This window comes from Bacillota bacterium (genome assembly GCA_040755295.1).
GTDB lineage: Bacteria > Bacillota > Desulfotomaculia > Desulfotomaculales > Ammonificaceae > SURF-55.
In genome coordinates this window covers 1-115,343 of record JBFMBK010000001.1, presented here as the reverse complement: position 1 = coordinate 115,343, position 115,343 = coordinate 1, and the positions used below count along the sequence as shown (strand labels likewise).

Below are 115,343 nucleotides of genomic sequence, written 5' to 3'. Positions count from 1 at the left end.
CCTCCTCAACCATACCCGTACCGGGCTTCCGGCAGGCGCATCTGACCCTGTAGGGCGGTATTTCCTTTTTTCCTTCTTCCGGGGGCAAATGAGGGCAGTAAAAAACAGCGTCAAGGCGGGCGAATTCTTTCGCCAAAAGCTTTTCCAGACGACCGTGGATTGCAGCCAGCCCTTCTTCGGTCAACAACCCCCTGGCAACGCAGGACTGGTTAGTGACCAATACGCAGAGCCAACCGTTATTGTTTAGCGCAGCGACCGCTTCCGCTGCCAAGGGGTACAGCTCGATTTGCTCATATCTGGTTATGTGCCCGATTTCCCTTGCGATAACGCCGTCGCGGTCCAAAAAAACCGCCGGCCTAAGCCGCCTATCCATTTGCCCCGGAGATCGTGATATCCAACACCGCGTGCAGGATCATCTGGTGCCCTACTTCCACAAAACCATAATGGCTTACGGGAATGTAAAAATTGAGGTCGCCCAGTTTCCGCAAAGGATTGATGTTCGAGAACCCGGAAAGGGTGATGACCCTGCAGCCCGCCCCCCGTCCCGCCGCAACACCGCGCAGGATGTTCTCCGATTGCCCGGAACTGCTTATCGCCACCAGAACATCGCCTTCCTCCGCGAACATGGCAACCGGCTTTTCAAAGACGCAGGCATAACCATAGTCGTTACCGATGCAGGTTAAAAGCGCCCCGTCGTTGAAAGCCAGCGCCCGCATCCCGCCGTTTTTCCAGAAGTCTATCGCCATGTGGCTGGCGATGCCGGCACTGCCGCCGTTTCCGATAAAAATCATCTTCCCGCCGAGGCTTGTCTGCTCCCGAATAATTCCTATCGCCTTCTCGACGCCCTCGTTAAAATCCAAGGTGTCGCCCTCTGCCGTTGTTATTTCCGTGTAGGCCATAGTCTGGAAAAACCGACCCACATACTCTTTATAATCCTTATGCAATTCTTGTTTCCTCCCCTAACCTAAGAGAAGTCGGAACCAAAATATTTTACCACAGAGGCACAGAGTTCACAGAGGACGGAAATACCAAGAGTTAATTATAAAAATGAATACCTATTACAGTCTTTTTCCTCCGTGTGCTCTGTGTCTCCGTGGTTGATTTTTCTTGACATTCTAAATACTCATGTTCTCGCACCCAGATACTTAAACCAGTCCTGCGTAGCCTCCGCGATGCTCTCCGGGGTCCACACCGGCGCCGACCGCCAGTAGTCTATGTTTTTAAGCACCAGCGCTACTCCCTCTTCAAAAGAAACCCGTGGCTGCCATCCCAGGCGTTTCTTAATTTTTAAAACGTCCGCGAACGTACAGTCCGGCTCCCCCGGACGCTTTGGGATACGGGTCGTTTCGCCTCCCAGAAGCTCCACCAGACGATTGACAGAGTAAGTGTTACCGCTGCCGACATTGAAGATCTCGTTCGTTATCCCGGATCCCGCCGCGGTAACAAAAGCGTCCGCAACATCCGTAACATAGGTAAAATCGCGGGTCTGCGTCCCGTCACCCACCACCGTGAACGGCTTACCCGCGAGCTTTTGCGCCAGAAAGACGCCGAAAACCGCGCCGTATGTCCCGGAAGTGCGCGACCGCGGCCCGTAGACGTTGAAAAAACGCAGCGAAACTACCGGCAGCTTGAAAACCTTCCCCCAGTGCATCACCAACTGCTCGCCGAGGTATTTCGTCAAAGCGTACGGGTATTCCGGCCTGATCTCCGCGGTTTCGGGCGTGGGGTAATTATCGGGAATGCCGTAACACGACGAGGAAGCGGCGTAAACAAGGCGCTTGACCCCCGCCTGCCGGGCGGCTTCCAGGACCGCAAACGTCCCGTCCACGTTGGCGTGAAAGTATTTTTCCGGTGACTGAATCGACGGCACTATGTCCGCCAGGGCGGCAAGGTGAAACACCCAGTCCGCCGCTTCAAAAAAAGGCAGGATTTTCGCCAGGTCAGCGACATCAGCCTCAACAACCTTTAAACGTCTCTCAGACCGTTGATGCGCCAGGTTTTCCGGACGACCGGTGCTGAAGTTGTCCAGAACCGTAACCTCGTGCCCGTCGGCCAGCAGCCTGTCCACCAGGTGCGAACCGATAAACCCGGCCCCGCCGGTAACAATCGTCTTCATACCTTCATCCCGCTTTCTAATCGCCTCTTTCATTCATCGTCAAACTTTTCGTTGTTCTTAACCACCCAAAATAATCCATTTCGCAGATTGAAAACAGCCTGTCAACAGGATATAATTGTTTCACCATAGGGTAGCATGGAGGTTCCGCCTTGAAATTTTTTGAAGAAACTGAATTCATAGAAATGAAGAAATCTACATCCGAGTTGAAGGAAGCCGTCATCAGCATAGCAGCCATCCTCAACAAGCACGGCGCCGGAGAACTATATTTCGGCATTAAAAATGACGGCACACCTGTTGGGCAGGAAGTCTCGGATAAGACCCTGCGTGATATCAGCCGCTCCATTGCAGATCATATAGAACCTAAAATTTATCCTGAGATTACTGCCGTCAAGATAGACAACAAGTCCTGCATTCGGGTGAAGTTTGAGGGGAACGAAACGCCGTATTTCGCTTATGGCAGAGCGTACCTGCGTGTAGCCGACGAGGATAGGCAGTTAACCTCCAAGGAACTGCAAAGGATTATCCTTGCCAAAGCTCAAAATGCTATACCATGGGATGCGGAAACACCTGAAAAAAATCCATATTCCCTGGATGAGATAGATGAGAAGCTATTAATGGTTTACATTGAACGGGCCAACACCGCCGGAAGAATTGATTTTCCGTTTACCAACAAGGGGGAGATTCTGAATAAGTTAAAGCTGATGTCGGGAAACTTGATCACTAATGCGGCAAATGCGCTTTTCGGCAGCGGGGCGATTGACCTTCAAATGGCGATTTTTGCCGGCGTTGAAAGGTTGACCTTCATCGATATTAAGCGCGAGAGCGGTAACATTTTCAAACTGATTGATACCGCTGAGTTGTATATCAAGAATATGATCAAGTGGCGGGTAAAATTCGGCAAGATGCAACGGGAGGAAATTCCTGAAATACCTATGGAGGCCATCCGTGAGGCGATTGTCAATTCATTTGCCCATCGGGATTACAGGATAAAGAAGAGTAATGAGGTTGCTATATTTAAAGACCGCGTTGAGGTTTATAATCCCGGCGATTTTCCCGAAGGTTACACTCCGGAAGATTTTATCAAGGGCGAAGAACGTTCTATCCTGCGAAATACGCTGATTGCTCAGATTCTATATTTTTCAAAGGATATTGAAAGCTGGGGCTCAGGGCTGAAAAGGATTTACAACCTTTGTAAGGAAAATGACGTTAAGGTTGAGTTTAAGATATTAAAATCGGGCTTCGTGGTGGTGTTCCAAAGACCGGAGTTTAATAAAGATAAAATCAACAGTAAAGATACTATTCAAAATAAACCGTTAAATGTCGGATTAAATGACGGAATAAATGTCGGATTAAACGGTTTAAAAGGTACCCAAGAAAGCGTGCTGGGCATTATCAGGAACCACCCCAGAATTACAGAAAAGGAAGTTGCAGAACAGCTTGGGGTGAAGTCGAGAACTATTGAACGGATAATCAAGGAATTAAGAGAAAAGGGCTTGATTGAGCGAAAAGGCTCAAAGAAGGCGGGATATTGGGAAGTAAAAAACCTAACCCGGACGAGCGGGAACCATTAGCCACGGATGGACACGGATAGACTCGGATTGAAATGGATTTTCGTTGAAATGGACCGCATAAGATTGCCACAATAGTAGTAGGCCGGATAAGCGCGGCGTTTCCGGCATCCGGTCGATCTGTATTTCCGGCCCCCGCTACCAACGTAGAACGCAGAACGTCGCACGTAGAACATTTTTCAAGGCAGAATCAGACGGCGGCGCTCTCTGAGAACTCACGCACGGGAACTGTTACCACCTTCGATGTCAAGGTTTCCATATGCGCCAGCCTCTCCATAACCTTTGCGACTTTAGCCGAATAATACTGCTCGCCGCACTGGCGACATACCCCGGCGGGCACGTTTTCAATAATCACCAAGCCTGCCTTCGTCCGGTAGTCAACGTTTACAGGCTACTCTTCCACGGAACCGCCGCAGAAGGAGCAGTTCGCGTATTCGTGTTTCATTGCTCTTGCCTCTTCTTCCGTGTAAACAACGCTTATTTTTCCTCATAAGTCTTCGTAGAGAATATCCGGTGTTTGCCTGCCAAGTTCCGCCCTTGCGAGGTTACTTCTTGCTCTTTTCAACCACAGGAACCATAATATGTCGCTCATAAACCACCCGCCCTTTTGCCGCCTCAGCAAATACAAACCCTCGTAAATGCCTGTACCTTTCCATATTGTCCGGCGTATCTACAAGTATATCTACAGCAGCAGGAACATCCACCAGGATTCTATAAATCTGATGGGTCAAAGCGCGGCGATTTCATATTCCTCGCTTTAGCACCAAAAGATCATAATCACTGTCCGGTCCTTGCCGCCCTTCGCTTCTGGACCCAAAAAGAATTATTTTGTCGGGGTCTATTGTCTTCACTATCTTATCGACTACGGTAGTAAGCACTTCTTCCACAGAGATATCCCCCTCTAACCACAAAAAAGCTATTCTGTCTGTGTCTGGAACCTTTTTGCAAGATTATACCATACATAATGCGCGGGCTCAAATCCTCTCTTTCTGCGTTGCTTACGAAACGCTTATAGTGCATTTTTTTATCGTCAATAAAACCGAGTATATCGCCGATCGCGCGCAAAGATCCCGTTTCCGATACTTCTTCTTATTTCTCCTCGTATTGGCATGCCGTATTCAGCGGCACCCATTCATCATTCATCATTTACGAGGGAGGAAGTTTATGCGTATTCCCACCAAGCCCCTAATTTGCTAATCTATGTTTTTGATTTACTCGTTTGTTAAATTATAATTTATTTTCAATAAGGAGGTGATAAATGGCATTTGCAATGCAAAACTGGTTTTTTTTCTGTTATTTTTGTATTATTTGAAAAGGAGGGAACAAATGACTACCTGGAAAACAAAAGTCAAGTACTCTGCGGTGGTATTGTGCATTATGTGTGCGGTGGGTGTGCTCTTGTATGGGCATCATGACGAACAAGCCCAAGCGGCGGTTGACGATAGTTATACCGTCTCCTTGATGCACTATAACAGTAGTGCTACAGCGGATGAGTCAGGGAAAACGTGGACCGCGTACGGTAATGCAACTGTTGACACTACAATATATAAGTTGGGCAGCGGTTCGCTAAAGTTAGATGGTGATGGAGATTATTTGACGGAGGCTAATCATCCCGACTTCGATTTTAGCAACGGAAACTTCACAATTGATTTCTGGTTTCGTCCTGAAACGGTATCGGGAGGATCTCGTATAATAATCGAGAAACTTGAAGGCCAAACTGGTCCGGGATGGAGTGTGTTTCAATACAATGATCAAATAAGATTTTATTGTGATGGTGGAGCGGTTTACTTTTGGACGGGGTCGGTTTTACAAGTCGGTTCATGGAAACATGTTGCAGTGGTTCGTAATGGGAGTGATTGGAGAATTTATATTGACGGTGTAAGTCAAGCGTCTATGTCGTCTACTGGAACTGTAGGCGTCGGAAACAATCTACTTATTATTGGTGCAAGAGTTGGGGGAGGTTACCCCTTGGTAGGTTGCATTGATGAATTGAGAGTCTCTAAAGGCATAGCCCGTTGGACAGCCAACTTCACCCCGCCGACATCCGAATACGCTTCTGCCGTTTCCGCTCCTTCCGCCCCGACAGGTCTTACTGCGACGGCAGGTGACGCTCAGGTTGACCTTTCTTGGGATACAGTATCAGGCGCCGACACCTATAACGTTAAGAGATCAACAACATCAGGGGGACCGTACACCACAATAGCCGAAAGCGTTACTTCGACCACCTATACTGATACCGGCGTCACCAATGGAACCACTTACTACTATGTGGTTTCAGCCGTTAATGCCGGCGGGGAAAGCGGCAACTCCAGCGAAGCCTCTGCTACACCACAAGCAACCGGAGGAAACAAAGCTTTGTTGGTAATAAAAATGGCCGATGGTACTGAAAAGGAATATGACCTTACCGCCTCAGAACTTAACTCATTCACTAGTTGGTTTGATAACCGCGCAAATGGCACTGGTCCGATGCGCTATACCATCTCAAAGAACTACAACTTAGGCCCGTTCACAAGTCGGAAGGACAATATCATTTTCGATAAGATTTGTTCTTTTGAGGTTAAAGAATATTGACAGTTATTAATAACTCGGGATAAATGTAAGAACACATTGGTTAGACACGCCCTCACTGAATTGTGGGGGCATTTCCTTTTTCATTTCAGAAGTCGCCGAGGTATTTTGTCAAAACATACGGGTACTCCGACCTGATCTCCGCAGTTTCAGGCATCGGGTACTTATCAGGAATGCCGTAATAAGACGTGGAGTAAACAAGGCGCTTGACCACAGATTGTCGGGCGGCTTCCAAAACCGCAAACGTTCCGTCCACGTTGGCATGGAAATACTTATCCGGATACTGTATTGACGGTGTAATATCCGCTAGGGCGGCAAGGTGAAACACCCAGTCTACCGCTTTAAAAATAGGTAGGATTTTGACCGGATCGGCTACATCGGCTTCAACAACCTTTAAGCGCTTCTCGGCTCGCTGGTGCGCCAGGTTTTCCGGACGCCCGGTACTGAAGTTGTCTAGAACCGTTACCTCATGCCCTTCACTCAGCAGCCTGTCCACCAGGTGCGAGCCGATAAATCCGGCCCCTCCTGTAACAATCGTTTTCATTAACTTCTACCTGCTTCTTTTTTTTGATTAATTTTCAAAGTTACACCGGATATGCTATTTACCGCAAAGCTATGTCCGGTGTTGGTATTCCAACGGTTGCTCTTGAATCTCCCGCCAATTATCTTCAACCCAGGTTATTACTTCGGATAACCCGTCTTCCAGGTTAACCTGTGGTGTCCATCCAAAATCGGTGCGGGCTCGGGTGGAATCAATCACATACGCTGCATCCTGTCCAGGGCGCTCGTCCACCAGAGTGGTGACATCCTGAAACCGGTACCCCAACCGCTTCGCAATTATTCGCACCATTTCGCGCACTTCAACCCCGTTCTCCGGTGAGAGATGATAAACCTGCCCTAACCGACCGCGCTCCAAAATCGCCAATTCCCCACGGGAAACGTCTCTAATATGAATGTAGGATTTTACGGATACCCCACCACCATGCAGTTCGATCTTCTTCCCAAGTTTCATGTAAATCACAGAGCGCGGGATGATCTTGTGCAACTGTTGCCTAGCGCCATAAACGTTTGTTGAGCGTACCGTTACGACAGGGAATCTAAACTGTTTGGCGTAGGTTGATAGGAGCATGTCCGCCGCAGCTTTAGACGCCGCATAAGGAGTGCTCGGGTTTATTTGCGCATCTTCATGTACCTTACCGAAACACGAACCGTATACCTCCGGTGAGGACACATGCAGATACCGTCTCAGGTACTCACGCCGTCTCAGGTGATTGATCAGTCGCGCCAATGCTACACAATTAGTTTGAAACCATTGCTCAGGGTGCTCCCAACTGGGTGCCACTTCACTCTGAGCAGCAAAATTTACAATGTATTCCGGACGCTCTGCATCAAGAAGTTCTAAAAGGGCGGGCATAGCTTGGTTCATATCGATCTCAAAATATCGGTAGCGTGATAAGTCATGCCGTTGTTTATACTTTAAAAACAACCCTGAACGCTCCGGTGACCGGCTTATACCAATCACCTTGTACCAGGGATTGTCAAGCAACAAGTCAACGAAATCCTGGCCTGAAAAAGAGTTGGCCCCAAGGACTGCAATTGTTATGCTTTGGCCCATGACTTCCTCCTTCGAAAATAGTACTTCTTTCACAGGGCGCCGTGATAAGCAATGCATTGCTGCATCACTTCTCACAGCGTTTCGCCCGTGTTACGCTACTGCTTCTAAGTGACCAGCTTAAGGGTCCTCATTTTTATTCATCACGGTGCGCTCCGCGCGAGGTAACTCCCTCGAAAAAAACGTTCTTAACTTAAAACCCCTCCATGTCGATAAGCGGACGCACAACCTTACCTGCCTCTAAATCATCAATTGCTTTGTTGATTTGATCTAAGGGATAGACATCAGAAAGCAGCGACTGAATACTGAGCTTCCCGGAACCGAGAAGTCTGCAATAATTCGGAAAATCCCGCTCCGGTCGGCAGTCTCCTCCCCACGTACCGAAAAGCCGCTTGCCAAGGTTGAATTGCCTCGGATCGAGCTCAAGCCGCTCTCCGTGCCGCGCGTTGCCAACGATAACGGCAACACCTCCTTGACTGCGGACGCTTTGAAAGGCCTGCTTCATTACCTCGGGCCGACCGCTCGCTTCGATGGCAAAATCAAGGCCGTCCGGACAAACACCATTTATTTCTTCCAAAGGGTCTGCCTCACCGGCGTTGATACAATACGTCGCACCCATCTGCTTGGCGAGAAGAAGCTTATCCGGTTTTACGTCAACGGCAATGACCGGCATACAACCCGCAAGGATTGCCCCTGCAACAGCGCAAAGACCTACTCCGCCGGTTCCAAAGACGGCTATGCTTTGCCCCGGCCTCGGCCTGGCCGTGTTCAGGACCGCCCCCATACCTGTAGGGATAGCGCAACCCAGTAATGCTGCCTCCCGCATTGGAATATCCCCGGGAATTACCGTCAGGCGGTTTTCGCTAACTATAGAATAACGGCTGAAGGTAGTGACGGGTCCGGCATTGACATTACGGTCAACCCACTTGTAAACAGTTCCACCCGCGTCTGATCCGGTGCCTTTTATCCACGATAGGACCACCCTATCGCCGCTTTTGACCTTTGCAACGCCGGGACCTACGTCTTGAACGATACCACTTCCTTCATGGCCTAAACAGTGCGGGAGATACCGATCCGCGCCGCGATAACCCCGGCACTCTAAAACCTGTGTATGACATACGCCGCTAAAAACTACCTTAACCAACACCTGCCCGGTTTTCAGCTTGGGAATCTTCAGCTCCGCGAGAACAAGCGGTTGTCCCGTTTTTTCTAAAATTGCGGCTACTGTTTCCATATCATCACCCACAGATCCGGCTTACGCGTGTCGGAAGAATTTCTTGGATATCTTTTGATCCACCAGTCTCTTTACGGCCTTTTTAACCTCGGCAGGACCCGGATAGAACATCTCTTCCAGCTTAGGACCAGCAGGCACCGTTGTCCCAGGCCACCCGATCCTTAAAACAGGCGCACGGAGAGCATCCCAACAGTTTTCGGATACACGGGCGGCGATTTCCGCCCCGATACCGTGACTTATCGGTCCGTTTTCAACTACCAAAAGCCTCCCTGTTTTATAGACGGAACGACAAATGATATCCATATCGAGTGGCTTAACACTACGCAAATCGATCCAATCTACAGTAATACCTTCGCTTACCAGATCGCCCGACACCGTGGCCACGTATCTGTTAGTTATGGACATGGCCACCACCGTCAGGTCTTCCCCCTCTGCGCGTAATTCTGCCTTTTCCAACGGAATCATGTAAGGTTTTCCCGGGACGAATCCCTTATCGTTATACAACCATCGGTGTTCAAAAAAAAGCACCGGATCGGGCGAGGCGACAGCGCTTAAGAAAAGTCCTTTTACGTCGTAAGGAGTTGCAGGCATTACTATCTTAAAACCGTCAACCCCCGCAAAAAGATGGTATAAGCTTTGTGCGTGCTGGGCACCTGAACCCCACCCACGAGCAATTATGGTTCTTATGACCAGAGGTACCGATCCACCAAACAAGCGCTGCCAGTGAGCGATATGGTTTACTATTTGGTCCATCGACACCAGCATGAAGTCGCTGCGCATATGTATCAATAGAGGCCTTAATCCGGCCAGTGCGGCTCCCAAAGTCACCCCGGTCATGGCGGCCTCGGCGACCGGGGTCTCGATGACTCGTTCGTTGCCATAGCGCGCGCTTAACCCTGCCGTCGTATCGTAAGAAAATCCCGGCCTATCCACGCCCTGCCCCAGGACGATGACCTTTGAATCAAGTTGCATGGCTTGATCAATGGCTTCGGCTATCGCTTCTCTGTAACTGAGAACTCTTTCCCCGATCGCCTTTCCGGAAACGTCCCGGTCATTCGCCTGGTCCGCTACCAGTTTAGTCCACGGCATATGGCGCCTCCTTGGCACTTGCAACAGAACTGGCAACTGCAGCCGCCCATCGGGCCTTGATAACCTCCACCCGCGATGGCGCAAACTCGGGGTCAATCTCGTTAAGGTAGGTCGCCATCCTCTCGATAGGACACCTTTTCTTCCAATAATCCACTTCTTCCGGAGAGCGATAACCGGTGGAGGTATCGTCGTTAGGGCCGACATGTGCCATCCACCTAAAGGTCTTGCAGATAATAAAAGCCGGACCTTGTCCGTTGCGTATGCTTTCTAAAATGGCGCCACTTACTTCCGTCACCATAACGGGGTCGTTGCCGTCAACCTCAAGAACCGGAATCTTAAACCCGCAAATGATGGGTTTGATATCGTCGTACGCGTGCCTATCTCCCCATGGCGTCTGGCAGGCAAACCCATTATCCTCCATTACGAAAAGGATTGGGAGTTTCTTCAGAGCTGCGAAATTCAAGGTTTCCCAGAAGACCCCTTCATCCACCGCACCATCACCGAAATAAACCACGGTGACTCCCGGTTGCTTACTTATTTTCTGCTTAAGCGCAATCCCTGCGGCAATGGGAATACCTCCCGCAACTATGGCCGAGGTTCCTACGATCCCCCGGTTCATATCGCATAGGTGCATTGACCCGCCCCACCCTCCTGAAACGCCGCCCTGTTTTCCGTACAACTCCTTGAAAAATGCCGCTAAGTCCATTCCCTTTGCCAAGCAATGGCCGTGGGAACGGTGGTTTGAAACAACAAAGTCGTTATCATTGAGGCAGATCGAGACACCGGCGGCGACCGCTTCCTGCCCTATATACAAGTGCACCGGGGTCCTAATCTCCTGCGAAGGGTATTCCTTGACTATAGCCTCCTCGGCTAATCTAATCGCTACAAGTTTTTCGAACAATTCATACGCTTTTTCTAAATCCATTGATCTATCTCCCCGGTCCGTTAAATGAAATTCACATGCCTGCTTGGATTCCTTAGGTTGTTCAGATAAATATTGATTTCGTCCAGACGGCATACTTCGCGGCACTTGCTGACGTCGATGTTTGCGATCCTGGCCAGGACCTTAGAACGCTGCGTCCCCTCCCAAATACCCGAAAAACTCATTTCCTTCAAGCTTCCGTAGCAAAAATCAGCGTCTCCTAAATACGTGCTGCATGCCCACACGTTTGCACGTGCATCAATATAGGCCCAAAAGGGGAACCCCAAGCAATGGTTATATGATTTTGCCCGTCTCAATTTCTTCATGGTGTTGGATCTGAAAATAACGTGAAAAGTGTTCGTTTCCAATTCACGCAGTTGGCTTTCCAGGTGTAAGTGCTCCTGGTAGTTAAAGGCTGAATTAATAAAACTAGTGCTTTTAGGATGCTGAGAATATGGTTTTATAGTAAAATAGTCCACGCCGATTTCCCTTAATATCCTCCCAAGCGTCAAAACCTCTTGGAAATTTTGGGGAATTAACAGCATTTGAACACCTATGGTGGTACTAATGCCTTTACTTAGTTTGATTTCAACGGCGCTATTTAAATTTGAGATAACTTTTTCGAAATCCCCCGGGCGACAGCGGTGAACCCGCTGGTAGGTCTCGGGTGTCCCGGCGTTAACACTGAACCGTACCCAGGTAAACGAACTTAGACACTCCGCCGCTTTTTCTTTCGAAAACAAAACCCCGTTGGAAGTCATGGCGACATCGACCCCTATTTCCCTGGTTTTGTTCACTATCTCCGGCGTGTCTTTATTAATCAGGGGTTCTCCTTCCCCGGCGAACATAACGCTTCTCACTCCCTTCGCCGCCATCTCCCTTAGGTTGGTTAAAATCAGGTCCTTGTCCAGAAAAACCGGCTTATACTCCAGATAATCAAGAGCGCAGAAAACACATCGGTGATTGCAGCTCCCTGAGGGTGCAATTTCAACGTAAATTGGGTAAATATCATCCCCCTGGAGCCACTGGGATACCCGAACGGGATGAAAAATAAGCTTATGGGAATCAATTCTAAAATCGTCCGACATTCCGTTTCGTCTCCTTACAAATACTTTTAAAAAATTTTCGCCTGAGGGAAAATTATTTTAAAAGCGTCGAGGCATACTTGAGGACATCCGGCTTACTTACAGGCCGTGAATTTCCTAACACATTCGCTGCCAGGGCTCCCGCAATATTGCCTAAAAAAGATCCCACCTCGATGTCAACCCCTGCGCAGGCACAAATGCTGGCAAGAGCAAAGAAGGCATCCCCGGCCCCTACGGTATCCTGCACGTTTAACGTAAAGGCAGGTGTCCTGGCCATATTAAAATTCTGATCAATACTCACTGATCCCAAGGACCCGAGGGTAAGCCAACCCACACGGCCCTGAAAATGCTGCATCAACCGTTCCAGTAAATGGTCCACATTTCCCACTCGGGACGCAAAAGCCAACCGAAGTTCGATTTCGTCGAGCGTAAACACATCAGCCCGGTGGTATTTGGTAACAAGGTTGGTCCCATAATTAGACGAATTTGTCTGGCAGTTTAAAGCAAGAAATCTGGCTTCAGATTGGACGATTTCCATGGCCTTTTTATCCAGCAAGCCGTGACCGTAGTCCGCAACAAGGACAAGGTCGTGGTTGGGGATAAGTCGTTGCAGCTTCTCGTAATAAGGCCTGCGGTCAACCTTATTTTCGATGAAACGCATATCCAGATAATTCATGGAGAATAACTTTTCATACTGCTCCCTGATACCGCGACGTTCGATAAACCGCCTTTTAACCACGGTCTGGTAGGTATCTTCAAACTGCAAGTCAAGTATCATTGCCCTGCTCATGTCGTTCAGTAACTGACTGTGAATATGAGGTTCGTTTCCCACAATCCCGCACAGGGTAACGTTGTTAGCAAAGCTGGATACGTGCCGGGCAACAGCAAGGGCGCCGCCGAGATAACGTTCTTCCCGCTCATAAAGGGCCGAAAGTGCCCTGTCTTTTGACATCAAACCTTGTACCTGACAGAAAACATATTCGTCGATAATGATATCCCCGATTACAAGAACACGTAACGACTTCATGTCATCGACCTGTCGGTGAAGATCATCGAAGGAATGGCGAGATCTAAAATCCTGAATGAAAACCTTTGCGCCGGGAGGAAAAACGGGGAAGTTCTGGTTTATCAGTTGGGTTGAACTAAACACTATACCATTGGTAAAGCGTACCTCTCCGCCTAAGGAATTGATTTTTTTGATTTCTATATCGATGTTCCCTGTAATGTCTTTCTCCGCATCGGCATATTCTTGGCCTTTTACGAAAATATCAGGCTTGACAATGTCGAGAATCTCAAGGGCAGTCGGAGATTTGGAAAGCAATACATAGTCAACGCAAGCAAGCGCAGCTAAAGCGTGCATCCGTAATTCGTCGGAAAAGCAGGGACGCCCGGGACCTTTGTTTACATAAGGAGCTGAAGTTACCGAGACTACCAGAACATCCCCCAACGATCTCGCTTCTTCAAGATGAGCGATATGCCCCGGGTGAAGAAGGTCGAATACACCGTGGCAATGTACAATCTTGCGTCCCTCTTTTCTGAAGGTCTCACGCAATGCGGCGAAGTCCTCCGAGGAAATCATTTTTGCCGGAGTTGACGCGTTGGATACTGCCACAATGTCCACCTCCATTTTATACATCGTCAATTTCTTAATCGGCTTGACGTTTCCCCAAAGAAATCCTCCCTATGCGGAATTGAGTCGTCGAAGCGTCTTACAACTACTCAGCAATAAACCAATAATAGTCCCCTGTATATCCAACCTCGCCGAACAACTTCCGCCAGTCGTCAACGTGCATGTATGTCAGGGCAGTCAAGTTCCACTTCAGTAACCTCTCACGCTCTTCTTCGGTCCGCCATGCATCCACGGTAATAAACGCATGGGCTCGGGAAACCCTTTGAATCTCCCGCAGTGCCTGCTTACATTTCAATAATGGCAGGTTATGTATGGTAGTGATGGAAACCACCAAGTCAAAAGAGTTATCCTCATAAGGTAAAGCCTTTGCGTTTCCCACTCGCAAGAAAGGTTTGACCCTTTCAATCGCGTTGTCGAGGGCGTATCCGGATATATCTATCCCTGCTATATTAAGCCGTGGCATGAGTTCTTTGAAATCATACAGCATAAACCCCTTTGCGCAACCCACATCCAGTACGCTTGCATCTTCTGCAAGCTGGTAGTAGTCGCGAAACCTCCTGACCGTGTCCTTCCAGAAACGTTCGTGGTAATTGTAGCCACCGTAGCCGTAGAGGCGGTCGCCGTCAAAAAACTCCTTACCGAACTGCCGCGCTATTTCCCGGTTCGCATCTGTAATCAATTGGGCACGCTCGTCAATCGGCCTCTTAGATCGGGGATAACGATCAAGTAGGTTAATTTCCATTAGCTCCCACACTCTCTATAGGATCGCTTATAGAGTATTGTCGGCAAATTAGACTCGAGTATTGAGAATTCGAAATCATAACCTGATAAAAATTTTGAAACATTTAATGAATTATTGGCGGGACGTGGGTCAGCAAAATTAAAATCGCGGATAGAACAGTGTAGAATCAATTGATTCAACCCCATCGGTTCCGCAATAGCCAAACCGAGGGTATACCTGGTATACACTTTCGGAGCAGCTAAGTGGTATACTCCCGTAGCTTTTGAATCAATTAAGAGTTTGATAGCGCGGGAAATGTCATCAACGCAAGTTGGACAGACAACCTGATCATCGGCACAGCGGATGGCATTACCTTTAAGCAAGGAATTAATTATTTGCCCTACAGGGGAAGAGTCATCCTTTTCAAGACTATATAACTTGCTCATCCTGATGATTATGAACGGATCGTCTTGACCAAGCAAAAAGTCTTCAACCGCCTTTTTTTGACGGCCGTACTCTGTGGTGGGATAACACGCGTCTTCCTCGCTGTAATATCCCCTGTCGCCCCTGAAAACCAAATCGCTGGAGCAAAAGATTGGCGTAATGCTATGTTTGAGCAAGCCCGAAAGCAGTTCTATGGTATGAGTAACATTGAAAATGCGCGTCGTTTCGGGGTCACGACAACAAGTGTCGATTGCCGTTATACCGCTGCAGATTAAAGCGTGTGTGACGCCGCCGGGAAGCAGCGTGGCAAAATTGCCGACTGGCTCACGCAGATCAAGACGCAGGTCCTCGCCGGGGCCGTGCGAGGTACAGATAACCTTTCCCCCGTTAGCCTGCCAGTATGCTTTCGTATACCACCCGATTAACCCTTTTGAACCAACAATCAATAACATCAGTAGACTATCCCGGGATTTTGGGAGTACACTCTTGAAATAGCTGGGGCTGATCGTAGAGGTCCTTAAACGACAGAGGACCATCGTAGTCAGGGAAATAACGGTAAAACGTGCTCTGGGCGTATTCCCTTTGAATCTGGAGTTGTTCGAACGTGATACCGACCATCCGGGCATATTTTGCCTGGCGTTCCGGAGTTGAAAAATTGATTCGATCCCAGTCGAATGCCCGTATCACCCCCAGTTCATACTCCTTGAACGCCTCCGTATGGTATAGCGATACGGTGCGCTTTATAATACGGTTGATTTTATCCGTATCGTCAAGCCAACCACGTTGTGTAACCTGTTTAATTAAGCGTGTCCCGATCATCGGCGTGGCAATCGAGAAAACGGAGTAATCTATTTCCGGATGTTCTTCTGCAAACTTTATCGTATCCAGTATTTCATGGCGCTCCTCGCCCGGCATACCCACTACGAACAGGCCTATGATTTCCAGGCCGAGAGAATGAGCCCATAATAACACATCGTGATGGTGCTCTACCGATGAAAGCGCCTTACCGGCTACTTCCTTCAAAACCCGGTTATTGCCTGACTCCAGAGGACAAATGATCCGGTACATGCCGGCCTCTTTCATGGCTTCCAGCGCGTTTCGGGTTAGCGGCCAAAGCGGCATGCCTTGGGCGACAAACCACTGAAAGCGCAGGTTACGGCGGACGATTTCATTAGTAAATTCAAGTATTTGCCTTTCATCCCGGGCAAATAAATCGTCGAAAAAATGAATCTCCTTTATACCATCTTCAAGCGCCGCTTCAATTTCCGCGACTACCATTTCTAAAGGCTTGCGCCGGTATTTTTGCGTATTCCCGCGCATGTGCGTAACACAGCAAAAAGAACAACGCATGATACATCCGCGTGAAGTCATAATGTCTCGATAATAGCAACTTTTCTCCGGAAAGCGTATTTTCCCAAACTCAAGCACCTTCATATATCTAACCCTATCTTCGCCTTCGAACAAGTGGTAGGCGGGCAAAGGAAGATCCGCGAGGTTAACTTTAGGATAATCCTGCGAAACGCTTAATTCGCCTGATTCAAGACGATAAGCTAAGCCTGGGAGAGAAGATAAATCCCCCTGCACGTTAACAGCCGAAAGTAGTTCACCAACAGCAAAATCGACTTCACCCTTAATCGAAAAATCACACACTCCTTCAGAGACGGCTTTACCCGGAAAGTTAGTCGCGTGAGAACCAGTCAACACCGTTACTATTTCCCGACAGTGATTGCGCGCTAAGTCAAATACACGCATACCGTCCCAGTCTTGGGCTGTAGAAAAAGTGAGGACGGATTGGACCATTACGAGAGCGTCGGGTTTAAATATAGCGAGGCTTTCTGTAAGTCTGTCAAACCGGTCACCTGTATACAGACCGAGATCGAACAGTTTAACTTCAAACCCGCGGTTTATTAAATTCGCTGCTACTACGGTAGGTTCTACGGGGGAAACAAGACGATATCTTTCAAAAACAGGGGTTTTCGGACTAAAACTGTTTCCTTCGCCGCTGTTAATAAGCGGCGGAATCACGATAAGAACCTTCTTGACCATTCTTAGTGCCCCCAACTGCTAAGATTTATCCTCCTTGACAAACCAACCTTTCATCCAATTAAGATCCGCTTTTTGCTAAAAGTGCGCCGCCTTTCCGTATTCCAAAGTCGGACCTTACCTTGTCAAGGATGCCATTCCGGGTCAAACCCAACCGTTCGCAATGATCTTCGTATGACCCATATTCAGTTACGAAACTATCCGGTATAGATATGAAAGAGTACCGAATATCCGGAATATCAATAGTGGCACGCAGCACGTCGTCGCCCAGACCCCCGCTCCGCATGTGTTCTTCAATTACCAGGATACGCCTCGTCTTACTCGCGCTGGAGCGGATCAAACCGCTGTCCAAGGGCCGAATGGTGTGGATGTATAGTATTTCGGCATCCCAACCCATTTCGCTGAGCGCGTCTCGCGCGGCCACAGCGTTATCCAATTGCGGCCCGGTTGCTACAATGGTAAGGTTTGAGCCATCCGTAACTTTGATACCCTTACCAAATTGAATCTCCCTTGCGTCAAAGCCTTGCCCATGTTGGTGCGCCGGGATGCGAAAGAGGGTTAACTGATCGCAACGGTAACTTTGCCGGAAAATTGTATCGAATTCGGCCGGAGTCGCGGGGTATGCTATTTGTGTTCTCTGAAGGGTCTTGAGCAACGCGAAATCATTATAACAGTGATGTGTGCAGCCAAGGCATGGATAATCGAAAGCGCTCCCAACCGTTACAAGATTCCCCCCTAATTGCTGATAACAAAAATCCAGTTTAATTTGCTCAAACGCCCGTTCAATAAAAAACGGAGCAATGGTGTGGGCAACCGGAACGAATCCCGTTTTTGCAAGTCCGGCGGCCATGCTGATGATAGTCGCCTCGCAAATCCCGATGTTGTAATAGCGTCCTGGACAGGCTGCGGCGAAAGGTTGTAACGCAAAGTGGCCTATATCCCCGACCAGCACCACAAGGTTGGGGTCCTCAAGGCCGACTTCAAGCATCGTATCTGCGAATTGCTGCCGGATAGATTTCGCGGTCAAGACAGAACCTCCATAATCGTTTTGAACTCATCCTTATTGGGTATCCTATGATGCCATAGGCCGTGCCCTTCCATCATCGGCACCCCTTTTCCCTTTACCGTATTTGCCACAATCGCCTTCGGTATACCCCATTGGCTGAAGTTTTGACTATCCAATGCCCCTCGAATTTGATTCTCGTCATGCCCGTCTATTTCGGAGGCTTTCCAGCCGAACGCTTCCCATTTTGACCTTAGAGGACTGACAGGAAGCACCTGCAGCGCCGAGCCGTTATTGTCTATAATGCAGCATAAATTCCCCAGCTTAAGGTTCGCCGCCACCAATGCCGCTTCCCAAATCGTACCTTCGTTGCATTCACCGTCACCGACAAGCACGTAGACCTTGTTGTCCATGTTACGAATACGCAGGCCGAGAGCCACACCGACAGCTAACGGGAACCCGTGGCCAAGTGACCCTGTTGAGGCCTCAATGCCCGGAATTTTTGTGCAATCAGGGTGAGCGCCCAATATACCGCCCGGCCTGCAAAAAAGCTCAACGTCGTGCTGTGTAATAAAACCATAGTGCTCCAGCAAGACATAGAGTGCCACGCAGCCATGCCCCTTGCTTAAAATAAAGTAATCCCGCTCGGGCCAGTCAGGGATTTGTGGATCGAACTTAAGATAGCCGCTATATAACACCGAAAGAATATCGATAATTGACAGGGCGCTTGGGATATGGCCGTCCCTGCCTTTAAAGACCATCTCGATAATTCGCTTGCGCAAAACATTATTATTCAAGATTAATTCCCCTTCTATTCAATAACCGCATAGGACATCCACGTGCTGAAAAACGGACGCTTAAGTCTCAAAGCGTTTATGCCGATCGTATCAACCAAAGCTTTTGTCTCGCCGGGCCAATGCCGCGCGTACAGCTCATCAAAAGCGACTACCGCCCCTTTAGGCATACGAGGCAGAAAATGCTCGATAGCCACTTTGGTCGGTTCATAAACATCTACATCTAAAAATAGCAGGCTTACCACTAGATGGGGGTTGTCTTCGATGTATTTTGGAACCGTCTCCCGGATATCGCCCCGAACCAGTTCAACTTTGGGCAGGTGCCCCAATAACCTGTGCCGGTCAAAAATATTAATGCAGTGCTGCAAGTCCTCGTAAGCATCTACCCCGAACCCTCCTTCGGTGGCGTGCACAGACCGTCCCGGTCCCTTGTCCACCTCGGAGAGGTCCCTAAAACCGCTGAAGGTATCGAATCCTATAATCCTCCTGGAAACCGCCCACGGATCCAATATTGAGCTTAAGTGCGCAAAGGTCATCAGGCCCCCGCCGAAAAGCACGCCGCACTCAATTATCGCGCCTGGAATATCTATTGTATGCTTAAATATCTCATATCTGGCCAAAAACCTGTTAAGAGTGCTTTGTTGCACATACTTCGGGAAATTCTCCAGTTTTTCTGTAATGGTCCCCACACTTGACTCGAAGTACTTCTCCAACCCGGTACGATAGTCGATGTCTTTTTTTGAAGTCGTATCCGGTTCGTGTGCTATTGAGCGATCCACGCAAATTGCCTCCTATTTAATATTGCTACGGATGCCGGTACCGCCTCAATTTAAACAAATCGGGATCCGATACTAAACTTTGGGTAAGATTGTAAGCTTCTTCCCCTCGCCAGTGGTCATGTCTTACCGAAAAATTACGGCCGCCCGCTATCGTCTTGCCCTGTTTTGCCAACCACTGAATGCAGTCGTAAATATCGTCCATGGAAGTGCCGTTATTTCCCCCCGCCTCCATGAATTCGCGGGTTCTTTTATAGTTCATCCCTGCGTTTTCCGCGTTGTTGATGGTCTGCTTGTGCATCTTTGTTCTCGTCCATCCCGGACCTACAATAAAAGCGTTCAAATCTGAGCATTCATTGTCCAGGAGCTCACACATCTTCATCAACATTATTTTAGAAACGCAATACGCTGAGTAGTTCGGAAAAGGGTTATTGGTCCCCCCGCCGGCGAAAAAAACGGCGTGCGATACCTGACCCTTGCGGCGGTATGGGTACAAGGCATGCAAAACCCTGAGTTGCGCTGTAGAGTTGATAATCACTGAACGCTCCCACGCGTCGAACTCGGTGCTAAAAAAGTCCCCTATGGGCTCCAAAGTCCCCACACACGAAATAAACATGCCCCAAGGAAGAGACAAACGATGGTATTTTTCAATAACTGACTTTACGCTACCGGGATCTTTAACGTCGCAAGGAAATAGGTAAAGTCCCGGCTGGCCCATAAGGTCTTCAAGAATATCTATTCTCCTATACGTTCCGACGACGGTACAACCATCCCGGAGGTAGCGCCCTGCCAGCGCCCGGCCAATGTCGCTACTAATACTAAGTATGAAAACGGTCTGTACAGGTAACTTGTTAGAAGACATTCTAAGTTTAATCTCCTTGCACGTCTCTTAAAACGGATAGCAAATTTTGAATGGCCTTGTCATACGTATAGTTCTGAACGGTTTTTTTTCTCCCGTTTTCCGCAATCCTTTTTCTCTCACGCTCATTTTCTAAGAAGTAGTGCACCTTATCCAACAAATCATCCTTACTGCTGAAAGAAACAAAGTCCTCGCCCTCGATAAAGTAGTTGCCGATACTGTTGTAATCATGTTCTGCGGGAAGTTGCCTTGACATGTATAAGGAACCGCAAGCCATTGCTTCCAACGCCCGTTGATGCATTGTTCCATAGGGTTGAATCCCCAAGGTGATTCTTGCCGATGAATATATCTTCGCCAATTCCTCCCCGTGAGCAGCCGTCCCCATAGCAAATTTCTTGAGTTGCGAATTGTTGACCCACTCCCTGCCCCAGATCTTGAGGGAGTGACCGCATTCCGCCACCCAAACCAGAGGAATGGTTCTATGAAGCCGGTTCCCTACCCGAGAGCCGAATTCGTAAGCGAAGTCGTCACTTATGTATAACTGGAACCCACAACCTTCCAAGGCTTCCGCAAGCACATGCTTATAATCCTCAACGGTAAAAATCGGTTCCGATCCCTCAATCCTTCTGCGAGTTAATTCGTAAGCTGAATAGAGGAAATCCTTGAACTTCGGCCGGATATCTTCGTCTTCTATTCGCGTTATGTATTCGGAGACCAAGGCATCGAGGGATGATTTAGGATCGCCGACGTGCGAAACATAGGTGATGTCGGACGCGTAACGAGCCTTTTCCGTTCCGACGAGCTCAATTTTATCGAAAATAAGTGAATTAACGGGAATAATCTGGTCAAACAGGTCCGCTTCCGGGTAACCCAGTTCTAACATCTGGTCTTTAAGCTTGGGGGCTCCTACTAACACAAGATCGTTGTCCGATAACTTTTTAGCAGAATCCCTTGATAAAATGTTAGGCAGCGGATCCTGCACCCATGTTATACACATAAGGTTATCAGGAATTCCAAACTCCCACTTAAAATGATCCAGCATGAATATAATGTTCGGCTTGAAATCCAAAATTTTTTCATATGAGTTACCGACAAAGATCCTTTGAATGTCTGATTTCTCAATTAAAAGATCGGATTTTATTCCCAGGTTGACGCTCGCAGACATGCAATCCCTTGTGGAATATTGAAGAAAAGTAGTAAAACGGCAGGTGATGAACAGAATTCGCAGATCACCTTTGTGATTGAGAAATAAGTCTTTGTAATACTGGTCGTCATAGCTTTCGGCAAGCTTCAACACCTGCGAGAGTTTTTCTTCAACATCCTTGTCACGCGTTTCCTTTATCGTTTTGAAAAAGGATCGAATCTCGTCCTCAACAATACTGCCGATGCACTTATTAGGAATCATGCTCTGGTGGTCCTTAAAAAAAGAAGCAACGCCGGACTCTTCGCGATAATCCGGGAAAAAAACAAACCTCTGCTTTTCGATAATCGGCCGGAAGTCTTCAAGCTGCAAATAAACTTGCATTGTTACAGGGTCGGTCCATACGAGGTATATGGGAATTTTGATTCCATTAAGCGCCGGCTTAAAGGTTTTTTCGTGGATTGCAAGCAGTTTTTCTTTTTCGTAGATATCAATTGCCAGTACACACTCCTCTTTAGCCAGTGTACTTGACTCGTCGCTTTCGTTTTGAAGATCCAACACCTTCAGAAATATCTTGGTTGCCTTATCAAATACGAAATAAGAGGAATCGTTACGCGGGATACATATGAAAGGGAGGTCTTCAAAAGAGGGGAAAGACTTAAGATAATTGAACTCGTAGGCAAGTAGATTTTTTACATTAGTTTCATAAGTCTTCTTAAGTCCTTCGGCATTCGGCTCGTAATAGGCGGCTAATAATTGGCTTAATAGCTCTTCTTTTAATTCTTCTGTTAAAGATTTAGAGGAATAGCACTTGACAAACAGGTCCAGCGCCTGGTCATATTTCCCCATTTTAAACAGGAATAAGCCGCCGTAATACAAAACATCCTGATCTTCCGGATTTTCTTGCAAAGCCCGGGTATAATACTGCGTGCTCAAAAGAAGGTTGCTTTCGCTCTCGTACTTGAGAGCCTGCTCGAGCCAGTTGTTCACCGAGTATCCCCCTTACCCGGAAAAGCCGGGACCAAAATATTTCACCACAGAGGCACAGAGTTCACAGAGAATAGTAATATCAGGGCTAAATAACAGGTCAAGTCCTCAGTCCTCAGTCGGGTGGGCTGTGCCCACGAAAACAAGTTACGATTTACATGCTATTCTTTCAGATTTCCGCATCCCGCATTTCTGTAATCAACGCCTCCGCCAAAAAGAAATCAAGCGGATTGTCTATATCCACGGAACGGTGACGCGGCATAACGTAGGCGTACGTTCGCGGTCCGAACCATGACCTGCGTTCTCTGATGAAATCCCAGAGCGCCAGATATATGCTCCCGTTAAGGCGGTAGAATTTCGGCAGTTCCTGCCGGTTGACCGATATGTCGCTTCGCAGAAAACCTTCCATGCAGCCGTCGTCGGGTAGGGTATTACTCCACCAGGGGTGGTGTTCCGTCTCGCAGACGGAAACCACGGCGTCGGCGCCGCGCTCCACAAAAAGGTCCAGCGCGCCGGTGATGTCTTCCGCCCCCCGTAAAGGGCTCGTCGGCTGCAAAACCGCAAGGCAGTCGTATCTTCGGCCTTGGTCCTCCAACCACCGCATCGTATGGTGCAGCGCGTCAACGACCTTGGCGGTATCCGTGGCAAGCTCCGGGGGCCGGATAAAAGGCGCCTCGGCGCCCCCTTGCCGGGCAACGGCGGCGATGTCCTCGCCGTCTGTGGATACCATAAGATAATCAAACACCCCGCTTTTTTGGCCGGCTTCGACGGAATAGAGCAAAAGGGGCTTTCCCGCCAGCGGCTTGGTATTCTTGCCGGGGAGACCCTTCGACCCGGCCCTGGCCGGGATGAAGCCTAAAACAGATAAACCTTTATACATAAGCTTATACCGTTAGCTCCATGCTTTCGAAAAGTTTAAGGGTCTGCTGGTATTCTTCCCACTGCCCGACATCGAACCATTTTCCGTGGTGCGGGTAGATGCCCACACGGAATCCGCCTTTCTGGGCCGCGGTGATAAGATCGGGCATGTCCACCGCCTTGTTCTTCTCGATCAGTTGCAACAACGAAGGTTCCAACACGTACAGCCCGGTATTGACAAGGAAGTGAAAATTAGGTTTCTCCTCGATCCAGAAGTGGTTCTCTTCCGTGTGCATCACACCGTAAGGAACTATAAACTCTTTCAGCGCTCCCACAATCGTCAGAGCGTACTGACCCTCCCGGTGATATTCAAGCAGCTGGTTGTAGTCCATTTCCACGATAATGTCACAGTTGGTCAGCAGAAACGTATCCTTGAAACGTTCGGTTAAAAGGGAGAGGGCGCCGGCTGTTCCCAGGGGTTCCTCTTCCTGCACGTAACTGACGTTGTAGGAACGGCCGTTGCCGTTGAAATACAGTCGGATGATCTCGGCTTTGTATCCGAGGCAGAGAACGAACTCGCCGAATCCCTGCCGGTTGAAGCGTTCCATGATTACCTCGATAATGGGCTTGTCCCGTAAAGGGATCATCGGTTTGGGCAGGATTTTGGTAAAAGGATCAAGTCTTGTTCCCTTCCCGCCAGCCATTATCACCACGTTCTCCGGCCGCGCCTCCACCTTGGAAAGGAACAGGTCCTGCCACATCAGAAGGTTGACCAGCCGGCCCCGCTTGTCGACGAGAGGAATATGCCGGATGCCGTGCTCCGTCATCAGCTTACGTACGACTTCCAGGGAGGTGCCTGAAGGAAGCACTTTGGGCTGCCGGTTCATTATCAGAGCGACAGGTTCCCGGAGGTTTACGCCATCGAGCAGCGCCCGGCGTACATCACCGTCGGTGACGGTACCCAGCAAAACCCCCTCGCCATCGGCCACCAGCAAGATTTGCCGTGCGGCGCGGTCCATTTTTTCGAGCGCGCGTACGATCGGTTCATCCGGCAGTACTGTGACTCCGTTAAGCAGTTCAGGGCGCTCCATTCGCTCGCACCCCCTTCATTTAGTTCCGAGTTGCGGGTTACGGGTTGCGGGTTACGGGTTAGGCATTGGCTTTGATTTCGGACTTTTGATTTTCAATTGGTTAAGATATTTTATAAAACCACCAATGAGTTGCCCGGTTTCCGTAGCTGATTTATATAGCTGTTCAAATTGTGCTTCATTAATTAATCCAGCATCCATCGCAACGTAGATTTGGGCTTTCACTTCACCAACCGATTCCTTAGCAACGGAAAGAAAATAACGGAATTCACTGTTCCTATTACGCTCAAATCCTTCCGCAATATTTGACATAATGGATATGGCAGCACTTCGGATTTGGTTCCGAAGACCAAAATCCCCGGCAAACTTGCCCACTGAAGTTATCTCGTAGATTGCCTTCGTTAATTCACGAGCTTTCTTCCATGCTTCTATATCCTCAAATCTTGTAATCTGTGCCATCACTGCCTCCAACTCACAACTGAATCTCCTACTCCCTACTTGGTTTATTAAAAACTCGCAACGCGCAACTCAAAACACGCAACTGTCTAAACCATCTCCCAGGTGATAACCGTATCGGCTGGAATGTCGACCCGGGCCCGCCGGCCGGCGACGATCTCCAGCATTTTAGGCGGAATGCCCGTACCGGGCCTTTTGACAGCTATTTTATCCGCCGTGATTATCTCTCCGGCCTTGATTCCGCGGGCGGCGACCAGGCTGCGTCTTGCAACCTTCGAGGTTTCCAGCTCACGGGAAGTGGGCCTTTTCCGCCCGTCTCCCAGCGCTTTCTCGACGTTGCGGATCGCCCGGATCATCGCCGCCAGTTCTTCCGGCTCAAGTGAAGCCCGGTGGTCCGGTCCCTCCATCCGCCGGTCTAAGGTGAAGTGCTTTTCAATCACAGATGCCCCTAAAGCCACCGCGGCTACTGCAACTTCAATGCCGGGCGTGTGATCCGAATAACCGACCGGGACACCGAAAACCTGCCGAAGCATAACCATCGCTTTAAGGTTCACGTCTTCGAACAGGGCCGGGTAGTCGGATGTGCAATGCAAAAACGTCACCGGCGCAGTATTGCAGGCGGACCTTATTACCCCTAACGCCTCCTCGACCTCACCGAGGGTGGCCATGCCGGTGGACAGGATCAGCGGCTTCTCTTTGGCGGCGGCGTACCTCAAGAAAGGATGGTTCACGAGTTCGCCGGAGGCAATCTTGAAGACCGGAACGCCCAAGGTATCGAGAAGGTCTATGCTTAAGTTATCGAACGGAGTGGACAAAAACATAATACCCGTTTGATCGCAATATGTTTTCAAACAGCTAAAATCCTCGAACCTTAACGCGAGACGTTTAATCATCTCGAGCTGGGTCTCTCGGGAGGCCGGCATGTTTGCCTGTTGATAACCCGCAATCCCGGCGCTTTTTGCCGCCAACTCTTCCGGGACGAAGGTCTGGAATTTCACGGCGTCTGCGCCGGCGTGCAAGGCGGCGTCAACCAACCGTTTTGCGGTTTCAAGGTTGCCGTTATGGTTTACCCCGGCCTCGGCGATAACGAAAACCCCTTGTTTAAGAGCCACACCTCACTACCCCCTGAGAAACTGCTGCAGCGGCTAGGTCTGACGGAAGCCCCTGAAAGCAGCATTATTATCCAGGTACAGTTTTCTCGCTTGTGCGATCACGGAACGATGTTCCTTTTCAAAATAATTCTTAATCAAGATGCTGTTTGCTTCAAAAAGAGCGCGGTGGAATTCTTCGTCGGACATGTCGGTGAAATTCACCGCAAGAAGGTCGGAATTCAAATGCTTGTTTTCGTAAAAATCCTCGCAGTCCTTGAGCAGGCCTTTTTCGATGGCGTAATAATAAAGCGGCGAACCGGGATACGGCGTGACGGGACGGATGGTCCGCATTTGCGCCTGGTCGTCGTATTTCAACAAGAACTCGACGTCTTTTTGAAGCGTCTCCTTATTTTCGCCGATGTTGCCGAAGATTATATTGAGACCGGGACTGATCCCCGAAGCCAACGTTTCTTCGATTCCCTTAATGATCAGTTTAGTTGTCAATGCCTTATTCATATTTTTCAGAGCCTGGTCGTCCATAGATTCAATCCCGTAGTTAATGAAGACGCATCCGGCCTTTTTCATCAAGGCGAGAACGTCCGGTTTGGCAAAATTCAATCTCCCGTTGCAGCACCACTTGATATCCAGATTTGCTTTTATAAAATCATTGCAAAGGCTGACGGTTCTGCCTTCGGACGACATTAAAAGCTCGTCCGAAAAATTAATGTAGGTTATTCCGTATCTTTCCTTTAATAATTTGACTTCTTCGATGATACTCTCGTTGCTCCGAGGCCTGAACCCCTTGTCCAGCCGGTAACAGAAGTTGCACCGGAACTTGCACCCACGGCCGGACAGCATCGGCATGACAAAATCCCTCTTTGTCGCGTTGGGCGCCCTCAGAAGCCTGTAATAATCGATCGGGAACAAGTCATAGGCAGGAAACGGAACACTGTCGATGTCCTTAATCAGCGGACGTCGCTCGTTAACCGTCACTTTTGCGCCGTCACGGAAGGCTATGCCCTTAACCCTGGACAGGGGCCTGTGGTTCGCAACCGCTTCCAACAGTTCCACAACGGTTAGTTCGCCTTCGCCGATAACGATCGCGTCCGCCTGGGTCTTTCTAAGAAAATACTTGGGTTCGGGGGAGGGACCATGTCCGCCTATGATAAAAAACGGCCTGTTTTTGGCATGGTTTATAGCGCCGGCGATTTTGAGCAGCTTTCGATACTGATAGTATCCTGCTATGACACTGACGCCGATTATATCGAACTTGTTTTGACTTAAGTAGTCAGTTAAGTGTTCGTCAGGGTAATGAAACTTGTCCTGGTTATAAATCTCTACATCGTATCCATCTTTCTTAAGCACGGCTGCTATGTACGCCATCCCTTGCGGAAACCAACTGATATAGGAGTCATTGTCGTAAACAACCAGTAAAATCCTCATTAATGCACCCCCGCATTATTGATTAAGCTACTCTGATTCAGTTATCACCGTCGGGTTTAAATTAATAATCGAACCGCACGGTAAAAACATGATACCGGTTCGTTGAAAAAAACGGGAACATTCTTTGGCCCAAACCGGCTTGATAATTATTAGCATCAAGAGAGCTTGCGCGCGGCTGGCAATACCCACGCTTAAAGCGTTCCGTCAGAGACTTTGACGCCAAGAAGTACGCAAAATGTAAGAAGAATCAACCACAGAGATACCAGCACACAAAGGGAAAAGACGGAAAATGGGACTTATTTTTGGTTGATCTAATATTTTTGTTCTCTGTGAACTCTGTGCCTCTGTGGTAAAGTAGTTTGGTTCCGGCTTGTCCGTGTCGGAACTGGCTCATTATCACGGCAGATTGAGCAACTCTTGTTCGGTCGGAAAATCCAGCTTTTTCTCAAGCAAACGCCGGTCAAGCGGAACCGACTCCAGCACGGAAACCACCCGTCCGCCTACATTCCCGTCGCCGTAAGGGTCATAGGGATTGTTCACATTTTCCAAAGAGCGACGGAATTCCGCGTCGTACAGGGCCTTTTGCAGCCCCGCAACGATCTCCGCCTTAATGCAGGGCACATCGATCACACTTTCGGCCCGCACCCGGCCTTTCTGCCTGTCCCCAATATTTACGGTCGGGATCTTAAGCGAAGGGGCCTCGATGATGCCGCTCGACGAGTTGCCCACCACCGCGGCGGCTTCCCTCATGACCCCCAGGTAACCGCGTGAACCCAGACTTTTGTATAGTCGGGCGTTTGGATTCTTTTCAACATAGCTCTCCCAGGCCTTAATCACTCCCCGGCAGCCCACTTCCATTCCGGGGTAGGTAATGACCTGCTGATAATCCAGGAATTCTTTCAATGCGGCGGTCAGCGCGGCGGCCTCTTTTTCGGGATCCCCATCCCGCGTCAAGGTTTCCGGGTGATAAGTGATCAAAAGCGTCCGTCGGGTGACATCAATGCCGAAAGCCGCATCCAGTTCTTCAGGCGTCATCATTTCTTCCTTAATTATATTTTCTACACCGGGTGCACCCACAACGTTGATCCGCCACGCCTCTTCACCCATCCGCCGCAAACACCTGGCGTACTGAAAGGTGCTGGGAAAGTGGAGGTGGGCCATCTTCGTCGCGGCGTGGCGCACCTGTTCGTCAAGAGCTCCTTCCGTCGTCTCGCCCCCGCAGAGGTGCGCTACGGGAATACGGTTGACGAGCGCCCCGGCAAGGGGGATCAACAGCTCGTAACGGTCCCCCAGGATAACGACGATATCCGGCGGTTGCGCGGCGAAATAAGCAGCAATCTCCGTTATTCCCCGCCCGACGAATTCAACGATGGCGCCGGGACTGTCCGAAGCCTGAGCGCCGTTTATACAAAAAGTGATCGGCAGGGCGTCGTTCATTATCTCCCGCTTTGTGCAGCCGTGACCGGGAGCAAGATGGGCGCCGCCGATAACCAGGTCCAACTTCAACCGCGATGAGGTCGTAATACCCCGTAAAATGGGCTTTAAGAGTCCGTACTCGGCGCGCGAGGCGGAAAAGACCATTACCCGGCGCATTTAAAACACTTCCCTCAGAGACTTAATAAACCTTGCCGGGTTCCCCGCGACCACGGTCCAGGGGTTGACGTCGTGGAGCACTACCGCCCCGGCGCCCACCACCGCGCCTTCGCCCAGGGCTACCCCCTGGATGACGACCGCTCCGGCGCCCACATGGGCAAGGCCGCCGACGCGAACGCCGCCGCACAGCACCGCGCCCGGCGCCACATGCACGTGTTCGCCGACCACGCAGTTGTGTTCCACCACCGCGGCGGAATTGATAATTGTATTCACACCGAGCTCAACCCGCGGATTGACCACGGCGCCCGGTGCGATAATCAAGCCTTCCACGGTAAGGTCATCGGCCACCACAGCGGACGGATGAATCAGAGGAGGGAAGGAAAACCCCAGGCTGTGGATATGCTCGTACATCCGGCGCCGCGGCTTGTTGTCTCCCACTCCCCCCACTCCCAAAGCGGCCATTTTAACACCCTGCCGCCGCAGTGTGGGCAAAACGTCGTCGTTTCCAAGATACCTGAACCTCAGACGGGACGCAGGCGGGGGACTTCCAGGCGCGGTATAGCCGGCCAACGAGTATTTACCGGCTTTCAATATAATGTCCGTTACCATCGCGGCATGCCCGCCCGCGCCGATAATCACGATTTGCGGCAGGTTCATCCAACCTCACCTTGACAGTAAGAGTCGGCATGTCTCACGAACATCCTCCTCCTTTAAAAAACTGGCGCTCGGCAGATTAAGCCCTCTTTCGTGCAGGGATTCGGCCACCGGGCATCCTGTACAGGCATACTCTATATACGGCGGCTGGCGGTGAATGGGCATAAAAAGCGGGCGGACCTGAACCCCCGAGGCTCTAAGTCTCTCCGCTGTGGATATCCTGCCCTCCCCAAACCGTTCCGGATCGATTAATACGGAAAAGAGCCACCAGTTGCTTTCTGCGTCTTTCACCTCGTGCTGCCGCTCCAATCCCGGTTGCCCCCGGAGAAGCTCCCGGTAAACCGCAGCATTAAGACGCTTGGCCGCCAAAAACTCCGGCAGGCGCTCCAACTGTGCGAGGCCTAAAGCCGCCTGCAGGTTAGTCAACCTGTAGTTGTAGCCGATTTCCCGGTGCTCGTACTCAATAATCCCCGCCGCGCGCCCCTGGTTGACCAGCAGGCGTGCCCGCTCGGCAATGCCGGGATCGCCGGTGACCAGCATGCCGCCGCCGCCGGTGGTGATTACCTTGTTCCCGTTAAAGCTGAACACGCCCACGTCGCCGAAGGTGCCGACGTGACACCCTTCAAAGGTAGCGCCGAGCGCTTCGGCGGCGTCTTCGATCACGCGCAAACCGTGCCTGCGCGCCACTTTCATTACGCCGGTCATATCCACCGGGTTCCCGTATAAATGAACGAGGATTACGGCGCGGGTGCGGGTGGTTATCGCCCGCTCCAATCCGGAAACGTCAATGTTCCATGTCCGGGGGTCTACGTCGACCACGACGGGCGTAGCCCCCACATAAACCACTGGGTTCACCGTGGAAATGAAGGTCAGCGCAGGCACGATAACCTCGTCGCCCGGGCCGACTCCCAGAAGCCGGAGCGCCAGGTGGATGGCCGATGTTCCGTTTACCGTAGCGACGGCATGCCGCGCCCCGGTATAGGCGCGAAAACGCTCTTCAAACTCGGTTATCAGCGGGCCCACCGAAGAAACATACCCGCTGTCGAGCGCGCGCATCACGTATTCCTTCTCAAGTTCGCCGATATTCGGCGCGTCCAGCGGAATCCGGATGGCTGAGTCGGTCATAACTCCTCCGTCTTGGCTAATGGGTCATGGCTTGCTCGTCAAGTCCTAAGTCCTGAGTCCTATGTCCTATATCAGTTGATGGGGCGGCACTAAGTTAGGACTCTTTGGGCTTAGTAAGATACTTTATCATTCCGCTGGTAAGTCGCCCAACTTCCGACGTTAATTCATATAAATCTGCAAATTGTGTTTCGCTGATCAGTTCCGCATCTTTGGCGATATAAATCTGGGCTTTTACTTCAGCCGCTGACCCCTTGGCAATGGAAAGGAAATGTCGGAACTCCTTGTCTCCCTTGCACTCAAAACCCTCAGCTATGTTTGACATGACAGATATAGCAGCACGCCTTATCTGATCTCTTAGACTAAAGTCATGCGAAAACTCGCCGGCTGACGTAATTTGATAGATGATCCTCGCTAACTCCCGTGCTTTCTTCCATGCCTCTAAGTCCTCACCTGTCATCTGCTCTTACTCTTCCTTCTCTTATTAATAACTCGGGACTTTAGACTTTTAACTTCAGACTTCTACCTTTCGACGTCGGACTTTCCGTTTCAGACTAGGGACTGAGGACTGTCGACTGAGGACTAAATATTGTACAAATCCGTTTTATACAAATGAAGGTTCTCCCTGAACCAGGAGATAGTTTCCCGAAGTCCTTCCTCCAGCGAGTACCGTGGCGCCCATCCCGTGATTTCCTGCGCCCTGCGGTTGTCGCAGACCAGACGTTCAACCTCGCTGTTCGGAGGCCTTTTCCTTGTTTCTTCCTGCTCCACGGTTGCGTCCGCGCCCGTTATCTTTTTAACGAGCTCTACAACTTCCATCAGGGAAGTCTCGCGGCCGCTCCCCACATTAACCACCTGCCCGGTCGTGTGATCCGAAAGACCAACTTTTATCATCCCGGAAACGGTGTCCCGGACATAATTAAAATCTCGCGTCGGGCTAAGGTTTCCCAGCCGCAAAACCTCTTTTCCCTGCAGGAGTTGGGTTATTACGGTGGGAATAACGGCGCGCGCCGATTGTCTGGGTCCGAAAGTGTTAAAGGGCCTGACCACCGTCACAGGCAGGCCGAAGGATCGGTAAAAACTCAAGGCCAGTTGGTCGGCGCCGATCTTGGAGGCGGCGTAAGGCGACTGTGCCTGTAAAGGGTGTTCCTCGTCGATGGGAGCATACCGGGCGGTCCCGTAAACCTCCGAGGTGGAGGTGTGCATCACCCGCTTAAGCCCTTCCTCCCGGGCGGCCTGAAGAACGTTGTAGGTTCCTTCCACATTCGTTTTAATATAGGCGAGCGGTGAAACGTAGGAGTAAGGAATACCGATCAGCGCCGCAAGATGGAACACCGTATCCACCCCGCGCGCCGCCTCTTTCACGGCGTCATAATCACGGATGTCGCCCGCGAAAACCGAAACATCTTTCAAGCACGAGGTTGCCTGCAGCCAGCCCCAGTCGCTACGGGCGTTATATCGCACGAAGGCTTTCACCTCATGTCCCGATTTTACAAGCTCCTCAACCAGGTGGGAACCAATAAAGCCGGCCGCGCCGGTGACCAATACCTTCAACTTCATTATTTAATCCCCTTAATAAAAACTGTACAGACGTATCGAATTTGTTTCGACATACTTCTGCAAATTTCCTGCAACAACCGTGGAAATTTCTGCTTAAGGATGGGCTTATACAGTTTTATGAAATCTGCAATTGCGCTTTACAGCTCAAAGTTTAGGCTTAAAGTCCTATAAACGTAGCGCGAACGTAGCCGAATAACACAGTGAGAGCACCTGTGTTGGCCTTTGTTCCGCCGGTCGGTCGCCGGAAGGGGAAAAGGCATGGAAAGCACTCTCATAACCACCTAATTATTAATTTAAGCACAGGAAAGGAGGAAGACAAAACCATGATCATCAACCACAACATAATGGCGCTTAATGCCTGGCGGGGGTTGGGCCAAACCGACAGCGCGCTCGGCAAGTCGCTCGAGAAGCTGTCCTCGGGCATGCGCATCAACCGCGCCGCCGACGACGCCGCCGGGCTGGCCATCTCCGAGAAGATGCGCGGACAGATCCGCGGTCTTGACCAGGCAACGCGCAACGCGCAGGACGGCATCTCGCTCCTGCAGACGGCTGAAGGCGCCCTGAACGAAACGCACAGCATCCTGCAGCGTATGCGCGAGCTGGCCGTGCAGTCGGCAAATGATACGAACACCGCCGCCGACCGGTCGCAGATACAGCAGGAAGTCAACCAGCTTCTGACCGAAATAAACCGCATCGGCAGCAATACCGAGTTCAACACCCAGAAGCTGCTGAACGGTACCATGTCAGCAAAACTGATCCAAATCGGGGCGAATTCGGGTCAGAACCTTTCCATCACCATCGCCACGATGACGGCTACCGCCCTGGGTACGACAAGCGCGTTGAGAACCGTCAGCGTTTCGACACAGGTTAAAGCAAACAGTGCTATCAGAATAGTACAATCCGCCATTGACGATGTCTCCTCGCAACGTGCGAAACTCGGCGCCATCCAGAACCGTTTGGAGCACACCATCGCCAACCTCGGCGTGGCGTCGGAGAACTTGACGGCGGCCGAGTCCCGCGTCCGCGACGTGGACATGGCGCAAGAAATGATGCTGTTCACCAAGAACCAGATCCTTGTACAGGCGGGCACCGTCATGCTGGCCCAGGCCAACATGGCCCCGCAGTCGGTGCTTAAGCTGCTTGGATAAATCGGTGAGAGTGAACGCCTAGGCCGCGCTCGTCGCCGGGCGACCGACGGAGAGGCAAGCGCGACTTGGCCGGCACCCTCACAGCTACCTCTGTAATTATTAAGAAAGGGGGAAAACCAAACCATGATTATCAATCACAACATAATGGCGCTTAACGCCTGGCGGGGGTTGGGCCAAACCGACAGCGCGCTCGGCAAATCGCTTGAAAAGCTGTCGTCCGGCATGCGCATCAACCGCGCCGCCGACGACGCCGCCGGTCTGGCCATCTCCGAAAAGATGCGCGGCCAGATCCGGGGTCTGAGCCAGGCGGTCCGCAACGCGCAGGACGGCATCTCGCTCCTGCAGACGGCTGAGGGCGCCCTGAACGAATCACACAGCATCTTGCAGCGGATGCGCGAGCTTGCCGTGCAGTCGGCCAACGATACCAACACCAGCGCCGACCGGTCGCAGATACAGCAGGAAGTGAATCAGCTTATTAATGAAGTCAACCGTATCGGCGCTAACACCGAATTCAACACCCAGAAGATCCTGGACGGGACCCTGGACTCGAAACTTATCCATATCGGCGCCAACTCGGGGCAGAACCTTTCTATTACGATAGCGACCATGAAAGCAGGCGCTCTCGGAGTCAGCGGCCTTAACGTTTCCGCTCAGGGGAGCGCGAACCATGCGATCACCCTGGTACAGAGCGCCATCAACAAGGTATCCACAGAACGCGCCAAACTCGGCGCCGTCCAGAACCGTCTGGAGCATACCATCGCCAACCTCGGTGTGGCGTCTGAAAACCTTACGGCGGCCGAGTCCCGCGTCCGCGACGTGGACATGGCGCAAGAGATGATGCTCTTCACCAAGAACCAGATCCTTGTCCAGGCGGGCACCGTCATGCTGGCCCAGGCTAACATGGCCCCGCAGTCGGTGCTCAAACTGCTTGGTTAGCCTTTCTAAAACATAAGAGAGGAGGGAGCGGACAACATGATTATCAACCATAATATAATGGCGCTTAACGCATGGAGAGGTTTAGGCCAGACCAACAACGCACTCGGCAAATCCCTTGAGAAGCTGTCTTCCGGCATGCGGATCAACCGCGCCGCCGATGACGCCGCCGGTCTTGCCATATCGGAAAAAATGCGCGGACAGATCAGGGGTCTGAACCAGGCGGTCCGCAACGCGCAGGACGGCATCTCGCTCCTCCAGACCGCTGAGGGCGCCCTTAACGAATCGCACAGCATCCTGCAGCGGATGCGCGAGCTGGCTGTGCAGGCGGCCAACGATACCAACACCACCGCCGACAGGCAGCAGATTCAGACGGAAGTAACCCAGCTCTTAACCGAGATCGACCGCATTGCGAACAATACGGAGTTCAACACCCAGAAACTGCTTAACGGAACGCTGAACGGCAAGGTCATCCAGATCGGCGCCAACTCCGGCCAGAACCTTAGCTTCTCAATCGCAGGCATGAAGGCTGCTTCGTTAGGCGTAAGCGGTATTAATGCCGTTTGCGTGACCACTCAGGTCAAAGCAAACTCTGCAATCGGCCGTATACAGTGCGCTATCGACGAGGTGTCGGTGCAACGCGCCAAACTCGGCGCCATCCAGAACCGTCTGGAGCACACCATCGCCAACCTCGGCGTAGCGTCGGAAAACCTGACCGCCGCCGAGTCCCGCGTCCGCGACGTGGACATGGCGCAAGAGATGATGCTCTTCACCAAGAACCAGATCCTTGTCCAGGCGGGCACCGTCATGCTGGCCCAAGCCAACATGGCCCCGCAGTCGGTGCTCAAACTGCTTGGATAGGCTGTGTGACCACCCGGGGGACCCGTCCTTCAAGGGCCGGGGCCCCCGGGGTTTTCGATTATCGTAGGGGGAGGAGTACAGGATGGCGAATGAGGTTTTAAAGGACTTAAGAGAAAGGCTTAACGAACTAATACCGACTCTTGCAGAAGCCGCAAGAGAAGTGGCCGCCCTGCTTCAGCGGGGAGATACGGGCCGCGGCCTCAACGGATTATATGAAGTCCTCGAGGCGCTGGAACATTTTCACCAGGGTTTAGACCTCTTGGTAAAGGCAGACGGGAGCACCTTATACTGCAACGGTTTTCTGGGGTTAAGTGAAAAACTCGAACAGATTTACCCGCCTGTGTTTTCAGCCCTGGAAGCAAACGACATGGTAACTCTTGCGGATATATTGGAATTCGAGCTGGCGGATATATTTTCACAGTATGATAACGGCGGTGCATCAACATGCCAGATGCAGTAATTGAATTCATAGAGGGGAAAAAAGGCCTGCCTACCGCGCGAGCTTATCCTTCTGACGGCGCTGCTTTTTTGCTTCACAGTGCCCATGATCCGGTAGCGGAGGCAAGACGCCTTGTGGAACGGTACCCTTCTGTAAAAGAAGCGAGCGCCATTATCTGTCTTGGGCTTGGTCTCGGTTATCATATACATGAAGTGCTCCGGGTTGCTAAACCCGACGCGCAGATTTTCGTTGTGGAAGGTCACCCTCAGTTGAGGGAGTGGTTTCAGAATAACCCGGAAAACATCGAGAACATCCCTTGGGACAGGTTGAATATCACCGGATCCGAAGATGTGACCAAAACCTTTGTCTACCGCAAACGCGATAAATTCCGGAACGGGTTGGTAATGGTGGAGCATCCCGCTTCGCTCCGCCTGGACCCTGAATTTTACGATACGATATCCGCCCGGGTCCGGGATTACGTTTCCCTTTTGCTTATAGACATGCAGACAGCGCAAACGTTGAACTTTTTTGTTCAGGAAAACAACTTTGCCAACTTAAAAGCAGTTACCTCGGATCCGGGGATCAGCTTCCTTAAAGACGCGTTTGCGGGCAAGCCTGCGGTTGTCGTGGCTGCAGGACCGTCCTTGAGCAAAAACATCGACCTCCTGGCCGAAGCGAAAGGTAAAAGCGTGATAATAGCCGTCGGCACGGCGTTAAAAGCCATGCTGGCAAAAGGAATCCACCCAGACCTTGTGGTGACCCTGGACCCCACCGAACTAAATTTCAAGCTCTTTGAAGGGTTGCCGACAACCGAAGAATTCTTGTGTTACGAACCTCAAACCCATTATAAGATACCGCCTCTTTTCGAAGGCCGGCGTTTTGTTTTTAATTCTTTCACCAGCTTTTTTACAACATGGCTCAAAGAGTTATACGGAGACAAAGGGTACATCGAACCGGGCGGTTCCGTGGCCATCGCGGCCTTCGGTGTCGCGTGCCTTATCGGCGCAAATCCTATTGTTTTCATAGGCCAGGACCTCTCTTTCACCAACGGTTATACACACTCGAAAGGCACGGCTTATGAAGACCATAAAGTAGACACAACGTCAACTAATTTACATATGTTCGAAGTACCCGCCATCGGCGGCGGCAAAGTTGTTACCATGCGGAACTTCCACACGTTCATCGTCCGTTTCGAAGAGCTTTTCGCCCTGCATAAAGACCGGCTGATCATCGATGCTACGGAAGGCGGCGCAATAAAGCGCGGTGCAAAAATCATGACCTTTAAGGAAGCCATTGATGGATACTTCAATGAAGAGTTCCCGGTTTTAGAAACAATAAATAAATTACACCAAGAAAACCAACCGGATCCCGCTATTCGGGAGCGGATAACTAAAGAGTTCAATAAAACCGCGCGGAAGTTTAAAGGGCTTATCAAAAAACTGCAAAGTGTTTTAACTGCCGCTAAAAAGGTAGATAAAATCAGCGGCCTGGCGGATAGGGACAGTGAAAACAAGGGGCACGCCGGAAGCGCGTTCGTGCGCGGCAGTCTCGATCTTCTAAGGAAGCGTGCCAAAGAGCTCAACTCCAGGATAAAAGCGGTGAACGCTGAAACCAAACTTACAAACCTTTTGGACATGTTGACGATTGAAACGGAATTTGCCGCCGAACTCCCGGAAGACGCGAGCTTGAAGGAACAGGTCAAGCTGATTAACGCCATATACGGCCTATACCTCCAAGCGGCAAAGTTTATGCGCAAGCAGATGGTGAACTCCGTCAAGGACTTGGTTGCAACAGACAAGGTTGAGAACGCGGAAGTATGTGAAAACTGCTAACGGTAAGAAAGGCGGTGAAACTCATGTCGGTTTTGCCTGTAAGACAAGCACAACTCGAGGTTCCGGTGCAACCTGCGCAAACAGAAAATAACCAGGTGGAGAAAGTCAATCTGGAACCGTCAAAATCGAAACCGGATCAGCCGAGTGAAATCGAAAAACAGCAGAAACCCGAACACGATGTGAAGAAAGCGCTGCAACAATTGTCGGAAACGGCACACGCTTTCGGGCGGCGGTACCATTTCAAAATGCACGAACAGACACGCGAGTATATGGTACAGATTATCGACCTGGAAACGGACAAGGTGATAAACGAGGTGCCGCCGGAAAAGGTACTGAACCTTGTGGCGCAAATCCGGGAATTGGTCGGTCTGCTCGTAAACAAGCACGCTTAAAAGGAGGCCGGTTAAATGAGCTACTTATCAATAATAAATAGGGTAGCCGGGCTTGCCTCGGGTATGGATACCGATCAGATGGTTAAAGATCTTATGAAGGTAGCCCGGATACCCCTTGATCGTATGCTGCAGAAAAAGCAGACTTTGCTATGGAAACAGGCTGACTACCGGACAATAAACCAGGCGCTGGTAGATTTTCGCAGCAACTACGCCCTGAAAATGAAGCTCCAGGGCACCTATTTGGCCAAAACAGCAACGTCTGCTGATACGACAGCCGTCACAGCTACCGCAAGTTCATCCGCACAGGCTCTTGCATACAACTTAACGGTAAACAGCCTCGCCGGTGTCGGCAGACTGTACAGTGACACTTTCGGTGCGAGTTTTGACCCTGACGAGCAACTGTCTTCTTCCGTCGGTTTAGCCGGTCCCACTTCTTTTCAAATCGTAACATACAAAACTGACGAGTTAGGAGCGGAAGTTGAAGACGCTACCCTTACCATAAATGTTGACCCGACCGACACCCTTAACGATGTGCTCAACGAAATCGAAACGCAAACCGCCGGCGAAATATCCGCGGTCTATGAACCGCTGACCGACCGTATCCTTCTTTCGACGTCAAGAACAGGGCAATACAGCGACAACAAATATAAAATTGTAGACTCCAACTGGTTTCTGCTCGATAACTTAAAGTTTACGAGCTACTTTACCAATCCCGGCGACTCGGAGGAAATACTAACCGGCAGCAACGCCGACGTTTCAATAACTATTGACGGCCTACCGGATGTGGTGACGCATACCCCGACCGAAAACAGTTTCGCTTTAAACGGCGTCACCTTTAACTTGCTGAAAACAACAGCCAGTGCTGTTAAAGTTACGGTATCGCAAGATGTCGATGAAGTGGTCGATACCATTACCACGTTTGTAGAAGAGTTCAATTCGTTAATCTCGACGATTAACAACGAGCTCAATGAAACACGTTATTCCGATTATCTCCCGCTGACAGACGAGCAAAAAGAAGAGCTGACCGACACGCAGATCGAACAGTGGGAAGAAAAAGCAAAAAGCGGATTGCTTCGCAGTGATTCAATCCTCTTCAGCGGTGTGAGTGAATTGCGCCGAGCGCTCACAACCGCAGTCTCCGGACTTACGACCGGTTTTGACTCGATATTCGGGATTGGTTTTTCAACAGGATACTATTTCGAAGGCGGCAAACTATATGTCGATGAAACGAAGCTCCGCGAGGCGATCAGCACCAACCCGGATGCAGTCATGCGTCTTTTCACGGCGGATGATGACGCGTACACCTACGAACAGCAGGGCATAGGTGTAAGGCTCTACGACGAGGTTAACAAACTCGCAGACCGCTTAACCGATGAGGCGGGATATCCAAGTACTTTTTCACTCTTTGACGAAAGCTACATCGCCGAGTCTATTCGTGACCTTGAAGACCGGATCTCCGACACGGAGGATCGTCTTACAACTTTGGAAGAGCGCTACTGGCGTCAGTTTACGGCAATGGAACAGGCGATAGCTCAATTCAACACACAGAGCGCCTGGTTGACAAAACAATCTCAAGGAGGTTAACGCCTTATGTCACTCACCAATCCATACCAGCAGTACCACGATAACGCAATCCTAACCGCCGATCAGGGCCGTCTTGCCTTGTCTCTCTTTGAAGGCGCCGCCCGCTTTGCCCGGCAGGCAGCCGCACATATAGATAAACGTGATTTTCCTGCCGCGCACCATTCCCTGATTCGCGCTCAAGACATCGTCGAATATCTTGCATCGACCGTAAACACCGAAATCGAGGTAGGCAAAAACCTGGCCACTCTTTATGAATTTATTTTGCGCTGCCTGGTTCAAGCAAACATGAGTAAAGATACAGATCTGATAAAGGAAGCGGTTATTTTTCTTGATCAGCTTCGTGATACTTGGCGGGAAGCTCTCAACGGAAAAGCAGACGAAGGTGAAGAATAATGGCGGGAAGGTTGGCAATCCTTAAAGAGATGCTCGAAACCACCAGAAGGTTAGCGGCTGCGGCCGAAGGATTGTGTCTCCCGGCGGAGGAAAAAAACGAAGAGGCCGCACGTCCGGTGGACGAAATCATGGAACTCCTTGCTACCCGCCAGAAATTAATCGACGATCTGAAAGAATGCGCTCCTGAAAACACGGCCGACGGACAGGAAAGCATATTGCTGCAGGCGGAAATCGGGGAGTTGAACGAGTGGGCCGGCGGGTTATTAATTGCCCACCGGGAAGAACTTGCCCGGTTGCTGCGTCAGATGCGTGAAGGGAAGAATGTACTGGCATATTTGAAACACGCCCAGACGACGGGCAGGTTCTTGGACGACCGCAAATAAGGCAGGGGTTCTAGACTTATCCCCTGCCTTTCCTTTCTTTAACGTAATTCCGCAACCAATATTACTTCAAGAAGTCAAGAAGTGAGGTTTGCAAAAGCCTCGCTCCGGCGGAAAGGGTAGCTTCGTAGGCGAGCTGTTGCTGGCCGAATTGGATGCTGGCTCGGGCGATATCGGCGTCCTGTAAGCCGGAAAGGACACCGGTAAAACGAACCTCCTGGTCCTCAAGCTGGGACTTTAAGGACTCCAGTTGGTTGGTACGCGAACCAGTCCCCACGCGATACACAAGTATCTCATCGATCCTCTGATCAACATCTCCTATTGTACTGCTTACCGTGGCGTTATCCCCTGCGTCGAGCGCGTCACGAAGCTGGAATAACGTAAAAAACACCCCGGTGGTGACACTTCCCGTACCTGTGGCCCCAAAGACCGCTCCTCCCGCGTCAACCTGCACCGTAAAATCGCTGGCTATTTCCCGCAAGACTGTGTCGGTGTTGCCGTTATACGTTACTGTTTCGGCCACCTTGTTTACCGTAAAAGGAGGCGTCGCATTCTGTGTGCCGGCGAAAATGTACTTACTGCCTAAGTTACTGTTTGCTACGGTAACCATACCGTCAATAACACCATCGACCTGGCGGGCTATCGCCTGCATATCCTCGGTCGTCAGGGTGCCGCTGGCGCCCTGTACCGCAAGGTCTCGTGCCCGGTGTAAGAGATCCATGGCGTATCCGAGGGCCGCATCCGTTTGGTTCTGCCAGGCCAAACCATCATTGATATTACGCGTGTACTGGTGGTTAATATCTAAGGCGGTATGTACACTTATAATATTATTAGTCGCCGGGGGATCGTCGCTGGGCTTATTGACCTTCCTGCCGGTGGACATCATCTCCTGCGATTTAGTAAGACCCTCAAGGTTGGTCTGTATGTACCGCATCATGTTCTGGGCGATCATGCTGTGGCTTATCCGCATCGGCTTCCCCTCCAAATTCCTTAGTCCCGAGTCCCTAGTTGTCAGTCCTTAGTCTTGAGAATATGAAGACGATGGTTCCTATTTCCTAAACCCGTACCCCCAAACCCGTGTTTCCCATTCCCCGATCCCTGACTAAGGACCGAGGACTTTCGACTTAGGACTTAACTCGCAACCCATAACCCGCGACTCGCAACTTCGGACTTCCACCTTCTGACTACTGACTACTAATTCTATACCGCCATCCGGTTAATCAAGGTGTCGAGAAGGCTGTCCATAATGCTGACCACACGCGAACAGGCCTGGAAGGCGTACTGGTATTGAGATATTTTTGTCAGCTCTTCGTCCACGGACACCCCGGAAACCGACTGCCGCAGGTTTTGCAGCTGTTCACTAACGACGCGCGCTCCCAGGGTGCGTTCGCCGGCGCCCCGCATGTCTTCGCCTATCCTGGTAACAAGCTGCCGGTAGAAGCCCTCAAAAGTCGCGGTGCCGTCCGCCATAACCAGGTCGTCGCGCAGTCCGGCTACGGCCAGGGCCTTGGTGCCGTCGATGTTGTTGAGGTCGTCTTTAACATCGTCGCTCAGGTCAAAGTCTGCCGCCCCGGTTGACGCCGGGTTAAAGAAATCGGTCTCGTGGGCGGTATTCACCTCGTCACGGATCGTGTCGGCCAGGGTGTCCAGATCTTCCATGTAACCCTTGACCTTCTGCCTGGAACTTTCGACGCCCACCAGGGAGCCCGACAGGGTATATGCATTAGCCGCCGCGGTTATGTCGACTGTTTCACCCGATGAGAAAGAAAGAACAAGACTGTCCTCAGTTCCTGCGAAAGGATCCTCAATAGTTACCGTTTCGTAGGTGCCGTCCGCATGCACCAGTTCCTTCCCAAACAGGGAAACCACCACGGTACCGTCACTCTGGATTTCCGCCGTTTGCGTGCCTATGACCGCCAGCTTGTCGAGAAGCACATCACGACGGTCCATAAGATCGTTCGGCTGCGCTCCCATGAGCACCAGCCTCTGAATCATCTGGTTCAGGCTGCCGACCTCTTCAGCGACGCTGTTGATTGTATCGACCTGATCCTGTGCCAGTTCCCTCAGGTTGCGCTCGTTTTCTTCCAACTGGCCGTACGTTTGCCGCACGGCAACCGTAAGTTCCTCGCCCGCTACCCTCACGGCGGCCTTAAGACCCACGTCCTGCGGGCTGTTGTTCAACTCGTGCCAGTTGTTGAAAAACTTACCGATTAAGCTCTGGAGCCCGTATTCCGACGGCTCGGGGAAAACCGCCTCTACGCGCGAAAGGGCGTCCTCCCGCTCTTCCCAGTAACCCGCCTCCCCCAAAGCGTTACGCAACTGTTTATCAAGAAGCTCGTCCCGGACGCGGCGGATAGTGGTGATTTCGACGCCGGTGCCGAGTTGGCCCGGGACGATTATCTGCTCCCTCGTCGGATAGGTGTAAGGTGATGTGGCGGCGTGGACCGCGTCCTGGCGGGTATACCCCTCGGTATCGGCGTTCGCAAGGTTATGGGCGGCGGTATCCATCGCTGTCCGTCCCGCCATAATGCCGCGCCTGGCAATCTCAAGACCGAAGAATGTTGAAATCATCCCAAACCCCCCGCTCTTTCTATACTACACTGTCGATCGCTTGCGACGGCTTAGCCTGACTAACCTCACCCTCGGATCCGTAAGTATTGTCCTCGACCAGGCCGATTTCCCTCATGAGTAGGGTATTGTATTGCAGGCCGCGCCAAGTCATGACCCGGCAGATGTCCAACGCCTCGCGCAAAGCCCGCAAATCGGCCCGTAAGCCTTTTCCTAACGTCGTAAGGTGTACGCGTTGCCTTTCCGGAGCCCGGTCGAGCAACTCGCGCAGAGAGGCGTCGCGTTTTAACCCGAAGTCCTTGGCGACATTTACCTGAGACTCATACCTGATCCCCTCCAGCCGGGCCAGCTCACCGACAAGGTCCGATTGTTCCCCGGCCAGTTTGATCAAAGCATCCGAGTCCGCGTCGCGCAGGGCGTTTATCTGTTTCTCCGTGCCGTTCAGCAACGCCTTCACTATCTCCCCCTGTCGGCGGAGCAACCCCTCCAGCGAGTCGTAGAATTTATCGATCTTAGTGCCTTCTTTAGAGTAATCGCTCATCTCATTCACCTTTCGCATATGCTCCGGTTTGTAATTTAGTAGACGTAGACAGTAATCGGTAGCCGGTATAAGACCATTTCTCTTGGATTCTGGATTCATTTGAACTGAGGACTTTCGACTCAGGACTGAGGACTTTTAACTCGCACCGCGACTTGCGACTACACGCTCTCGTCCAGAGAGCCCTCCCGTTCGAGCCGCCGCCTAATCGTTTCCAGTTCCTCAGGTGAAACCTCATCCTCCGAATCCGGTTCATCATCCTCATAACGCAAAACAGTGACCGAATCCTTTACCCTTTTCGTTCGAAATCTAAAAGGATAGTTGTACATGACCGCTGCGTTATTAAGCTGTTCAACCAACCGTACCAACCTCTCGACGTCGGGGACATTCCGAAGCTCAGGAGCTACTTCCGTGCGTGCCTGGACTTCGCTGCGGGCGATCCCCTCGCGCCGGGCCGCGTCGCTTTCAAACATTACCTGTGACTGTAAGCCGCCTGCTCCGACTTTCATCTTTACCAATCACCTTCAAAGGGCCTCACCCGGCCAATCCCTGTTGCCTTAGAAACCTTCAACCTTCTTACGCAAAGAATTGCGGTCACTGGCAGTCCCATGCTTTTCAGTGACCGTAAACTTGGTGACAAGAAATAATTGCTTTATATGTTGTTAATCAACGCTGTTGAAAACCGGCGGTTATTACCGCCGGTTCAGGTTTAATTCCTCCAATATCCCTTTCGCAATCCGTTCCGGGTCGGGTTCGTAAGTACCCGCCGCAATCTCCTGGCGAAGCCGGGCGACCAGATCTTCCCTGACCTCGGAAATTTCCTGCAGGCGCTCCTTGAATAACGGCAACTCCTTTATCTCAACTGATGGCTCAAAGCTATCGGCGATCCGACCACCTTGTTCCTGCTTCTCGGTTTTCTTCGACAACCTCTGCTGGATACCGTAAACCTTGGCGGCATCCGGTCCATTTGCAGGTCCGATTTTCATGGCTCATCAGTCCCCTCATCGGTCTCTCTATTATTAAAATCGGGCAAATACTCGAAAACTTTAGAGTTCATTAATAATTTCCCGGGCTATGTCCTGCAGACGAACTACTTTGTCTACAGCCCCGACTTCAATCGCCGCTTTGGGCATTCCGAAAACTATACAGGTTTCTTCCGCCTCCGCTATCGTCCGGCCCTGATGCTTCTTGATTTCTTTCATTCCAAGCGCTCCGTCCTTTCCCATACCGGTAAGCAAAACCCCCAGAACCCTTGGGCCGCAAACCCGCGCGGCTGAAGTCATAACTCCGTCCACCGAAGGGTGAAAGATCCCCGGGCGTGAGCGCTTCTCACGGGGAATCAGGTTGATTGTCAACCGGCCCGGCCGGCCGCGAAACAAAAGGTCAGCCCCCGCAGGTGCAATAAGTACCCGGCTCGGGTGAACCAGATCGCCGTCAACCGCATGTTTAACCGTGATCGCCGAGCGTTTACCCAGGTGTTCGGCAAGGCTCGATGTAAAACCGGCTGGTATATGCTGTACGATCACTATTCCCGCCGGAAGATCCGCCGGCAGTCCCGGCACGATCGCCTGCAGCGCCGCAGGGCCGCCGGTTGAACAACCGATGACCACAAGTTCCCGCCGCGACCCGGTTGAAGAAAAGCCTGCACGGGTAACCCTTGAGGTTGTTCCTGCCCCTGGTTTACTCCCGACCCTTGCATCAATCCTTTCCAACGAAACAGTGGCGGCCATTTTGACCTTTTCCGCCAATTCGTCCACTACCGTAGTCAGCCTACTGCCTTCCTCAGGCTTCGAAACAAAATCTATCGCACCGAGAGACAAAGCTTCCAGTGCCGCCTCGCTGCCCGTTCGGGTATGGACGCTCAACATGACGACCGGTACCGGCTGCGATTGCATCATCCTCCTTAAAGCACCCAGTCCGTCAAGTACCGGCATTTCTACGTCAAGGACCACGACATCCGGGTGGAGTTCCGGGAGCCGGTCAAGCGCTTCCTGGCCGTTCGCCGCCGTTCCAATCACCTCGATATCAGGGTCCTGGCATAGCATCCGGCCGACCACCTGGCGTATCGTTGCCGAGTCGTCGACCATCATAACCCTAACAGGCGGCATGTGCCGCCTCCTCTATGTTAATGCTTTGCGCTATTTCCTGGATCAGGCTCCTTACGTCGACAATCAGCGCCACTTTACCGTCACCCAGAATCGTGGCTCCCGAAACGCATGGAACCTTCCCCAGGTAGCGGCCGAGCGACTTAATCACAATCTCCTGCTCGCCCAAAAGATTTGCCACCACCACCCCCAGGCGCTGGTTGCCGGAACCGACGACTACCACAAACATCATTGACGTGTCAGCTTCCGGAAGACCCAGAACCCCCGCCATGGAAACGAGCGGCAGTACCTGTCCCCGTACCACGGTGACTTCTGAATCCCCGATCTTTCGCACCTCATCCTTTGATACGTAAATGGTTTCCATAACGTTAGCCAGCGGGAAAGCAAAAATCTGCCCGCTCACGAATACCATCAAGGCGCGAATAATAGCGAGTGTAAGCGGCAGTCGGATGGCGAATTTCGTTCCCTGCCCTAGAACCGTCGACATCTCAACGTGGCCGTTTATCTGTTCGATCTGTCCGCGCACCACATCCATTCCCACACCGCGGCCGGAAAGGTCCGTAACCTGTCTGGCCAGCGAAAAACCCGGTAAGAATATGAAATTCAGGACTTCCTGCTGCGACAGCCGTTCCGCGGCCTCACGGTCCACAAGACCTCGTTCCACGGCTTTATCGCGGATTCTTTCCACATCCATTCCCCGCCCGTCATCCTCAACGGTGATCATGATATTGCCTTCCTGATGAAAAGCCCTTAACTTGATTGTTCCTGCGTGCGGCTTCCCCGCGGCGACGCGGTCTTGCGGCGGTTCAATACCGTGGTCGATGGCGTTCCGCAGAAGATGGATGAGCGGGTCACTGATCAGTTCGAGCACATTCCGGTCAAGTTCCGTTTCTTTGCCTTCCACAACAAAATCGATTTCCTTGTCCAACTTATGCGCAAGGTCGCGCACCATCCGTGGAAAGCGGTTGATGACCTGAGCGATCGGCAGCATCCTTGCCTTCATGATTTGTTCCTGAAGGTCGTTTGTCAACTGACCAAGGTGGGTGGAAATATCCCTTAAAACCTCCGTCAAATCGCTTGAGTTATAACGGTCTTCGAACACCTCGGCAAAACGGTCAAGCCTGGTGCGGTCTATCACCAGTTCCCCGACCAGGTTCATCAGACTATCGAGTTTCTGTACATCGATCCTTACCGTCTTTACCTGCTTGTGTGTTTCCTCGCCCCCTTTAATTTCCGCAGAAGCGCTCTTTTGTTTGGACCCTTCCTCCTCTTCCCGCTCCTTTTGCGGAATCTCGCCCGGCGCGTCCGCCTGGGGCTGCACCGCTGCAAGCATAATCGGATCCACTGCGGCGTCTATTACCTCGGAAATGGTAAGCACCAGTTGTTTTATTCGCTCAGCGCTGTCCCGGCTTAGAAGTACGAGTTCCAAAGTGGTATCGTATTCCCCTTCCTGGATTTCTTCGGCCGGCGGCACTGATTTGATAATCTCCCCATGTTCCTGAAGGGTTCGAAAGATCAGAAAAGCGCGGACGAATTTCATCTGGCACCTGGGCTCAACCGTAACATAGATACTATAAGCGTTAAATCCTCGAAAACTGGCCGCCCGGATAACCTCTTCCTCCGCCTCCGTAAGCTCCGCAGCGTATCCGCCCAGCGGCGGGGCATCGGAACCCGGCACCGGAGCGGGATCACCGGTTACTTTAACCTCATCTTTTGCGTCCTCATCATCCCCCAAAAGCCGCTGAATCTTCTTTATTACCAGTTCGATGTCCGCCGGTTTTCCCTGGCCGGTAATTTCATCCCTTAGCGATTTCAAAGCATCCAGGGCCTCGAAAAGAACGTCGATCATTTCGCCCGAAATTGTAGCCCGCCCCTGGCGCAACCGGTCAAAAAGGTTTTCCATTTCATGCGTTAAACGGGACATCCCGTCGTAACCCATAATAGCGGAGGAGCCTTTAACGGTGTGAGCCGCCCGGAATATTTCCTGCAGAACCTGCTGGCTTCCGCCTTCCCGTTCCAAAAGGAGGAAGTTGTCATTCAGGATCTGTATTTTCTCCTCAAGCTCATCCATGAATACGCTTACTTCAGCGTCCGAAAAAATTTCCTCCGCCTCCCTTCGAAAATAGGCGTTTATTCGTAGGACGCGGCGATGAACTGCTCATTACCGCGTTCCGTTTATGTTACTCCTCTGTCTTTAAGTAACCGGCTTGCGGGTCGCCCCATTTTCATTCTTCATTCTTCATTCTTCGGTGTGTCCAGCACTCAGTCCAACATTTGTAGTTGTTAACAGATAACACCGAAGAACTAAAGTCATGGTATCGTACTATTAGAACCAGATACCTTCCGAGTGCCGGGTATGGACGACTCCTTCGGTAAGCGCTGTAAGACAGCTTGCTTCTCAGTATCCATCCGCTGTCGGCGGCAAGGCTCAGGGCACCCTCGAACCGATAATGATGCCGACTACCGGCTTTAAACCGACTGCATCTCCCCGGGAGAAACCTCTATCAACTCTGTTTGCTGCAAGGCCTCTTTTTCGTGCGCGTAAAGGATCTTCTCCAGGTTAAGGAGGATAATCATCCGCTCCTCCCGAAGAGCAATACCCCGGAGATAAATAACGTCCACCCCGTTGATAACCGCCGGCGGCGGCTCTATGCTCTCTTCCGAAACCCGGAGCACCTCAATCACCGCGTCGACGATCATCCCGATAACCATTTCACCCATTTCCACGATGATAATCCGGGTCTGCCGTGACTGTTCACCTTTGGGCAGGTCAAAACGCCTTCTCAGGTCGATCACCGGAATGACCTTCCCCCGGAGGTTTATTACTCCTTCTATGAATTCCGGCGTCCGGGGTACCCGGGTTATGCTTTCCATCCTGATGATTTCCGCAACGGATGCGATATCCACCCCGTATGTCTCGCCTGCCAGCTTAAAGACAACAACCTGCCCTTCTTTTCCGTTAACCTCAAGCCTTTGCGCCACTGTTGATCCCCCCTTGAGCTTTCGGGCAGTTTCATGGCCGCACCGCAGAAAACGGACTGAAATACGGCAAGCGGCTTGCTGGATAGTCCTCTGCGTGTCCGAAATTATACCTTAAGTAATATCGCCCTTTTTGGTAAAAAACTTAACCCCGTCGCATTGTATTTTAAATTATGTCCTTAAATGGTATGCTACGGTTGGACAAAGTCTATCACTATAGCAACTTTACGGGTGCCCCGTTCATCGGGCGCTGCGATATGAGAGGCGGGATAGGCTTGTATTTCGCCGTCCAGCACTCAGTTTTCCGATATCGAGGGGTATGTCTGAGATTTGGTGTCTATTTGGGTGCTGGTTAAGATAAACGCCGAGCGGCTGATTAGTTGCCCGCCATGCGAAGGAAGGAACATGATGCTACCCTCGTTCGGGCGATACTACCGGCATATCAAACGATACCGGCAGATAACCCGCGTGGCCCTGCGGCACGGTCTGGGCCATTTATCAACCAGTCTGGGCCTTGGCGGCCTTTTCCGGATCTACCGCCGGAACCGGCAAACGATTGCCGAGTCGCCTGCAACCCGCTTGCGTTCGGCTTTCTGGGAACTCGGCCCCACATTTATTAAACTCGGTCAGCTTCTTTCCACCCGCGCCGACCTCCTGCCGGAAGGATACATCCGCGAGCTGGAAAAACTTCAGGATACCGTCCCGCCCGCAAGCCGCGAGGAAATTGTACGGACCGTTGAGAGGGAATTCGGATGCCCACTGGAGCAGGTCTTTGCCTCCTTTGACTCCGATCCGCTGGGGTCCGCCTCTATCGCCCAGGTACACGCCGCCCGGCTCCTTTCGGGGGAAGAGGTCGTGGTTAAGGTACGCCGGCCGGGCGTTACGGAAGGAATCGCCGTCGACATCGATATACTGAAGGACATCGCCCGTTTTGCCGAAAAGCACACCGCATGGGGCCGTTTTTACCCTTTTACCGAAATGGTTACGGAGTTCCGGAGGGTTCTGAGCGAGGAATGCGACTTCACCATCGAGGCCCAGCACGCCGAGATCTTCCGCCGGAACCACTCCGGCAACGAAGCGGTAATCATCCCGGGAGTCTTCTGGGAATACACCAGGCCGGGAATCCTGGTCCTGGAGCGTATCAATGGAATCAAGATCTCCGATTTGGCGTCCCTCGACGCCGATGGTATCGACCGCCCGCGTCTGGCCCGCCGCTTGGCGGAAACACTTCTGCAGCAGATGCTCGGCGACGGTTTTTTCCATGCGGACCCGCACCCCGGCAACCTGTATGTCCTGCCGGGAAACAGGATCGCCTTTGTGGACTTCGGTATCGTGGGACGTCTGAGCCCGAGCATGAAAGAACTAATCGGATGGCTGGTGGTGGGATTGACCCAAAAAAACGCCGGCATCGTCACCAGGGTAGTCCTACAGATGCAGGTAACCTCGGAAATGACAAACCCCGCCGCCTTGAAAAGAGACATCGAAATGCTGCAGCAAAAGTATTACGAAATACCGCTCAGCGCGATCAGTCTTCCCGAAGCCTTCGGCGACATGCTGCAGGTGGCGTACCGTCACCGGCTGCGCATGCCTGCCGAACTCGCGCTCCTCGTAAAAACCCTGACCACCGCGGACGGGTTACTCCGCCGGCTTTACCCTGAGATAAGCATCGCCGAAATAGCCTCTCCCATCGGGCGCAGATTTATTACCTCCCGTCTCAGCATCGAAGGAATAAAGCAGTTCCTTCTTGCCGAGCTTCCCACGCACCTGTACTTCCTCACACGCTTACCGGGGCAGATTACCACGCTCCTCGAGGACGTTTCCCGCGGCAACCTGCGCGTAAAACAAGAGAATCCGGACCTGAAACGACTTGCCGACCGCGTTGACACGAACATCAATAGATTAATCCTCGGTCTTTTGACCGTTACCCTGTTAACCGGATCCTTCCTTCTTGCCGGAAAGGGCATCCGGTTTTTCGACTTTCTTCCCGCCGCCGAAGTCTTCTTCACCGGCGCTTTATTCTGCCTCCTGTTGCTCTTACTGAAGAAATAATCGTAAGGTTTTTTTCGTAATATCACACCCAGCCATAAAGAAAACCCCTGGTTCGTACCGATAATTATGAAGAACGGGTTAAGTTCAGGAAGGAGGTTGCTCATGGACCTGGCAACCATCCTTGGTGTTACGCTCGGCATAGCATCTCTGGTTCTTGCGTTTATAATGGAAGGCGGACACATCGGGATGCTTATCGCCCTCCCGGCGGCCATAATAGTTTTCGGAGGCACCCTCGGTGCCGTTATGGCCGGTTTTTCACTTGCCGAGATAATGCTCATACCCAAGCTTTTCAAGGTGATAATTTTTGCCAAACCGGTTGACGAGCGCGCGCTTATCGACCAGATGGTTGAACTGGCCGAGAAAGCCCGCCGGGAGGGCCTGCTTTATCTTGAGAACCATCTGGGGGAAATCGACTCCGCTTTCCTGCGCAAGGGAATCCAACTTGTTGTAGACGGCACCGATCCCGATCTGGTCCACAACATTATGGAGATCGAGATGTACGCGATGCAGGAGCGCCACAAGATCGGCCAGGAGCTTTTCAACCAGGCCGGCGGTTATGCGCCGACCATGGGCATTATCGGCACCGTTATGGGCCTGATCCACGTGCTGGGAAGCCTTTCTAACCCTGATGCGCTCGGTCCGGCGATCGCGATGGCGTTCACCGCTACCTTGTACGGCGTGTCAAGCGCCAATGTGATCTACTTCCCGATCGCCACACGTCTGAAAGGTCTCAGCGCCAAGGAAGAGGTTGCCTATCAGATGATGATCGAGGGACTCCTGGCACTCCAGGCGGGGAACAACCCGATCCTTATCAGAGAACGGCTTACCGCGTACCTGAGACCGGGAGAGCGGAAGACAGCCCCGGTCGAAAAAGAAGGCCAAGGTGAGGTTTATGAAAGCACGTAAAAAGGAGGTAAAGGAAGCCAACCACGAACGGTGGCTGATCACCTACGCCGACTTGATTACCCTGCTCCTGATTTTTTTTGTCGTTCTTTATACCTTCAGCAACGTTGACGCCAAGAAATTCGCCGGCATCGCCCAGTCCCTCTCCCAAGCGCTGGGCGGCAGCGCCGGCATGGTCGTGTCCGGACAGGGGCCGTCGGTGGTTTCCGGGGCGCCGGTATCACAGGAAAGCATAGAGACTAAAATTAATCTGAACGCAGATGCCATCGAAAACATCCAACTGCAGAAGATCAGGGAACAGATCGAAAAATACGCCAAGGAGCAGGGACTCGCGGCCAAAGTCACCGCCAGGATCGAAGAACGCGGCGTGGTGGTAAGCATTCAGGACACCGCGTTATTCCCCGTGGGCTCGGCGGACCTTACCCCGCAGGCCCGGGTGATAGTACATAAAGTCGGTCAGATACTGGTCACGACCGACAACTACATCCGGATAGAGGGACACACCTGTGATCTTCCGATTCATACCCCCCGTTTCCCGTCCAACTGGGAGCTTTCCACGGCCCGCGCCACCAGCGTGGTGCAAGAACTGCTCCATGCGGACAACTTCCCGCCGCAGCGCCTTTCCGCGTCAGGGTACGGCGAGTACCGGCCTATGGTCGCGAACAACTCCGAACTCAACCGGCAGCAAAACCGCCGGGTGGACTTCGTGGTCCTGCGCTCACGCTATAAGGAGGTCGAACCGGCCGTGCCGCCCGAATTGTTCTATAAAGCGCCCAAGGTCGTGCCCTAAATCATACCCGAGCAGGCAAAGGCATAAGTTGATACAAAAACGAGGTTTTTGTATTGACCAGAGAAAAGTTTGCCGCCGTCTGCCGTAAGTTATCTTCCCGCGACAATCATGCGCTGACCGAAAAGCTATTATCCGCGGTTAAAACCCACCGGGCAAAGCATAACACCCCAAAGCTTTCCGTTGTCTGGATAGAGACCAATGACAGCGGTGACAACAACATCTCCTTCATGAACACCACTTTTCCTTATTTGGGCCGTGTTTTTGCCGAAATGATCGATCTTTTATACAGTAACACCTTCATGGCCGCCCAGGGCACGAAGGCGCTCGCCGTCCTTGAACGGGCCGCCGCGATGCAGTACGGTCCGTTCACCCTTGTGGTCGAAGGGGCCATACCCGTTAAAGACGACGGCCTTTATTGCGCCGTCGCCAGAACCCAAGACCGGTACATCACGGCTTTTGAAGCAGTGACGCGGTTTGGGAAACTCGCGGAACACGTAGTGGCCGTCGGCACCTGCGCCAGTTTCGGGGGGCCCTCCGCGGCACGGCCGAACATAACCGGAAGCGTCGGACTCTCGAAGGTACTCCCCCGGAAAATCATTAATGTCAGCGGTTGCCCGGTTAACCCCGACTGGTTTGTGGGCACCCTGGCCCATTTACTGATGTACGGGAGGCCCGAGCTCGACCGGTTTAACCGCCCGGCGTTGTTCTACGGGTTTACGGTGCACAGGCACTGCCAGCGCCGCTCTTACTTCGATAAGAAGGATTTTGCCGATAAACTCGGTGACATCGAATGCATGTTTTCTAAGGGATGCATGGGCCCGAAAACGGGAGCCGACTGCCCGTACAGGCAGTGGGTGGACCACGTGAACTGGCCGGTTAAGGCCAATACCCCGTGCATCGGCTGCACCAACGAGGATTTCCCGGACGGGTCCTCACCTTTTTTCACTTCGCTGTCCGTAAAAAGTCCGGAACATGAATAAAATGACAAAAAGAAATAACCACAGAGACACAGAGCACACGGAGGAGGATGAAAACGAAAAAGGGGTTTTATTTTTGTTATTAGTCTTGATATTTTTTTCTGTAAACTCTGTGCCTCTGTGGTGAAATATTTTAGTTCCGGTCCGGGTTAGGAGGATATGGATGAAAACACAGCGGATAATATTCAGCCCGGTAACCCGGCTCAGCGGTCTCTTGTCGGTAGAGGTGACCGTCGAGAAAAACCGGGTGAAGGAAGCCTACGCCGGCAGCACGATGTTCAGGGGCTACGAGTGGATAATGCGCGACCGGCACGTAACGGATGCCGTCTATATGACCCAGCGGGTCTGCGGCATATGTTCCCTGGCCCACGGCGCCGTGTCCAGTTACCTTCTGGACGACCTTTACGACAATGACATACCCGAAAACGCTCATTACCTGCGCAATATCATGTTCGCGGCTGATTTCCTGCAAAACCACATCAGGCACTTTTATCTGTTCAGCCTGCCCGACTACGTACGGATGCCCGACCGGCCGCCTTTTCACGAACAAGATATCACTGACGTCCGTTTAGTTGAAAAAGATAACCGGCTTCTGGTGGAGCACTACTTTGCAGCGGTTAAAGCAGCCCAGCGAAGCCACGAGATTCTGGCCGTATTCGGCGGTAAAGCGCCCCACCAGCACAGTTTTGTTCACGGGGGCGCCGCGGTTTCCCCGACGGCGGACAAAGTCAACCGGGCTCTCGCCCTTATCGACAGCATCAACCGGTTTATAAAGGATTGCATGATCCCGGACACCGCATTGATCGCCCGGGTTTACAACGACTATTTTCATATCGGCATCACGCCCAGACGCCTTCTGTCCTTCGGTCTTTTCCGGTTCGGCGCCAAAAACGACAGGGTTTTATGGAAAGGCGGCGTTCTGTCGGACGACAAGCTCGACCCGCCGGAAGTTAAACTAATCGAGACGGACGTAACCCGTTCCTGGTTCGAAGACGCGAACGTTAATAACCTTACGGGGCGCCAGCCGGAACCCGCGCCATACAAACCGGACGCTTACACCTGGGTGAAATCAGTGCTTTACGGCGGCCGGCATTTTGAGGTGGGACCTCTCGCGCGCATGATAATAAACAGACGCTACGACGGCGGCACCTCAACCATGGACAGGATATGCGCCCGTTCATTGGAGACCATGCTGATCGGGGAACTGCTTGAAAACTGGCTCACAAAACTGGAACCCGGGCCGCCCCCGATCAAACAGAAAACGTCGCCCGTCAAGAGCGAGGCGGTCGCCGTCACCGACTCCATGCGCGGCGCCCTACTGCACAGCGCCCTGCTCAACGGCGAAAGAGTCGTCGGGTACGAGATCATCACCCCGACCGAGTGGAACTTCTCTCCGAAAGACCGGCAGGGCCGGCGCGGACCCGTGGAGAACGCCCTTGTGGACACGGCGATACCCCGGCCGAAGATGCTTTTTACCGTTCTTGGACGGATAATACGTTCTTTCGACCCCTGCCTGTCCTGCGCCACCCATATCATAAACGTCAAGTCCTAAGTCCTGTGTCCTGAGTCCTAAATCCGAAACAGGGACCGGAGACTTTTTCTTTTTTTCCCCCGTTCCCCGACTGAGGACCGGGATTATCGGCTGAGGGCTTAATCCGCAACCCGTGAGAGGTACACCTGCCCCCGCTCCTTCATATCTTGTTGTGTAGACATAAGGAACTCCACAAGCCGCTATTGCAGCAACACGAAGAGTGTCAATAAGGATCCGTAAGCTGGTCACTCAGATGCAGACGAGTAACATATGCGGAACGTGACGAGGAACGAACAGTACGAGGAACCCTGCACTCAATTCGACTTGAAAAGCAGCAATTCGTAAAAGGTTAAGTTTCGTTAAAACGGCTTGTTTTCTTACTTAGGGTAAGTTTGAGTGCTGGGGGACGAGCCGGAGCATACTGGAGGATACGTGATGACCCGGCCCTGCTAGGCTGACACGGCTATACGCAGCTTATCGTCGCGCCCTACGAAAGAACGATTATTTTATAGGGAGTCGACCATGCCATGTTGCGGGCAACGGAGAATGAAAATGGCATGGAAACAGCGATTTAACTGATGTTAATATTCATTTTCTTGATACATAGCATTCTTGGCGTCTTGGCGGTTGATTAATTCTCAAATGAGCTGCTTATGACACCGAACACAAACACAATCAGCCTCTGCATGATCGTGAAGGACGAAGAGAAGAACCTCCCCCGGTGCCTTAAGAGCGTACAAGACTATGTCGACGAAATTATCGTTGTGGATACGGGGTCCTCGGACCGCACGCCGGATATCGCCGCGAGTTTCGGCGCGCTCGTTGTACGCTCGCCCTGGCGGATGGACTTCGCCCGTGCCCGGAACGAAAGCCTAAAGCACGCAACAAAGGAATGGACGCTGTTCCTTGACGCCGATGAGGAACTGCCCGCCGAAACCTCCGTTGAGCTGAGGAAGCTGGCGTCCGTGGAGGAGGTCGAGGCCTGGACATTCACCGTTGTGAGCCCCGTATCCCCGGGCACAGACAGTCCTAAAACCAGACACCTCAGCCTCAGGATGTTCAGGAACCGGAAAGCGTACCGCTTTCAGGGAAGAATCCACGAGCAGATAAAACCGAGCATCCTGAAGGAAAACCCGGCGGCGGCCATCGGGCATTCAAATCTGGAAATCATGCATTATGGGTATGTTTTCGGTGCAAATACCGCGAAAAAGACGCTGCGCAATATCGCGCTCCTGGAGCAAGAACTGGCCGGCAACCCCACCGATCCTTTCCAAAACTATAACCTCGGCGTCAGTTATTTCTCGCTGGGCGACCTGGACAAATCCCGAAAACATTACCGGGTCGCACTCGAACACGTCAGTCCGGGCTCAGGTTTTGCGGCGGCGATCTACCGGAACTACTGCCTCTGCCTCAGCGAAGCGGGAGAATATTCCGAAGCCCTGGAACTGGCGGACAAAGGCCTGGTCTATTTCCCGGACTATCCGGACCTTTATTTTCTCAAAGGGCAAATCTTTCGGGACCTGGGCATGACCGCCCGGGCTAAAGCTTGTTTCCTCAAATGCACCGGCTTCCGGCGGACGCCCGCGCGCTACACGACCACCGAAGGCGTCACCGGGCATCTCGCCTTCGAGAACGTGGCCGAAATCCTCGCGCGCGAAGGCAGCTTCAGTGAAGCCGCCGACTTTCTTACGCGTGCGCTCCGCGAACAACGGTCAGACCGATTGCTGTCCCGCCTGTCCGCCTTGCTGCAAAGCTGCGGCCGCAAAGGACCTGAAATCGCGGATTATCTAAAAAACGATTTGAAGATCGATTTTCAGACCAGGGTCCGGCTTTTATTCGAAATAAGTGAATTTGAAGCCTGCCTCGGTCTGATAGACGCGGCGGAAGGCCCGGCGGCACCGGAAATAATACTTTATAGGATTCAGTGCCTGGTGCGCCTCAAGCGCCACGCAGAAGCGGCTGAGGTAACACTGGCGGAACCGCTCAGCCCTTCCTTGAAAACCGAAGTACTGAAACAAAGGTGCCTCGCCATGTGGCTTCAAAAACCGAAGCGGAACGCGTCGGCGCTGATCTCCGCCTTTGATGCCCCGGATAATCCCGGCGTGATCGCATACGGCATGATCAATCGCCTGGTCTGCGGCGCCGGAGCGGATGCGCCGGTTGAATTTCTTGGGGCGGAATCACGCCGTGAGGTCCTTGACACCGCCCTGAAAATCCTTCGGCTCGGTGACAGAGGTCTTGCACTCGCCGCAGTCATGGTATGCGGCGGCGGGAGTATGGCCGAGGCCAGTTACGTTTTAGGCCGACACGCCTTGAACAAAGGCTTTAATCCGGAAGCCAAACACCTTCTGGAGCAAGCCGTCCATAACGGCAAGGCTGACGCCGGAGTGTTTTACCTCCTGGGTAACGCATACTCAAACCTCGGTTTGCACGAGCAGGCCTTCCGTCACTTTAATGAGGCTTTGGCAGAATCCCCTGAACGGGAGTTATACGCCGCCTGCGCGCTGGAACAACTGGTGCGCCGGTGCCGGGAGATGGTTTTGAACGTTTTGCGTCTTGAAGACGGGAACCCGGAGCTGACAGAAGCACTTTTCAAGCTGGCGTCGCTAATTAAAAAGATACAGCGGCTTAAAACAACAAGATGAAACGGCGGGCAAACAAGAAAGCCGTATTTACCGGTTTAAGTGACCTCCCGGCCTGATATCAAAGCAGCGGGCAGTAATGGTATCACAGCTACCCGCCTCCTACGGCTCGGCGAAAGTAACACTTTACCGCTTGGGTTAATAAAGTAGTAGCACTTACCAGCGTACTGCTATGTTTTGAGAGAAGGATCGAGTGATGGTCGTTTTATTAACCGGCGGGGCAGGGTATATCGGGAGTCATACCGCCCGTCAGCTTTCAGGGCACGGCTTTCAGGTCATTATTTACGACAACTTCAGCTCGGGACATCGCGAAGCTGTTAAGGATTTTCCTATAGTGGCCGGCGACATCGCCGACGCCGACATTCTCCGAGCAACTCTTACAAGGTATCGGGTCCAGGCCGTGATTCACTTCGCCGCAGACAGCCTGGTAGCCGCATCCGTTACTGATCCTGCCAAGTACTTTCAAAACAACGTGTGTAAGAGCTTAATCCTTCTCAACCAACTGGTGCACCAAAACGTCGGGTATATCATTCTATCCTCTTCAGCCGCAGTGTACGGCGAGCCGTTAGTAGTACCCATTAATGAAGAGCATCCCCTTAAACCTACCAATCCGTACGGCGATACCAAATGCATGCTTGAGAAGATATTGAAGCGCTACCACGAAGCCTACGGCCTAAAGTACGTTTCCCTCAGGTATTTCAACTCTGCCGGTGCAGACCCGGGCGGGGACATCGGCGAAGACCACGAACCCGAAACCCACCTGATTCCCAAGGTACTAAAGGCCGCCCTCGGCCAAACGGAAAAAGTATCCGTCTTCGGCGGCGACTACCCGACCAAAGATGGGACCGCCGTAAGAGACTATATCCACGTCAAGGATCTCGCCGATGCTCACATTCTTGCATTGAACGCGCTCCTGCACGGCCTGCGGAGCACTGTTTTCAACCTCGGCAGCGAGGAAGGATTCAGCGTTCTCGAAGTGCTTAACACCGCAACCAAAATCACAGGTAAAAGCATCAAATATGAAATCGTCCCGCGGCGTGCAGGTGACCCCGCGATATTGGTGGCCAGTTCAAAGAAGATAAAACAAGAGCTGGGCTGGGATCCGGAGTATAAAACGCTGGAAAACATTATCGGTACCGCCTGGAAGTGGCACCGGAGTCATCCCTGCGGCTATACGACCGTATGCAAGGGAGACTCAGATGGTTAAAATGATAAAAGCGGCTTCATCGGTGCTAAAAAAGCACAAGGTTACCCTAGTGACTCTTTTCTGTATAGTGCTGGGACTGATTATCGTTCTGCACTTATCGTCTTCAAGCAAGACGAAAATGAACCTGAAAATTAATGAAAAAGGCAATCAAGCATCCTCCGGGCTGCTACCGACCATCTTCTCGACCGGCAAACAGTCGCCGATAACCTACAAAGCCAAAGTCGCTGACGCACCCGTTCTGGGAAGACAAACAGCAAACGAACTCGATTTTCATATGATGGTCGCGCAACTTGAACAACCCCTTGCGGCTGAAAGCAAAGCCCCGGCGCGCCGTCAAACACTGCTCTACGCGCTCGTAGTGGGCGCGATTTGTCTCCTTCTCAGTATTGCGTTTTGTTCAATACTGATGTTTTTCAGATGCCGACCCATATCGAAAACGGAAACGGCCCCATACAACATTCTGCACCTGCTGTCCACCAACCGTCTCAGCGGCGCCGAACGAATCGTACAACTGATTACCAGACATCTGAACAGCAGCCGGTTTCACAGTATAATCACCTGCGGCGGCGACCCGCTGCGTGAGGTTTACAAAGCCGACGGCCATCCGGTGGAGGTAATGGACGTCCGTTTTCCCACACCAAGTAACATCTTCCGCCTGCGAGGAATACTGAAATACAGGCATGTTCATCTGATTCACGCTCACGACCACAGGGCCTCCCTTTTGGCCTGGATGAGCTCGAGGTTTCTTCTGCGTCGAATTCCTATGATTTCGCACATCCACAATGCCAACCCGTGGCTTAAACAGTGGCATCCCTTCAAATTGGTGGACCTTGTAATGCGCAACCGGTACAACATTTCCATCGCCTGTTCCGAAACGGTTAAAGAATATTATTTGCGCCATAATTTTACGCTTAAACCGACAAAAGTGGTAACCGTCACCAATGGGATCGAGATTAACGATTACGGTAAAGTGAACCGTGATGCAGTAGCACAAAACACAGGACTACCCACTCAGCGTTTTGTATTCGGCACCGTGGGCAGACTGGACGAGCAAAAAGGAATCGATTTATTGTTGCACGCTTTTAGGGAAGTTGCCAACCGCCTGGAAAACGTCTCTTTGGTTATTGTCGGCACAGGGCCGGACGAACAGGTTTTGAAAAAGACGGCCCGCCAACTGGGTATAAACGAACACGTTGTCTTCACCGGTTACAGAGAAGATGTCCATGAACTCATGCAGGTCATGGACGTTTTTGTGCTGGCGTCCAGATGGGAAGGCTTACCGATGGTTTTAATGGAAGCCATGGCTCTGGGGATCCCTGTGATTGCGTCTGATGTAGGCGGTGTGCGGGAACTTGTCCGGCCGGGAGAAACGGGTTTGCTGGTTGCGGCCAAAGATACCGCGGACCTGGCGGCAAAGATGTGTTACTTATACCGGGATAGGGAGCTGGCGGCTGAACTCGCAAGGGCCGGAGCCGCGTTAGTCTGTGAAAACCATAATATGGCTCGGCAAGTTCAGAAGATTGAAGATATTTACAATATATTGCTTTCAAGAAAGTCGAGTAGAAAAAGCGCATTTTTGCACTCTTAGGATGTCACCGGCCGGTCAATGACTTTGCTTTTTGGGTCCGGCCGCTTTCGTGCTTAACAACCTCCCAGAAGTAACACCTTATAGACACATTTAATACAATACAGCATGGTCGAACGCAAAGCTGGTTTCTTAAAAAGGAGCTTGAGTATGAAACTTTTACAGGTTTTAAAAACTTACAAAAAGACTATTGTTGCCGCTATACTTGTTTCCCTATTAAGCGGGTTGCTGCTGAGCACCTGCGCGGTGCCGCGGCTCTACCGGGCTACAGCTGTGTTAATGGTTGCGGGAGCGGAAGACCCCGCCACCGGAAAGGTCAGTTACCTCGATGTGCTGGCTAATAAACAATTAGTCAAGACCTACTGTGAAATAATACCTAGTAAGGACGTAATGAACCGGGTGTCCCAGGAACTGCATTTCACCGTAAGTGCTGAGGAACTTCGTAGGGCTGTAAGGGTCAGACAAAAGGGCGACACGGTTTTAATTGAGATTTCGGTGTATTTCCCCAACTCGCGCCAGGCTGCAAGCATAGCCAACAAGACAGCCGAGGTTTTCATTGAGAAAGAAAAAACGACCTTGCGAATGGCCAACGTCAGGTTGATCGATGCTGCTTCCGAGAATAGAATCCCCGTTAGTCCCAACATACCGTTGTACATGGTAGGCGCGGTCTTGATCGGCTTTATCCTGACTTTCAGCGGATGTCTGATGGTGGGGTGCGCACGCCGGTCGCCCGACATTGGGAATACACCCGGAAAAGATGACGCCGATGGAATTTAGAGATTTTCTGCTGCTACTCTGGCGCCGAAAGACATGGCTTTGGGGCATACCCTTCTTGGCCGGACTGTTTTGCCTGTTAACAATACAGATCTTATCGCCAAGATACGAGGCTGCGGCAACGTTGATGCTTGAAAGCGAGCCCGATAATCCTTGGCAAAGAGTGTTTGTTCAGCCTCAAGCCGACGAAGAAATCGTCAAAACATGCATCCGGCTATTGGATGGCAACGTTTTTTTACTGGATGTGATAAAAACACTTCCTTTCAAGACTAACCTTAAAACGCTGCGACAAAGTCTGCGGTACGATAACCCGGAAGGCACGAAACTAATCCGGCTTAGCATGGTGGGTAAAGACCCTCAACACGCTGCCCTGGTAGTAAAAAATGTTATGACCCTTGCCCCAAAGAGACTGGCGGCGGTATTGGGCGAGAGAGAGGTGCTGGTTGTTGAAAAAACGACCGTCCCAGCCCCGGCCTACCGAATGAACATTCATTTAGGTTTAGGTCTGACGGTCCTGTTGTCATTCCTGTGGACGTTGACCGGAGTCATGTTCTTGCATAACGTGCGGCGTCTGAAGCAAGAACCCCTACGGTGAGGTTAGTTAGCATGCGAAAATCACTCCTTTTGCTCTATATTTTGGTGTTTGCATCTTTCACCGATCTTACGACATTTACCATGGAGAAGTTCGGTATCCCGGCAGCGCCTATCCTGTTTTTATTAGCGGCGGGGGTCCTATTATTTGAGATGTCAACATCCGAATCATATCCGCTGCTTAGCTGCCGCGATCCCCGCACGTATGTCGTCACCGCCTTTTTTCTGGTTTACCTTACGATGGGGTCAATCCATGCGGATTTGGGTGAGGCTTACTACGATATATACATGCTGTTGATCGGTTATTTTATCTTTCAATTGGTATCACTGAGCGTTCGCAGCAGGGAAGAACTTGACGGCATTCTCCTGACCATTCTTTTATGCGCGCCGGTGCTGACCCTTCAGGGTGTTTATGAGTTTTATCTAGCAGTTTTAAGCGGGGGGTTTGAGGGCTACTTTCGTGCCGGCGGTTGGTGGCCCGGCCCCAACGAATACGCCTTCGTTATGTGCTTGGTCTATCTCACGTCCTTTTACTTCCTCGGCAGGGATGAAAAAACATTGCGAGGGGCAGGATATCTGAGCCAATTGTGCGCGTGCGCGGGCATTTTACTGTCACTTTCGCGCGGCGGGTTGCTGACTTTCCTCCTTATTTCGTTATTGCACTGGCGTATCTTTTGGCGGCGGAAGGGTTACCTTGCTGTCTCCCTATTGCTGGTGGTAGTGGTATATTTAGTTGTATTTGCAAACGTCTTTAACGTTGAAGTCTTTAACAGCATCCCGGCCGAACGGCTTTTTATCTCGAGCGGCCTGGAGGGAAGTGATTTCTCCAACGGCAGGTTCCAGGCGGCTATCGGCGGCTTGTTGATTTACGCCCAACATCCTTTGACGGGTGTGGGGTTCGGCAATATTTTGGTTTACGCCGATGCCATAAATTACTACAAAACGTACAGTCACAACATGTTTATCGAAATCATGGCCGTTACTGGCACGTTACCCTTGCTCTTCTACCTTTTCATGCTGGGGTACCTCTGGCACACCGCCCCGAAAAGCGCCGGCGCCGACGGGGCAATGGAACGAATGCTTCGGGGTTATATCGTGGTAATCGTCGCGATGGGGATATTTGCCCATTATCTGCTGCTGATGAAGCCGCTGTGGATCCTGTTGGCGTTTTTTCCTGCTCACTCTCAATTACGTAATAAAAGGGAACCCGGTAACCAGCATTATTGATCGACACTCCCCCGAGCGCCCCGACATTAGGATGCTCTAAAGAAAGGAGCTTCGACTGTAAATCCGCAACTTAAATAACCGGTGGGCGGCCCTTCCACAGTTCGCCTTGAAAGACGGTGGCCAGGTCTATTACTCCGCCCGTACCGGCTGCCAGTAATTGCGTTATCCAATGAAATAACTTCCGTGCGGGAGGATAGCGATAACCTGACTCCCGGCGGAAAATACGGCAATCATTGAAACCGGCCTGCCGCGCTGCCATCTTTATGTTACGAGTTGTCCAGAAACTGCTATAGTCGTACTCCCAACGGCTCACCAGATCCGGCAGGAATCTCTGCAGCCGCACTCCCCAGCGGATATACCGTGTACGATTGGGTATGCGCAGGACCACCACGCCAGGTTCAGCCAGTTTTCGATAAGCCACACTTAGCAGGTCCAGCGGATTGGAAATACAACAAAGGACGTCGATCATGGCGATGACGTCTACGCTCCCGTCGGGAATTTGGGGGCATTCCAACCGCTCATAAACCGGAAACGTGCCTCTCTCGTGGTGATACTGCCGGATGCTTTCGGCTATGTCCACGCCGGCGACCCGCCAGCCGGCACGCTGAAACACCAAGCCCAAGTGACCATAGCTGCACCCGAAGTCAACCATCGTTCCCGGCTGGTCCCGGAAATGGAAGTGACGGGCTGTCCTGCGCAAAACCTCCTCAAACATCCCCTGTTTCGTCCAGCGGAGGAATTCCTCATTCTGCTGGGAGACATAATCCGTGCCGTCGAAGTATCTCAGCGCGTCCTCCGAAGAATGATCGTCCACGCGAAAGAGGTACTGACAGCAACCGCATAGCCACAGTGTAGATCCGGTCTCGCCATCAAGCCGCCGGCCCGCCTTCATGCTGAAGGAAGAGCAGTATAGCGGCTTCCGGGACAACCTTGCCCCACATATAGGACAAAACATCGGGAACAAGGCCGGACGCAGGTGACGGCCCGGGAAATAATCATTTTCCGTTACTACAGCAAGTACCGGCTCATCAGCCACCGTGCCAGTAGACATGGCTCCCTCCAGAAGTTGTGCCTGAATTTGTGTTATCCTTAGCCGATATAATATACATATTACCATTAACTGGTGACTAAACTCGCCCGCAGCATACCTGTACTCAAGATCAAGAATCAAATAGGTAAATAGCCGTTGGATATTACTGTGAATGTTCGGAATAGGGCCGAACGATTGTCTAACTATAAATCGAAGTCGGCTTGAGAATCCGCACCCCAAGCGTTATTAAACCATAATCGTTTTCTCCCAAGACTCTCACCCACTTGCCAGAACTTACATGTAGGAATATGTCAAATTCTATCGAAATCAGGCTTAAATGGTGAGGGTATCCTCTTAGGAGGTGAATGGCGGAAGCTTTGCAGCAACTATCACAATACAAGCTTTTTGAAGGAGGTCTATTTATTGACAAGAAAAGCTCTAACGACCTTACTCGTGATCGCTTTGATGGCAACCGTTGTTCCTATCGGCGGCATATCGCAAGCGGCTATCAGCCTGCCCCACGATGTAAAGAGTTTTGTGATCCACTGGGGCACTCCCACCGCACAGCAGATTGAAGACATGAAGCAATTTGATATGGCCGTCGTCGAGCCGTACACATTCAGTGACACACAACTCAAAGCCTTACATGCAGCCGACGTCATGGTGATTGCTTATATCCCGACCACTTCCATCGACCAAAAATGGACCCCTTTCTCAGGCATTATGGAGTCCGACTACCTTTGGCTGAACGGTCAAAAGGTAACCAACACCAACGACAACCCGCCCGACTGGATAATGGACCCCCGTAGCACCCATTACCGCCAGATTATAACCGACTACGCCAAGGGTATTTACACCCGCGGGTTTGACGGTGTTTTTCTAGACACCTTGGCCGAAGCCACCGATTATTCCAACAACAGGGAGGTACTCGATGCCACCGTCCAGCTCGTAAGAGAAATCAGGAACGCCGGTCCGGCGAAGTTGATCTGTCAGAACGGCGGTTGGTGGAAGGACGCTCCGCTTAACCTTATAGATTACACCGCGCCTTTAATCGATTTCATGATGTGGGAACATTATCCATACGATAAAGGGACCGGTGATTCATGGACCAACACGAAGCGAGACCACATTATCAGTTTAAGAAATCAGTATAACTTCAAGGTCATTACCGCCAGGTTCATTTCCTGGAACGACTATACCGCCGTTCAGAGGTACTACGACGACGCCCGGGCATACGGGTTCGCACCTTACGCCCCTTGGACTTCCGGTTCACCGATCTATAACACCGTAAACACCTATTACCTCCCGCCGCGCAGCTATACCCCGGCGCAGCCGCCCACTGATCCGCCGGCGCCACCGCCCACTGATCCGCCGGCGCCACCGCCCACTGATCCGCCGGCTCCCCCTGCGCCGCCACCCGCATCCAACCGTTTCGCCCATGACGTTAACAGCTTTGTCGTGCACTGGGGCGCTCCTACGGCACAGCAGTTACAGGATATGAAAAAATTTGATCTCGCGCTCACCGAGCCACAGTCCTTAAGTGACGCCCAGTTAAAAGAGCTGCAGGCCGCAGGGGTCATCGTAATCGGTTACGTTCCAACTCTTTCTGTGAATCAGCAGTGGCCGCCTTACACCGGCCTTTTAAATTCCGATTACATCTGGGTTAACGGGCAGAAAGTGGTAAACACCAGCTATCCCGACTGGATAATGGACCCCCGAAGTGAGCACTATCGTCAAATCGTTTCCGACTACGTAAGAACGGTGTATGCCCGGGGATTTGACGGCGTTTTTCTGGCCGGCATAAGCGAGCCGGAGAATTTATGGAAATATGTTTCCTTGGATTCAACTATTTTAACCAACTTCATACAAGAACTGTTGGTAGCCACCGGCCAATTCGTGCAGGGAATCCGAAGCATTAACCCTACTAAACTGATAATTCAGGACAATGGTTGGCTGCAACTTATTGACCAAACCGGGCCTTCTATTGACGGGATTGTGTGGCCGGATTATCCGTACGAAAAAGGTGCCAGCGATTCCTGGCTAAATGCGGAGCGCAATCAATTGATTAGCTCGCGTAACCAATACGGCTTTAAGGTGCTCGCAACAAAATTCTTCCCCTGGAACGACTACACCGGAGCACAGAACTTCTATGACGCCTCCCGCGCCTATGGGTTTGTTCCATACGCCCCATGGACCTCCGGTACACCGATCTATAACACGGTAAATACTTATAACCTCCCGCCCCGCAGCTATACTCCTGCGCCGCCGCCAACGGAACCGCCTGCGCCGCCGCCGAATGAGCCGCCTTCTCCTCCGGTTGATCCGCCGGCGCCGCCGCCGGACACCCAGGCACCGACAACGCCAACGATAACGCGGGCTGTCGCTTTAAGTTCAACCTCCGTAAAAATAACCTGGACGTCTTCTAAAGACAACGTCGGTGTCTCTCGTTACGACGTTTATCGGAGCTACTATTATTACGGAACTTACAACAAAGTGGCTTCCGTTAGCGGGACAAGCTTCACCAATACCGGCCTGGGAAAGAAAACACGGTACTACTATTACATAAAGGCCGCGGATGCCGCAGGAAACGTTTCGTCTGCAAGTAACAAGATGGCAGTGAGAACTCTTTGGCAGTAGCTTCTTGATTGCCTAGTTAAATTATAGATCGTTTCAGTATACTTATTGAGACCCGCCCCGGAAACAGAAATTACTGCGGCGGGTCTCCGTTTTTTTATTATGGGCCGCTGCTTCGTACAGGCACTATTAAGAAACAGCGGCATAAATTGACGAAGAGTCGGCTGTGAAAGGCGTCAACCAGCCAAATACGTAGAGTTTTATAGACAAGCAGAAATCAGGTAAAGCCATGCTCAAAAACAGGCCCGGACTTAAAAATACGGCGGTCAGAAATATCATTATTATGTTGGCTGTTCTGGTCATGTTGGTCATTATTTCTGTTGTCAAGCTGACCGCCTTCGGGTTAAACAGGGTAACGGGTGACCGGAGCGTTTCAACGGCACAGCAGATAGAATACTTAAAAAGATTTGATCTGGCCATTGTTGAGCCTTATACGCTTAGTGACATCCAATTGAAAAAGTTGCAAGCAGCCGATGTCCTGGTAGTCGCCTACGTTCCTACTACTTCTATCGACCAACAGTGGACGCCTTTTACGGGCCTTCGGGAATCCGATTACCTCTTAATAAATAGACAAAAGGTAGCCAACACCAACGACAACCCGCCCGACTGGATAATGGACCCCCGCAGTACCCATTACCGGCAGATTATCACCGACTACGCCAAGGGTATTTACGCCCGCGGGTTTGACGGTGTCTTTTTAGACACCTTAGCCGAAGCCACCGATTATTCCAACAACAGGGAGGTACTCGATGCCACCGTCCAGCTCGTCAGAGAAATCCGGAACAACGATCCGGCGAAGTTAATCGTTCAGAACGGCGGTTGGTGGAAAAACGCCCCGCTTAATCTAATTGATTACACTGCGCCCTTAATTGATTTTTTAATGTGGGAACATTATCCTTACGAAAAGACGACCGGGGATCCCTGGATCAACGCGAAGCGTAACCATATCGTTGATTTAAGCGAGCGGTATAACTTCACGGTGCTTACCGCCAGGTTCATTTCCTGGAACGACTACGCCGCGGTTCAGACGTACTACGACGGCGCCCGGGCATACGGATTCGTCCCTTACGCCCCTTGGACTTCCGGTGCGCCGATCTACAACACGGTAAACACCTATTACCTCCCGCCCCGAAATAATGCTCAAATCCCGCCCCTGCCGACATCCTTATCTGCTACTGTGAGACGACCGGCCGATAACATAAAAAGCTTTGTTATTCACTGGGGGATCGGACACTACAACTAAAACTCATTCCACGACGGCTTTTTTTCAGTCCTTTTGCTTGAAACCGCCCGGGTCTCCAAGGACAAGCACCTTTAGGGGCGCACGGCATATATTGGCAAGGGCCGGCCGTTAAGGCTCAATAAACCCTAAAAAGGCTGCTTAAATTCCTTAGCAGCGGGAAAACAAGCAAAACTATGCCCGGAAGCAGACATTTGACAACAATCGCGGCTGGACTTATGGTCCTTACCCTTTTTAGTAAAGTACTTGGTTTTCTGCGAGAAATAATACTGGCGGCTCGATTGGGCGCCACCCCGGCCGGAGATGCCTTCAAAGTAGCCGGTTTTGCCCCCATGGTTCTTTTCACCGCAGTATCACTGGCTATTCCCAACACCCTTATTCCATTACTCACGGAACGGGCTGAGAAAGCCGGTCCAAAGGCAGTGGACCGGTACGTTGCGAACTTAACCAACAGCATAACGATTGTGCTGATTGTTGCGGCCGGACTCGGCATGCTGTGTACTCCCTGGATCATAAAGCTGGTCGCCCCCGGCTTCAAGGAGGAGACTTACCGTTTGACGGTTGAGCTGTCTTACATGCTCATGCCGTGTATTACCATCATGGGCCTTTTGGGGCTGACTACGGCGTACCTCTATTTTCGCCGGGCTTTCGCCTTCCCCGCCGCAAGCGGTCTCGTTTTTAACTTGGTGATGATCACTTCCTTGCTGATACTGGTCCCGAAAGTCGGTCTTCACGGGGCGGTGGCGGGGATTATTTTGGCTTACTTGGGGCAATGCCTGTTTTTATTGAGTTGTGCCTGGCGTTACGGCTATCGGTTTCGCCTCATTCTCGACCTACGTGACCCATACCTGAAACGGATGGCGGCGCTTGCCCTGCCAATGCTTGCAGGCAGCGCGGTTACGGCATTCACCAATCTGTTTGACCGTGTTTTCGCCAGCTACCTGGCCCCGGGAAGCATCGCGGCGCTTGATTACGCAGTGCTTCTCACCGACTCCGCCTTCGGGATCTTCGTGTTGGCGGTCGGCAGCGTCTACTTTCCCGCCTTGTCGCAGTCCTGCACCAGACAAGACTGGGAAGCATACAGCCGTCAATTATTGCGGGCGTCGACCATGGTCATTTACATCATTTTCCCCATCGCAGTAGGGCTCGCGGTCACAGCCCAACCGGTCGTGTCCCTTTTTTTCGAGCGGGGGGAGTTTGACGCCCGGGCTTCTCTCATGACGGCCGCAGCGTTATTGTTTTACGCTCTGGGAATGGTGGGGCATTCCCTCCAGGACATATTCAGCAAGGCCTTCTACGCTCTTCAGGACACCATTACGCCGGTCCGGAACGGAGTGGCGATGGTAATAATAAACATCAGCCTGAATTACTTCTTGGTCAAGGCCATGGGACTTGGGGGGATTGCGCTCTCCACCTCCATTGCCTTCACTTTAACGGCGTTTCTACTGTCATATGGCCTGAAGCGAAAAGTTCAAGGGTTTAATTGCCGGCTGCTTTGGATAGCTCTCTTCAAGAGCGGACTGGCGGTTCTTGTAATGGGATTTGCGATCAAGAGCTGCGATTGCCTGCTTTCTCAGCATTTCAGCGGGAAGACCGGGCTGCTGTGCCGCGTTGCCCTCGATTTTTTTTGGGGCGGAATAGTTTATACGACCGCACTCTACCTGCTTAAGGTACCGGTGTTCCAAGAATTTTGGGGACGCGGTGAGACTTAAAACTCCAAATTTTTTCACCTCACCCGGCGGTTAAACGTAAACTACTTAGGCAGTAACATTACACGCCTACCGGAGTCGTATCGTTTAATTCAGCAAGGCGCAGATGCGTTCAGAAGATATTTTCAAACACCTGGCACCGAAAGGGTGAGTTAAACTGAGCAGTAGTTTTAAAGTCACAAAAGCCGTCATCCCGGCAGCAGGGTTGGGAACCCGCTTTCTACCGGCCACCAAAGCACAGCCGAAAGAAATGCTCCCCCTTATTGACAAGCCGATCATTCAGTACATCATTGAAGAGGTCGTAGACTCGGGAATTGAAGACATTCTTATCGTCACCGGCCGCGGCAAAAGAGCTATCGAGGATCACTTTGACTGCTGCCTCGAGTTGGAAGCTTATCTGCGCGAGCGGAACAAAAAAGAATGGCTCGAGGAAATCCGTGGGATTGCCAACCTGGCAAATATCCATTACGTCAGGCAGTGCGAACCACGTGGTTTGGGGCACGCGGTACTCTGTGCGAGAAGTTTTGTGGGTAGTGAACCTTTTGCTGTCCTATTAGGAGACGACGTTGTTGTCGGAGAGGACCCGTGCCTGGCACAAATGTTGAAGGTTTTTAAGGAGTTCCGGGGCACTGTGTTAGCGCTTGACTGGCTGCCTTTCGACCAGGTTTCCCGGTACGGAATCATTTCCGGCGAAGAAATCGAGCCACGGGTGCTTCACATAAGAGATCTGGTGGAGAAACCGGCGGAGGAGGAAGCTCCATCACGCTGGGGTATCATCGGCCGTTATATCCTCAGCCCCCAAATATTCAACGCCCTGGAAGCAACCCCCCCGGGGTGCGGGGGCGAGATTCAGCTAACAGACGCCATTAAACTACTGGCCAAAGAGGAAAGGGTTTTCGGTTATGCCTTTACCGGAAAACGTTACGACGCCGGCGACAAGTTCGGTTACCTGCAAGCAACCGTTGAACTTGCGCTCAAGCGCGAAGACCTGGGGCCGCTGGTTTTAGGATATTTGAAAAATCTTGTTTCGGACTCCAAGTAAGACGTCTTTGCCTGCTTTAAGAATACGTATTCCGGTTTTTCGAACGCCTTGTAAGGGCTTGATAATTAAAAAGCTTTAAACAAGCACTAATACCGGGGCGGTTCATAAACTGGGAAAGATTACAAAATTACAGAATAACGGTGGAATTATGATTAAACTACTCCATGCCGTCTACGGGGGTACCGGCGGCGCAGCCCGTATCGTAGTGGATATTGCAAAGAACCATGACCGTACCCGTTTTGAGCCCGCAGTCCTTTTGGTAGGTTATGAAGTAGACCCGAACTATTTGACGGAATTACAGAGCTGCGGCGTTCAGGGGTATTTTCTGCTGAAACGGGGTCAATGGGACTGGGGATTTCTTCGCGCTTTAAGGCAAACCATTTTGGAAAACCGGCCGGATGCTGTGTTTTTCCACACGCCGGTTGCTTACTTCTGGGGAAGACTTGCCGTCTTAGGGCTTGGGATCAAATGCGTTGTATCCGTGGAACACTTGGCCACGGCAGCCCACTACGGCCTGCGGGGCCGGCTTGTTAACCTGATCCAATCACACCTTGTATCCGATAGAGTAATATGCGTCTCCAGAGATGTTAAAGAAATGGTGAAAAAAGCACTTTGGTTGCCGGATGTAAAAATTGACGTTATCGAAAACGGTCTTCCGGTTGACCGATGCCCTCGCGCTGATCTTGAAGCATTGTTCACCGAACAGCCCGTCCGTATCAAGATGGTGTCCCGTCTTGACGGGCAAAAGGACCCTGCAACCTTGATTAAAGCCGTTAAGCTGCTTAAAGAACGGGGATTTACAATCGGGCTTGATTTCGTGGGGGACGGAGTCTTGCGCAAGGACATGGAATCACTAACCACAGAACTTAACCTTTCCGACAGCATATCTTTCCTCGGCACTCGCACAGATATCCCTGAATTGTTACAGGATACCGACATATTTGTTTTGTCTACTCACGCGGAAGGGTTATCCATAGCTTTACTGGAGGCCATGGCCGCCGGGCTTCCCTGTGTCGCGACTGCGGTACCGGGTAATTTTGACGTGATTGAGGACCGGGTTTCGGGCCTTTTGGCCACTGAAAACGATCCGGTATCCCTATGCGCATGCATGACTTACTTAATCGAAAATCCCGAATCGGCCCGACGGATGGCGGCGGCTGCTAGAGAAAGGGTATCAGCAAAGTACGATATTGCTTGTACCGTACGCAAATACGAAAAGGTTTGCGACGAGATTTTGGCAGGACGACTCAAACACCATAAACCTGGTCTTACTTAGTATAACTGGAAGGTGCCTAATACTGTGTCCAAGAGAATTGCCGCGACCTTAACCATAGACACTGCATTACTGACTGTAGCCGTTTTCTTAAGTCTATATCTGCGTTGGAATATCGTCCCTATCAGTTTCAGCAAAGATGTGACGGTTTTTGGTATCCTTGCTGTGATCATTCTGCTCCTATGCTCGTATCTTTGCGGCTCCTACCACCGGATTTGGCAATATGCCGGAATCCACGATTTTCTGGTCATCATACTTGCCGTTACCATTGGAATAGCAATTATTTTCGTTGCCGCACTGATCCTGAAGCTTCGATTCACCGCGGCCGTGCCGGCGGCTCTATGGCTGATGTCGCTCCTTTTCCTTTTAGGAACGCGTTTCATACAGCGCCTTTTATGGGGCGGTCTCTTTAAAGAAAGCCGGCCCGAAAAAAGTAAAAGAACCCTCATCGTCGGCGCCGGCGAGGCGGGAGCACTAATTGCAAAAACGTTGAGATCAACGAGAACCGGCGTCGGACTTACCCCGGTCGGTTTCGTTGACGACGACCCGGAGAAAAAAGCACTGCAACTTTGCGGGTTAAAAATACTCGGCACCAGGTTTGACATACCGGATATTGTGCGGAAGCGTCAGGTAGAAGAAGCCATTATCGCCATCCCTTCGGCAACGATAGATCAGATTAAAACCATCGACAACATCTGCCGTCAAGCCGGTGTCGGCGTAAAAGTATTGCCCAGCGTGCTGCACATAGTTCAGGGGAAACAACTGCTTGAGCAGGTACACGAACTGCAAATGGAAGACTTGTTGCACCGGAACGAAGTGGATATTAATCTCGAACAAGTCAGCGCCTACCTGAAGGACCAGGTTATCATGGTTACGGGTGCGGGCGGCTCCATCGGCGCGGAACTCTGCCGCCAAATATGCGCCTTTCAGCCGCGCCGGCTGCTCCTCTTGGGGCGGGGTGAAAACAGCATTTATGAAATCAGCCTGGATTTGTCGCGAAAATGGCCTCGGGTAGAACACGTACCTTTGATTGCGGACGTGCGGGACCGGGAAAAGCTGTTCGCCGTTTTCGCGCGGTACCGCCCCGCAGTGGTTTTTCACGCGGCCGCCCACAAGCATGTTCCTTTAATGGAGCTTCAACCGGAAGAAGCTTTTAAGAACAATGTTTTCGGCACCTTGAATACCGCTGAAGCGGCTTACCGTCATAAAACCGAAAGGTTTATACTCATTTCGACCGACAAGGCCGTGAACCCGAGCAGCGTAATGGGCCTGACGAAGCTGCTCGCGGAAATGATAATCCGTTATTACGCCCGCTTCAGTAAAAAGACGTTTGCGGCAGTAAGGTTCGGTAACGTATTGGGCAGCAGGGGCAGCGTAGTCCAGTTGTTCCGGAGACAGATCGCGATGGGAGGCCCTGTGACGGTTACCCACCCCGAAATGCGCCGGTTTTTCATGACGGTCAGGGAAGCTGTACGCTTGGTTATTCAGGCTGGAGCCCTTGCCAAGGGTGGCGAAGTATTTATTTTAGACATGGGCGATCCGGTAAAAATATTAGATCTGGCCCACGATATGATCCGGCTCAAAGGTCTTTGCCCGGGCAAAGACATCGAGATTAAATTCACATGCATGAGGCCGGGTGAAAAGCTTTGCGAACAACTGCTCTCCGAGAAGGAAAAAACCGTTCCTTCAAACCACCGAAAAATACATGTCGTAGCAAACGGCGCCTTTGATCAAGCGTTGGTAAACCTGATTTTTACCTATCAGGAACCTTTAACAGCGGAAAAAACTGCCGTTTTGGTGGATCTGGCAAGGGCCAAATTTAATTTGCCTAAAAACGACGTATGTCTGGGGTTGAATGAGTAATGCTCAAAAGTGAAGATTATCTGCCTTACGCGAAACCGTTTATCGGTGAGGAAGAACTGTTGGAGGTTATTGACACGTTGAATTCCGGCTGGTTGAGCCGTGGACCGAAATGCGCGCTGTTCGAAGAACGGTTCGCCTCCTTTGTCGGCAGTAAATTTGCTGTGGCGGTTAATTCCTGCACAGCGGGTATGTTTTTGGCGTTAAAAGCAATGGAAATCGGCCCCGGCGATGAGGTTATAACCTCCCCGCTGACCTTCGCGGCGACGGCCAACGTAGTCGTGCACACCGGAGCTGTACCGGTCTTCGCGGATATTTGTCCGAAAACCCTGAACATCCACCCTGATGAAATCGCGCAAAAAATTTCCCCGCGGACCAAAGCAATCTTACCCGTTCATTATGCAGGCCGGGCCTGTGAAATGGACCGCATTCTCGAACTGGCCGCAACGCATGGCTTAAAGGTTCTGGAAGACGCCGCGCACGCGGTTTACACCCGCTATAAAGACCGCATGGTCGGCAGCATAGGCGACGCAACGGCCTTCAGCTTTTACGTCACGAAGAATTTATCTACGGGCGAAGGGGGAATGCTCACCACCGACGATGCCGAATTGGCGCATAAGGTGCGGCTCTTAAGCCTTCATGGCATGGATACGGACGCCTGGAAGCGGTACACCGCCAAGGGTTCGTGGTACTACCGTGTCTTACTGCCGGGTTACAAGTTCAATATGACCGATCTGCAAGCCTCCCTCGGTCTCAGGCAGTTGGAGCGGCTCGCGGATATGCAGAGAATACGCGAGGAGTATGCCCGGGCGTATAACGAAGGCCTGAAAGGGTTGGACGGCATTATCCTGCCGTGCGCTGATGAAGAAGGGCGCCATGCCTGGCACCTTTACGTAGTCCAGATTGACGAAAAGCAAGCGGGTCTGTCCCGCCAAATGTTTATCGAAGAACTCCGGCGCAAGGGCATCGGAACCAGCGTTCATTTCATCCCGGTTCATCTTCATCCGTACTACGCAACTGCTTACGGCTACAAAGAAGGAGACTTCCCGGCGGCCGAGGGCGCCTATCAGAAGCTGGTCTCCCTACCCCTGTACCCTAAAATGACGAGAGATGATGTGGGAAAAGTCATCAACGCCGTGAGAGAGATATTGCCCAAACATACCGGGATGGCTGGGAAGGTGCATCCATGAACCGTTTTAAGGTCCTTCAAATCGGTTGCGGGTCCGAATATGGCGGCGGCTCCACGTATCTGCTGACCCTCATGCGAGCCATCCGGAATCAAGGAAGTGAAGCGCATTTTGCGGGAACTCCGGGGTTAACCCTTGCCGCCGTGAAAGATTCCGGTTACACCGTTTTTCCTGTACCCGCCATGCGGCGGGAGATAAGGCCATGGAACGAACTCGGAGCCCTGCTTCAGTTGATCCGGATAATACGCGCGGGCCGTTACGATCTTGTGCACACCCATACTTCAAAGGGGGGCTTCCTTGGCCGCCTGGCCGCAAGAATAACAGGCGTACCGGCGGTGCACACAGTGCACGGTTTTGCTTTTCATAATGAGAGTTCCCGCCTGGCGAAATTGTTTTACACCCGCCTCGAAAAAACGGCAGCCCGGTGGGCTGACCTGCTGATTTCCGTCAATAACGAGGACCGGTTAGAGGCTGTCAATTCCGGTATCGTTGGCCCTGACAGAGTTATCACAATTCACAACGGCATTGACACCTCCCCTTTCGACCGGCCTTTTGACCGTCTCAAAAAGCGCAGAGAGTTAGGGGTTGGGGAAGAGGAACTTCTGGTGGGAACGGTCGCCAGGCTTGCCCCCCAAAAAGCGCCGATGGATTTTGTGGCTGCCGCTCTCTACCTTCTAGCCCGCAGACCGGGTATGAGATTTATCATGGTCGGGGACGGCCCCCTTAGAGATCGGGCGGAACTGTTGATCCGACAATCCCGGCAGGCGGATCGGATCATGGTTTGCGGGCACCGTACCGACGTACCGGAACTTCTGGCCGCGATGGATGTTTTCGTTCTTACTTCTTTATGGGAAGGGTTGCCCATTTCCATACTGGAAGCCATGGCGATGGCTAAACCTGTCGTTGCCACGGATATTAAGGGCTCGAGGGAGGTCGTTCAACACGGCGAGACAGGATACCTTGTACCTCCCAAAGACCCAGCCGCCGTGGGCGAAGCCGTTTTAAAGATGGCAGATAGAACAGAAGCGGTAAAAGTTATGGGGGAAAAAGGGCGGCGCCTGGTTGAGGAGGTTTTTAACGCCCGGAGGATGACGGCAGAGACCATTAATGCTTATATACAACTACTTAATCGTTAGTCACTTACATCTTATATTACATCCCCCGGTACCCTTCTGAACCACTTTCCCTGTTCATATATCCATCATGCGCACTCGAGCCGTCCAAGATTACAGCCAGAGTTTTCAATAAAATTTTCAAGTCAAGCCAGAGGGAATACCCTGTTACGTATTCCAGGTCGTAAGAGACTCTCTCGTCGACCGTCGGAGCGTTACGTTGATTGATCTGGGCCAGGCCGGTCATCCCGGGTTTTACCGTAAACCGCCGTCTTTGCGCCGAATCGTAAACCCCCCAGAAGTGGGGTAGGTCCGGCCGCGGGCCCACCAGGCTCATCTGGCCCAAGATAATATTCCACAACTGGGGCAATTCGTCAATATGAAACCGTCTCAGCAACCGGCCTACCCTCGTCACCCGGGGATCGTACTTAGACACCAATGTGGAGCCGTCATCGTTGAAGAGCATGGCGGCACCGGTTTTCATGGTTCTAAACTTATAGCAGTTAAAGAGCCGCCCGTGCAAGCCGATTCTTTCCTGGATGAAAAGAATCGGCCTACCCGAGTCAATGAGGACCACGAGCGAAACAAGTATTATCACTGGGAAGAGAACAATCAGCCCGACGAAAGCGCAGAGCAAATCTACTAAGCGTTTTATAACGGCTTGACCGAGAGTTATAATGCTTCCTCCTTCGATTAATTAACGGGAGACAGCTTTAATTTCCCGAAGACCTCCCTGAAGGAACTAAACACATCGTGGGCATCCTGTGCTTCGTGCACCCGGACGCTGCGGTACTGCCCGCGGACCAGGCGCAGGGTATAAAAACCGAGTCTTTTGGCTCCCGTAAAATCCCGGTATGGGTTGTCGCCTATATAAACCACCGATTTGGGAGTGGGGAAACCCAACCTTTGCCACGCCATAAGGTAGGGAATAATACTCGGCTTCCAGTTGTCCCTGCCGTAATCATCCGAATAAACTATGGTTTGGAAGTAACGGTTTGCGTCCAAGGCTTCGATTTTACGCTTCTGCACCCAGGCAAGCCCGTCGGTAATCACACCCAATGCGGCTTTCCCCCGCATTGCGTCCAGAAACTCTTTTGCGTCCGGGTAAAGCCGGAGTTTATCCTGGTTGCGAAAAGCCTGTACAAGATAGGGAACTGCGGTAAGAGGCAGTCCAAGGGAAGCCAGAACACTGTCGAAGATCCTGCCCGAGTTTCCCTGAAACAGCCATTCCTGGCGGCAGGCGCAAAAAAACGTTTTCTCTTCCATACCGAGGTGCTTGGCGGCGTAACGGGCCGCATTCCGGAGACCGCCGAGTACAAACCGGCTGTAAGGGTAAAGGGTGTCGTCCAAGTCAAACAGGATTGCACGGTACATAGCCGTTCGGACATTCCTTTACAAAAACGCTTTCGTCGTAACGCAGCATTATCAATCCTTCCTCAAATCGGCCGAGGGCCGGCGGCAGGTCTTTCCCCTGGGCCAGGTCCACCATCATACCTGCAAAATCCGCACCGGCGGCTAAAGAAAGCGGAATACCCCCGGACAGCCTTGGGTTTGTATCTATGCACCGCGGTATCGCGCCGTCAACCATGAACTGGATGTTTGCCGGTCCAATGATTTTAAGCCTGGCGCTTATTTCAGCCGCGAGTTCTTCAATAACGCGGTTTCTTTCTGTCCGGCCCTTCTGCGATACACCGGCGATGGTTGCTATCCTTTCCCTCGGCACTACGATAACGGCCCGACTAGACATGTCGCACATGACGTCCGCCGTGTACTCCCTGCCCGGCGCAAATTGCTGGATGATCGGTTCGGGTACGACCTGGAGATAGTATTCCAGTTCGGAAAGGTTGCCGACTTTAAAGCAATTAATACTTCCTTTGCCGGTTCTGGTTTGACCATCAGAGGAAAATCGAGTTTTTCGCCAGGGAGAAGACCGCCGGAGAGAGTTCTAGGTGTCGGGATGCCGTGCGCGCAAAGAAAATGAAAAGTAGCAAATTTGTCTATGCAGGTTAGAGCGGGTCCATATCCACGCATGTTACCCGGCCTTTAACCCCATTACCGCTTAGAACTTTTTTGAAAGCCCTGATTATCGGTACTCTTCTTCCGGCTCCAGTTATTAAAACGTTAATGCCTTTTTTGTTCACATTGTATACCACCTGTTATGGTAGATAGATTTCTTGCCAATAACGTAATGCGACTCCTTTTTTGATTGGGGGCTCTGTAATTTCTTTTTGCAGAACGAAATGTCCAACGGCCATTGCGGGTTCGTTATAACCGAAATAAGCCCGGATGGGGACGGTACTGGAGAACCTGGGGTTTATCTCCAATACCTTTGGACCCTGTTCACTTCTCCTTAATTGAATGTTACAGGGGCCGATAACTCCGGAGCGTTCGGCAATTCGGCGGGATAAAACGGTTATTTCCTCGTCTTGCGCTACTTCGGCACGGAAGGTCAGCCCGGCCGCCAACTCCCGGCGCAGCACGATCGCACCCCGGCTCTCGCCGGAGCGGGTTACGAAAACGCCGACGGTGTACTCCTGGTCGTCCGGCTTTATATACTCCTGTAGGATAATGTCCTTACGCGTGCGGGAGTAAAAAAGCAACTCTTCTTGGTTTGTGATCACCTGCAAACTCCGTGAAGCATAACCCCGTCTCGGTTTAATAATCAGTGGAAAACCATGTCGGTCAGCGAAAGCATTCAAATTATCGTCCAGCGGCAATATGGATTCGGGAACCGGAAATCCTTCCCCCGATAAAAACTTGAACAGTTCCCATTTGTCGGTAATACGCTTGATGACGCTGTCGGAACTGACCATTACACAGGTACCTGTTTCCCGGGTAAATTCTTCCGCTATGGGAGCAAAAATCAGCAGTTCCGGTTCTGATCCGATGAAAACTATATCCGCCCTTTCCCGTCTGCAGATAGCGGCCATTTCTTTTAAATATTCCTGTACGTCCGATGAGGCTTTCGGCACGACAAAGGCTTTATCAGCCATGTAAAGACCCGCCGATTTACGCTCGCAATCCGTGCCGAGAAGGCGACAATTCAGTCGCGACATCCTTAGGGCTTTTAAGATACCGATGCCGATTGTCTGACCCATCCCGGTTATCAAGACGTTAACGGTCATATCTCATCCCTTATTGTGTCTATTAGCTCCCGTGTGCGAGCCCAACCGACGTTCATAACCGCGTCAACCATGGAAAGGTGGCTGACAAACGGCCCGTGGAGCTGCGGGTATCGCGGGTGGGGAAAGTCGTGGTATTCAAGGGTTATCCCGTGGTTTCCAAACCGGTTGTCCTGGTCAATATAAGCCTTGGCTGCCTGGCCGGACATATAGTGGGTGGCGCCGACTTTTTCACATAATTGAATCAACAGGTCCACTTTCTTTCCCTTCCCGCCTAACTCGGAGGAGAGATGAAACCTGGGCGAGAGTCCGAGCTTAGCGGCCAGCATGAAAATAATTGCAAGGTTCAGGTCAATCAATTTTTCCCACCGCTTCTGATAGATGTCCGCAAAAAGATCAATTACATCCCGGAAAAACGGAGCCTTGGCGTATAGGTATTTCATTGTCTTGAAGTGTTTCATCGTCCACCGTTCATCCGTTATTTCTACATCCTTTATCAGTTGCCGACTTCGACCTTTCGTTAGTACCGGCACTGTCAGCCAAAAATCTCCGTTAGGGCCCTTCAGCCTGTTTCGCTGCTGCCAAGAGCTTTTTTCAAATTGCACACTGTCCAGAAAAATAAAGGTATCGGCGCAGGCCATCTGGTTAAAATAACCCAGCCAGGGCAGATAGGTGGGCTGCGTGATAACAACCCTGTGTGGCGCCATTAGTGAAGGTCACCCCGCCTCAATAATTTTATTTTGTGTCACATATTCACCCGCGACGTTTTTGCTTGAAGGAGCGTGTTAAAGGACCTTCTTTTTCAGTTAGTGAGAGCGGGTGGCAGCCAGCCTCCTAAAGTGGTTTCGATCTGCCGGGCCGCCGCCAGGGCAACGTCCTCCCGCCAGGGACGGGCCGCGACCTGCACGCCGATGGGCAAACCTTCGGGGGAAGCGCCGGCGCGAACGGATGCGGCGGGCCACCCGGTAAGGTTGAAGGCCGTTGCGTAACTAAAGGCGGGAGCCGTTTCGTTCTTTGCTGCAGCGCCGTGGGGCAAGGCCGGGTGCGTACAAACGGGACAAAGCACCGCATCATATCTCTGCATAAAGGACAGCATCGCGCTACGGTAAAAGTACCACCGCACCATCAGACCGCTGAATTCACCCAGGGATAGGGTGGAAGACCGCATCGAAGCAAGCACCCGTTTTGTCAGAGGGTGAGTCTTCGTCGTCCCGGCCATCTCAAGCACCATACGGAGCCCGGCGCCGCCGTCGGCGCCAAGTATTTGCCGCATTAATTCATGGGACTGCTCGATTCCCTCGGGCCGGGCTTCCTGGACTTCCACCCCCGCATCCGACAATGCCTTCGCCGCGGCTTTAACCGCTGTAACTGTTTCGGGTGTGGGAACCGCCAGCCCGTTATCCGTAAAAAAAGCCGCCCTTAAGCTCCTCAGATCCACATTCCCGGGATTACCGAGCAATACCGGCACCACGGCCGGATCACGCCAATCCACCCCCGCGATAATCGGAAGGACCAGAGCCAGGTCCTCCACATACCTTGACAACACCCCGGCCGCCGACAGCCATTCCGTCACCCAAACGTTATAGGGAAAGTGCCCCGTCATCGGGACGAGTCCTGTTGTTGTCTTTATCCCGGCAACGCCGCAGAAATGGGCCGGTACGCGCACACTTCCGGCGGTGTCGCTTCCCAGGCCCAAGGGCGACCCGCCGGCGGCGATAATAGCCGCTTCGCCGCCGCTGCTCCCACCCGGGGCGCGTGCGGGATCATAAGGATTCTTCGTCCTTCCGTAAACAAGGTTATCCGTTTCATAAACAAGGCTTAATTCCGGAACGTTCGTTTTGCCCAGCACAATCGCTCCGGCGGCGCGCAGGCGCGCGACCGCAGTCGCATCCCGGTACGGTACAAAGGAACGGCGCCCTTCAGTGCCGCCGGTGGAAACAACACCCGCCGTCTCAAAGGCGTCCTTAATGGTTACGGGTACACCGTGAAGCGGCCCCCTGACCGTCCCCCTGCAGAGATCGGCGTCAGCTTCGCGGGCGTTAACGCGGGCCGCATCCGCGGTCAACTGAACGACCGCGTTAAGCTCCGGGTTTACCTGTTCTATCCGCCGCAGGTGAGCGTCAACAACCTCTTCGGAAGAGAGTTTCCCGCTGCGGATTAAGTCCGCCAGGGCCGCGGCCGGAGCACAGATGATGTCATTCACGCCTTCCCTCCTCGTACGCCTTTATATTCGGTTGCATACTACGCGGTTTGCGGCCAGGTTGTGCAAAAGAACCTATCTAAGAGACATTTTCTTCTCCGGGCGGTTCAGGCGCCTGCATTCCTTCCTGCTTAAGAAGCTGTCTGTACTTGTCATCCTTTGTCCTGGACATGAGCTTCCGCCAGGTTGACTCCGCCTCCTGTTTCCGGCCCAGGCGTTTGTACGAAGCCCCTAAATCGTAAAGGATCCGGCAGTAAAAGGCCTCTGAAAACACCTTCGGGTCTTTCTCGTAGCGTGAGGCCAGGTAACTGAAATCTTCAATAGCGGTGGCGGTACGGTGGAAAAAATTCTCCGGGAGGCGGTAACAGACGTAAGCCCTTACGGTACGCACTTCCGTATTGTCGGGAACGTTGGATACGGCTTCGTCAAGGATCTTAAGGCCCTTTTTGGCCTTTTTGAATCTTTCGTTGGGATCAAGGGAGTCGCGGCCTAAGAGCGCGGTTGCACTGCCGAAATAAGCCTCTACAACTTCGTTTCGCGGGGCAGAATTGCGGATTTTCTTCAGCAGACTATGCGCCTTTTTGACCGCTTCCTTGTCACCCGCAACCCCGCGCTGGTGCAAATCTGCCGCTTCTTTTAACAGCTCTGGCGTCAACACAAGATTCCTCCTTTAACCACTGCGAAATATTTCTTAACCGGTTTAACGTAGTCTATGACCATTTTGTGCCAGAAGTGAATGTCCGACGGGTTAACAGCAAATGAAAATATGCCGCAACTGGATTCGGCTTTCACACCAGTTAACTTCAGGTGAATATCATAGAAGAAATACCTAGATCGGAGGTAAAATATGGCTGCTCTTAATACGGAAAGACCGGCAGCACCCGGCGACTCTATGTCTCGACAGGAAAGAGCATTCCAACTGACCGTTAATGTTTTGGACTGGGAGACAGGCGCCATAGTTCAGGATTATAAGTTTATTGCGAACGAAAACAATGTGGGGAACCCTTTTGACCCTGATCCGGCAAATTGGCCGTCGCTCAAACCCGGCGCAAGCCACAGCCCGGTTGCAGCCCCCGGAGACTCGGCAAACCCCACAGTTGATCTTCCCGCCGGCAAGTACCTTGTAACGGTTCTGGCGCCCGGCCATAAGCTCGGCGGCAACCGGGTGAACCTCGATGCCGACACTGCGCTCACGGTAAGGCTTCAACCTCACCCGCTGCCTCTTTCGAAGATCCGCGTCCACGTTTTCGAAGACAACCGCCCGGTGAATGGTGAAGATGACTTTCCTTTAGAACTCGGACTCTCCGGCTTTCGGATTGTCATCGACGATGCGGTGGGTGAGGTAACGGTAGACTACTTCGGCAACCCCCTGGGAACACAATATGAACGCGACGCGGGCGGGAACCTCATCCTTGACCCGGAAGGGAACCCCATCCCCGCGCCGGGCACCGGCGGCGTGGTCTGGACCGACGCAAACGGGGACGCGGTAATAGAATACCTCCCGCCCGGTAAGTACGAGGTGCAGGCCGTTCCTCCGGACGGCACGGACTGGATTCAAACCACCACAATTGAAGGAACGCACATGATTGACGCCTGGATCGAAGAAGGCAACGACGGTTACAGCCCGCGCGAGGGCTTCCGGATGCCGCTGGTCTGGATCGGTTTTGTCCGGCCGGTGGAATTCGTCCCCGGAGCAGGAACAGGTACGATTACCGGGCGGGTACGGACCGTCATAGAGTTCACCCCACCAGTGAGACCTCTTACCCTTGGCGGACCCGTCGACCGGCCCTGGATCGCCTTGACCGACCTAGGCGGAAACGACGAGCAGGTGTATACCGGCCGCGGCAATCCCGACGGCGCCTTCGCCATTACAAGCGTACCGGCCGGCCTATACCAGATGGCGATCTGGGATGAGCCCCTCGACCACATTATTTCCTTCAGAACCGTCCAGATCGGAGAGGGCGAAACGGTAAATATGGGCGACATCGGGATTCCGCGTTGGTTCGGCTGGATCAGCGGTATGGTTTTCCGCGACTCAGACGGTAACGGTATCCGCGATTTGGATTCAACCGGGAATTATGTCGAGGAGGGTTTCCCGAATGTTCCTATGGGCACACGCTTTAAAGACGGAAGCGTTCAGTACGCCACCGTAACCGATATGGACGGGCACTATTCTTTCGATGAAGTTTTTGAGCTGGAACGTTTTACGGTTACCGAACTTGGGTTCGACCGGTTCGGGCAGACCGCCGCCACGGGTACCCCCGACGCCGGCATCGATCCCCCGCGGCCGGCCGTAACCTATCCGGGAGTGCTCACCCTCGCCGCCCTCACCTGGGCGGCCAAGACAAACCGCATCGATTGGGGCATGCATGAGTATCCCCTTCCCGGACCCGGCGGAGCCGATGTTACCAACGGCGGAATCTCCGGGATCGTTTACTACGCGACCATGCGCAACGAAATCGACCCGCGCTACGCGGCGGCGGAAGACTATGAACCCGGCATCCCCGGCGTCACCTTACACCTTTACAGGCTGAACCCCGATGGCAGCACCGTTCTGATAAACTCCGCGCAAACCGATGCCTGGCAGCATCCGACCGGCTGTGTACGCCCGGATGGTTCTGAAGACCCCGGATGCACTGAGGTCCCTAACAGCTCCAACCAGATCAAGGAAGGTGTCTTCGACGGAGGCTACGCCTTCAATGCATATTTTGACCCCTATTTCGGCGCGCCCGGCGCAGTGGAAAAGCCGCTGGAACCCGGAACCTACCTCGTAAAAGTGTTTCCCCCCACCGACCCAGGCAACCGTCTGCCCGACGGCGGGCAAAAACCGCTTTATAAAGTGATCGACAAAGATTCCGTAAACACCGGGGAGGGCGATGAGTATACAGCTCAACCGGCAGCGGCGACACGCAGCGCAGAACCGTTAGAAGGCCGCGAAACTCAAAAACCTTTAACCCGCATGGCGCCGCCTCCTTATTACGGGGACACCTATGATACAAAGATTGTTACCCTGAACCGGGGGCAAAACGCGGTTGCGGACTTTTTCCTTTATACAGACGTCCCGGTTCCCGGACGCATAGTCGGGTTCCTCCTTGACGATGTCAACATTGAAACCGACCCCGCCTTCATTTACTACGGTGAAAAACGCGGGATTCCTTACACCCCCGTAGGAATAAGGGATTATAAGGGACGTTTGATCACTACGGTCTATTCGGACGCCAACGGCGTTTTTGAGGTACTGCTGCCTTCGACTTATACGGCGAACGTACCGACGCCTTCCGGTGTTGTACCCGGTATGTACCGCGTAATCGGCAATGATCCGGGCGACCCCGACCGGCCAAATGACAACTATAATCCGAACTACCAGACTCTCGAACTTGTTTTCGATGTTTGGCCCGGTAAAACCACCTACGCTGATGTCGCGCTTTTCCCCATAACCGCTTTTGTGGAAACTCCCGGGGCGCAGTTCTCACGGCCGCCCGTATGTCTGTCGGAGGGAGAGCCCCGGATCAGCAGTGTGAACCGGGTACATGTCACCCAGAGCGGAAGCAGGGTGTTGCTTATCAGGGGGAGCAACTTCGGCGGAAACCGGGGGTCTGCGACGCTTAACGGCGAAGCGATACCCATCCTCGGCTGGACCGACAGAATAATCATCGCTTTTGTTCCGAGGGATTTTCCCCCCGGCCTCGCTCAGCTTATCGTGAAGGCAAGCACCGGCGTTTCCGGCACGGCAGGGATTACCATCCACGTGTTCGGAGCAGGTTATTCCCCGCCGGTAGTCAACGCTCTTCCCGACACCACGATTCAGGAAGCCATCGACACCGCTCCACCGGGTTCGCTGATCATCATCCGCCCGGGTGTCTACCACGAAAGCCCTATCCTTTATAAAAACGTCAAACTTCAAGGAATGGGGCCGGGGGTTACCACGATTGACGGGCGCTTTTTCGGAAGCTACCAGGCTTCGTGGGAAGCGAAACTTGCCTCGCTGACCTTTGACGGGCCTCAAGAGATACCCCGGGGGCAGGTTATAACCGTCGTGGCGCAGGACGGAACCTTCAGCAACGCATATACCGCACAGATCGACGGGCTTACAGTTACCGGCGCCAGAGGCGGGGAAGGCGGCGGGATATTTGTAAACGCCTACTGCCGGTACCTGGAGATAAGCAACAACGTGATTCAAAGCAACGGTGGAGGCTTCGGCGGCGCGACGACCATCGGCAGGCCGTACGCCGGCGATAATCACAACGACGGTGTCCGCATCCGCCATAACCGCATCCTGAATAACGGCGGCATCAGCCTTGCCGGCGGCGTGGGAATCTTCTCCGGCGCCCACGGCTACGAATTCTCCTATAACGAAGTCTGCGGCAACTATTCCGCAGAGTACGGCGGCGGTATCTCGCACTATGGTTTGAGCAACGGCGGGAGCATTCACCACAATAAATTCCTGTTCAATGCCTCTTTCGATGAAGGTGCGGGAATTTTCGCAGGCGGGGAACAACCGGTCCCGCCCGCAACCCTTTCCGCCGGTTCCGGCGCCGTAGACATATACAACAACCTCGTTCAGGGCAACCTCGCCAACGACGACGGCGGCGGCATCCGTTTGCTGCAACCCGGCACGCACCGCATCAATATCTACAACAATATGATTGTCAACAACGTTTCCATGGACCTGGGCGGCGGTCTGGCCTTGGACGACGCCTCCAACGTCGTTATCGTCAACAACACCATCGCCAAAAACATCACCACCGCCACCGCTGAAGACAGCGACGGCCTGCCGCACGGAGCAGGCCTGGCAAGCGAAGGTAACAGCGCCGCCTTCCAGGCAAGCCTGCCCCCGGATTCTCCGGTTTTCAGCGACCCCGTGCTTTTTAACAACATTTTCTGGGATAACCGCGCCGGTTGGTACGACCAGGCTCTAAACGAGGGACGCGGCGGTATCGCGGGCATCGGGGCCGCCGGTGACTCCGCGCCGGTTAACGTTATGGACCTTGAAGTTTTCGGCACACCTTCTCCGGAGGTATTAAGCCCGCATTACTGCAGTCTTTCTAAAGAATACGGGGTTCCCGACCCCACGAACATCATTGTCGATCCGTCCTTCGTTGCGGTCTATGATACGGAGATCTCGGCTGTCGCCTTTAATATGGAACCCGACTTTAAGAGCTTAAAAATCGTCACCGTGGTTCCCACGCTTCAAGGCGATTACCACATTCGGCCGGACTCACCGGCAATCGACAGGGGCGGAGAAAGCCTTACCGTTCACGGAGAGACTTATTACGCACCGGCCACCGGTTACGACGACCGGCCGCGTGGAGCCGTCCCGGACATCGGCGCGGACGAGGCCCGTTGACGGCGCTCCGGCAGCGCTTGTCCGAATATAACGTTTATCCTGCAAAGGAGGTATTGTAATGGCGCTGAAACAAATCCGCTACGGAGCTACCGATGGTTTTATAAAGATGCCCGGCGGTTCGAAGTACTACATTTTTGGTTTCACCGACATTACCGGGATCCCCGAAAATGAGATTTACGCGCACCTGGGTAAGGCGCAACTGGTCGCTCCCCTGCTCGATGTTACAGTCGGAGACCGGGTCGAATTGACCCTGACTAACCTCGGAATGCCGCAACGCCCCGACCTTGACGACTCCCACACCATCCACTGGCACGGATTTCCAAATCAGATACCGTTATGGGACGGAGTTCCTGAAGCCTCGATATCCGTACCGGTTGGACGCAACCTTGTTTACTATTACGAGCCCCGGGATTCGGGCACATATATGTACCACTGTCATTTTGAACCGGTGGAACACATCCAGATGGGGATGATCGGTCCGCTGATCGCCCGTCCCCTCGACTACAACCCTTCCGACCCGTCACTTAAAACCGCATACGGCGCCGGCACCGGGTCGGCCTTCGACCGGGAGTACTTCCTCTTACTTACCGAACTTGATCCGGTCGCCCATGACCAGGTTTTAAACGTCCAGGAGTTTGATTGGACCGAGTACCGGCCTCAGTACTGGTTGATCAACGGCCGTGCCTATCCGGATACCGTCGATACGACTCCCGGCGGCGAATTGTCCGCACAGCCTTACCCGTGCCATATAAAGGCAAACACCGGCGAGAAAGTGCTCCTGCGTTTTATCAACCTCGGTTTCGAGGAACACGCGATAACCATTTTAGGGTTGTCAATGACAGTCATAGGCCGGGACGCTCAGCTTCTGCGGGGACTGCACGGTGAGGATCTTACATTCAGGCGGGACGTTCTTTATTTCGGCGCCGGGCAAACCGTAGACGCCGTTATCCAGCCCCAACAACCGGGGATATATCCTCTTTACAACAGAGGTTACCAAAAGGATAACAACGCCGGGGTGACACCCGGGGGCATGATGACACACGTTCAGATCTATCCGGCCGGAACCTTGCCGCCGCAAACGGGACCGGGACTATAACCTATCGCAGAAGGAGTTGTCCGTGCTGCCGGAAGCGGCACAAAGGATAATGAAAATTAAGACCCTTAAGCTGGTCACTTAGAAGCAGAAATGTTACATAAACGGAACGCGGCGAGAAGTGATGCAGTGCAAGGAAGAACGGCGGAGACGAACCGGAGCGTACTGGATACGTACGTGAGGATTCGGCTCCGCAGGGCTGACGCAGCAATGCGTTGCTTATCGCCGCGCCCTAGAAGAGGAACGCATTTAAGGGAGGGATGTTTAATGCAGGCAAACGCCACTACCGCCCGCGGGCCGGTAAATCTCCGCCTGCGCGCCGCTGAAGGATACGTCGCCACCCCTGACGGGGCAAGCATCTACATTTGGGGCTACACCGGCGAAACCGACACGCCCGCCCAACTGCCGGCGCCGACTATCGTGCTGAACCAAGAGGATGTTGCCACGATCGAACTGGCCAATGAACTCCCGGAGAACGTATCGATCATGTTCCCGGGCCAAGCGGGTGTTCTCCGGGTAACCGGCAGCGCCGTGAGGCCGGTTCGGCCGGCATACGAAAACGGGAGGCTTGTTTCACTGACCGATTACGCGCCGCCGGGAGGAACAATAACATACCAGTTTACAGCCTATCAACCGGGCACTTATCTGTACCACAGCGGGACAGAAATGCGCAAACAGGTGCAGATGGGGTTATACGGGGTAATCATCGTTCGACCGGCGGGGTTCGACCCTTCCGACCCCGCCACGTGGTCCGCTTACGGAGCAGGAACGGATACCGAATTTGACCGGGAATACCTGCTGGTAATAAGTGAAATAGACCCGTTGATGCACGATGTGGTCCGGCTGGGACAACCTTATCACGCCGGCGTTTACAAACCACGGTACTGGACGATGAACGGCCGTTGCGCCCCCGACACCATGATTCCCGACGGGGTGCAGTTTTTACCCCGGCAGCCTTATGGCTCCATGATCATGGCGGAGCCGGGTGAGAGAGTTCTCCTGCGCTACGCAGGCGCCGGAACCGATAACCACCCCCTGCACCCGCACGGAAACCACACCCGGGTGGTGGCCTTCGACGGCCGCTTGCTGAGAAACGGTTCGCAAGACCTTTCGCACAAGCGCTTCACAGTCCTGGTGGGCGCCGGACAGACCTATGACCAGATATTCCAGTGGGACGGTCTGGGTTATGATCCGGTCTCCAAACCCATCCCGACCATTCTTCCGAACCTGCGGAACCAGGCGATCGGTGACGCCGGTTGGACCATGTGGAGCGGCAGCCCTTATCTGGGGTTAAAGGGCGATATACCGGTCGGGGTGACATCTTTTAACATGAACGGCGAGTATTATTTCATGCTCCACTCTCACGAAGAGTTGCAGATAACTAACTGGGGTGAGTTTCCCGGGGGGATGATGACTATGATCGGGATCTTCCCGCCGGGAACCCTCGGACCGGCAGCCGGTAGATCACTGCTAAGTTATTCCGGCGGTAATTATTCAGCCTATATTACACTTACGGAACGCGGTGAGAGGCAAACAGAGGGCGAAGGACGATACCGGACGGAGCGGAGCGTACATGGAAAGTACGTGAGCATCCGGCCGGTGGCGGCCGACAAAGCTATGCGCAGCCTATCGCCGCGCCTAACAGAGCGCCTAAATAGTTGTTCCGGCGCAAGGAGGTAAACATATGCTGATACAGAGAGAGTTTTGGGCACGCTCCGGCATCCTTGTATTACCCGGCGGCATTCCGGCAATTTTCTGGGGTTTGGCCGCCGGTCCCGATGCCGGGCTGCAGATGCCGGGGCCGGTGATTGAGGCGCTAGTCGGTGATCAGGTGGAAGTCACCCTGTACAATACGCTGAACGAGCCCGTCTCGCTGACATTTCCGGGGCAGGAGCTCAGCCCGAATCCGGTTATAGACAGCGCCGGGCGGATTTTATCATTTGCGCCTGCCGCCGTCCCCGGAGGAAGCATGACATATAGTTTTACGGTTTCGAGAGCGGGAACCTTTCACTACGAGAGCGGAACCAGTCCCGAGCGCCAGGTTCAAATGGGTTTATACGGGGCGCTTATTGTGAGACCTACGGGGTATGATGATCCGGCCGACCCCAACTATCAAACCGCTTATGGCAAAGACACAAGCAGCAACTACGATGTTGAAGCCGTTATTGTCGCAAGCGAAATCGACCCGGCGGCGAACAGCGATATCGCTGCGGGTAAGGCATACGACCCGCTTCAATACGCGCCTCAGTACTGGCTCCTTAACGGCCGCCCGTTTCCGGACTGCCAGGCTCCGCCGGAGTCATCCGCCCAACCGTTTTCCGCACGTGTGCGGGCGCTGACCGGCCAGAGAATTCTTGTGAGGCTGATAAACTGCGGCTTCCTTCACCACACGTTCTCCGTCCAGAACGGACCGGCGCGCATAATCGCCACGGATGCCTGGCCTTACCAAACCGCGGCGCTGGATGCAACCTTCAGCAGAAACGCGGTGACCCTCGGCGCCGGTCAAACCTGTGACCTCGCAATGACACTCCCCGATGGAGAGAGTTACTTATACGACCGTGACTTCCTGCACCTGGTGAATGCCGGTGCGTATCCCGGCGGCATGATGACTGTCGTTGACGTCCGTACCGCTTTCCCCGTTACCGCCCCCGCCGCGCCGTCCGACCTTACCGCATCCGCTGCCGGCATAGGCCGGGTTGATCTCTTCTGGAAAAACAACGCCACCGATGAAGAGGGTTTGATTATAGAACGAAAAGAAGATGCCGGCGGGTTTTTGAGGATAACCACGCTTATGGCCGGGGCAACAAGCTACTCGGACGAAAACGTGAGGGCGGATACCGTCTATACCTACCGTGTTTTTGCCTTCAATGCCGCCGGAGGATCCGGCTATTCAAACGAGGCCTCAATTGCCACATCTCCGTACGTTCCCCCCGAAGCGCCGTCTAATCTGACCGCCGCGGCCGTTTCAAGCTCCCGCATCTACCTCGCCTGGCAGGACAATGCGACGACGGAAGATGGTTTCCGCATCGAACGGCGTACAGGTGCTTCTCCGGAGTATGTAGAAATCGCCGTCTTGCCGGCAGGCGGCACGAACTACACGGATAGCGGCCTTGCTCCCGCCACGAGCTTTACCTATCGGATCTGCGGTTATAACGCAGCGGGTAAATCGGGTTACTCCAACGAAGCGACGGCCGTCACCCTTAATACCATTCCCGCTGCACCGTCAAATCTAGTTGCGACAGAGGAAGCGGGGAGGCGAATCAGACTTACCTGGACCGACAACGCGACCAACGAACTGGGTTTTATCGTGGAAAGAAGCCTGATTTTCGATTTCGCCTTTAAACCGATAGCCCAGACCGTTCGGGATGTAACACAATTCCTGGACACCCGCGTGTACCGGGGAATAAACCACTATTACCGGGTTAGAGCATACAACGTTTTAGGGATATCAAGTCCTTCGAATGTCACCGTTATAAAACCCTCCGGTTAAAAAGCTGAAACCCCAAAGCAATCGGTCGCGCAATGCACGTATAGCGCGACCGATTCCATTACAGGGGTTTTAACCCTGCCGCAATCCGGGATTTAATACCCCTCCCAATAGGTAACTAATCCCAACGGCACGGAATAGTATGGCCATATGACAGCGGTGTTCGAGTTTTTAATAAGGCCGGGATAACATACTCCCGGCCTGTGCTTTTTCGCGTATAAACACAGCGGGCTCTGAAAAAGTAAGGGGTTGCTCAAAAGTTACTGCTGCTTTTAGAACAACCTCCCTATTCACTTACAGTTCAATGCATAAGAAGAATCGTACCGCGGGAACACCTTATACGGGAAGAACTTGAGGGGGGATAACTTCTCCTTCTCCCGAAGCCTCTTGAGCCCAACAAACAGGTATCCCGATTTCCTTCAACATTTCAAAGACGGCTTTGGTGATCAGCTCTCCTGAGTTTGGACGCTTCAAGGCTTCCTCAACTCTTTTGATGAACCTGTTCACAGCAGCCTTGATCTTGCTCTCGTGTTTCTTTTTGCCTTTCCAAAGCTGGGATTGGCCGTCTCCTTCCATGACTTCCGGTTCCGCCATTTGTGCACCTCCTTCCCACTTCCATGGTATAATGCAGGTTGTTTTACATATTATTCCGGGTTTGCAGAGAGTGTTACCGTATTAAAAAATAGAGCCCTCTTAGGGCTCTAAACATGTTCCGGTTTTATGCGCTTTTTGTTCTTGACTCAATTGAACTATTTCTCCGGAGGAGGAGCGGCGATATCGAGTTCCTTCAGCATATCCCAGACGGCCTTTTTGATGTCCGCGCCCGCGTTGCCTCCTTTGAGGGCCTCGTCGATCTTCCCGGAAAGACCATCCAGAGCGGACTTATAGTCCTTCTTGGGCTGCTTTTCATATTTCTCGTATTCCACTTTCGGCACTGCTTATCCCTCCTTTTCGACGTTATACTATAGGTTATTCCGGATTATGGAATTTGTTACCGTTAATGTTGTACTATTATCCGAAACCCCACTGCGCTATCGTTCCGGGAAGGACAGTCCCTTCAACACTTCTCGCGGAAAATCGCTGTCCATGATCTGACGGACTACACGTGCCAGTTTAGCCGGGCTGCGGTCCTGGAAGATGTTCCTGCCTATGGCGACTCCCCTGCCTCCCGCCTCCAACGCGTCCGCGACCATTGTAAGGAGTTCTGCAGTGGAACTCATCTTCGGACCGCCGGCGATAACCACAGGTACGGTGACCGCCCTGGTCACCTCGGCGAAGGTCTCCGGGCTGCCGGTGTAATTTACTTTGACTATATCCGCGCCGATTTCCTCGGCGACCCTTGCCGCGTGCTTTATCTTTACGTAGTCGTACTCGCTTTCTTTGTTTCCGTCTCTGACGTACATCATGGCCAGCAGCGGCATTCCCCACAGGTCACACTGTTCCGCAAGACTGCTCAAATCCTTTAACATCTGCAACTCGGAACTCCCGGCAAGGTTTACATGCGCCGATACCGCGGTGGCTCCCATCCTGATGGCGTAGTTAAGCGATGATACCAGTTCCTTTTTGTTCGGCTCCGGAGAAAGAGCTGTCGAGGCCGAGAGGTGAATGATGAGTTCGCATCCCCCGGGCATTACATACGGCGTTACTTGCTTGGCGAGACCTTTGTGAACGATTACCGCATCCGCGCCGCCTTCAGCCACCGCCTGCACAGCCAGGCGGATATCCTCGATCCCGTCCATGGGCCCCACGGATACCCCGTGATCCATGGGCACAATGAACACCCGTTGGGAATTCTTGAACAGGTGCCTTAAACGAATTTCCTTACCCTTCAACTTTTCTTCCCCCTTGCGGGCTCATTTTTCGATAAATGTTCAGTATACGACGTCTCAGAAACATCGAAGCGCAGATGCTTCATTTACGGGAGCGGTGCTAAGCAAGACTTACTTTTCAATAATGGTTTCGGTAACCTTTATTCCTACGTGACGTCCCGGCTCGCATACATAAGACAGAAGTTGGTCGCCCGGGCGGATTGTCGAGGCGTTTTTCGGCTTGCCGTCGGCTCCCATAATCCTGATATGCCAGTCATCCTGAACGATCACGTTCAATTCGGCGCCTGCCGCTTCGCCTCTAATCAGAAGCAGCGGTCTCACTTCTATCTTTACCCGGCCTACGGTCAGTTCCCGCGCAGCGCCCCGGACGTCCACGCATAGAACCTTGCTTCCCGCAGCCAGGTCTGATATGTATTCCGCCTTGTCGTGGGGCATCCAGACGTAAGAGTGGATCGCTCCGGCGTTGACTCTGAAAGGCCGCAGGTTCATGTACGGCAGGAAGTGGGTCTCCGAGCAGACAAGAATACCGCCGCCGGACGTGGAGCCCACGAGCATGCCTTCTTCCTGGGTCATCAGGCTGGTTGTGTCGATACAAGCCCTAACACCCATACCGGCGTGGCGGACCTCCGTGACGGTCAGCGGGTGAAGGTTAAGGTGATGGATTTCTTCCCTGCTCAGATAACTGCTCAGCTTTTGAATCTCCGCTATATCCTGCCCCGAAAACAACACGCCGTCGCTGCCCCTTTCCAGGACCCCGAAGGCCACCTCGGCCTCGTTATAACTTGTTACGCGCCTCAAAAGAACGGTTTTGCCGTCTTCGAGCCGGGCAATGATCAGTTCGAGCGGAATGTTGGTAGGCAGATCAAAATCCACGACGGCGTAGTCGTACTTGGCGGCATCCTGCCAGGAGCGGTCGAGGGACTCGCTCCCTTCAATGGAGAAAAAGGCGCACGTCTTGTAACCGTGCCGGCGGGCTGTTTCAAGAAGCTCCTGCCTGTCTGAAAGAACAACGTCTCCTTCGTTCACAGCCGCCAAATCCTCTTCGTTCCCGATTTCTATGATAAACTCCGTTCTGGCGGGGAAATGGCCGTCACGGCGCTGATCCGGAGAAACCACCACCTTCACGATCGGCGAGTTGTTTATGTATCCCCAGATATCCTGGCGCTGCAGGGATACGGCACGCCCGTCAAACCATATCTCCCTTTGTTTGGCTCCCATTGAGTTTCATCTCTCTTCCCTAGATAAGTTCAAGGTTCAACGTTCTTGGTTCAACTGTTGGACTTGATAAACCCGTAATTCGCAACTCGTGACCGTACCGCTTCCTCACTGTTCCCGGACAGAAGACTGAGGACATAGGACTTAGGACTTATCTAGACCTTAACGCCCTTGATATACGCTTTTTGCTCCATTTCCTGCGCTGAATAAATATGCTGCGGTTTCCCGACCACCGCCACAGCGAGCAGTTCACTGCGGTCATAGAGCGTTCCCTTGGGTACGACCTCGATCCTGAACCTCATTTCATACTTGTTTTCAAGCATTCCAATAAGTTCCCGAGGAACACTGTCGCCGGCCTTTTCCGCCTCCACGACTATATGGACTCCGCCGGGAACAGGCCCGGCCGCCCAAAATCTCCAGCAGGGCAGGTGCGAAAGCATCTCTTCGAAATCCCAGCGGTCCAGCAGTCTGCCTTTAACGTTTACCGCATCATCACGGCGTCCGCGAACCTCAAGACAGATTTGTCTGCCGCAAGCGCAGTTTTCTTCTTTGATTCTGGCCAGGTCCCCGGTGAGGTACCGGATCATCGGGGTTGCCCTTTTCTTAAGGGTAGTAACAACAAGGTAGCCCATCTCGCCAATCCTTACATCTTTCCTCAGGTCTTTGTCAAGAAGCTCAAAGACGAAATAATCCTCAAGGGAATGCGGCCGGCCGAACTCGCAGTCGACCACCGCCGTACCTATTTCGGCCATGCCGTATATATCAAAGACGGGCACGCCCCAGATATTCTGAAGCAGTTTCCGGCGCGCGCCGGAAAGGGGCTCGCCGGCTGTCAGGATAGCCCGCAGATGCGGAAAGTCCTCATGAGGGTTAAGCCCCTGTAACTCGGCGGTTTCGGCTATCAGGAGAGCCTGCAGGGGAAGACCGGCAAGTATAGTCACCTCAAGATTTCTCAAAAGGTTGACCACCCGCGGGAACGGGCTTACGGTAGACCTGGAACTGGCGGGTATCACGCAGGCGCCCTTTGACTGGGCCGCTGCGTGGACCATATGGGCTACAGCCGAGATGGCATAGGGGAACCTCACCAGCACCGTATCTTCCTTGTTGAAACCAATACCGCATCTGGTTATCTCTTTGGCGTTGTCCTTGAGGTCATGTTTAGTGAACCAGGTAGAAACCGGCGGGCCGGTCGTTCCATATGTCTCATGGTACTGGCAAATCGCCGCCCGGGGCACGCAGAGCAACTCGAAGGGCGAACAGCGCCTTAAGTCCTGCTTGGTTGTAAGCGGAATACGTTTTAATTCCTTAAGGGAGCGCAATGGCCTGCCGGGTAAGCGGTCCCGGTAAAAGGGGGAAGTCTTACACCCTTCCAGTACCTCGTTTAAAAGTACGAGCTTTTCATGTGGGTCCATTTTTTTAACCCTTCCTTAGCAGGTTTACTGGATAAACCATTAAAACAGGTCCGATGTCCGAAGTCCGACGTCAGGAACAGAAAAACCTGGGTAAACTCTACTTTTGAATTCTGACTCCGGATTCCCTGACTTAGGACTCTCGACTTTCGACTATGGACTTAGGACTGAATTTTAATTCACTCGCAGCAGAGATCTGATATTGCCGCCCAGTATCTTCTCCATTTCCCCGTCGGTCAGATCTAATAGAAGAATTTTTTCCAGTTCCACTGCAGGGTGTGAAAGGGGAAACTCTGAGCCGAAGATGATTTTATCCGGCCCGGTTGCTTTAACTGACTCTTTAATGTGCAGAAAGCTTCCCGTAGATGTTTCCAGGAATAAGTTCTTCAGTTCTACCGCCGCCCCCAGGGCTTCTCTGTCAGCGGGCCCGAAGCCCATGTGCCCTAGAATAAAGTTGGTTTTGGGAAACTGCCGGGCCAGGGCGATAAACCTCGTTGTGGAAGCCCCGGGGCTGAAAACAACATGGCTGTATACGGGGTAACCATAATCACCGCAACAAGCAGACAGGGCCGCCACCGATTTGCCGGCGAAAGAAAACTGGTGTGTCATAGGCGATAACTTAAGCCCTTTAAATCCCTTTTTAAAACTTGTTTCCAGCATCTCCGTGGCATTCGGATTGTGTGGATCAATACAGACAAATCCTAACAGATTGTTGCCATTAGCCCCGCAAGCTTCTGCAACATAACCGTTATTGGGAACCGGGTTTTCCGGTTTAGCCTTTCCAGTGATATAGTCGGTCATCTTTCTTACGTCCACCGTTCCTCCCGGAACCACCACGCCTTTTTCAATTCCGGCGCTTTCAAGCTGTTCTAAGTAAAGATCGACGTTGCCGTAAGAAGTTGTGGAAATATGAGCATGCCCGTCGATGATCAATATAAACCCTCCTAATCACTTCTCAACTACCCGGATTGTCTTCCCACGCGGGCGGGGAATTCTGTCCACAATCTCAAACTCGCAGGGCAGCCCGGTGCCGAACTCCATTTTGCCGGCCAGCGATTCCACAAGTTCTGGGGATGGAGATACTCCCGGAGCCGGTTCGGCACGAATCTTCAGGCGATCGGCCCCCCCGGGCGGTACCACGAATTGGAACCAGTTTCCTACCTCCGGCAGCCGCATGAGGAATTCTTCAAGGTAAAACGGAGAGAAGGGTATACCGCAGATCGTAACCTGCTCAACCAGCCGACCTCTTAGGAAGAGCCGCGGTAGTGCGACGCCGCAGGGACAGGGGTCCATTTCGATGTAGCCTAAATCCTGTGTGCGATAGCGCAGAATCGGTGTATCGTAACGAAGCAGGCATGTTACCACGATTTCCCCTATTTCACCGGGTTCGAGAACCGCTCCGGTTTTTGGATCGACGATTTCGACGATGACGTGGCCCATTATGATATGGTAGCCGTTATGCGAATCGCACTCGATGCCGACCCCGCCGCACTCAAGGGAACCGTAATAGAAGTTGGCTTTAGTGCCCCAAATATTTTCCACCCGTTCCCGGAAAGACGGTGAGCAGCCTTCGCCGGTCAGCCACATTTTTTTGAGCGGCAGGCTGCTGAGATCGAGCGATTCTTCAGCCGCCGCCTCCGAAAGAGTGACCGCCCAGGAGGGGGTGGTGATGACCACCGTCGGCTGCAGGTTGCGCATCAGCTTCACCGTCTTGGCCGGAGTGGAGTAGGCGCCGCCTTTTCCTGCGGGGACCACGGTGGCCTGACAACCCTCCATAAAGGTCTTGTGGAAAGCCAGACCCGCCGAACTCATTTCGTACGGCAGCGCGTTGAGACAGATGTCGCCGGGTACTATCGGCACCAGCGTCGGGTACCCCGTGGCCAGTTCATAGCGATAATAATCCTCCCACGTATTCATGATGTATATCTCTTCCCCGCCGGTGGTGCCCGTTGAAACCTGAATCAAAGATACTTCCTTCTTGTCGCATGCCAGGAGGATCCAGGGTTTTCCCCGCAGTTCGTCTTTAGTGATGAAAGGCAGCCGGGCAAGGTCAGCGAGTTCCACGATATCCTCCGGGGCAACCCCGGCCAGGTCCATTTTTTCACCGTAAAAGGGTGAGCGCTCGTAGGCGCGGCTTACAATAGCCCTTATCGACTCTTTTTGATACTCGGCCAGCGTTTCTAACGGCATATCGTCAGCGAAGACATCGGTAAAGTACCGGGCTGTCACTCCCGGTCTACCGATCTGTTTGAATATCTGTTTAAGATTCATCATCCTTTGCTTCCACCTTTCCACGCAACGCCACGGCATATTTGGGGTCAGGATCATCGGCCAGCAGGTTTGCCCAGACTTTCTTGGCTTTTTCCCTGTCTTCAACCCGCTCGTAAGCCGACCCCAGATCGTAAAGGATCTTATGATACTGCTCTTTTGAAAAGATGGTGTTATCCTTTTGATAGGCCATCGCCAGGTAGCGGAAATCTTTTATGGCCTTGTGGGTCTGGTGGAAGAACGCTTCGGGCAGCGAGTTGGTAAGATACGCCCGGAGAAGGCGGATTGCGGGATTATCCCTGTCTCTGCTCAAAGCGCGGTTCACGTGCACCATTCCCTTTATGGCGCTTCCGAACAAGGTGTTGGGATCCGTCCCGTCCCGCGCCACCAGCGCCATGCTGCTGCCGTAATAAGCCCGGGCAAGGGTGTCTCCCTGGTTTTTTTCGTAAGCCTTTTCCCACATGTCGAGGGCCAGCTTAGCCGCTTCCCTGTTACCCGCAACGCCTAGGTCGTGCAGGCGTATGCCCTCTTTGTAATAAGCCTCTTTGTCACCCTCAAGGGACAGTTTCTTCATACTGTTCCTGACAAGGTTGAAACCGCGATGCTCCTCGATCATGGCTTTATATTTCGGGGCGGGACGAAGGGACAATAGCTTTTTCCAATCAGCTGCGGCTTCTTCTTCCATGCCCAAACGCCTGTGCGCCACACCGAGATCAAAAAGGAGCCGCTGGTAGGACTCCTTTGAAAAGACAGAATGGTCTTTCTCCCAGTGCCGGATCAGGTACTCGAAGTCCGCTATCGCTGCAGCGGTACGGTGGAAGAAGGCCTCGGGCAGGCGGAAACCATGGTAGGCTCTTATAAAACGCACCTCTACATCATCCGGGTTGCTGTTCACAACAGCGTCCAGGGTCTTCATTGCTTTGATGGCTCCGGCGAACATTTTCCCGGGGTCCCCCGCATGGCGCGCCTCGAGGGAAGTGCAATCGGCGTGATAAGCCTTGATCAGCGGGTTATCCGGCTCCAAGTCCAGGGCTTTCGTGAAATGATCGAGCGCTCCACGTACCGCTTCCTTGTCGCCAGACAGTGCGACACTGCGCAACTTCAGCCCTTTTCCGAACAATTCATCTTTTTTTTTATTTGTTTGCAGGTCGACCTCCGTAACGGGCACATTCTGAGAGATGTTTTCTTCTTCGGTCAGTTCCGGCACTTTTATTCCCTCCTGTTTTAGAAGCTGTCTGTACTTTGCGTCCTTTGTCCGGGATAAGAGTTTTTGCCAGGTTGACTCCGCCTCCTCTTTTCGCCCCAGACGCTTGTATGAAGCCCCCAAGTCGTAAAGGACCTGGCAGTAAAAATTTCCTGAAAACACACTCGGGTCTTTTTCATAACGTGCGGCGAGGTAACCGAAGTCTTCTACGGCGGTAGCGGTGCGGTGGAAATAATTCTCCGGCAGCCGGTAGCAGACGTAAGCCCTTAAGGTGCGGACTTCCGTGTTATCGGGAGCGTTCGACACGGCTCCATCCAGGATTCTTAGACCCTTGACGGCCTTTTTGAATCTTTCGTTGGGATCCAGGGCGTCACGGCCAAGAAGCGCGGTTGCGCTGCCGAAGTAAGCCTCTACAACACTGTTTCGCGGAGCCGCCTTCAGTATTTTCTTCAGCAGGTCATAGGCATTTTTGACCGCTTCTTTATCACCCGTAACCCCGCGCTCGTGCAAGCTTACCGCTTCGTGAAAGGCCTCTGTCAAAAGCATTCCTCTACGGCCTCGGATCCTCACTTGAGCTTTCTTGGTTTCGCCGGCTGTCTCACCGGCATCATCCCCCGGCGCAGGATATTTCCCCGCTTTCATCTCGGGTTCTGCTTCGGCTTTTACCTTTACTTTGGTATCTGCTTCAGGCTGGGTCTTCGCTTTTGATTGAACTGCCGGATCTGGGTCCTCAGCGCCTTTAACCTCCGGTTTTAGTGCAGCGCCTGCTTCCTTATCGACCGGTTTTTCCTCTTCAAAACCGGCCGTCGGTTTTACTTGTTCCCTTGCTTCGGGATATTCTTCTGTTTCTGCCGCGACTTCCGTGGAAAGAACCTTTTGGTTTCCATCACCTTCCTTGATTCCTTCTTGCCTCAGTTTAGCCCTTCGAACCGACCCGAATGTCACTGACGGCAACATAAATATTCCTCCTCGCGCTAAGTGGGAATTTATTGGTAAAACGGACTCCGATTTCGATTTACCGTAGTCTATGACCATAATGTGCTAGGGGTGAATGTCCTATGGTTTAATTGCATGGTGTTTACATTAGTGTTTTTTTATCTATGAGACATAACGCCCGGCGGGTACTAATACGTAAACCGGGTTAGTCTTAACGGCAGGATGCCTTTGTAAAACCGTCTTCAATTCGGACCGGCGGGATGAGATTGAAACAATGGAAGTACTCAATGACTGGCTATGCGGTTAACAATATAGAAAGCCCGCGACCCTTGAGAGCCGCGGGCTTGAGCCAACACTTCGCTTCATTGTAACTATTCAGGCACCCCGTAGGGCGCGGCGATAAGCTACGCATGTCGGAAGTCAGATGCAGGATGTCAGAGGTCAGAACTTCGAAAAATTCGCTACGCGAATTCCTTTTTTCTTCAGACTTCTGATTTCCGGCTTCCGACATCTGAATTCAGTACGCTCCGCTCCGTCCGTCGTCGTCCTTCGCGCTCTGCTTGCTTCCCGCCACGTTCCGTCAGTGCAACACTTCGCTGAATGTACGCTTTATTTATCCCAAAGCGAAATCGTTACGTACTTCGAACTCCCGTCATCCAGCGCGATTCTGAGCTGCCAGGTCCCAACGGAAAGGTCCTTGGTTTCAAGATTAAAGAGGTACTGGTTTTCGTCGGTACTGTACCTGAACGAATTGTCATCGACCGCTTGGCTGTTCGACACCGCTTCAATTTCATCGCCGGGAACCCCTTCGACCACCTTCGCCAGGTACAGCCTTACGGTCGCTTTGGTTGCATAATTACCATCCGCATCCTGCAACCGGAACTTGACCGGTATGCAGCGCCCCAGTTTGAAGGTGCTGCCGCCGTCGTTATCGATCGGGGGCAGAACACCGCTGTAGGCGTAGCGGACGTAGTAGTTTACCGTCTTAGCGGCCTGGTTCCCGGCGTTGTCCACCGCGGTTACGGTGAACTCCTTCGCACTCGTGATTGCGGTGTCGACGGCCACCCCGCTGGGTACGGTTCCCGCAGCCGAAGCAACACCCGAAATCTCATCGGTCGCCGACCAATCCGCCGGTACATTTTGATTCAGGAGCAATTCGCTCCCGTCCAAAGGAGTATTAATCGTTATCTGCGGCGGCGTCTTATCGATTTTCGCCGCCTGCTCACGAACCTCTTCAACATTCCCGCTGTTGTCCACGGAGCGGTAGCGGAAGGTTGTGGTTCCTTCGTCGGTTATCGTGAACGGGCCGGAGTAAACAACCCAATCCGTACCGTTGAAACTGTATTCGGTCCTTGCCACGCCGGAACCGCCTTCGCCGTCGGCCGCCGTCAGGGTTACCTCAACGTCGGAGATAAACCAGCCGTTCTGGCCTGGGATCCCGGACAGGAGGACCGTGGTGGACGGCTGAATACCGTCGAGCTGCCAGCCGTCCCGCCTTGTCCAGGGGAGATTGTCCTGACCGTAACACATGCGGTTCGGCCGCACAAAGACGTACGGGTTGTCGACAAAGCCGTCGCCGTCGGCATCGGGGCTTGTCCAGTTGCTCCAGTAGTTGCCGCCCACCGGCTTTTCAAGGTTGAAGACGTTGCCGCTGCCGATCCCCGCCGTTGCCTGGGTCGTGTTGTTGATGAAATTGTTGTTGTATACTTTGTTGTTATATGAGTTCCAGATGTGGATGCCGCAGCCGTTTTCCGTTATGGTGTTTTCGTTGACGGTGTTGCCGCCGGCATTAATGAAGTAAACCCCATAATACTTGTTCTTTTCCAATACGTTCCCGGAGATGATGTTGTTGGGGCTGCCCTGCAGGTTAATCCCGGTACCGCTGTTAACCGCGGTGTTGTTTGCGATGGTGTTTTTTTGGCAGCCCATAAGGCGGACCCCGCCGACGTTGTCCGAAACCGTGTTCCGCTCCACGATATTGTCTGTGGAGCCCTGCATGTGAATCCCAAACACGCTGTTGTTATTTGCTGTGTTATCGGCGACGGTGTTATAACCGCAGCCCATCAACCAGATCCCGCATCCTTCATTCGAAGCGGTATTGCCGGTGACTGTATTGCCGGAAGACCCCATGAGGTAAAGCCCGAAGATATTGCCGCAGGCGCTGTTGCCGGCGACCTTGTTGCCGATTCCGGCCTGAATGAGCAGACCCTGGTAGTTGTTGCCGTCCAAAACATTATTCTCGATATCGTTGTTCCTGGAGTTAATGACCCAGATGCCGCGGGTGTTCTTTAAGGCGGTGACGCCCGTAACGGTGTTTCCGTTTGAGAGACGCATCTGAATACCGTTTGTGAACTTCTTAATCTTGAGGTTCTTGATGGTAACGCCGTTTCTCATCAATAAGTAAATACCGTCGCCGGTCCCGTTACCCGTGATGACGTGCCCGTTGCCTTCGAGGGTGATTCCGTCGCTCTTAATCTGAATCTGCGCGTTCAAGTCCTTCATTAACGAAGCCGTCCTGGTTGCCTGGTCCCATGTCCCGACGGGTTGGCTCCACCCGACGTCGCCGAGCGTTATCGGCGTAGCCGCCAGGACTGTTCCCACGCTTGTAAATCCCAGGACCAAACCCGTTATGATGAGGATAATCAGACTCTTTCGCAAGACCTTTCCCTCCCTTCCACGTTGATGCCATCCCGCGATATTCGAAGGTACCCCTTCCATATGTTTATACCGGTGTACAGGCGTATTTTGGTATTTTTCATATAGGTCCTTTACCCTATTCTCATAGGACCACTTGAATTCTTTTAAACCTTGGGGAGTAGCTATAGAAATTGCGGAACACGAAAAAAAAATGGGCTTGGGGGAACCCCCGCACCCAGAAGCCGGTAGGGAAAAGGCTGCGAAAACGTTGGAAACTTTACAGCCGGGAAACGCTTACCGTGCTTCCCCCCCGTTTTCGGTTCAGCTTCTCCAGGCTGCCGCCTGCTTTAAGGACCGCACTTTTACTGATACCATTGATTTCCACGGTCGAATCGCCGGCACTGATAAAGACGCGGTAGAAGGCGGCGTGATCGTATTTTATTTCATTAAGCAGGGCTGTTTTACCGCCGACCTTTGTCCGTGTCACCCTGCCGGAAGGGGACAGAACCGATGAGATCACGGCCTCCTTCAGCGCCGGACGGATTGTAAGCCGAAGGTCGTTTGAGCCGTCCGAACCCATATAATCGATCATCACCCGGCTGTCAGGCACGCCTTCAAGCCTGTGCCGCCGCCCCTGTTTTGCGTAAACGAAAGAACCCGGTTTCAATTCATTAAACGAAAGCCCTAAATAGTAAAGGTCAAAATCATTAAAACTTCTTACTTCGTCATAGGTCAGGGTACGGGTTATGTTTTCCTCATCGCCCGCCGGAACCTCGAGGGCAAAAAGGCTATCATCGAACACCTTCCGGTCCACCAGTTGGACGTCGCTGAACGCCGTTACCTCCGATTTGAGCTTTGCGCTCTTCTGTTCCTTACCTTCCCACACCTCATACACAACCCTTAAAGGCCGGTAGTTGTCCTTTCTTATGTTAACCACCTCGACCTCCGAACCGCGGCCGGCACCCGGTCGTTCGATAACCGCTTTCAACTTGTAGGTATCAACGCCCCCGACCTTTCCCCCGCTCAGAAGCCGTGTCCGCCCCTTGCCGAGCAACTCCCGGTACTGTGTAACGCCGTCCCTGACGCGGTTATCCGCCGGGAGCGGCGCGTCACCCACGAAAGCGCTTTGATAGGTGCGTCCTGCTCCGCCGGCGTTGCCGATTGAACCGGGCTTCAGGTGCGTGATTGCGGTCAGAGTCGTTCTTTCCCGGGTCGAACCCCTGATCGATCTAACAACCCCCCGACGATAATCGAACCAATATCGCGCCTCCCATCCGAAATCCCCTAATTCGGGAACGTCACCACCCAGACGTCCGGAAACCCTGTAGTACGTCATCTTTCCCGGCTGTTCCACCGCCGCGAGGGCTTTTCTCACGATCACCGCTTCCGGATGAAAGCGTTCGTACAACAATCCGGCAAAAAGCCAGGCGGGTATCAATCCGGCAACCAATAAATACCGGCGCGGAATCGTAAGGTTTCTTAAAGCAAACGCCGCGTCCCGCCGGTTAATCCCGAGCAGGAGAGACCGAAGGAAGAATACAAGCACCGGGAGTTTGCGCCTGAGTTCTGCCGCACCGCGCCTGAAGGACCGAAGGTTGTCTGTCGCCGCGGCAAGAACCCGGTTATACAGCTCCTGAATCCGCCGGTTATTACGAAATGCGTTTCCTATCCTGTTCACTGCCTGCTCAAGGTATTCGATCGCCGACCTTCTCCTGCTACCCTTGCTTTCGGCATCCGGCACAGCCCCACCTCCTTAATTATTCTTCCCTGTTTTTCAGACTCAAAGCGCCGAAAATAAAATGAAAAACAGCCGGCGGGTAACCCGGGTATATCGCCGGGCGGTCCAACCGACCGTTTATGAAGAACGACTATTCTCACCTTAGGAGGATTACTACCCCATTCGCTTCCTGGGTATAAAGGTGTGGCAGCATGTGCCCGCCGACGATTCTACCCTGGTATCGCCGCTGGAACGGACCTCGATGCCGTCGGCATGGCATTCGTGATTCTTGTTGTAGTGACACTCTTCGCACATACACCGCATTACGTTGGACATCTCAAGCTGACCTCCCGGCGTCGTTGGAATAGCAGGTTTATTATACCCTCACCTTATATCACTTAATCTCCCCGTTAATACCTATCATCACCGATTCGAGGGGAAGCGTTTTTCCGGTTCCGGCGAGCGCTTCCCGGGCCATGCGCACCAGGCCGGAGCAGCAGGGGACCTCCATGTGCAGCACCTTCAGGCTTTTGATATCAGACTGTTTTATTATCTGCGCCAGTTTATTCTCGTGTGCGGCAACGTCGTCGAATTTCGGGCAGCCTGTGGCAATAGCCTTTCCTTCCGTATAATTGCGCAGGCCGGTATACGCAAAAGGAACACAGTCGGCCACCAGCGCCAAGTCCGCGTTTTGGAAAAACGGAGCGTCGGGCGGGACCAGTTGCAGCTTTACCGGCCACTGGCGCAGCCGCCCCTTGTCCCCGGACAATACCCGGACCGAACTGCAGGGTACCGCCCCGCTACCCGGGAGCATCCGGTCCGGTTCGATACCGTGCTCTTTCATGTGCCGCAGGTGCCTTTCCAATAGCTCCGGAGACTTTTCTTGAAGATGCCTGGCAACCCCGCTGAGATCGTACCCTTCCGCCTCTTTTTCCATAATGCTCAGCGCGCCCCGGGGACACTCCCCCAGACACGCCCCCAGTCCGTCGCAAAAGCTCTCCTTGACGAGCCTTGCCTTCCCGCCGATTATTCGGAGCGCCCCTTCCGGACAACCGGGCAGGCAGAGCCCGCAGCCGTCGCATTTATCCTCATCGATGCTGATTAAACTTCGTCTTATTTTTGCCATTTATCGCGACCCCCTTTACTTAGACCAGTAATCCGTAACCACCCAGCACTCAACGCCATCTTGACCGGGATCCAGGCGTCTTAGGCATATTTGTGCTAATCGTCCAACCGCAGAACTTGTTTTATTTTTTCATATTCTTCGTCGCCGAAACACAGTCTGGCGTACTTGCACCACTGGATGCAGGACTGAAGGTTGTTGTATATGGCAAGGCCGCACCCGTCGCACTTGACTCCGGCGTCGTTGGAGAACAATTCCACCTCCGAACCGCACCGCGGGCACTTCTTGATTTCCAGAGTGGGCGTGCGGATGGCGCCTCCGCCCGGGCAATGATCAAGCATTTTAATCCCCCCGACCCGGACAAGCCGGAACAAATATTAACCACAGAGACAGATCATCAAGTCCCAAGTCCAGGGTCCTGCGTCCTAACCTGAAACAGAGACTGGCAACTTTCGACTTCGTTTCCTCCCGTTACCGACCTGAGGACTGAGGACTTTCGACTGAGGACTTTGACCGCGACTTTATATCAGTTCCCGTCCGTGACCTCTGTGCCCCTGTGGTACAATCCTTTTGACGCGTATCCTGTTTCTCTACCCGAGCATCGCCGCGAGATCCTCCGCCGGATCACCGATCAACTTCAGCCCGAAGTTATCCCGAAGCACCTTCAGCACGCCCGGCGTAACGAATGCCGGCGGGCGCGGGCCCACGTAGATATTTTTTATGTCCAGATGCAGCAGAGTCAGCAGGATCGCCACCGCCTTTTGCTCGAACCAGCTCAGCACTACGGAAAGCGGGAGTCCGTTGACGGAAGTCTCAAAAGCACCGGCCAGCGCCGCCGCAATCCGGATCGCGGAGTAGGAATCGTTGCACTGACCGATATCGAGCAGGCGCGGGATACCTTCGATCGAGCCGAGGTCCAGGTCGTTGAAACGATACTTGCCGCAGCCCAAGGTCAGTATAACACAGTCTTCGGGCGCCATCCGCACGAATTCGCGGTAATACGGCATGGTCCTGTAAGGACCGTCGCACCCGCCGACCAGGAAGAACCGCCGTATCTTACCCGCCTTAACCGCCCCGACGACTTTATCCGCAAGCCCGAGCACCGCCTTGTAATGGAACCCGGTGGTGACGGCACCCCCCTCTTCATCGGGCAGCTCCGAGGTGGACAGTGACCTCTCGATTACCGGAGTGAAGTCGCGTTTCTCGATATGGGTAACCCCTTCTACGCCGGCGATGCCGCAGGTGAACAGACGGTCCCTGTAAGATTCCTTCGGCATCAGCACGCAGTTGGTGGTTGCAAGAACGGCGCCTGGGAAAGCGGCAAACTCCTCCTTTTGTTTGCGCCACGAGCCGCCCCGGTTCCCCGCCAGGTGACCGAATTTCTTCAACAAAGGGTACGCATGCGCGGGAAGCATCTCCCCGTGGGTATAGACGTTGATCCCCTTACCCTCGGTCTGCCTGAGCAGCTCGTAAAGGTCGAGCAGATCGTGGCCGGTAACCAGGATGCCGCGCCCTTTCCTGGTGCCCGTGGAAACCGCGGTCGGCTGTGGATCCCCGAACCTTTCCGTATTCGCCTTATTCAGCATGGCCAGGGCTTTGAGGTTCATCCCGCCGCACCTGAGCGCCATCCCGACCATCCGCTGCAGGTCGAAGTCCACGTTGGTCAGTGTGGAAAACAGCGCCTCGTGCATAAATCCGTCCACCTCAGGATCGATGTACCCCAGTTCCCGGGAGTGGTAAGCGTAAGCCGCTATTCCCTTCAGCCCAAAAACCAAAATATCCTGCAGACCGGCAAGGTCCTCGTTCTTACCGCAGACGCCGACCTTCGTGCATCCCGTTTCGGGAGTCTGTGAACACTGGTAACAAAACATCGCTGTAACCTCCCTCGATAATAGATAGTACTTCTTTCGAAAGGCGCGTCGATAAGCAACGCATTACCGCGTCAGCCCGGCAGAGCCGAATCCTCATGTACTTCTATGTACACTCCGGTTCGTCTCAACCGGTCTTCCTTGCACTGCATTACTTCTCGCCGCGTTCCGGCCTTGTTACATTACCGCTTCTAAGCAACACACTTACGGGTCTCCCCATTTTCTTTCTTCAGATGGAGCGGCCCCAGGCCGCATGGCAAACTCCTCTGAAAATCGTCTTAAGTCACAAATTCAAGGTTCTAATATTATTAAAGTGCAAAATCCGTGCCAACAGGCTAACAGCCTTCCGGAAGTCCGTCAAAGCGTTGCGGCAGCGGCCCCCCCGTCTTTTACCCGCAGTGACGGACATTGTCTCACGAGGCCCAATGTGATACAATATTACGTGAGACATTGATACATTTTGAGACATCGAGACATACTTGGGGCTTCGAACATGTTGCCTTACTGACCCACTCCTTGTTCCAACATCGAACACCGATATTTGTTTTCTCAAACCTTGAACCTTGAACCTTGAACTTTGAACCTCAAACGTTGAACGTTGAACTATTACTTAGGAAGGCGGTTCGGATGGAGAAAAAACTCTTATTTGTCGGAGAACGCAACTCCTGCCGCAGTCAGATGGCTGAGGGTTTCGCCAGGCTTCTTGCCCCGCCCGGGGTGCACGTGCTGAGCGCGGGCCTGACCGCGGGGGGAATCGACCCTTTTGCGGTAAAAGTCATGGCCGAATCGGGCGTCGATTTGACCGGACAGCAACCGAAGCGAATCGAGGACCTCGGCGTACAGCTCTTTGACGTGGTGATCGTTTTGAGCCCTGGGGTGAAGGAGAAATACCCGGTCCTCCAAGGCATTCACGGAGTGGTTTACTGGAACCTTCCCGCCCCGGATGGAAGGGAAAACGGCAGCGCCGAGCGCTTTTACCGCTCGCTTCGCGATGAAATAAAGCGCCGGGTCACGGAGTTTTTTCAAAACGGCTACTTCCTGTCGCTTGTTACCCTAAAGGATAACGCCGAGCGCATCCTTGACAACCTCAAGGAGGGTATCGTGGCCCACGACGTCTACCGCCGGATATTTTATTTCAACCGCGCGGCCGAAGAAATCACCGGCTACCGCCGGGGGGAGGTTCTGGGCCGGGACTGCCACCGGGTGTTCCCTTACGGTTTTTGCGGGGGAAAGTGCAGCTTCCGGGAGAAAGGTGTATGCGTCGTCGACAGCCCGGTTTTTTATCCGCTTGGTATAACGACCAGGGACGGTGAACAAAAACACCTTGAGATGTCCGTGGTGCCCATGAAGGACAGCGCCGGCCGTTCCATAGGCATACTGGCTTCTTACCGCGACCAGACACGGGTTCTGGAACTTGAGCACAGGCTGGGCGAGATACAGCAGTTCTCCGGCATTATCGGCCGGGACCACAAAATGCTGGAGGTTTTCGAAACGATCCGCGACGTTGCCGGCACCGGCGTACCCGTGTTAATCCAGGGCGAAACAGGCACGGGAAAAGAGCTGGTGGCGTCTGCGATTCACGCTGAAAGCCCGCGGGCCGCCGGACCTTTCGTGGCGGTAAACTGCGGCGCCCTTCCCGAGGGAACGATGGAAAGCGAACTCTTCGGCCACGTAAAAGGCGCGTTTACCGGAGCGATCCGGGACAAGAAGGGCCGCTTCGAACTTGCCGCCGGCGGAACGATTTTCTTAGACGAGGTGGGAGAGCTTTCGCCCGCCACCCAGGTCAAGCTCTTGCGCGTTTTGCAGGAAGGGTCTTTCGAACGTGTCGGGGGCGAAAAGACGGTCAGGGTTGATCTGCGCGTTATCAGCGCCACAAACCGCAACCTTAAGGAGATGGTTGCTCAGGGGGAGTTCAGGGAAGACCTCTACTATCGTCTTTGCGTGGTGCCGATGACACTCCCCCCGCTACGGGAGAGGCGAAACGACATTCCCCTGCTGGCCCGGCACTTCCTGGACCGGAACGCGGCCCTGACCGGGCGCCGGACGGTCCTCTCCGAACGGGCGCTTTCCGCCATGATGGATTATGATTGGCCCGGCAACATCCGCCAGTTCCAAAACGCCGTCCAATTCGCGCTCGTAAAATGCCGGGGCGATGTCATCGGTCCGGAACACCTGCCGCCCGACCTAACGGAAAAGTACGGGTATTCGTTTGCGGCTGCCGTTCATAGGGAGGGAGCTTCCGAAGACGCTCGAACCCCCGGGCCCAAGCTCCGGGCGCAGGACGTGGAAAGGGCGCTCCGGGCAACCGGCGGCAACAAAGTAAAGGCGGCTAAAATTCTGGGTGTGGGAAGAGCTACCCTTTACCGTTTCCTCAACAGGGAATAAAGCCGGTATCCTAAAACCATATCTCTTTCACTAGGTCGTTCATACGCCGGGAATACCCGTCTATTTGCTCCATAATCGCGTTAATTTCCCGAGTCGACGCGGTCTGCCCGTGCGCAAGGTCATTCAGCCCCGCGGCCTTTGGAGCAAAATCGGCGATCGAGAGGCTGATGCGTCCTCTATTTCGGCCATGTTGTTGTTGGCGGTATCCGCCAGCTTTCTTATCTCCGAAGCCACCACCGCAAACCCCTTGCCGTGCGCGCCGACCCGGGCCGCTTCGATGGCCGCGTTAAGCCCGAGAAGGCGCGTCTGGGTGGCCACCCCCTGCACCATTTGAATGACCTGGTTTGTCACCCCGATGTTGGCCTGTATTTGTGCGACGACGTCCGTTAATGCCTCCGCTGTCTGCGTCAGCGTCGCCGACGCGTCGGCGATACTGTTTGCCGCTTCCATGGACTGTCCGATTCACATATTCCAAATAAATATGTATACTAGAAACACCGATTTATCAGCGCGCACAGCGGGGAGCGAAGGCAAAGTGATGAAAATCAGGAAACCGGCCCTGCGCATACGGAAACCGGCCCCCGGTTCGTCCGGGCGGGCGGAAACCGCCCCTGATAGGGGAATCGTCGCCGCAAACACAAGGTTCGGCTTTAAGCTGTTCTCAAGGATCGCAGAGCAGGACGCCGGACGGAACGTCTTTATCTCGCCGCAAAGCGTGACCTTCGCCCTGGCTATGGCCTGCAACGGCGCGCGCGGCGAAACCCGGGAGCAGATGGCGGGGACGCTGGAAATGCAGGGAATGAGCCCGGAGGAAATCAACCGGGGAAACCTGGTGCTGGAGACAGCGCTGGAATGCCTTGACCCGAAGGTCCGTTTAAATACCGCCAACTCCTTGTGGGCGCGAAAAGGTCTGAACTTCGAGCGGGATTTTGTCGAGAACAGCTTAAAATTCTACGGCGCGGCGACTGAAAACCTTGACTTCAATGACCCTTCCGCAGCACAGCGCATCAACGCATGGGTAAACAACAAGACGGAAGGTAAAATCGAAAGAATAATCGATAAGATAAATCCCGATACCGTACTGTTCCTGATAAACGCGATCTATTTTAAAGGATTATGGAGCAAGGGGTTTAACCCGGTGAAAACGGCGGAAGGCATCTTTAACCTGCCCGGGGGCGGGCGGAAGAAGCACCCGATGATGTCCCGCTCGGGCAGGTTCGGTTACCTCCGGGAACCCGGCTTTCAGGCGGTAAGCCTCCCATACGGCAGCGGGAAGGTGAGCATGTATGTCTTCCTGCCGGATGAAAAGTCAGGCCTGTCGGAATTTCAGAAGTCGTTAAACGCTAAACAATGGCGGGAGTGGATGCCGCGGTTCAGCGAAACCGACGGCAGCCTTGTCCTGCCGCGTTTTAAATCCGAGTACGAACTGTGCCTCAATGACATCCTGATAGATCTGGGCATGGGGACAGCTTTTGACCGGAAGCGGGCCGACTTTCGCGGGATGATAAACGTCGGCGATAACGTCTTCATCAGCAGCGTGCGGCATAAGAGCTTTGTCCGGGTCGACGAGGAGGGCAGCGAAGCCGCCGCGGCGACTTCCGTGAGATTCGGTGTGACTTGCATGCGGGACGAATTCAACATGGTCGTCGACCGTCCGTTCTTCTTCGCGATCCGGGATAATCAGACCGGAACTATTCTCTTCATGGGCTCCGTCGTCGACCCGAAAGAGTGATCTGCATGTCAATGCATATATGATACCGGATACTGCTAAAAACGCTGCCGGGCGTCTCACCCAAACTTGATTCGGGAAACGCCCGGTAGTTCTCCTATGAAAGTTAGCTGCCAGAGCAGTTACATAATATAGCTGATTAAGTTTTCCGGGATAAATAGGATCCCTGCTTTTCCCTTTACGGTATTTTTGCTGGTAATTCTCCCGTCTATGTTGCAATATTCGAACCGGTATATTTCTCTATCTTCAGAAAGGAGGACAATTATTCTGTCGGAAGGTGACATCACAACCACTCCTTCCTTTCCGGCTTCCGCAAAAACTCCCGTAAGGATATCAAATGATGGTTCCCCTCTTTTATAATCTCTTTTCAAAGAAAGAACCGTTTCTTTTGGACTCGGGTTTATGCTAAATATTCTTATTTCATCGGCTTTTGAAACCGCCGTTTTAAGTTGTCTTTGAAAGACTTTTCTTGCTTCTTCCGCCGATATTCTTTCTGCTCTTGAAATTCCGGATTGGAACCCAAAAGAAAAACATCCTGGTATTGTAAAAACAAGGATTGTTAGATAAAAGAATTTACAGAGTTTCATCACCGCCAAGAACAATACCCTCCTGACTGTCTATCCAGATCTCTCCTTTTCCCTCTTCTTTGGTAAACGGGATCACCCACGACAGCCGTGTTTCAATTGGATTTTTTACAAATGTTTTCGTCCACCGGTGTAACAGGGGACAGCTCCGTGTCTTTATGCATAATTAATTTGTGGGGAAATGTTTGTTACTCATAATCGGATACGGCTATTTATTTATGGAATAAAATCAGCGTTCTTTCTAACGATAGCTTTCTGCCTCATCCCTTCTATCCAAGCTTGAAACGCACGGTCTTCAATCTGCTCGATGGATTCTTCTCCGTGAACGCGCTTACTTATCAGCTCTCCATCCATTTCTGCAATAACGTCTGCTTTAAGTTTCTGAAAGATCATCCATTCGCCAGTCCTTTTTATAAGTGTTTTTGAATCGAGATCAATCTTATCTTCTATCCCAGGATAAGCCTTGTTCATTGTTCCTATTCCCTGAGAAACCTCCTGCGGGCTTACGGATATCTTTCTCCTTCCGGCCTCCTGAAGAAGAACTTTTCTTACTATTAATTGACCGAGAGCTTTATTAAACAGTGCTTCTTCACCCAAAGGCTTTCCATGGGTTTGTCTTTTAACCTCCGCCTCTTGCTCATTCAGTTCCTCCTTATAGACGGCCTCTCCGTTTACCCATGCAACAATACCATTTGCTTCCTTATTGGCATTTGTGGAATCACTAAATCTTTTAAGCGCCTTCTCAAGGGTTATCCACTTCTCAATGAAAGGATTATCGCCGCCAAATTCCTCAGCACCTTTTACCGGACCAAGGTAAATGCTTTTATCCGTCGGGTCTTTACTGCGATAAACCTCATTGTAGATGTCATGACTTTCTCCGTTATAGATTCGGTCGCCGATGGGTTCTAAATCGGCCAAGGTGATGTTGTCTGTTCCGGGCCAAGGGCCGTCAGCGGATTCAACGGTTAAGGCATAGGTTTTTCCCTTGTAGTTCATTTTCGCTATTCCGAGGGGAACCCATCCGCTGTCTTTAAGACGGCTTGATAACTCAAGCATAATAAACTCACCATTGCCGTTCTTGGGTAAGTAAACCTGAGCACCAGCGTAGTCAGGGCAACTTGCATCTTTACGAATTTGAAGAACCTTACCGGTATAATCAAGGTCGGCCAAGCTCAAGCCGTATGCTTCGGGGAAATCTGGTATGGTATTTTCTAAATCTTTAACCACAAATTTTTTCATTTTTTCCTCTATGGAGGCAGGCAGTTCCCATCCGCCATAGCAAAGCCCTTTAAATTGGACATACGGCCCCGGGCTAGCACTGATTGTAGCATCTTGCTTTTTTCGAGAAACATTAAAATTTAGGAATGCTACAACTAAACCCAGACCAAGTATGCACGCTGTAAAAATAATCCCTTTCCTTGGCATCATTACCGGCCTCCAATTAGTGGCTAGCTAGTCTAATACATAGTCCTGTTATTCCACATTGTATTCCAATGATTGCTACACCAAGTTTCTGGATAGGCGAATGGAGATTTCATAATACATGTTGACGAACAATCAGAGCATCCGTAGATATGCCCAGTTTCATGGCGGGTTATCTGCCAATTCATGGTATCATTGCCCTGGTCTCTCCTTACGATAACATATTTCCCGTAAGTTTGAGATAAGCCAAAAACGGTACCGTTGACTTTCTGCTTGGTATACCCATACACAGTATCACCATCAGCAGGCAACACTTCCCTTTTTAGCTCATTGTAAAGAGATAAGAGGTCTGTTGAGCCATCGTAAGTATCCCAAGCATAATATGTCCATACATAAAGGTTAATACCGAATTGTGTATATAGGTTGTCGTCAGCAATTTCAACTGCGTTGTTAGCTGCAGTTAGCCAGCTAGTTCCATAAAATGCTCGCCACTCATCATCACAAGCGGCCTTCACCCAGCAAGTATAGATAGTGAGTGCTGCTGTTATTTGGTCACTCTCGTCAGGAATTACTTCCAATTTTTGTGTATTTATTTTAGTATCTTCTTTCAAAGGGTTCGTGTTACATCCAGTACACAATTCTCCTTCCAGGTTATTGTCGGCCTTATCTTCGTTAGTTACGGTGGTCACATCAGCCTTGTCTTCGTAAGTCAAGGTGGTTACAGTTGTTGCTGGAGCAGCAAAAGCGGTGGGCATCACAAACAATAATGCCAATACCATTAAAACCGATAACAACCCCTTTAATCTTAACATTAGTTTACCCTCCAGATTTTATTAAGTTATTTTAAATCCACATATCTAACTTTAAAAACCATTCCTTTCAATAACTTAAGAGAGAAGGCGGCATCACTTGAGAATTACCATTCTCAGTTTTATAACAACAAGGGTACCTTCGGGTTTTCCCTATGCCATTTGCGAAACGTTTGACCGGAGGAATGCTACCTTGCCCTTTCTTTTTCACGAGCAGACGCTTCCTGCCTCCTTTGGAACAGAGGCACAATTTTAAGAACTTGTTTTTGCCGTTTCCACCTCCCCTTAATGAAGTGCACCATCTCTAAGAGCCTAACTAATCTTAACCTGACGCGGCATATTTGTCCTCCCCCAAAACGGGGTATCTTTCTACCCCATTTCGGGGTAATTCTCAACGTTTTGCGGGCGGTTTTATTTACGGCAATACCTGGATAGCAACTCGTTCAAGTTATGCACTCCCAATTTGTAAAAAATGTTCTTACGATGGGTTTTCAAAGTGCCCGCGGTTATCTGAAGTCTTTGCGCTATTTCCTCATTGGTTAGCCGGGAAAGTAAAAGCTCCGCGACTTCACGTTCGCGCAATGTAAGCTCCCGTTCTATTTCCGAGGGTAGGGCAGGACTAGGTGTTATTTTTACGTCCATTTGCTTAAGTTTTTGCTGAAGCTCCAAAAGCAAGAATTCCTTTTCAATCAAAGCGATCAGCGTTTTCAAAAGCGCCACGGCAGGGCCGAGTTCTTTTTCGGCGTACATCGAAATGTCCAGGTAACCTATAATATCGCCTGATGGGTCGTTGATGGGGCCGGCGACGCACCACCAGTCCTTGAACATACGGCAGTGGTGCTGTTCGCCCTTGATGGCTATGTCATCGGCGGTGATAAACTGACCCCATACGGCGGTTGAAAATTGACCCCCTCCAAAAAAAGGAGGGAAACGAATTGGGTCAACCTGAACCTCTTTCTCATGAGCTTAGTCATGGGAGAGAAGAAA

The 115,343-nt window shown here is 52.4% G+C and carries 98 protein-coding genes and 3 pseudogenes (1 of these 101 running past the window's edge); 36 read left to right on the top strand and 65 right to left on the bottom strand.

Annotation, left to right across the window (positions count from 1 at the left end; genetic code table 11):
* From AB1500_00505 to AB1500_00495, 3 genes are all read right to left on the bottom strand, one after another.
* Positions 1–373 carry the 5' portion of an HAD-IIIA family hydrolase gene (locus tag AB1500_00505; protein MEW6181646.1) on the bottom strand. Its footprint begins 800 nt before the window's first position, so only the first 373 of its 1,173 coding nucleotides appear in the window; its start codon is at positions 371–373; its stop codon lies off the left edge, out of view.
* Positions 366–944 carry an SIS domain-containing protein gene (locus tag AB1500_00500; GenBank protein MEW6181645.1) on the bottom strand — a complete coding sequence of 193 codons (579 nt, stop codon included), beginning with the start codon at positions 942–944 and terminating at the stop codon, positions 366–368. Before AB1500_00500 ends, AB1500_00505 begins: the two co-directional genes overlap by 8 nt.
* Before the next feature lie 179 nt (positions 945–1,123).
* A complete protein-coding gene (locus tag AB1500_00495; GenBank protein ID MEW6181644.1) occupies positions 1,124–2,116 on the bottom strand; it encodes an SDR family oxidoreductase in 993 nt (330 codons plus the stop codon).
* A gap of 149 nt (positions 2,117–2,265) precedes the next feature.
* On the opposite strand from AB1500_00495, the gene AB1500_00490 reads away from it, so the two are divergent.
* Positions 2,266–3,687 carry an RNA-binding domain-containing protein gene (locus tag AB1500_00490; protein MEW6181643.1) on the top strand — a complete coding sequence of 474 codons (1,422 nt, stop codon included), beginning with the start codon at positions 2,266–2,268 and terminating at the stop codon, positions 3,685–3,687.
* Positions 3,688–3,874: 187 nt separating this feature from the next.
* Here AB1500_00490 and AB1500_00485 read toward each other — a convergent pair.
* Together AB1500_00485 and AB1500_00480 are read right to left on the bottom strand one after the other, a co-directional pair.
* Positions 3,875–4,054, bottom strand: a pseudogene (locus AB1500_00485) (YgiT-type zinc finger protein).
* Between the two features lie 373 nt (positions 4,055–4,427).
* Positions 4,428–4,535: a nucleotidyltransferase domain-containing protein gene (locus AB1500_00480; protein ID MEW6181642.1), complete on the bottom strand. Its 108-nt coding sequence runs from the start codon at positions 4,533–4,535 to the stop codon at positions 4,428–4,430.
* Positions 4,536–5,010: 475 nt separating this feature from the next.
* Here AB1500_00480 and AB1500_00475 point away from each other — a divergent pair, with 475 nt between their 5' ends.
* Positions 5,011–6,255: a LamG-like jellyroll fold domain-containing protein gene (locus AB1500_00475; protein MEW6181641.1), complete on the top strand. Its 1,245-nt coding sequence runs from the start codon at positions 5,011–5,013 to the stop codon at positions 6,253–6,255.
* 91 nt (positions 6,256–6,346) lie between these two features.
* Here the strand turns inward: AB1500_00475 and AB1500_00470 are convergent.
* The 25 genes and pseudogenes from AB1500_00470 to AB1500_00350 form a co-directional block, all read right to left on the bottom strand.
* Positions 6,347–6,796: pseudogene (locus tag AB1500_00470) on the bottom strand (NAD-dependent epimerase/dehydratase family protein).
* 69 nt (positions 6,797–6,865) lie between these two features.
* Positions 6,866–7,867 (bottom strand): GDP-mannose 4,6-dehydratase, encoded by a 1,002-nt coding sequence (locus tag AB1500_00465; protein ID MEW6181640.1) that lies wholly within the window; start codon positions 7,865–7,867, stop codon positions 6,866–6,868.
* A 190-nt stretch (positions 7,868–8,057) separates the two neighbouring features.
* Positions 8,058–9,098 (bottom strand): zinc-binding dehydrogenase, encoded by a 1,041-nt coding sequence (locus AB1500_00460; GenBank protein MEW6181639.1) that lies wholly within the window; start codon positions 9,096–9,098, stop codon positions 8,058–8,060.
* Between the two features lie 21 nt (positions 9,099–9,119).
* Complete coding sequence (locus AB1500_00455) at positions 9,120–10,187, bottom strand: transketolase C-terminal domain-containing protein (protein MEW6181638.1); 1,068 nt, start codon at positions 10,185–10,187, stop codon at positions 9,120–9,122.
* On the bottom strand, positions 10,174–11,112 hold the full coding sequence (locus AB1500_00450; GenBank protein MEW6181637.1) for a thiamine pyrophosphate-dependent dehydrogenase E1 component subunit alpha: 939 nt from the start codon (positions 11,110–11,112) through the stop codon (positions 10,174–10,176). Before AB1500_00450 ends, AB1500_00455 begins: the two co-directional genes overlap by 14 nt.
* Before the next feature lie 20 nt (positions 11,113–11,132).
* A complete protein-coding gene (locus AB1500_00445) occupies positions 11,133–12,197 on the bottom strand; it encodes a radical SAM protein (protein ID MEW6181636.1) in 1,065 nt (354 codons plus the stop codon).
* Positions 12,198–12,249: 52 nt separating this feature from the next.
* On the bottom strand, positions 12,250–13,806 hold the full coding sequence (locus AB1500_00440) for a PfkB family carbohydrate kinase (GenBank protein ID MEW6181635.1): 1,557 nt from the start codon (positions 13,804–13,806) through the stop codon (positions 12,250–12,252).
* A 103-nt stretch (positions 13,807–13,909) separates the two neighbouring features.
* Complete coding sequence (locus AB1500_00435; GenBank protein ID MEW6181634.1) at positions 13,910–14,566, bottom strand: class I SAM-dependent methyltransferase; 657 nt, start codon at positions 14,564–14,566, stop codon at positions 13,910–13,912.
* Entirely contained in the window at positions 14,566–15,441 is an 876-nt protein-coding gene (locus AB1500_00430; GenBank protein MEW6181633.1) for a sugar nucleotide-binding protein, read from the bottom strand. Before AB1500_00430 ends, AB1500_00435 begins: the two co-directional genes overlap by 1 nt.
* A 7-nt stretch (positions 15,442–15,448) precedes the next feature.
* A complete protein-coding gene (locus tag AB1500_00425) occupies positions 15,449–17,014 on the bottom strand; it encodes a radical SAM protein (GenBank protein ID MEW6181632.1) in 1,566 nt (521 codons plus the stop codon).
* 79 nt (positions 17,015–17,093) lie between these two features.
* Positions 17,094–18,059: a transketolase C-terminal domain-containing protein gene (locus tag AB1500_00420; GenBank protein ID MEW6181631.1), complete on the bottom strand. Its 966-nt coding sequence runs from the start codon at positions 18,057–18,059 to the stop codon at positions 17,094–17,096.
* Positions 18,056–18,832, bottom strand: a complete 777-nt coding sequence (locus AB1500_00415) for a transketolase (protein ID MEW6181630.1) — start codon at positions 18,830–18,832, stop codon at positions 18,056–18,058. The genes AB1500_00420 and AB1500_00415 overlap by 4 nt, the downstream gene beginning before the upstream one ends.
* A gap of 14 nt (positions 18,833–18,846) precedes the next feature.
* Entirely contained in the window at positions 18,847–19,608 is a 762-nt protein-coding gene (locus tag AB1500_00410) for a TylF/MycF/NovP-related O-methyltransferase (GenBank protein MEW6181629.1), read from the bottom strand.
* 25 nt (positions 19,609–19,633) lie between these two features.
* Complete coding sequence (locus tag AB1500_00405) at positions 19,634–20,467, bottom strand: SDR family oxidoreductase (protein MEW6181628.1); 834 nt, start codon at positions 20,465–20,467, stop codon at positions 19,634–19,636.
* 7 nt (positions 20,468–20,474) lie between these two features.
* Positions 20,475–22,595, bottom strand: a complete 2,121-nt coding sequence (locus tag AB1500_00400) for a glycosyltransferase (GenBank protein ID MEW6181627.1) — start codon at positions 22,593–22,595, stop codon at positions 20,475–20,477.
* Positions 22,596–22,761: 166 nt separating this feature from the next.
* Positions 22,762–23,472, bottom strand: a complete 711-nt coding sequence (locus AB1500_00395) for an acylneuraminate cytidylyltransferase family protein (GenBank protein MEW6181626.1) — start codon at positions 23,470–23,472, stop codon at positions 22,762–22,764.
* A 4-nt stretch (positions 23,473–23,476) separates the two neighbouring features.
* Entirely contained in the window at positions 23,477–24,541 is a 1,065-nt protein-coding gene (locus AB1500_00390; GenBank protein ID MEW6181625.1) for a nucleotidyltransferase family protein, read from the bottom strand.
* 51 nt (positions 24,542–24,592) lie between these two features.
* The gene (locus AB1500_00385; protein MEW6181624.1) at positions 24,593–24,997 is read right to left on the bottom strand and encodes a four helix bundle protein; all 405 of its coding nucleotides are present in this window, start codon (positions 24,995–24,997) and stop codon (positions 24,593–24,595) included.
* 86 nt (positions 24,998–25,083) lie between these two features.
* Positions 25,084–26,106 (bottom strand): N-acetylneuraminate synthase, encoded by a 1,023-nt coding sequence (gene neuB, locus AB1500_00380; protein MEW6181623.1) that lies wholly within the window; start codon positions 26,104–26,106, stop codon positions 25,084–25,086.
* 33 nt (positions 26,107–26,139) lie between these two features.
* The gene (locus AB1500_00375) at positions 26,140–27,528 is read right to left on the bottom strand and encodes a radical SAM protein (GenBank protein ID MEW6181622.1); all 1,389 of its coding nucleotides are present in this window, start codon (positions 27,526–27,528) and stop codon (positions 26,140–26,142) included.
* Positions 27,529–27,924: 396 nt separating this feature from the next.
* Positions 27,925–29,121 carry a UDP-N-acetylglucosamine 2-epimerase gene (gene neuC / locus AB1500_00370; protein ID MEW6181621.1) on the bottom strand — a complete coding sequence of 399 codons (1,197 nt, stop codon included), beginning with the start codon at positions 29,119–29,121 and terminating at the stop codon, positions 27,925–27,927.
* Entirely contained in the window at positions 29,122–29,778 is a 657-nt protein-coding gene (locus tag AB1500_00365; protein MEW6181620.1) for a NeuD/PglB/VioB family sugar acetyltransferase, read from the bottom strand. It lies immediately after the preceding gene.
* A gap of 6 nt (positions 29,779–29,784) precedes the next feature.
* A complete protein-coding gene (locus AB1500_00360; GenBank protein ID MEW6181619.1) occupies positions 29,785–30,900 on the bottom strand; it encodes a LegC family aminotransferase in 1,116 nt (371 codons plus the stop codon).
* A 94-nt stretch (positions 30,901–30,994) separates the two neighbouring features.
* Entirely contained in the window at positions 30,995–31,357 is a 363-nt protein-coding gene (locus tag AB1500_00355; protein MEW6181618.1) for a four helix bundle protein, read from the bottom strand.
* A gap of 122 nt (positions 31,358–31,479) precedes the next feature.
* Positions 31,480–32,457 (bottom strand): NAD-dependent 4,6-dehydratase LegB, encoded by a 978-nt coding sequence (locus tag AB1500_00350; GenBank protein ID MEW6181617.1) that lies wholly within the window; start codon positions 32,455–32,457, stop codon positions 31,480–31,482.
* 323 nt (positions 32,458–32,780) lie between these two features.
* Here AB1500_00350 and AB1500_00345 point away from each other — a divergent pair, with 323 nt between their 5' ends.
* From AB1500_00345 to AB1500_00305, 9 genes are all read left to right on the top strand, one after another.
* The gene (locus AB1500_00345) at positions 32,781–33,605 is read left to right on the top strand and encodes a flagellin (GenBank protein MEW6181616.1); all 825 of its coding nucleotides are present in this window, start codon (positions 32,781–32,783) and stop codon (positions 33,603–33,605) included.
* Between the two features lie 123 nt (positions 33,606–33,728).
* Positions 33,729–34,541 carry a flagellin gene (locus tag AB1500_00340; protein ID MEW6181615.1) on the top strand — a complete coding sequence of 271 codons (813 nt, stop codon included), beginning with the start codon at positions 33,729–33,731 and terminating at the stop codon, positions 34,539–34,541.
* Positions 34,542–34,577: 36 nt separating this feature from the next.
* Complete coding sequence (locus tag AB1500_00335) at positions 34,578–35,399, top strand: flagellin (protein ID MEW6181614.1); 822 nt, start codon at positions 34,578–34,580, stop codon at positions 35,397–35,399.
* 82 nt (positions 35,400–35,481) lie between these two features.
* Complete coding sequence (locus AB1500_00330) at positions 35,482–35,859, top strand: hypothetical protein (protein ID MEW6181613.1); 378 nt, start codon at positions 35,482–35,484, stop codon at positions 35,857–35,859.
* Complete coding sequence (locus AB1500_00325) at positions 35,844–37,670, top strand: 6-hydroxymethylpterin diphosphokinase MptE-like protein (GenBank protein MEW6181612.1); 1,827 nt, start codon at positions 35,844–35,846, stop codon at positions 37,668–37,670. Before AB1500_00330 ends, AB1500_00325 begins: the two co-directional genes overlap by 16 nt.
* Before the next feature lie 23 nt (positions 37,671–37,693).
* Complete coding sequence (locus AB1500_00320; protein ID MEW6181611.1) at positions 37,694–38,062, top strand: flagellar protein FlaG; 369 nt, start codon at positions 37,694–37,696, stop codon at positions 38,060–38,062.
* 15 nt (positions 38,063–38,077) lie between these two features.
* Positions 38,078–39,646: a flagellar filament capping protein FliD gene (fliD, locus tag AB1500_00315; protein MEW6181610.1), complete on the top strand. Its 1,569-nt coding sequence runs from the start codon at positions 38,078–38,080 to the stop codon at positions 39,644–39,646.
* Between the two features lie 6 nt (positions 39,647–39,652).
* Positions 39,653–40,039, top strand: coding sequence for a flagellar export chaperone FliS (gene fliS, locus AB1500_00310; protein ID MEW6181609.1), 387 nt, complete (start codon positions 39,653–39,655; stop codon positions 40,037–40,039).
* On the top strand, positions 40,039–40,422 hold the full coding sequence (locus AB1500_00305; protein MEW6181608.1) for a hypothetical protein: 384 nt from the start codon (positions 40,039–40,041) through the stop codon (positions 40,420–40,422). Before fliS ends, AB1500_00305 begins: the two co-directional genes overlap by 1 nt.
* 61 nt (positions 40,423–40,483) lie before the next feature.
* Here AB1500_00305 and flgL read toward each other — a convergent pair whose 3' ends face one another.
* From flgL to AB1500_00265, 8 genes are all read right to left on the bottom strand, one after another.
* Entirely contained in the window at positions 40,484–41,389 is a 906-nt protein-coding gene (gene flgL / locus AB1500_00300) for a flagellar hook-associated protein FlgL (protein MEW6181607.1), read from the bottom strand.
* A gap of 230 nt (positions 41,390–41,619) precedes the next feature.
* Complete coding sequence (gene flgK, locus AB1500_00295) at positions 41,620–42,990, bottom strand: flagellar hook-associated protein FlgK (protein MEW6181606.1); 1,371 nt, start codon at positions 42,988–42,990, stop codon at positions 41,620–41,622.
* 19 nt (positions 42,991–43,009) lie between these two features.
* Entirely contained in the window at positions 43,010–43,546 is a 537-nt protein-coding gene (locus tag AB1500_00290) for a flagellar protein FlgN (protein MEW6181605.1), read from the bottom strand.
* Positions 43,547–43,686: 140 nt separating this feature from the next.
* Positions 43,687–44,034, bottom strand: coding sequence for a hypothetical protein (locus tag AB1500_00285; protein ID MEW6181604.1), 348 nt, complete (start codon positions 44,032–44,034; stop codon positions 43,687–43,689).
* A gap of 183 nt (positions 44,035–44,217) precedes the next feature.
* Positions 44,218–44,511, bottom strand: a complete 294-nt coding sequence (gene flgM / locus AB1500_00280; protein MEW6181603.1) for a flagellar biosynthesis anti-sigma factor FlgM — start codon at positions 44,509–44,511, stop codon at positions 44,218–44,220.
* A gap of 60 nt (positions 44,512–44,571) precedes the next feature.
* Positions 44,572–45,633, bottom strand: coding sequence for a chemotaxis response regulator protein-glutamate methylesterase (locus tag AB1500_00275; GenBank protein ID MEW6181602.1), 1,062 nt, complete (start codon positions 45,631–45,633; stop codon positions 44,572–44,574).
* On the bottom strand, positions 45,620–47,701 hold the full coding sequence (locus tag AB1500_00270; protein ID MEW6181601.1) for a chemotaxis protein CheA: 2,082 nt from the start codon (positions 47,699–47,701) through the stop codon (positions 45,620–45,622). The genes AB1500_00275 and AB1500_00270 overlap by 14 nt, the downstream gene beginning before the upstream one ends.
* Before the next feature lie 398 nt (positions 47,702–48,099).
* Positions 48,100–48,612 (bottom strand): chemotaxis protein CheW, encoded by a 513-nt coding sequence (locus AB1500_00265; protein MEW6181600.1) that lies wholly within the window; start codon positions 48,610–48,612, stop codon positions 48,100–48,102.
* A gap of 330 nt (positions 48,613–48,942) precedes the next feature.
* On the opposite strand from AB1500_00265, the gene AB1500_00260 reads away from it, so the two are divergent.
* The 11 genes from AB1500_00260 to AB1500_00210 all read left to right on the top strand — a co-directional run bounded on the left by AB1500_00260 (position 48,943) and on the right by AB1500_00210 (position 62,885).
* Positions 48,943–50,658 carry an AarF/ABC1/UbiB kinase family protein gene (locus AB1500_00260; GenBank protein MEW6181599.1) on the top strand — a complete coding sequence of 572 codons (1,716 nt, stop codon included), beginning with the start codon at positions 48,943–48,945 and terminating at the stop codon, positions 50,656–50,658.
* Positions 50,659–50,760: 102 nt separating this feature from the next.
* Positions 50,761–51,564 (top strand): flagellar motor protein, encoded by an 804-nt coding sequence (locus AB1500_00255; GenBank protein MEW6181598.1) that lies wholly within the window; start codon positions 50,761–50,763, stop codon positions 51,562–51,564.
* Positions 51,551–52,351, top strand: coding sequence for a flagellar motor protein MotB (locus AB1500_00250; GenBank protein ID MEW6181597.1), 801 nt, complete (start codon positions 51,551–51,553; stop codon positions 52,349–52,351). Before AB1500_00255 ends, AB1500_00250 begins: the two co-directional genes overlap by 14 nt.
* Before the next feature lie 53 nt (positions 52,352–52,404).
* A complete protein-coding gene (locus AB1500_00245; protein MEW6181596.1) occupies positions 52,405–53,331 on the top strand; it encodes a hydrogenase small subunit in 927 nt (308 codons plus the stop codon).
* 160 nt (positions 53,332–53,491) lie between these two features.
* Complete coding sequence (locus AB1500_00240; GenBank protein MEW6181595.1) at positions 53,492–54,880, top strand: nickel-dependent hydrogenase large subunit; 1,389 nt, start codon at positions 53,492–53,494, stop codon at positions 54,878–54,880.
* Positions 54,881–55,512: 632 nt separating this feature from the next.
* The gene (locus tag AB1500_00235; GenBank protein MEW6181594.1) at positions 55,513–57,504 is read left to right on the top strand and encodes a glycosyltransferase; all 1,992 of its coding nucleotides are present in this window, start codon (positions 55,513–55,515) and stop codon (positions 57,502–57,504) included.
* A gap of 193 nt (positions 57,505–57,697) precedes the next feature.
* The gene (galE, locus tag AB1500_00230; GenBank protein ID MEW6181593.1) at positions 57,698–58,708 is read left to right on the top strand and encodes a UDP-glucose 4-epimerase GalE; all 1,011 of its coding nucleotides are present in this window, start codon (positions 57,698–57,700) and stop codon (positions 58,706–58,708) included.
* Positions 58,701–60,296 (top strand): glycosyltransferase family 4 protein, encoded by a 1,596-nt coding sequence (locus AB1500_00225; protein MEW6181592.1) that lies wholly within the window; start codon positions 58,701–58,703, stop codon positions 60,294–60,296. The genes galE and AB1500_00225 overlap by 8 nt, the downstream gene beginning before the upstream one ends.
* Before the next feature lie 147 nt (positions 60,297–60,443).
* Complete coding sequence (locus AB1500_00220; protein ID MEW6181591.1) at positions 60,444–61,070, top strand: Wzz/FepE/Etk N-terminal domain-containing protein; 627 nt, start codon at positions 60,444–60,446, stop codon at positions 61,068–61,070.
* Positions 61,060–61,662, top strand: a complete 603-nt coding sequence (locus tag AB1500_00215) for a Wzz/FepE/Etk N-terminal domain-containing protein (GenBank protein ID MEW6181590.1) — start codon at positions 61,060–61,062, stop codon at positions 61,660–61,662. The genes AB1500_00220 and AB1500_00215 overlap by 11 nt, the downstream gene beginning before the upstream one ends.
* Before the next feature lie 11 nt (positions 61,663–61,673).
* Complete coding sequence (locus AB1500_00210) at positions 61,674–62,885, top strand: O-antigen ligase family protein (GenBank protein MEW6181589.1); 1,212 nt, start codon at positions 61,674–61,676, stop codon at positions 62,883–62,885.
* A gap of 70 nt (positions 62,886–62,955) precedes the next feature.
* On the opposite strand, the gene AB1500_00205 is transcribed toward AB1500_00210, so the two are convergent.
* Positions 62,956–63,936, bottom strand: a complete 981-nt coding sequence (locus AB1500_00205) for a class I SAM-dependent methyltransferase (GenBank protein ID MEW6181588.1) — start codon at positions 63,934–63,936, stop codon at positions 62,956–62,958.
* Between the two features lie 402 nt (positions 63,937–64,338).
* Here AB1500_00205 and AB1500_00200 point away from each other — a divergent pair, with 402 nt between their 5' ends.
* From AB1500_00200 to AB1500_00165, 8 genes are all read left to right on the top strand, one after another.
* Positions 64,339–66,552: an endo alpha-1,4 polygalactosaminidase gene (locus AB1500_00200; protein MEW6181587.1), complete on the top strand. Its 2,214-nt coding sequence runs from the start codon at positions 64,339–64,341 to the stop codon at positions 66,550–66,552.
* 226 nt (positions 66,553–66,778) lie between these two features.
* Positions 66,779–67,792, top strand: a complete 1,014-nt coding sequence (locus AB1500_00195) for an endo alpha-1,4 polygalactosaminidase (GenBank protein ID MEW6181586.1) — start codon at positions 66,779–66,781, stop codon at positions 67,790–67,792.
* A 191-nt stretch (positions 67,793–67,983) separates the two neighbouring features.
* Entirely contained in the window at positions 67,984–69,501 is a 1,518-nt protein-coding gene (gene murJ / locus AB1500_00190) for a murein biosynthesis integral membrane protein MurJ (GenBank protein MEW6181585.1), read from the top strand.
* Positions 69,502–69,655: 154 nt separating this feature from the next.
* The gene (gene galU / locus AB1500_00185) at positions 69,656–70,540 is read left to right on the top strand and encodes a UTP--glucose-1-phosphate uridylyltransferase GalU (protein ID MEW6181584.1); all 885 of its coding nucleotides are present in this window, start codon (positions 69,656–69,658) and stop codon (positions 70,538–70,540) included.
* A 148-nt stretch (positions 70,541–70,688) separates the two neighbouring features.
* Positions 70,689–71,816, top strand: a complete 1,128-nt coding sequence (locus AB1500_00180) for a glycosyltransferase (protein MEW6181583.1) — start codon at positions 70,689–70,691, stop codon at positions 71,814–71,816.
* A 24-nt stretch (positions 71,817–71,840) separates the two neighbouring features.
* Positions 71,841–73,676, top strand: a complete 1,836-nt coding sequence (locus tag AB1500_00175) for a nucleoside-diphosphate sugar epimerase/dehydratase (GenBank protein ID MEW6181582.1) — start codon at positions 71,841–71,843, stop codon at positions 73,674–73,676.
* A complete protein-coding gene (locus tag AB1500_00170; GenBank protein ID MEW6181581.1) occupies positions 73,676–74,863 on the top strand; it encodes a DegT/DnrJ/EryC1/StrS family aminotransferase in 1,188 nt (395 codons plus the stop codon). Before AB1500_00175 ends, AB1500_00170 begins: the two co-directional genes overlap by 1 nt.
* Positions 74,860–75,996, top strand: a complete 1,137-nt coding sequence (locus AB1500_00165; GenBank protein MEW6181580.1) for a glycosyltransferase family 4 protein — start codon at positions 74,860–74,862, stop codon at positions 75,994–75,996. Before AB1500_00170 ends, AB1500_00165 begins: the two co-directional genes overlap by 4 nt.
* 16 nt (positions 75,997–76,012) lie before the next feature.
* Here the strand turns inward: AB1500_00165 and AB1500_00160 are convergent, their stop codons facing one another.
* From AB1500_00160 to AB1500_00130, 7 genes and pseudogenes are all read right to left on the bottom strand, one after another.
* Positions 76,013–76,627, bottom strand: coding sequence for a sugar transferase (locus AB1500_00160; protein ID MEW6181579.1), 615 nt, complete (start codon positions 76,625–76,627; stop codon positions 76,013–76,015).
* 38 nt (positions 76,628–76,665) lie between these two features.
* Positions 76,666–77,346 (bottom strand): HAD-IA family hydrolase, encoded by a 681-nt coding sequence (locus AB1500_00155; protein ID MEW6181578.1) that lies wholly within the window; start codon positions 77,344–77,346, stop codon positions 76,666–76,668.
* Positions 77,324–77,845, bottom strand: a pseudogene (locus tag AB1500_00150) (ATP-grasp domain-containing protein). Before AB1500_00150 ends, AB1500_00155 begins: the two are co-directional and overlap by 23 nt.
* Positions 77,846–78,128: 283 nt before the next feature.
* Entirely contained in the window at positions 78,129–79,097 is a 969-nt protein-coding gene (locus AB1500_00145; protein ID MEW6181577.1) for an ATP-grasp domain-containing protein, read from the bottom strand.
* Positions 79,094–79,801, bottom strand: coding sequence for a WbqC family protein (locus AB1500_00140; protein ID MEW6181576.1), 708 nt, complete (start codon positions 79,799–79,801; stop codon positions 79,094–79,096). Before AB1500_00140 ends, AB1500_00145 begins: the two co-directional genes overlap by 4 nt.
* A 95-nt stretch (positions 79,802–79,896) precedes the next feature.
* Entirely contained in the window at positions 79,897–81,297 is a 1,401-nt protein-coding gene (locus tag AB1500_00135; GenBank protein ID MEW6181575.1) for an amidase, read from the bottom strand.
* A 76-nt stretch (positions 81,298–81,373) separates the two neighbouring features.
* On the bottom strand, positions 81,374–81,949 hold the full coding sequence (locus AB1500_00130) for a hypothetical protein (protein MEW6181574.1): 576 nt from the start codon (positions 81,947–81,949) through the stop codon (positions 81,374–81,376).
* A 192-nt stretch (positions 81,950–82,141) separates the two neighbouring features.
* On the opposite strand from AB1500_00130, the gene AB1500_00125 reads away from it, so the two are divergent.
* From AB1500_00125 to AB1500_00110, 4 genes are all read left to right on the top strand, one after another.
* A complete protein-coding gene (locus AB1500_00125; GenBank protein MEW6181573.1) occupies positions 82,142–86,641 on the top strand; it encodes a pectin esterase in 4,500 nt (1,499 codons plus the stop codon).
* 58 nt (positions 86,642–86,699) lie between these two features.
* Positions 86,700–87,737, top strand: coding sequence for a multicopper oxidase domain-containing protein (locus AB1500_00120; protein ID MEW6181572.1), 1,038 nt, complete (start codon positions 86,700–86,702; stop codon positions 87,735–87,737).
* Between the two features lie 264 nt (positions 87,738–88,001).
* Positions 88,002–89,414 (top strand): multicopper oxidase domain-containing protein, encoded by a 1,413-nt coding sequence (locus AB1500_00115; protein ID MEW6181571.1) that lies wholly within the window; start codon positions 88,002–88,004, stop codon positions 89,412–89,414.
* Positions 89,415–89,418: 4 nt separating this feature from the next.
* On the top strand, positions 89,419–91,224 hold the full coding sequence (locus tag AB1500_00110; protein ID MEW6181570.1) for a multicopper oxidase domain-containing protein: 1,806 nt from the start codon (positions 89,419–89,421) through the stop codon (positions 91,222–91,224).
* A gap of 333 nt (positions 91,225–91,557) precedes the next feature.
* Here the strand turns inward: AB1500_00110 and AB1500_00105 are convergent, their stop codons facing one another.
* The 14 genes from AB1500_00105 to hcp all read right to left on the bottom strand — a co-directional run bounded on the left by AB1500_00105 (position 91,558) and on the right by hcp (position 107,430).
* Complete coding sequence (locus tag AB1500_00105) at positions 91,558–91,815, bottom strand: hypothetical protein (protein MEW6181569.1); 258 nt, start codon at positions 91,813–91,815, stop codon at positions 91,558–91,560.
* 155 nt (positions 91,816–91,970) lie between these two features.
* On the bottom strand, positions 91,971–92,156 hold the full coding sequence (locus AB1500_00100) for a hypothetical protein (protein MEW6181568.1): 186 nt from the start codon (positions 92,154–92,156) through the stop codon (positions 91,971–91,973).
* Positions 92,157–92,252: 96 nt separating this feature from the next.
* Positions 92,253–93,053, bottom strand: a complete 801-nt coding sequence (locus AB1500_00095; protein MEW6181567.1) for a 2-amino-3,7-dideoxy-D-threo-hept-6-ulosonate synthase — start codon at positions 93,051–93,053, stop codon at positions 92,253–92,255.
* 108 nt (positions 93,054–93,161) lie between these two features.
* The gene (locus AB1500_00090) at positions 93,162–94,268 is read right to left on the bottom strand and encodes a 3-dehydroquinate synthase II (GenBank protein MEW6181566.1); all 1,107 of its coding nucleotides are present in this window, start codon (positions 94,266–94,268) and stop codon (positions 93,162–93,164) included.
* Positions 94,269–94,420: 152 nt separating this feature from the next.
* Positions 94,421–95,677, bottom strand: coding sequence for an AMP-binding protein (locus tag AB1500_00085; protein ID MEW6181565.1), 1,257 nt, complete (start codon positions 95,675–95,677; stop codon positions 94,421–94,423).
* A gap of 171 nt (positions 95,678–95,848) precedes the next feature.
* A complete protein-coding gene (locus AB1500_00080; GenBank protein MEW6181564.1) occupies positions 95,849–96,607 on the bottom strand; it encodes an amidohydrolase family protein in 759 nt (252 codons plus the stop codon).
* 15 nt (positions 96,608–96,622) lie between these two features.
* On the bottom strand, positions 96,623–97,948 hold the full coding sequence (locus AB1500_00075; GenBank protein MEW6181563.1) for an AMP-binding protein: 1,326 nt from the start codon (positions 97,946–97,948) through the stop codon (positions 96,623–96,625).
* Complete coding sequence (locus AB1500_00070; GenBank protein MEW6181562.1) at positions 97,935–100,103, bottom strand: tetratricopeptide repeat protein; 2,169 nt, start codon at positions 100,101–100,103, stop codon at positions 97,935–97,937. Before AB1500_00070 ends, AB1500_00075 begins: the two co-directional genes overlap by 14 nt.
* A 588-nt stretch (positions 100,104–100,691) precedes the next feature.
* Positions 100,692–102,740 (bottom strand): NosD domain-containing protein, encoded by a 2,049-nt coding sequence (locus tag AB1500_00065; protein MEW6181561.1) that lies wholly within the window; start codon positions 102,738–102,740, stop codon positions 100,692–100,694.
* 256 nt (positions 102,741–102,996) lie between these two features.
* On the bottom strand, positions 102,997–104,460 hold the full coding sequence (locus AB1500_00060; protein ID MEW6181560.1) for a hypothetical protein: 1,464 nt from the start codon (positions 104,458–104,460) through the stop codon (positions 102,997–102,999).
* A 150-nt stretch (positions 104,461–104,610) separates the two neighbouring features.
* Entirely contained in the window at positions 104,611–104,772 is a 162-nt protein-coding gene (locus AB1500_00055; GenBank protein MEW6181559.1) for a DUF1540 domain-containing protein, read from the bottom strand.
* 58 nt (positions 104,773–104,830) lie between these two features.
* A complete protein-coding gene (locus AB1500_00050) occupies positions 104,831–105,562 on the bottom strand; it encodes a 4Fe-4S binding protein (GenBank protein ID MEW6181558.1) in 732 nt (243 codons plus the stop codon).
* 95 nt (positions 105,563–105,657) lie between these two features.
* Positions 105,658–105,900 carry a hypothetical protein gene (locus AB1500_00045; GenBank protein ID MEW6181557.1) on the bottom strand — a complete coding sequence of 81 codons (243 nt, stop codon included), beginning with the start codon at positions 105,898–105,900 and terminating at the stop codon, positions 105,658–105,660.
* Positions 105,901–106,149: 249 nt separating this feature from the next.
* Positions 106,150–107,430 carry a hydroxylamine reductase gene (gene hcp, locus AB1500_00040; GenBank protein ID MEW6181556.1) on the bottom strand — a complete coding sequence of 427 codons (1,281 nt, stop codon included), beginning with the start codon at positions 107,428–107,430 and terminating at the stop codon, positions 106,150–106,152.
* Positions 107,431–108,054: 624 nt separating this feature from the next.
* Between hcp and AB1500_00035 the strand changes: the two genes are divergently transcribed.
* A complete protein-coding gene (locus AB1500_00035) occupies positions 108,055–109,812 on the top strand; it encodes a sigma 54-interacting transcriptional regulator (GenBank protein ID MEW6181555.1) in 1,758 nt (585 codons plus the stop codon).
* A 123-nt stretch (positions 109,813–109,935) separates the two neighbouring features.
* Here the strand turns inward: AB1500_00035 and AB1500_00030 are convergent, their stop codons facing one another.
* Complete coding sequence (locus AB1500_00030; GenBank protein ID MEW6181554.1) at positions 109,936–110,262, bottom strand: methyl-accepting chemotaxis protein; 327 nt, start codon at positions 110,260–110,262, stop codon at positions 109,936–109,938.
* An 88-nt stretch (positions 110,263–110,350) separates the two neighbouring features.
* Between AB1500_00030 and AB1500_00025 the strand changes: the two genes are divergently transcribed.
* Entirely contained in the window at positions 110,351–111,544 is a 1,194-nt protein-coding gene (locus tag AB1500_00025; protein ID MEW6181553.1) for a serpin family protein, read from the top strand.
* 119 nt (positions 111,545–111,663) lie between these two features.
* On the opposite strand, the gene AB1500_00020 is transcribed toward AB1500_00025, so the two are convergent.
* The 4 genes from AB1500_00020 to AB1500_00005 all read right to left on the bottom strand — a co-directional run bounded on the left by AB1500_00020 (position 111,664) and on the right by AB1500_00005 (position 115,184).
* Positions 111,664–112,137, bottom strand: coding sequence for a hypothetical protein (locus AB1500_00020; GenBank protein MEW6181552.1), 474 nt, complete (start codon positions 112,135–112,137; stop codon positions 111,664–111,666).
* A 204-nt stretch (positions 112,138–112,341) separates the two neighbouring features.
* Positions 112,342–113,553, bottom strand: a complete 1,212-nt coding sequence (locus AB1500_00015) for a SurA N-terminal domain-containing protein (GenBank protein ID MEW6181551.1) — start codon at positions 113,551–113,553, stop codon at positions 112,342–112,344.
* A 29-nt stretch (positions 113,554–113,582) separates the two neighbouring features.
* Positions 113,583–114,359: a M12 family metallo-peptidase gene (locus tag AB1500_00010; GenBank protein ID MEW6181550.1), complete on the bottom strand. Its 777-nt coding sequence runs from the start codon at positions 114,357–114,359 to the stop codon at positions 113,583–113,585.
* A 408-nt stretch (positions 114,360–114,767) separates the two neighbouring features.
* Positions 114,768–115,184 carry a helix-turn-helix transcriptional regulator gene (locus AB1500_00005; protein MEW6181549.1) on the bottom strand — a complete coding sequence of 139 codons (417 nt, stop codon included), beginning with the start codon at positions 115,182–115,184 and terminating at the stop codon, positions 114,768–114,770.
* Positions 115,185–115,343 lie beyond the last annotated feature (159 nt).

Coding starts and splice junctions, on each gene's coding strand:
- AB1500_00205 (MEW6181588.1), bottom strand. CDS start 63,936: ATGTCTACTGGCACGGTGGCTGATGAGCCGGTACTTGCTGTAGTAACG.
- AB1500_00105 (MEW6181569.1), bottom strand. CDS start 91,815: ATGGCGGAACCGGAAGTCATGGAAGGAGACGGCCAATCCCAGCTTTGG.
- AB1500_00010 (MEW6181550.1), bottom strand. CDS start 114,359: ATGTTAAGATTAAAGGGGTTGTTATCGGTTTTAATGGTATTGGCATTA.
- AB1500_00165 (MEW6181580.1), top strand. CDS start 74,860: ATGAACCGTTTTAAGGTCCTTCAAATCGGTTGCGGGTCCGAATATGGC.
- AB1500_00435 (MEW6181634.1), bottom strand. CDS start 14,566: ATGGAAATTAACCTACTTGATCGTTATCCCCGATCTAAGAGGCCGATT.
- AB1500_00405 (MEW6181628.1), bottom strand. CDS start 20,467: ATGTCTTCTAACAAGTTACCTGTACAGACCGTTTTCATACTTAGTATT.
- AB1500_00235 (MEW6181594.1), top strand. CDS start 55,513: ATGACACCGAACACAAACACAATCAGCCTCTGCATGATCGTGAAGGAC.
- AB1500_00390 (MEW6181625.1), bottom strand. CDS start 24,541: ATGGAGCGCCCTGAACTGCTTAACGGAGTCACAGTACTGCCGGATGAA.
- AB1500_00015 (MEW6181551.1), bottom strand. CDS start 113,553: ATGATGCCAAGGAAAGGGATTATTTTTACAGCGTGCATACTTGGTCTG.
- AB1500_00070 (MEW6181562.1), bottom strand. CDS start 100,103: ATGTTGCCGTCAGTGACATTCGGGTCGGTTCGAAGGGCTAAACTGAGG.
- AB1500_00345 (MEW6181616.1), top strand. CDS start 32,781: ATGATCATCAACCACAACATAATGGCGCTTAATGCCTGGCGGGGGTTG.
- AB1500_00005 (MEW6181549.1), bottom strand. CDS start 115,184: ATGTTCAAGGACTGGTGGTGCGTCGCCGGCCCCATCAACGACCCATCA.
- AB1500_00270 (MEW6181601.1), bottom strand. CDS start 47,701: ATGGATGAGCTTGAGGAGAAAATACAGATCCTGAATGACAACTTCCTC.
- AB1500_00340 (MEW6181615.1), top strand. CDS start 33,729: ATGATTATCAATCACAACATAATGGCGCTTAACGCCTGGCGGGGGTTG.
- AB1500_00225 (MEW6181592.1), top strand. CDS start 58,701: ATGGTTAAAATGATAAAAGCGGCTTCATCGGTGCTAAAAAAGCACAAG.
- AB1500_00285 (MEW6181604.1), bottom strand. CDS start 44,034: ATGAAAGTCGGAGCAGGCGGCTTACAGTCACAGGTAATGTTTGAAAGC.
- AB1500_00145 (MEW6181577.1), bottom strand. CDS start 79,097: ATGACCGTTAACGTCTTGATAACCGGGATGGGTCAGACAATCGGCATC.
- AB1500_00290 (MEW6181605.1), bottom strand. CDS start 43,546: ATGCGAAAGGTGAATGAGATGAGCGATTACTCTAAAGAAGGCACTAAG.
- AB1500_00220 (MEW6181591.1), top strand. CDS start 60,444: ATGAAACTTTTACAGGTTTTAAAAACTTACAAAAAGACTATTGTTGCC.
- AB1500_00025 (MEW6181553.1), top strand. CDS start 110,351: ATGAAAATCAGGAAACCGGCCCTGCGCATACGGAAACCGGCCCCCGGT.
- AB1500_00115 (MEW6181571.1), top strand. CDS start 88,002: ATGCAGGCAAACGCCACTACCGCCCGCGGGCCGGTAAATCTCCGCCTG.
- fliD (MEW6181610.1), top strand. CDS start 38,078: ATGAGCTACTTATCAATAATAAATAGGGTAGCCGGGCTTGCCTCGGGT.
- AB1500_00030 (MEW6181554.1), bottom strand. CDS start 110,262: ATGGAAGCGGCAAACAGTATCGCCGACGCGTCGGCGACGCTGACGCAG.
- hcp (MEW6181556.1), bottom strand. CDS start 107,430: ATGTTTTGTTACCAGTGTTCACAGACTCCCGAAACGGGATGCACGAAG.
- AB1500_00365 (MEW6181620.1), bottom strand. CDS start 29,778: ATGAACCTGCCGCAAATCGTGATTATCGGCGCGGGCGGGCATGCCGCG.
- AB1500_00395 (MEW6181626.1), bottom strand. CDS start 23,472: ATGTATAAAGGTTTATCTGTTTTAGGCTTCATCCCGGCCAGGGCCGGG.
- AB1500_00460 (MEW6181639.1), bottom strand. CDS start 9,098: ATGGAAACAGTAGCCGCAATTTTAGAAAAAACGGGACAACCGCTTGTT.
- AB1500_00255 (MEW6181598.1), top strand. CDS start 50,761: ATGGACCTGGCAACCATCCTTGGTGTTACGCTCGGCATAGCATCTCTG.
- neuC (MEW6181621.1), bottom strand. CDS start 29,121: ATGCGCCGGGTAATGGTCTTTTCCGCCTCGCGCGCCGAGTACGGACTC.
- AB1500_00210 (MEW6181589.1), top strand. CDS start 61,674: ATGCGAAAATCACTCCTTTTGCTCTATATTTTGGTGTTTGCATCTTTC.
- AB1500_00360 (MEW6181619.1), bottom strand. CDS start 30,900: ATGACCGACTCAGCCATCCGGATTCCGCTGGACGCGCCGAATATCGGC.
- fliS (MEW6181609.1), top strand. CDS start 39,653: ATGTCACTCACCAATCCATACCAGCAGTACCACGATAACGCAATCCTA.
- AB1500_00465 (MEW6181640.1), bottom strand. CDS start 7,867: ATGGGCCAAAGCATAACAATTGCAGTCCTTGGGGCCAACTCTTTTTCA.
- AB1500_00120 (MEW6181572.1), top strand. CDS start 86,700: ATGGCGCTGAAACAAATCCGCTACGGAGCTACCGATGGTTTTATAAAG.
- AB1500_00250 (MEW6181597.1), top strand. CDS start 51,551: ATGAAAGCACGTAAAAAGGAGGTAAAGGAAGCCAACCACGAACGGTGG.
- AB1500_00140 (MEW6181576.1), bottom strand. CDS start 79,801: ATGGCGCCACACAGGGTTGTTATCACGCAGCCCACCTATCTGCCCTGG.
- AB1500_00445 (MEW6181636.1), bottom strand. CDS start 12,197: ATGTCGGACGATTTTAGAATTGATTCCCATAAGCTTATTTTTCATCCC.
- flgL (MEW6181607.1), bottom strand. CDS start 41,389: ATGCGGATAAGCCACAGCATGATCGCCCAGAACATGATGCGGTACATA.
- AB1500_00335 (MEW6181614.1), top strand. CDS start 34,578: ATGATTATCAACCATAATATAATGGCGCTTAACGCATGGAGAGGTTTA.
- AB1500_00430 (MEW6181633.1), bottom strand. CDS start 15,441: ATGTTATTGATTGTTGGTTCAAAAGGGTTAATCGGGTGGTATACGAAA.
- AB1500_00450 (MEW6181637.1), bottom strand. CDS start 11,112: ATGGATTTAGAAAAAGCGTATGAATTGTTCGAAAAACTTGTAGCGATT.
- flgM (MEW6181603.1), bottom strand. CDS start 44,511: ATGAAAATCGGACCTGCAAATGGACCGGATGCCGCCAAGGTTTACGGT.
- AB1500_00240 (MEW6181595.1), top strand. CDS start 53,492: ATGAAAACACAGCGGATAATATTCAGCCCGGTAACCCGGCTCAGCGGT.
- AB1500_00215 (MEW6181590.1), top strand. CDS start 61,060: ATGGAATTTAGAGATTTTCTGCTGCTACTCTGGCGCCGAAAGACATGG.
- galE (MEW6181593.1), top strand. CDS start 57,698: ATGGTCGTTTTATTAACCGGCGGGGCAGGGTATATCGGGAGTCATACC.
- AB1500_00180 (MEW6181583.1), top strand. CDS start 70,689: ATGATTAAACTACTCCATGCCGTCTACGGGGGTACCGGCGGCGCAGCC.
- AB1500_00090 (MEW6181566.1), bottom strand. CDS start 94,268: ATGGGAGCCAAACAAAGGGAGATATGGTTTGACGGGCGTGCCGTATCC.
- AB1500_00075 (MEW6181563.1), bottom strand. CDS start 97,948: ATGATGAATCTTAAACAGATATTCAAACAGATCGGTAGACCGGGAGTG.
- flgK (MEW6181606.1), bottom strand. CDS start 42,990: ATGATTTCAACATTCTTCGGTCTTGAGATTGCCAGGCGCGGCATTATG.
- AB1500_00110 (MEW6181570.1), top strand. CDS start 89,419: ATGCTGATACAGAGAGAGTTTTGGGCACGCTCCGGCATCCTTGTATTA.
- AB1500_00350 (MEW6181617.1), bottom strand. CDS start 32,457: ATGAAGTTGAAGGTATTGGTCACCGGCGCGGCCGGCTTTATTGGTTCC.
- AB1500_00375 (MEW6181622.1), bottom strand. CDS start 27,528: ATGAGGATTTTACTGGTTGTTTACGACAATGACTCCTATATCAGTTGG.
- AB1500_00155 (MEW6181578.1), bottom strand. CDS start 77,346: ATGTACCGTGCAATCCTGTTTGACTTGGACGACACCCTTTACCCTTAC.
- AB1500_00195 (MEW6181586.1), top strand. CDS start 66,779: ATGCTCAAAAACAGGCCCGGACTTAAAAATACGGCGGTCAGAAATATC.
- AB1500_00325 (MEW6181612.1), top strand. CDS start 35,844: ATGCCAGATGCAGTAATTGAATTCATAGAGGGGAAAAAAGGCCTGCCT.
- AB1500_00475 (MEW6181641.1), top strand. CDS start 5,011: ATGACTACCTGGAAAACAAAAGTCAAGTACTCTGCGGTGGTATTGTGC.
- AB1500_00035 (MEW6181555.1), top strand. CDS start 108,055: ATGGAGAAAAAACTCTTATTTGTCGGAGAACGCAACTCCTGCCGCAGT.
- AB1500_00170 (MEW6181581.1), top strand. CDS start 73,676: ATGCTCAAAAGTGAAGATTATCTGCCTTACGCGAAACCGTTTATCGGT.
- AB1500_00045 (MEW6181557.1), bottom strand. CDS start 105,900: ATGCTTGATCATTGCCCGGGCGGAGGCGCCATCCGCACGCCCACTCTG.
- AB1500_00275 (MEW6181602.1), bottom strand. CDS start 45,633: ATGCCGCCTGTTAGGGTTATGATGGTCGACGACTCGGCAACGATACGC.
- AB1500_00330 (MEW6181613.1), top strand. CDS start 35,482: ATGGCGAATGAGGTTTTAAAGGACTTAAGAGAAAGGCTTAACGAACTA.
- AB1500_00385 (MEW6181624.1), bottom strand. CDS start 24,997: ATGGCACAGATTACAAGATTTGAGGATATAGAAGCATGGAAGAAAGCT.
- AB1500_00320 (MEW6181611.1), top strand. CDS start 37,694: ATGTCGGTTTTGCCTGTAAGACAAGCACAACTCGAGGTTCCGGTGCAA.
- AB1500_00050 (MEW6181558.1), bottom strand. CDS start 105,562: ATGGCAAAAATAAGACGAAGTTTAATCAGCATCGATGAGGATAAATGC.
- AB1500_00495 (MEW6181644.1), bottom strand. CDS start 2,116: ATGAAGACGATTGTTACCGGCGGGGCCGGGTTTATCGGTTCGCACCTG.
- AB1500_00455 (MEW6181638.1), bottom strand. CDS start 10,187: ATGCCGTGGACTAAACTGGTAGCGGACCAGGCGAATGACCGGGACGTT.
- AB1500_00125 (MEW6181573.1), top strand. CDS start 82,142: ATGGCTGCTCTTAATACGGAAAGACCGGCAGCACCCGGCGACTCTATG.
- AB1500_00355 (MEW6181618.1), bottom strand. CDS start 31,357: ATGACAGGTGAGGACTTAGAGGCATGGAAGAAAGCACGGGAGTTAGCG.
- AB1500_00305 (MEW6181608.1), top strand. CDS start 40,039: ATGGCGGGAAGGTTGGCAATCCTTAAAGAGATGCTCGAAACCACCAGA.
- AB1500_00085 (MEW6181565.1), bottom strand. CDS start 95,677: ATGGACCCACATGAAAAGCTCGTACTTTTAAACGAGGTACTGGAAGGG.
- AB1500_00055 (MEW6181559.1), bottom strand. CDS start 104,772: ATGTCCAACGTAATGCGGTGTATGTGCGAAGAGTGTCACTACAACAAG.